Here is a 114,513-nt window from a genome sequence, read left to right as displayed (position 1 = left end):
TCCGGAGAGGCTTCCGCAGGTGCCGGCGGCGCATCAGGCATCACAAACGCTGCCAGCGCAGGTTGCTCCGGACGGCGACGTTCGGCATGTTCCTCTTCTGATGGCATCGCCATCTCAGCTTCATGCAGCTTCGGCAGGTGGTAGCTCAGCGTCTGGGTTTCCTCACCTTTACGCACGCGTAAAACGGAGTAGTGCGGCGTTTCCATCCTGTCGTCAGGAACGATGACCGCACGCACGCCGCCCTGACGTTTCTCGATAGCATTCACTGCTTCACGTTTTTCGTTCAGCAGATAAGAGGCAACCGGAACCGGCACAATGGCATGCACTTCTTTGGTGTTATCCTTCAGCGCTTCTTCTTCAATCAGGCGCAGAATAGACAATGACAGGGATTCGTTATCACGAATGGTGCCGGTGCCGCTACAGCGCGGACAGACGTGATGGCTGGACTCGCCCAGCGATGGGCTGAGACGCTGGCGGGACATTTCCAGCAGGCCAAAACGTGAAATATGGCTGATTTGAATACGAGCGCGATCCTGACGTACGGCTTCACGCAGACGGTTTTCAACCGCGCGCTGGTGACGAACGGGCGTCATATCAATAAAGTCGATAACGATCAGACCGCCGAGATCGCGCAGACGCAACTGACGGGCAATCTCATCGGCGGCTTCAAGATTGGTATTAAAGGCGGTTTCCTCAATATCACCGCCGCGAGTCGCACGTGCGGAGTTGATATCGATGGCAGTCAGCGCTTCGGTACTGTCGATAACGATCGACCCACCGGAAGGCAAGCGGACTTCGCGCTGGAAAGCGGATTCAATTTGCGATTCGATTTGATAATGGCTGAACAGCGGGATCTCACCGGTGTAGAGCTTGATCTTGCTGGTAAAGTCCGGACGACCCAGGGCAGCGATATGCTGACGAGCCAGCTCCAGCACTTTCGGGTTATCGATAAGAATCTCACCGATATCCTGACGTAAATAATCGCGGAACGCGCGCACGATTACGTTGCTTTCCTGATGAATCAGGAAAGGCGCAGCGCGGCTGTCAGCGGCTTTTTTGATGGCTTCCCAGTGCTTCAGGCGGAAACTGAGGTCCCACTGCAGGGATTCGGCAGATTTGCCGACGCCAGCGGTACGAACAATCAGCCCCATGCCATCCGGGAGTTCCAGTGCCGACAAGGCTTCTTTCAGCTCGGTACGGTCATCACCTTCAATCCGACGTGAAATCCCACCCGCACGCGGGTTGTTTGGCATCAATACCAGGTAGCTACCGGCCAGAGAGATAAAGGTAGTAAGGGCCGCGCCTTTGTTGCCGCGTTCCTCTTTATCGATCTGAACAATCACTTCCTGACCTTCACGCAGCACGTCTTTAATATTCGGACGACCGTGAGAGTTGTAGTGAGCAGGGAAGTATTCGCGGGAAATTTCTTTCAGGGGGAGGAAACCGTGACGTTCTGCACCGTAATCGACGAAGGCCGCTTCAAGGCTGGGTTCGATACGGGTAATTTTACCTTTGTAGATGTTGGCTTTTTTCTGTTCGTGTCCTGGGCTTTCGATATCCAGATCGTACAGACGTTGACCATCAACCAGGGCAACGCGCAACTCCTCCTGCTGAGTTGCGTTAATTAACATTCTTTTCATCGTGACGTACTCGTTATTCTTTCATGAGTGATTAAAGCTGCGGGCATAGTTACCCTGGACGAGTATCAACCGATGGCCCCGTGACTTAGTGCAATGTCGTCAACCTCACGGTTATCGACCGCGCGAGGGGCGCAAATAACGTCGGTGGCCTGTTTTTCATAAGGAACAACAGCACCAGATAGTGGAAATGCGAGAGATAATTCAGTAAACCCGAGCACTCCATCTCATGTCCAGGCCGCAACCCGCAGCCCGCTAACTGTCTGATTTCGCATTACGTCTTACGCCATTGCTGCGTGTCTGCTCAATCCGACAAAATAACTAATTTCGCTGTTTTCTTCTCTGAATCTTCAGCTAAGAAACCTAAGCATTATTCCACTGCTAACCTTCATATAGCAAGGCGACTTTAACTCACTGATCAATTTTCTTTACATTTTAAGAACCCTGCGACAGAAAGTGCGCCAGTGCTGCTGCAAATCACAGCAATCACATTGCCCGTTCTGAGGGGACGCAGAGAGTTAAGCACAGAAAAAGGGGTGGCGCTATCAGGGGACACTATTTAGAATCGCCGCCATGAAAACAGAGAATCCCGGCGTACAATTTGTCGCCATCACGGCTGAAAATGCCGGACAGCGTATTGATAACTTTTTGCGCACCCATTTAAAAGGTGTGCCAAAAAGCATGATTTATCGCATCGTGCGTAAAGGTGAGGTGCGGGTTAACAAGAAACGCATTAAGCCGGAATACAAGCTTGAAGAGGGCGATGAGGTCCGCATCCCGCCGGTGCGGGTGGCCGAACGGGATGACGAAGCCGTGTCGCCGAAGCTGGCAAAAGTGGCTTCGCTGGCAAATGCCATCCTCTTTGAAGATGACCACCTGTTGGTATTGAATAAGCCCTCCGGGACGGCGGTACACGGCGGCAGTGGGCTAAGCTTTGGCGTGATTGAAGGGCTGCGCGCATTGCGTCCCGAAGCCCGTTTTCTGGAGCTGGTGCACCGTTTGGACCGGGACACATCCGGTGTTTTACTGGTCGCTAAAAAACGTTCTGCCTTGCGCTCGCTGCACGAACAGCTGCGCGAGAAGGGCATGCAGAAAGATTATCTGGCGCTGGTACAGGGCAACTGGCCTTCACATTTAAAAGTGGTTCAGGCTCCGCTGCTGAAAAATATTCTACAAAGCGGTGAGCGCATGGTGCGGGTGAGCGGAGAAGGCAAGCCTTCAGAAACCCGTTTTAAAGTGGAAGAGCGCTTTGACGGTGCCACGCTGGTCAAAGCCAGCCCGGTTACCGGGCGCACCCATCAGATTCGTGTGCATACCTTACATGCCGGTCATCCGATTGCGTTTGATGACCGCTATGGCGATCGGGCGTTTGACAGCCAACTGGCTCCCACGGGGCTTAACCGCTTGTTCCTGCACGCGGCCGCGCTGACCTTTACTCATCCCAACAGCGGTGAAACGCTACGCATGGAAGCGCCGCTGGATGATAAGTTACAGCACTGCCTGACGAAGCTGCGCCAGCAGAAGAGCTGACGCACGGGGCATCAGTCCTCTAATGGATTGATGCCTGCTTCGCGCAACATGTCGGTCAGCGCAATCAGCGGTAAGCCCACCAGCGTATTTGGATCGCGTCCCTCCAGGCGGTCAAACAAACAAATCCCCAGTCCTTCGCTTTTAAAACTGCCCGCGCACTGCAGCGGTTGCTCCTTCTTTATATACGCACGAATTTCCTGCTGGGTTAAGGTCCGGAAATGCACGGTGAAAGGTTCGCAGCAGTGCATTAAGCGCTGGCTGGCAGGGTGATATAACGCCAGCCCGGTATAAAAGGTAACGCTGTTACCGCTGGCGGCGCGCAACTGTGCTTCCGCGTTTGCCTCGGTATGGGGTTTACCGGTTATCACGTCATCCAGTACGCACACCTGGTCAGAGCCAATAATCCAGTGGTCGGGGTAGCTTCCGGCCAGCGCCTGCGCTTTGGCGATGGCGAGTCGCGTCACCAGTGCCTCTGCGCGTTCATTCTCTAACGGCGTCTCATCTGTTTGGGGAGAGGCGACCGTAAAAGGCAAGCCCAGCCGGGCCAGGAGCGCCTGACGAAAGGGGGAGGTTGATGCTAAAAGAATCGATGCTGTCATTTTTTTTCAATATTGATAGCGAATTGGTGACAGTCATTTTAAACTGTGCGCCGCACTGGATGCGAATAGTGGTTGAAAGATGCTGTTTAACGGCCTTTTTCTTTGACTCTATGTGATTACAAAGTTAATATGCGCGCCCTATGCAAAAGGTAAAATTACCCCTAACGCTGGACCCAGTCCGCACCGCTCAGAAACGCCTCGATTATCAAGGTGTTTATACCTCTCAACAGGTTGAGCGTGTCGCTGAGTCGGTCGTTAGTGTGGACAGTGATGTAGATTGTGTCATGTCGTTTGCGGTTGATAACCAGCGTCTGGCAGTACTGACGGGTACTGCTGAAGTACAAGTTACGCTGCGGTGTCAACGCTGCAACCAGGTTTTTCCACATCATGTACACGTAAGCTATTGCTTCAGTCCTGTGTCGTCTGACGAGCAGGCCGAGGCGTTGCCGGAAGCGTACGAGCCGGTTGATGTCAACGAGTTTGGTGAGATCGACCTGCTGGCAGTTATAGAGGATGAAGTTATTCTCGCGCTGCCTGTGGTTCCGGTGCACGATTCTGAACACTGTGAAGTGTCCGAGGCGGACATGGTGTTTGGTCAGTTGCCTGCAGAGGCAGAAAAACCAAACCCATTTGCCGTATTAGCCAGTTTAAAGCGTAAGTAATAGGAGTAAGGTCCATGGCCGTACAACAGAATAAACCCACCCGTTCTAAGCGTGGTATGCGTCGTTCGCACGATGCTCTGACCACTGCCACTCTGTCAGTAGATAAAGTTTCTGGTGAAACTCATCTGCGTCACCACATCACTGCGGATGGTTACTACCGCGGTCGCAAGGTTATCGTTAAGTAAGTTCTTTGCTTAGCAAGGCGATACCTTGGCACGTTTGACCCTGGCTATCGATGCCATGGGCGGGGACTTCGGCCCCTGCGTGACGGTGCCTGCAGCATTGCAGGCACTGGCCTCTCATTCGGAAATTATCCTTCTTCTTGTCGGAGATCCCGACATTCTCACGCCATTGCTTGCCAAAGCGGATTCCTCCTTACTGGAGCGACTGCAGGTTGTGCCTGCCGAATCAGTTATTGCAAGTGATGCGCGACCCGCACAAGCCATCCGTAACAGCCGCGGCAGTTCAATGCGAGTGGCGTTAGAGTTGGTCAAAGAAGGGCGGGCCCAGGCCTGCGTCAGCAGCGGCAACACGGGCGCGCTGATGGGGCTGGCGACACTATTACTTAAGCCGTTGGACGGCATTAAACGTCCGGCGCTTATGACCGTTTTACCCCATCAGCAGAAGGGAAAAACGGTCATTTTAGATTTAGGTGCCAATGTCGACTCTGACAGTGCGATGCTGGTGCAGTTTGCGGTAATGGGCTCAGTTATGGCGGAAGAAGTGCTGGGCATTGCGAATCCGCGTGTGGCACTTCTCAATATTGGTCATGAAGAGCACAAAGGGCTTGAAAGCATTCGCGATGCGGCGTTAAGTCTCAAGGCATTGCCGCAGATTAACTACATTGGTTATCTCGAAGGTAACGATTTACTGACTGGCAAAACGGATGTGCTGGTCTGTGATGGTTTCGCTGGAAACATCACACTGAAGACCATGGAAGGCGTAGTAAGAATGTTTCTTTCCCTGTTCAAGTCGTCAGGGGAAGGTGAAAAGCGGTCGTGGTGGCTGACGTTGCTGGGGCGCTGGATTAAAAAGCGTTTGGCCAGGCGCTTCGGGCATCTCAACCCCGACCAGTACAATGGCGCTTGTCTGTTAGGATTACGCGGGACAGTGATAAAGAGCCATGGCGCAGCAAATCAACATGCTTTTGCCGTGGCGATCAATCAGGCCGAGCAGACGGTAAGGCGGCAGGTTCCTGAACGCATTGCCGCCCGTCTGGACGCTGTATTAGCCAGGAGTGACAAAGCCTAGATGTTTACCAAAATTATCGGTACGGGCAGTTATTTGCCCAGCCAGATCCGCACCAATGCCGATCTGGAAAAAATGGTGGAGACCTCGGACGAGTGGATTGTTACCCGTACCGGCATTCGTGAGCGCCGTATTGCTGCTCCGGATGAGACTGTCGCAAGCATGGGACATCAGGCTGCACAGCGTGCACTGGAAATGGCAGGCGTCGACGCCAATGATGTGGGGCTGATTATTGTCGCAACCACGTCTTCCAGTCATGCCTTCCCAAGCTCTGCCTGCATGATTCAGCAGATGCTCGATATCAAAGACTGTGCGGCGTTTGACCTTGCAGCGGCCTGTGCTGGCTTTACCTATGCGTTAAGCGTGGCCGATCAATATATTAAAAATGGTGCGGTAAAGCATGCGTTAGTCATCGGGGCTGATGTCCTGGCGCGTACGCTCAATCCTGACGATCGTGGTACGATCATCCTGTTTGGTGATGGTGCGGGTGCCGTGGTGCTGGGTCAGAGCAAAGAGCAGGGGATCATTTCAACCCACCTGCACGCGGACGGCCGCTATGCCCAATTGCTGACCCTGCCTTATCAGGATCGTGCGAATCAGGATCAACCCGCTTATCTGACGATGGCAGGCAACGAAGTCTTCAAAGTGGCGGTAACAGAGTTAGCGCACATTGTTGATGAGACGTTGCAGGCAAATAACATTGCGCGTGAAGAGCTGGACTGGCTGGTGCCGCATCAGGCTAACCTGCGTATTATCAGCGCCACGGCGAAAAAACTGGGCATGACCATGGAAAAAGTGGTGGTCACACTGGATCGTCATGGTAATACGTCAGCCGCGTCTGTGCCGAGTGCGCTGGATGAGGCCGTGCGCGATGGCCGCATCAAACCCGGACAACTTATTTTGCTGGAAGCCTTTGGTGGTGGATTCACCTGGGGTTCTGCGCTGGTTCGCTTTTGATTGACAGGAACTGAAAATGACGCAATTTGCTTTTGTTTTCCCAGGTCAGGGCTCACAGACCGTGGGCATGTTAACGGAACTGGCGGCTGCTTATCCGGCCGTTGAAGCCACGTTCCGTGAAGCTTCTGACGTCCTCGGTTATGATCTGTGGCAGTTAGTCAGCCAGGGACCTGCTGAAGCGCTAAATAAAACCTGGCAGACACAGCCTGCGCTACTGGCGGCTTCGGTAGCTATCTACCGTGTCTGGCAGCAACAGGGTGGCAAACAGCCTGCCCTGATGGCCGGTCATAGCCTGGGTGAGTACTCAGCGCTGGTCTGCGCAGGCGTGCTGGATTTTGCGGACGCCATCAAGCTGGTTGAACTGCGTGGTAAACTGATGCAGGAAGCCGTGCCAGAAGGCACCGGCGCTATGCAGGCGATCATCGGTCTTGATGATGCAGCCATTGCAAAAGCCTGTGAAGAGAGTGCGCAGGGCGAAGTCGTTTCGCCGGTAAACTTCAACTCGCCAGGTCAGGTGGTGATCGCCGGTAACAAAGATGCGGTTGAACGCGCGGGTGCAGCCTGCAAAGCGGCAGGTGCAAAACGTGCGCTCCCGTTGCCGGTAAGTGTTCCTTCCCACTGCGCGCTGATGAAGCCAGCAGCCGATAAACTGGCGCTGACGCTGGAAAACATCACCTTTAATGCGCCAGTGGTACCGGTTATTAATAACGTGGATGTAAAAGCAGAAACGGACGCAGACGCGATTCGTCATGCGTTGATTCGTCAGCTTTACAGCCCGGTACGCTGGACAGAAAGCGTCGAGGCCATGGCCGCTCAGGGCGTCACTCAGCTGTTTGAAATGGGACCAGGTAAAGTCCTTACCGGTCTGACAAAACGCATTGTAGACGGCCTGTCCGCAGCAGCGGTGAACGATACTGCGTCATTGACTGCGGCGCTTGCACAGGAATAAGAGGAAAATCATGAGCTTTGAAGGTAAAGTAGCGCTGGTAACTGGCGCAAGCCGCGGCATCGGCCGTGCGATTGCAGAAACCCTGGCCGCACGCGGTGCGAAAGTGGTCGGTACTGCAACCAGCCAAAGTGGTGCCGATGCTATCAGTGATTACCTTGGCGATAAAGGACAAGGTCTGCTGTTAAACGTGACGGATGCCGCTTCTGTAAACAGTGTTTTAGAGAAAATTCGCGCGGAATTTGGCGAAGTGGACATTTTAGTCAATAATGCAGGCATTACGCGTGATAATCTACTGATGCGTATGAAAGACGATGAGTGGCAGGATATCCTTGATACCAACCTCACATCGGTATTCCGTCTTTCTAAGGCGGTGATGCGTGCCATGATGAAAAAGCGCATGGGTCGTATCATCACCATCGGTTCTGTTGTTGGAACCATGGGCAATGCGGGTCAGGCAAACTACGCTGCAGCAAAAGCAGGTTTGATTGGCTTTAGCAAATCACTGGCGCGGGAAATCGCGTCACGTGGCATTACCGTCAACGTCGTGGCTCCGGGCTTCATAGAGACCGACATGACGCGGGCACTGAACGAAGATCAACGTTCCGGTATTCTGGCGGAGGTCCCAGCGGGTCGCTTAGGCGAAGCGCAGGAAATTGCTAATGCCGTTGCATTCTTAGCCTCTGACGAAGCAGCCTACATCACGGGTGAGACGCTGCACGTCAATGGCGGCATGTATATGGTCTGATAATTACGAAATCATTTGCATTATTTGCGGATAAAACCGCACAATAGCGTAAAATCGTGGTTCGACCAGCCGGGATTTTGTTGCATCTTTTTCAACATTTTATACACTACGAAAACCATCGCGAAAGCGAGTTTTGATAGGAAATTAAATAGTATGAGCGATATCGAACAACGCGTTAAGAAAATCATCAGTGAGCAGCTGGGTGTGAAAGAGGAAGAAGTGACCAACTCTGCATCTTTCGTAGAAGACCTTGGTGCAGATTCTCTTGATACCGTTGAGCTGGTAATGGCTCTGGAAGAAGAGTTTGATACTGAAATTCCAGACGAAGAAGCTGAGAAAATCACTACCGTTCAGGCAGCGATCGACTATATCAATAGCCATAAAGGCTAATGAATATCTTCAGGCGGTCAATTGACCGCCTGAGTTTTATGTTTGCCCCTCAATAGTCATTTTTATCCCTCCCTGGAGGACGAACGTGTCTAAGCGTCGTGTAGTTGTGACTGGTCTTGGCATGTTGTCTCCTGTCGGCAATACCGTAGAGTCTACCTGGAGTGCTCTCCTTGCCGGTCAGAGCGGCATTAACCTGATCGACCATTTTGATACCAGCGCCTATGCAACACGTTTTGCAGGTCTGGTAAGAGATTTCAATTGCGATGACTTTATCTCTCGTAAAGATCAACGCAAGATGGATGACTTCATTCAGTACGGCATCGTGGCAGGCATTCAGGCCATGCAGGACAGCGGTCTGGTTGTGACCGATGAAAATGCAGGCCGGGTTGGCGCAGCAATTGGTTCGGGCATCGGTGGTTTGGGTCTGATCGAAGACAACCATACTTCTCTGGTGAACGGCGGCCCGCGTAAAATTAGCCCATTCTTTGTGCCTTCCACGATAGTCAATATGGTGGCGGGTCATCTCACCATCATGTATGGCTTAAAAGGCCCCAGCATTTCCATTGCGACCGCCTGTACTTCTGGCGTGCACAATATCGGTCATGCTGCACGTATCATCGCGTATAACGATGCTGACGTGATGCTGGCGGGCGGTGCGGAAAAAGCCAGTACGCCACTTGGCGTAGGTGGATTCGGCGCGGCGCGTGCGCTGTCGACGCGCAACGAAAACCCTCAGGCGGCAAGCCGTCCCTGGGATAAAGACCGTGATGGATTTGTACTGGGTGACGGGGCGGGCATTATCGTACTGGAAGAGTACGAGCATGCTAAGAAACGTGGCGCAAAAATCTACGCGGAAATCGTGGGCTTTGGGATGAGCAGCGATGCTTATCACATGACCTCACCGCCGGAAGACGGTTCAGGTGCAGCCGCTGCAATGATCAACGCGTTGCGTGATGCGCAGATGACGCCAGACAAGATTGGTTACGTCAATGCACACGGTACTTCAACGCCAGCGGGTGACAAAGCCGAAGCCCAGGCCGTGAAATCGGTTTTTGGTGCAGCAGCCAGGACGGTGATGGTCAGCTCGACCAAATCCATGACCGGCCATCTGCTGGGTGCGGCGGGCGCGGTTGAGTCGATTTATTCGATTCTGGCCCTGCGCGATCAGGCGGTTCCACCGACGTTGAACCTGGATAACCCTGACGAAGGCTGCGATCTTGATTTCGTACCGCATACCGCACGTCAGGTTTCGGGACTGGAATACGCACTCTGTAACTCCTTCGGCTTCGGCGGCACCAACGGCTCGCTGATTTTCCGTAAAATCTAAACATCGCGTTTATGATTGCTGTAAAGGCCCGCAATGCGGGCCTTTTTTCTATTCAGTGGCCCAGAAAAAACGATAAAATCACGGCCATCGCTGAACAACATGCTGACACCGGAGTAAGGGCAATGTGGATAAACGGCACTGAACAACCCCATCTGGCGGCCAGCGATCGCGCCGTACAGTTTGGCGACGGCTGCTTTACCACCGCCGCCGTCTGCCAGGGCAGAATCGTCCTGTTTGACATGCATATGCAGCGGTTGCAGCAAAGCTGTGAACGGTTGTGGCTGAGTGGTGTTGACTGGTCTGCGCTGGCGCAGGAGATGCAACAGGCGGCGAGCGGACATGACAGGGCAGTGCTTAAAGTCATCCTCAGCGCCGGCAGCGGTGGGCGCGGCTACAGCCGAACAGGCTGTAGCGGCCCCACGCGAATCGTCTCGGTATCCGCCTGGCCAGCGCATTATGCAAGGTTACAGCAAACCGGCGTCAAACTGGCCGTCAGCCCGGTACGTCTGGCTCGGCAGCCACAGTTTGCCGGTCTTAAGCACCTGAACCGGCTGGAGCAGGTGATGATTCGTGCCCATCTTGAGCAGACAGACGCTGATGAGGCGCTGGTGCTTGACACTGAAGGTTGGGTGGTGGAATGCTGTGCGGCTAATTTATTCTGGCGAAGCGGCGGCGCACTTTTTACTCCGGCGCTGGATCAGGCGGGCGTTGACGGCATTATGCGGCGGAGTCTGATAGCGGAAATGCGTGCCGCAGGCCAAATTTGTCAGGTGGTACAGGCGGGATTAGCGCAGCTACTGGCAGCTGATGAAATCGTCATATGCAATGCGCTGATGCCGGTATTATCCGTTCGACAACTTGATGCGGTGGAATTCAACCAGCGCACCTTGTTTAACCAGCTACAGGCAAGCTGTAGAAAGATAATGGAAGCATAATGAGCCGAAGCAAAAAAATAATGGTGAGCGTGCTGGTCATCCTGCTCATCGCGGCAGCCGTAAGCTACTGGCAGGTGAAACAACTCGCTGCCAGCCGCTTAACCCTTTCCCAGGAACAGATCTATACGTTGCCGGCAGGGACCGGTCGCGTCGCCTTAGAAGCGCAGCTGGAAAGCCAGCACATCATTCCTCACAGCATCTGGTTTGGTGCATTGCTTAAACTTGAGCCAGAGCTGGCCAAATTTAAAGCCGGAACCTATCGCCTTGAGCCGTCGATGACGGTACGCAGCTTGCTGGAGCTACTGGCCAGCGGTAAAGAGGCACAATTCCCGCTACGCTTTGTTGAAGGTCAGCGTTTGCAAGAGTGGCTGAGCGAATTACGCAAAGCGCCCTATGTGAAACATACGCTACAGGACGACAAGTACGCGACCGTTGCCAGCACGCTCAAGCTGGACGAAAACGAACTCGAAGGCAGCTTCTTCCCGGACACGTACCTTTATACCGCCAATACCAGCGATGTCGCCTTACTGGAACGCGCGCATCAACGGATGAAAAAGGCTATTGATGAAGTCTGGCAGGGCCGGATGGATAACCTGCCGTATAAAAATGAGCAGGAGATGGTCACCATGGCGTCGATTATCGAAAAAGAGACTGGCGTCAGCGAAGAGCGGGCCAAAGTGGCCTCTGTGTTTATTAATCGTCTGCGCGTGGGGATGCGTTTACAAACCGATCCTACCGTGATCTATGGCATGGGAGCGGCCTATACTGGCACGCTGACGCGCAAAGATCTGGAAACGCCGTCGCCGTACAATACCTATATCATCAGTGGCCTGCCGCCGGGGCCCATCGCGATGCCAGGCAAAGCTTCCTTAATCGCGGCCGCCCATCCTGAAAAAACCGACTATCTCTATTTTGTTGCGGATGGCAAAGGTGGGCATACCTTCACCACTAATCTTGCCAGCCACAACAAGGCCGTGCAGGCCTACCGGCTTGAGTTAAAGGAAAAAAATGGACAGTAAGTTTATCGTTATTGAGGGCCTGGAAGGCGCAGGGAAAACCACAGCGCGCGATGCGGTCGTCGCAACACTGCGCGCCAGTGGCATAGAGGATATTGTCTTTACCCGCGAACCCGGTGGCACACCGCTGGCAGAGCAGCTGCGCGTGCTGGTCAAGCAGGGCATAGCGGGCGAGCAGGTCACCGATAAAGCGGAACTGTTGATGCTTTATGCCGCGCGCGTACAACTGGTGGAAACGGTGATTAAACCCGCACTGGCGCGCGGTGCCTGGGTGGTAGGCGACCGCCACGATCTCTCGTCCCAGGCTTACCAGGGCGGTGGTCGCGGGCTGGATGCCGAACTGATGCGTACCTTACGTGATACGGTGCTGGGGGATTTTCGTCCTGACCTGACGCTGTATCTTGATGTCACGCCGGAAACCGGATTACAGCGTGCCCGCGCTCGCGGGGAATTAGATCGGATTGAGCAGGAGTCGTTGCGCTTTTTTGAACGCACACGTGATCGCTATCTGGCGCTGGCTGCTGCGGACGACAGCATCCTGACGATCGATGCTACCCAGCCGCTTGAGCAGGTGACCCGCGCGCTGCAATCCACCCTGACGGCCTGGCTGGCGGAACAGCAGGCATGAACTGGTATCCCTGGCTAAATCAGCCTTATCGTCAGGTGATTGGTCAGCATCAGGATGGCCGTGCCCATCACGCGCTGTTAGTTAAGGCGATTGATGGCATGGGTGATGACGCGCTGGTGTGGGGAATAAGCCGCTGGCTGATGTGTCTGCACCGTGACGGATTAAAAAGCTGTGGCCACTGCCATGGCTGCCAGCTGATGCAGGCAAATACCCATCCTGACTGGTACCGGCTGGAAGCAGAAAAAGGCAAAGCCACGTTGGGCATTGATGCCGTGCGTCAGGTAACGGAAAAAATGTATCACTATGCGCAGCAGGGCGGGGCCAAAGTGGTATGGCTACCGGATGCGGCACAGCTCAGTGAAGCGGCGGCCAATGCCTTACTGAAAACCCTGGAAGAGCCGCCGGCGAATAGCTGGTTTTTTTTAAGCAGCCGGGAACCGTCCCGCCTGCTGGCCACGCTACGAAGCCGCTGCATGGTGCTGACGTTGCCACCGCCGGACGAAAACGTGAGTCTGGCCTGGCTCAGAAAGCAAGGCGCGCATGATGAGGCGAACTTACTGGCGGCGCTGCGACTGAGCGCCGGTGCACCTGGCGCGGCGCTGGCCCTGCTGGAAGACGGACTCTGGCAGGCACGGCAAAAACTGTGCGATTCCCTGGCGAGTGCCCTGCAACAGGACATTCTGCAACTGCTGCCAGCGCTGAACGCTGACAACGGTGCGGCGCGTATCGGCTGGCTGCTGTCATTAATACTGGATGCGATGAAATGGCAACAGGGCGCGAGCCAGTGGCTCACCAACGTGGATCGCCAGGACGTGGTGGCGATGCTGGCGCAGCATTTCTCGCAAACGGCGCTCAATAACAGCGCCCATGACTGGATGCGCTGCCGTGAAACGTTGTTACAGGTTACGGCAGTGAATCGTGAACTCCTGTTAACTGACCGGTTACTGAGCTGGGCGGACCATCTGAAGCCCCACGTACCTGGCTAATTTACTGAGAAAAATATGTTTATTGTTGATTCCCATTGTCATCTCGATGGCCTGGATTATGAAAAAAACCATCACGATCTCGATGATGTTATTGCCAAAGCGGCGGCGCGTGACGTCCGGTTTATGCTGGCGATTGCCACGACCTTACCCGGCTTTAGCACCCTGAAAGCGCTGGTAGGCGAGCGTGAAAATATCGCGCTCTCCTGCGGCGTGCATCCTCTGAACCAGGAAGCGCCGTATGATGTTGAGTTATTCCGTCGTCTGGCCGCCGACCCTCAGGTGGTTGCGCTGGGCGAAACCGGGCTGGATTACTACTATCAGCAGGAAACCAAAGCGCAGCAGCAGCGCTCGTTTCGTGAACACATCCGTACCGGGATTGCGCTGAACAAGCCCATTATCGTGCATACGCGTGATGCACGTGAAGACACGCTGGCCATCCTGAAGGAAGAACAGGTCGAACGTTGTGGCGGTGTACTACACTGTTTTACGGAAGATCAGGCGACAGCGGCAAAGCTGCTGGATATGGGTTTCTACATCTCCTTCTCAGGCATTGTTACTTTCCGCAATGCAGAGCAGATTCGTGACGCGGCGCGCTATGTACCGCTCGATCGCATTCTGGTCGAAACGGATTCCCCTTATCTGGCCCCCGTGCCGTACCGGGGTAAAGAGAACCAGCCTGCTTACACGCGAGATGTTGCTGACTATTTAGCGGTGCTAAAGGGCGTGGACATTGAAACCTTAGCGGCAACCACCACCCGGAACTTCTCTGAGCTGTTTCATATTCCAATGAGCCGCCTGACCAGCGCATCCTGATTTATTTCAGGTGCTGTAATAAATACGAAATATTATTGGTTGACCCTGTTTTTTTCATACAGGGTCAATTTTTTTGCCTGAAAAATACTCAATAAAATCACTATTGTTACGTGCTTTAGCGTTCTGATTTGCGAAACGTGATAGCCGTCAAAGTAACGAAGGGTAATTTATTTTACCCTTCGTAATAAATCAAAATGGCGGATAACGCCAACCGGTAAAGCACCTCCCTCTTTACCACGCGCGCTGCGCGAAAAACGCACACATACTCAGGAGTTTCACGCTATGTTTAAAAACGCTTTTGCCAACTTACAAAAAGTTGGTAAATCGCTAATGCTACCGGTATCGGTTCTGCCGATCGCCGGTATTTTATTAGGTGTGGGTTCAGCCAATTTCAGCTGGTTACCTACGGTGGTCTCGCATGTCATGGCGGAAGCGGGTGGATCGGTCTTTGCCAATATGCCCCTGATTTTCGCCATTGGCGTGGCACTGGGCTTTACCAACAACGACGGGGTTTCAGCCCTGGCCGCGGTTGTCGCTTACGGCATCATGGTGAAAACCATGGCGGTGGTGGCACCTTTAGTGCTGCATCTTCCTGCGGCGGAAATTGAGGCGAAACACCTTGCCGATACCGGGGTGCTGGGCGGCATTATTGCCGGCTCCATTGCCGCGTATATGTTCAACCGTTTCTATCGCATTAAGTTGCCTGAATATCTGGGCTTCTTTGCCGGTAAGCGCTTTGTACCGATTATCTCCGGTCTGGCGGCGATTGCGATGGGTCTGGTACTGTCGTTTATCTGGCCTCCGGTCGGTTCCGCGATTCAGGACTTCTCCCAGTGGGCGGCGTACCAAAACCCGGTTGTGGCATTTGGTATTTACGGCGTAGTTGAGCGTGCGCTGGTGCCATTTGGGCTGCACCATATCTGGAACGTTCCCTTCCAGATGCAGATTGGTGAGTACACCAATGCCGCAGGTCAGGTATTCCACGGTGATATCCCACGCTATATGGCGGGTGATCCGACTGCGGGTAAACTTTCCGGTGGCTTCCTGTTCAAAATGTACGGCCTGCCTGCCGCGGCGATTGCTATCTGGCATTCCGCCAAACCTGAGAACCGTGCCAAAGTGGGCGGTATCATGATCTCCGCTGCGCTGACCTCGTTCCTGACCGGTATTACCGAGCCAATCGAGTTCTCGTTCATGTTCGTTGCGCCAATCCTGTATGTCATTCACGCGCTTCTGGCAGGTCTGGCATTCCCTATCTGTATCCTGCTCGGTATGCGTGATGGCACCAGCTTCTCGCACGGTCTGATCGACTTTATCGTCCTCAGTGGTAACAGCAGCAAAATCTGGCTGTTCCCTATCGTCGGTATGATTTATGCCGCAATTTACTACACCGTTTTCCGTGTCCTGATTGTTAAGCTGGACCTCAAAACGCCAGGACGTGAAGACAGCGCAAGCGAACAGTCTTCTTCAGCGACCGGCGGTGAAATGGCGGGCAAACTGGTGGCTGCATTCGGTGGTAAAGAGAACATCACTAACCTTGACGCCTGTATCACGCGTCTGCGCGTCAGCGTCGCTGATGTGAGCAAAGTGGATCAAACTGAACTAAAAAACCTCGGTGCGCGTGGCGTCGTGGTGGCAGGTTCAGGTGTTCAGGCGATTTTCGGCACAAAATCCGACAACCTGAAAACCGATATGGATGATTACATCCGTAGTATGTAAAAAGGCATAGCGCCGTTTTGCACCGCGATAACCGCGTTGAGTCACTGCTCAACACGGTTTTTTTTGCCATTTGGATAGAGGATCTGAAAGAAGGCCGTGCTAAGCGGCTCTCAGAGGCATCAGAGGGCTTCGCGAGTCACAAATTTTGCCGTGGTCTGCAACAGCGGGTCCGATAACAGCTGCAAATTTGCGGTCGCCGTCGCCGTTTCTTCCACCCGCGCCGCATTTTGCTGTGTATCGCTGTCCATCTGCGCGACAGCAATAAGCGGCCAGGCAGGCAATAAAAGAAAGTGTGAAAATTAGGGCGGAAGGCGGTAAGAAAAGGGGGGAAATAGTTTTCGCGCCCAGGCAAACCGCGGAATGCGTTAAACACAGCCAGTTGGTATAAGAAAAAACAGCCTGAGGTTGAAAGAAAACGAATTTCTCCCGCATACTGAGGTATTACCCTCCAGGCTAAAGGAATTGCTCTATGGCTGAAGAAACGATTTTCAGTAAAATTATCCGTCGTGAAATTCCCGCCGACGTGGTGTATCAGGATGAACTGGTCACGGCCTTCCGTGATATTTCACCTCAGGCGCCCACGCATATCTTGATTGTGCCCAATATCCTGATTCCGACCGCCAATGATGTTGAGGCGGCACACGAGCAGGCACTGGGAAGGATGTTCACGGCTGCCGCAAAGATAGCCCGTGAAGAAGGCATTGACGAGCAGGGCTATCGCCTGATCGTTAACTGCAATAAACATGGCGGTCAGGAAGTTTACCATATCCACATGCATCTGGTGGGCGGCAAGCCGCTTGGCCCGATGCTGTCACACTGATCCCTTAAGGGAACCTTGCTATGCGTTCATGGTTGATCTGCCTGCCTGTTGTGCTGCTGAGCCTTACCGGTTGCAGCAGCGATAAACCGATGATTAATACGTCGCAGTCGCTGGTGATGGAGTCCTCGGTGCTCTCGGCGGGCATTATTACTGACGAGCCGACGCTGGATGACCACGACGGTCAGAAACGCGCCAGCAGCGTACTCTACAATCAGCGTGAAACGCCGGTGGTTGTGCATTATCGTTATTACTGGTACGACGACAAAGGGCTTGAAATAACGCCGCGTGAACCCGCACAGATCGTCACGGTTCCCCCGAACGGAAGCATTGCTGCCGTCTCACAACTGGGTAACCTGACGGCCAGCAAGGTTCGTCTCTATATCTATCTCTGAGGACTGTTACGTGATTCGCAGTGTTAATCGTACTGGCGCGCTGTTGATGGCGCTTATTCTTTCTGGCTGCGTGCTAAAACAGCAGCAACCTGCCCCCGTTGAACCCACTCAGCCTGTGGAGCCGGTTCAGCCTGTTCCTCAGCCGGAACAACCGGTACAGCAACCGCAACCTGTTCCACAACCGCCTAAGCTGGTGACCATTAACTGGGATGCCAGCGTTGAGCCGTTGGTTGCGCAGATGGTTCGTGCCGCCACCGTTACACCGGGCAGCGTGTTACTGGTCGATCGCATCAAAAACAGCACCAATGGTGCGTTGCAGGGTGAAAAGGCAACGAGCGCTATTCAGAACGCGCTGAATAACAACGGTAAGTTCAGCCTGGTGTCATCAGAACAACTGGCGCAGGCGAAACAAACGCTGGGGCTGTCGCCGGACGACAGCCTGAACTCGCGCAGTAAAGCGATTGGCCTGGCCCGTAACCTGAACGCACAGTACGTGCTGTACAGCACGGCGAAGGGCGACGTAAAAGCACCGACCTTACAGATGCAGCTCATGCTGGTACAGACGGGCGAAATTATCTGGTCTGGTGACGGTGTCGCCCAGAATTAATGCGGCGTTTCTGCAACTGATCACGGCAACCATCGGTGAGCAACAGGTCACTGTAACGCCGTTAGCGGGATTAACCGGGCAGAGCTGTCACATCGTCACTCAGCAGGGACGACGTCTTCTCCGTCCGGCGCCACAGCCGCCGATACCTTTTGTTAATCGCCAGCGCGAAGGGCGGCTACTGCGTAAATTACGGCCCAGCGGTCTGGTGCAGGCTCCGCTGGCAGCCAACCGCCATGGCATTATTCTGCCCTGGCAGGAGGGCGAGGTCATGAGCGATGCCGGGTTTCGTGCCGGGCGGCGTCAGGTCCTTGCGCTACTGCAACAGCTTCATCAGCAGCCGCTCACCGGTTATCGTTTATCTCTGTTGCCCTTGCTCTGGCAATACTGGCAGCGTTGCCAGCAGCGACATCATCGTTGGCTGCGTCAGCTACAACGGCTAACGCAGCAAGGCGAGCCGCGGCCATTACGGCTTGCTCCTCTGCATATGGACGTGCATCCCGCTAACCTGATTCAGTCAGAACAGGGGCTGCACCTCATTGACTGGGAATATGCCGCAGACGGCGATGTGGCGCTTGAGCTGGCCGCCGTCTGTTTGTCGGACCCGACTCAACAGCTCTACTGGCTGCGTGACTATGCGGCGCTCATGCAGTTACCGCTGGCCTCACTGCAGCGGCAGGTTTCACGCTGGCAGCCCTGGCTGCATCTGTTAATGGCCAGTTGGTACCAACTGCGCGCTGAACAGAGTGGCGATGAGCATTTACAACAGCTGGCTCAACAGAGCTGGTCACAGATTTAACGGCGTTACGCCGAGAGACAGGATTCAGGTTATGACAACACGTTTTCCCGGCCCCTTAATGCTGGACGTTGAAGGTTTCGAACTGGATGCAGAAGAGCGCGAGATCCTCCGCCATCCGCTGGTGGGGGGACTGATATTGTTCGCCCGTAACTATCACGATCCCGCTCAGTTGGCGGAACTGGTGCGTCAGATTCGTGCGGCCTCGCACACACGTCTGGTGGTGGCGGTGGACCAGGAAGGCGGACGCGTACAGCGTTTTCGTGACGGTTTTACTCAGTTGCCAGCCATGCAGTCTTTTGCGGCGCTCAATGATATGACCACGGCAGGCGAGCTGGCTCAGCAGGCTGGCTGGCAGATGGCGGCCGAAATGATCGCCATGGATATTGATATCAGCTTTGCCCCGGTGCTGGACATCGGCCATATCAGCGCCGCCATCGGCGACCGCGCTTTCCATGAAGATCCGGCTATTGCGCTGGCGATGGCGCGACGTTTTATTGCCGGTATGCATGAGGCGGGGATGAAAACCACCGGGAAGCATTTTCCCGGTCACGGGGCGGTCAGCGCAGATTCCCATAAAGAGACGCCGCGTGATGACCGCAGTGAAGCCGTACTGCGTGAGCACGACATGGCGATATTCCGCACGCTGATTAGTGAACAGGCGCTGGACGCCATTATGCCCGCGCATGTGATCTATACAGAAGCCGATCCGCTGCCTGCCAGCGGCTCGCCTTACTGGCTGAAAACGGTGCTACGTCAGGAGCTGGGTTTCAAGGGCGTGATTTTCTCTGACGATCTCTCAATGGAAGGCGCGGCGGTAATGGGCAGCTATGCTGAACGTGCACAGCAGTCGCTGTCTGCTGGCTGCGACATGATTCTGGTCTGTAACGATCGCCAGGGCGCGGTGAGCGTAATGGATAATTTGACCTTGATCGAGGCGGAACCGGTTGTGCAGTTGTACCATCGGGGCACCTTTAGCCGGGACAGCCTGAAGGCCAGTAGCCGCTGGAAACACAATGCACAGCAGTTGAGTGCACTGCAGGAACGCTGGCTGGCGCATAAAGCAGCCTTGTAACGCCAGGCGGTAAACACAGGTTGCCCGGCATGATGACCCTTAAGGATAACCATGATTATTTATCTCCACGGTTTTGACTCCTCAAGTCCGGGCAACCATGAAAAAGTGCTGCAACTGCAGTTTATTGACCCCGATGTCAGGCTCATTAGTTACAGTACGCGTCATCCCAAACATGACATGCAGTTTCTGCTCAAAGAAACCGATAAAATCCTCAGCCTGAGCGATGACCCAAGCCCGCTTATCTGTGGTGTCGGACTGGGCGGATACTGGTCAGAGCGAATTGGTTTTTTATGTGCGATTCGCCAGGCCGTTTTCAATCCCAATCTGTTCCCACATGAAAACATGGAAGGCAAAATAGACCGGCCGGAAGAGTACCAGGATATCGCCACCAAGTGCGTGAGTGACTTTCGTGAACGCAACCGTGACCGCTGCCTGACGATTTTATCCCGCCATGATGAGCTTCTCGACAGCCAGCGCACCGCTGCCTTGTTAGATCCTTACTATCCGATTGTCTGGGACGAAAGCGAAAGCCACAAGTTCCGCAACATCTCGCCGCATCTGCAACGTCTGAAAGCCTTCAAAACTGCGGATTAACGTATCAGGCACCCAGGCGGTGCCCGATCATCTGACCGGTTCTGCCAGGAACTGTCTGCTAAATTTGATGTACATCAATTTTCTGAGGCTCCGCTCTGCCCGCCATGCTATTCTGCCTGCAGATAGCGAAATTATGTCGCCAACCCTATGTTTATTAAGGTTTAATTTAACCATTGATTAACTTTTGGTTCACAATTTAAGGGGGTCTTTGTTGACTACATCTGTTAAGAAAATTGTCATTGTGGGCGGTGGTGCCGGCGGCCTGGAAATGGCCACGCAGTTAGGGCATAAGCTGGGACGTAAAAAGAAAGCCGAGATTATCCTGGTCGACCGTAACCACAGCCATCTGTGGAAGCCGCTGCTGCACGAAGTGGCGACCGGATCAATGGATGAAGGCATTGATGCCCTGAGCTATCTGGCGCATGCCCGTAACCACGGTTTTCAGTTCCAACTGGGCTCGTTGACCAATATCAACCGTGAGAAAAAAGTCATCCAGTTGGCCGAAGTCGTCAACGCTCAGGGCGAAGTGTTAGTGCCTGAGCGCGAGCTGGCTTACGACACGTTAGTGATGGCGCTGGGCAGTACCTCAAACGACTTCGGCACGCCGGGCGTTAAAGATCACTGCATCTTCCTCGACAGCCCGCAGCAGGCGCACCGTTTCCATAATGAAATGCTCAACCTGTTCCTGAAATTCTCTGCCAGCGAAGGTGCGGTAGAGAAGGTTAACATTGCCATTGTCGGCGGAGGCGCAACCGGCGTTGAACTCTCGGCAGAACTGCACAATGCGGTTAAGCAACTGCACAGCTACGGCTACAAAGCGCTGGGTAGTGAGGCGCTGAACGTCACGCTGGTGGAAGCGGGCGAACGTATTCTGCCAGCCCTGCCGCCGCGCATTTCGTCCGCGGCACATCAGGAGCTGTCCAAACTTGGCGTGCGCGTAATGACACAAACGATGGTGACCAGCGCGGAAAAGTTGGGCCTGAATACCAAAAGCGGCGAGTTTATCGAAGCGGACTTAATGGTCTGGGCGGCGGGCATAAAAGCCCCTGACTTTATGAAAGCGATCGGCGGACTGGAAACCAACCGCATCAACCAGCTGGTGGTGAAAGAGACGCTCCAGACCACCCTGGATGAAGATATCTACGCTATCGGCGATTGCGCCTCCTGCGCCTTACCCGGTGGGGGATTTGTGCCGCCGCGCGCCCAGTCCGCTCATCAGATGGCTTCCTGTGCGCTGCATAACATCCTGTTGCAGTATCAGGGCAAGCCACTTAAAGCGTATGTCTACAAAGACCATGGTTCGCTGGTGTCCCTGTCACGCTTTAGCACCGTTGGAAGTCTGATGGGCAATCTGATGCGAGGTTCCATGATGATAGAAGGGCGCATTGCCCGGTTCGTCTATATCTCTCTCTACCGTATGCACCAGGTGGCGTTGCACGGCTATATCAAAACCGGGCTGATGATGGTGGTAGGCAGCCTTAACCGGGTCATTCGTCCCCGTTTGAAACTTCACTAAACGCATCAGTAAGATTGTTTTTAACCCGCTGATTTCACTATTAACTTTCCTGAAAATAATGAAATCAGCGCGGTATTTTAGCCTCTATCGACTGCTCAGAACTCTCCTAAAAGGTGGCACTAAGCCCTCCTGCACGATTTTCTTCCCATTATCTGATATTGCAAAAGCTTTACATCTGTAAAACTTATCTCAACCAAACGGCGAGTCGCGCACGTCGGTTCTGCCAGAGCTGTAAGGGATATCCCAGCGGCAGGAATGCGCGGTAACACTTTCAGGAGGAACTTCCTGTGAATAAATCAATGTTAGCGGGTATCGGTATTGGCGTGGCAGCGGCACTGGGTGTTGCCGCCGTAGCAAGCATTAACGTGTTTGATCGCGGTCCTCAATACGCACAGGTGCTGTCAGCAACACCTATTAAAGAATCGATTAAACAACCGCGTCAGGAGTGTCGTAACGTGACGCTGACGCACCGTCGTCCGGTTCAGGATGAAAACCGTATCGCCGGTTCAGTACTGGGTGCGGTAGCCGGTGGTGTTCTGGGCCATCAGCTCGGCGGCGGTCGTGGACGCGACGTCGCAACGGTAGCCGGTGCGCTTGCGGGCGGTTATGCGGGCAACCAGGTTCAGAGCGGTATGCAGGATCGTGATACTTACACGACCTCTGAACAGCGTTGTAAAACCGTATACGACAAACAAGAAAAAATGCTGGGCTATGACGTCACCTACAAGATCGGCGACCAGCAGGGTAAAATCCGGATGGAAAACGATCCCGGTACGCGTATCCCGGTAGACCGTAACGGACAGTTAATCCTGAACGGCGATAAAGCATAAGGGACAAGGGCAAAGATTGCCGCATTGCGGTCACACAGCACAGTATGAAACTCAAAAGCGCATCCCTGGATGCGCTTGTTTTATGGCTGAGGATTGTGCGTTAACCGAAAAGGTTGCCTGATTCGCCAGCCTGACGGCGCGTTAAAAAACCGTTGCCAGCACGGTTCTGCGATGAGCCGAAGCGGGATCAGCCGGGATAACACAGCCTTCACTCCTCTTTAGTCGGCAAGGTCGCAACGTTTACCAGCCAGCGCCGCACGGCCACCTCATCCTCAGGGGACAATCCGGACAGCAAACCGGCCTCTGCCGACTGCACGGCGGCTTTACTGCGTGCCAGCACCTGCAATCCGTCATCCGTAAGACCAATGATCTGGATTCGGCCATGCTCGTCGTGAGGACGACGGTGGATCATGCCTGCCCGCTCAAGGTTGCTGACAATCACACTCATTGTCTGCGGCGTCAGTAGCGACAGCCGGGCCAGTTCCGCGCCCGATGCGCCCGGATAGGCGGCGAGCATGGTCAGTACCGAAAACTGGGGCAGGGTAAGGCCGGTGGCTTTTAAGGCATTTTCCATCCGTATCTTGTGAACAGCATGTGCCTGGCGGAGCAGGTAGCCAATGTGGCCTTTCGTGCCTCGCATACCTTCTCCGGGGCCTGGCAGCGGCAGATTGTGCGATCCTGACTTGCGCATAATATAAGAACTCTTATATTGTTGTTCGAGTTCTTATATTAACAGACAGGATTATTTATGACATCGCATTCTCACAATCGAAGTAACTGGTCCACGTTTGAGCGGGCGGCGCCGGAGGTTGTCGCTGCCCTGAGCATGCTGGGCAAGGCGGTTGACAACGCTGGCCTGGATAAGTCATTGACTGAATTGATTAAGATCCGGGCGTCACAGCTTAATGGCTGTGCCTTTTGCCTGCAGTTTCATCTCAACATAGCGCGTAAAACAGGGCTGGCTGCGGCCAAAATCGATCTGGTGGCGACGTGGCGTGATGCTGGCATTTACACCGAGCGTGAAGCGGCGGCGCTGGCATGGACCGAAGCATTAACCCTCATGTCACAACAGCCGGTGCCGGACGCGTTGTACGATAACGTCAGCAGCCTGTTTACGCCGCAGGAGGTGATGTTCCTGACCTCGGCAATTGGGGCCATCAATGCCTGGAACCGTATCGCAGGTGCGCTGCAGTTTGCCCCGCCGCTGGCCCGATAAAGAAGATTCGGGCAGCGCCTCACACGCGCAATTTCTGTGAAAGCCGCACAGGCTCAATAACTACGCGGGAATTCAGGCAAAAAAAAGCCGCCTTTGATTAAGGCGGCTTTATGCACGCACTGCGGTGCTGTTCGCCATGTGGCGGGCTAGGAGGCGATACGGTTTTCCATTAGCTGGGACATAAACGACTGCACCCACTCCATCCGCACCTTGCGTTCTGCCAGTTCACGGGTGAAGCGCAGGCGCGTCGGGCCTTCAAGCTTCCACTGCCGCGCATCTTTTTGCAGCAGGCCGATCAGCCAGGCCGGGTCCACGCAGTTCTGCGGCGCGAAATCGAAATAGCCACCTTTATCGCTGGCTTCGATTTTACGCACGCCAAGAGCCTTGGCTTTCATCCGCAATACAGCGATATCCAGCAGATTACGGGCCGGATCGGGCAGCAGCCCGAAGCGGTCAATCATTTCTACCTTCAGCTCCTGCAACTCATCTTCTGCTTCGGCACTGGCAATGCGTTTATACAGTGACAGGCGAGTGTTGACGTCCGGAATAAAGTCTTCCGGCAGCAGCGCGGGCATCCGCAATTCGACTTCCGTCTGGTTGCTGGTGAGATCTTCCAGTGACGGTTCCCGACCCGCTTTCAGGGCATCAACCGCATTTTCCAGCAGTTCCATATAGAGTGAAAAGCCCAGGGTTTCCATCTGACCACTTTGCTCTTCACCCAACAGTTCCCCGGCACCACGAATTTCCAGATCGTGCGTGGCCAGTGCAAAGCCTGCGCCCAGATCCTCCAGTGAGGCAATGGCTTCCAGACGTTTTTGCGCGTCGGTCGTCATGGCTTTTGGGTGCGGGGTCAGCAGCCAGGCATAAGCCTGATGGTGTGAGCGGCCTACGCGCCCGCGCAACTGGTGCAGCTGCGCCAGCCCGAAGTGGTCGGCACGCTCAATCACAATGGTATTGGCGGTTGGGATATCAATACCGGTTTCAATGATGGTGGTACACACCAGGACATTGAAACGCTGATGATGGAAGTCGTTCATCACCCGCTCCAGGTCGCGCTCGCGCATTTGCCCATGACCGATGGCAACCCGTGCTTCTGGCACCAGTTCCGCCAGCCGCTGAGCGGCTTTCTCAATATTTTCGACATCGTTATACAGGTAATAAACCTGCCCGCCACGCAGGACTTCACGCAGAATCGCCTCACGGATGACCAGATCGTCATATTCCCGCACAAAGGTTTTTACCGCGAGCCGGCGCGCGGGCGGTGTGGCAATAATGGACAGATCGCGCATCCCGCTCATCGCCATATTCAGCGTACGCGGAATGGGCGTGGCGGTCAGCGTCAGGATATCGACATCGGCGCGCATCGCCTTAATGCGTTCTTTGTGGCGAACGCCGAACCGATGCTCCTCGTCCACAATCAGCAGGCCCAGATCGTGCCACTTGATATCGCTCATCAGCAGCTTATGGGTGCCGATAAGAATATCGATCTTGCCTTCGCTGGCTTCCTGCAATATCTGATTCTGCTCTTTGGCGCTGCGAAAGCGGGACAGCATTTCGATACGCACGGGCCAGTTGGCGAAACGGTCGCGGAAGTTATCATAGTGCTGCTGCGCCAGCAGCGTGGTCGGCACCAGCACGGCAACCTGCTTATTGTTTTCCACCGCCAGGAAGGCGGCGCGCATAGCCACTTCCGTTTTACCGAAGCCCACATCGCCGCACACCAGACGATCCATCGCCAGCGGCTGGCACATATCGCTCAGCACGGCATTGATGGCCTGGGCCTGGTCGGGCGTGGTTTCAAACGGGAAGCTTTCGCAGAAGAGCTGGTACTGCTCGCGGTCGTGCTTAAACGCATAGCCGGTTTTTGCCGCGCGCTGCGCGTAAATATCCAGTAGCTCGGCGGCGACGTCACGCACTTTCTCGGCGGCTTTCTGGCGGGCGCGTGACCAGGCATCACTGCCCAGCTTATGCAGCGGCGCGTTTTCATCGGCACCGCCCGCATAGCGGCTGATTAAGTGCAGCGAGGAAACCGGCACATACAGCTTGGCATCGTTGGCGTAGGAGAGCATCAGGTACTCCGCCTGTATGCCGCCCGCTTCCAGCGTGGTCATGCCGATATAGCGGCCCACGCCATGCTCAAGGTGCACCACAGGCTGACCGGGGTGCAGCTCCGCAAGGTTGCGGATCAATATGTCCGGATTAATGGTGCGACGCGTATCCTGACGGCGACGGATGATGCGCTCGCCCAACAGATCGCTTTCACAAATCAGCGCCAGGTTGCCTTGTGTATCCACAAAGCCACGCTCGCTGGCACCGATCATCAGGGTATGCTGCCCAGCGCTGACTTCATTCAGATGATGAATCGGCTTGGGGCGCACTTTAATCCGCGCCAGTAGCTCTTGCAGGCTTTCGCGGCGACCTTCGCTTTCCACGGAGAACACCACACCGCCGCTGAACTGCTCCAGGAACTGGCGCAGGTTATCCAGCGGGGCTTTCGCCTGCGCCTGAACCGATAAATCCGGCAGGGATTCATAACCAAGGTTGGTATTGGCGGCTTTCGCTGGCAGAACGTCGTGGGTCATACGGATGCGCGGCCAGGCTTTCAGCTCGCCCATTAATGCATCCGGGCGCAGCCACAGCGTGGCAGGCTCAAGTAGCGGACGCATGGGGTCAACACGGCGATTTTCATAGCGCGCGTTGGCATCATTCCAGAATCGTTCTGCCCCGCCTTCCAGATCACCGCAGTTAACAATCAGGGTGTTGTCGGGCAAATAGCTAAACAGCGAAGGTAAAGGCTGTTCAAAGAACAGCGGTTGCCAGTACTCGATACCGGCGGGCAGGGTGCCTTTGCTCACCTGCTGATAAACATGCTCGGCCTCACGGCGCACATCAAAAATTTCACGCCAGCGGCTGCGGAACAGCTCAATGGCGTTCTTATCGCTGGGAAATTCATGAGCCGGCAGCAGATTAATCGCGGGAACGGCTTCCAGCGTGCGTTGGCTGTCGACGTCAAACAGGCGCAGGCTGTCGATTTCGTCATCGAAGAAATCAATGCGGTAAGGTTGCTCGCTGCCCATTGGGAACAGATCGAGTAAAGCACCACGGGTTGCGTACTCACCGTGCTCCATCACCTGATCCACATGGCGATAACCCGCCTGCTCAAGCTGATCGCGCAGGCGATCGCGTGACAGTTTCTGGCCCTGTTGCATGACCAGTGCATGACCGTGCAGGTAGCTGTGCGGACAAACGCGCTGCATCAGCGTGTTCACCGGCATAATCAGCATGCCGCGCTGCAGGGTGGGCAGTTGGTACAGGGTGGAAAGGCGTGCCGAAATGATGTCCTGATGCGGCGAGAAGCTGTCGTAGGGCAGCGTCTCCCAGTCCGCGAGATGCGCGACCGGCAAGTCGGTAAACTGACGGATCTCGTCCAGCAGATGCAGGGCGGTTTGTGTATCAGGTGTGATCATTAACACCGGACCAGCATGGCGCTCGGTAATGCTGGCACACTCAACCGCGTGCGCAGCGCCAGTCAGCTGGCCGAGCTGGCGGTGATCGCCAGATTTCACGGGCAGGGTATAGCGAGTCGGTTCGGACATGAGATCTCGAGGTTGCTCCATTTTTACCAGGGCGTAATCATTCCATAATACGCCATGGGGATCACCTCTGCGGGAGATTTTTTCTACCGCTTCGCCTTAAAGCAGGCGTGACTAAAGGGTTGCTGTGTGTAAATCTTTTTTGCGAACAACGTTCGCAGGAAAGTCAAACGGGTACATCAGAGTAACGTTCATTGCCGTCATCTCTTTACGGTAATGATTATATCGGCTCTCACGCTGCATCATCGTACGATTAACATCATCTTTATAGGCTAATCCTGTGCATCAACCCGCTGATAACCTATTCTGATACAACTTTGCAGCAGACTCAGAGGGTTAGAGGTTTCATAAAGTGAGCCGCTCCTTTATCATCCTCTCTACTTATTTTCCAGCAACTGTACATTGGATTCCATGTATCAACCTGTCGCGCTATTTATCGGTCTGCGCTACATGCGCGGAAGAGCTGCAGACCGTTTCGGTCGCTTTGTCTCCTGGCTCTCCACCATTGGTATCACGCTTGGCGTGCTGGCAATGATTACTGTGCTGTCTGTGATGAATGGTTTCGAGCGAGAGCTTGAGGGCAACATCCTGGGCCTGATGCCGCAGGCGCTGGTGACCAGCGACAAAGGCAGCATTAATCCTCAACAATTCCCGGCATCCGACCTGAAGCTTAAGGGGATTAACCGCATCGCGCCGTTAACCACGGCGAACGTGGTGTTGCAAAGCTCACACAGCGTTTCGGTTGGCGTGATGTTAGGCATTCAGCCGGATGAAAAAGATCCGCTGACGCCTTACCTCGTGAACACGCAGCAAAGCGTGCTACAGCCGGGGCAATACAAGGTGATTCTGGGTGAACAGCTGGCCTCGCAACTGGGCGTCAAACGGGGTGACATGCTGCGCTTGATGGTGCCGTCCGTCAGTCAGTTTACACCGATGGGCCGCGTACCGAGCCAGCGTCTGTTTACCGTTGCCGGAACCTATGCGGCTAACAGTGAAGTCGATGGTTACCAGATTCTGGTTAATCAGCAGGATGCCTCACGCATCATGCGTTATCCGGCGGGGAACATTACCGGCTGGCGGCTGTGGCTGGATAAACCGTTACAGGTTGACAGCGTCACTCAGCAGGCCTTACCGCCAGGCATGGTGTGGAAGGACTGGCGCGAACGCAAAGGGGACCTGTTCCAGGCCGTGCGCATGGAGAAAAATATGATGGGGCTGCTGCTGAGCCTGATCATTGCCGTTGCCGCCTTTAACATTATTACCTCGCTGGGCCTGCTGATTATGGAGAAGCAGGGCGAAGTCGCTATCCTGCAAACGCAGGGATTAACCCGTCGTCAGATTGTCGCCGTCTTTATGGTGCAGGGTGCCAGCGCCGGCATTATCGGCACGCTGCTCGGTGCGCTGCTTGGCGTGCTGTTAGCCAGCCAGCTTAATCATCTGATGCCGGTCATTGGCCTGTTCCTGGATGGCGCGGCGCTGCCTGTCGATATCAACGTGTGGCAGGTCGTCACTATCGCCTTTAGTGCAATGATTATTGCGCTGCTTTCTACGCTTTACCCTTCATGGCGCGCCGCCGCCGTCCAACCCGCTGAGGCTTTACGCTATGAGTAACTCTCCTTTGTTGCAGTGCCGTGACCTGTGCAAACGCTATCAGGAAGGCAGCGTGCAGACCGACGTGCTACGCAATGTGACCTTTGATGTGCAACCCGGTGAACTGATGGCGATTGTCGGCAGTTCGGGTTCAGGGAAAAGTACCTTGTTGCACCTGCTGGGCGGGCTGGATGCGCCCACCTCGGGCGAAGTGGTGTTTGACGGTCGCTCACTGAACGGTATGTCATCGTCTGCCAAAGCGGAGCTGCGCAACCGCGAACTCGGGTTTATCTATCAGTTCCACCATCTGTTGCCGGACTTTACCGCGCTGGAAAATGTCGCGATGCCGTTACTGATTGGCAAAGTGACCAAAGGCGAAGCGCAAACACGCGCGCGGGAGATGCTGGCGGCCGTGGGGCTGGAACATCGCGCGGCGCATCGCCCGTCAGAACTTTCCGGGGGAGAACGCCAGCGCGTGGCTATCGCCCGGGCACTGGTTAACCGCCCGCGCCTGGTCATGGCCGATGAGCCGACCGGTAACCTGGATGCCCGTAACGCCGATGCTATTTTCGAACTCTTAGGTGAGTTGAATGTGCGTCAGGGCACCGCGTTTCTGGTGGTGACGCACGATCTGCATCTGGCGAAACGCATGTCGCGGCAGATGGAGATGCGTGACGGTCAGTTAAGCGACCGGATTATCCTTGCAGGAGCTGTCTGATGGGATCGTCGTTATCGCTGCTGTTAGGGCTGCGTTTTAGCCGTGGCCGCCGTCGGGGAGGAATGGTTTCACTGATCTCCGTTATTTCAACCATCGGGATTGCGCTGGGCGTGGCGGTATTGATCATTGGTCTCAGCGCCATGAACGGATTTGAGCGTGAGCTAAACAAGCGCATTCTGGCCGTCGTGCCGCACGGTGAAATCGAAGCCGTCAATCAGCCTTTTCAGCGCTGGCAGTCGATGATTGCGCCCATTGAGCAGGTTCCCGGCATTGCGGCGGCAGCACCCTACATTAACTTTACCGGACTGATTGAAAGTGGCGCAAAGATGGAAGCGCTGCAGGTGAAAGGGGTTGATCCCGCGCAGGAGCCGCGTTTAAGCGCGCTTCCGCAGTTTGTCACTGACAATGCCTGGTCGACCTTTGCGCCGGGTAAAAAGCAAATCATCCTGGGTGGCGGCATTGCGCAGGCGCTTAACGTCAAGCAGGGCGACTGGATCACCATCATGATCCCGAATAATGATGGTGATAATAAGCTCCTGCAGCCCAAGCGTATCCGGCTGCAGGTCAGCGGCATTCTGCAGCTGAGCGGCATGTTGGATCACAGCCTGGCCTTAGTGCCGCTTGCTGACGCACAGCAATATCTGGATATGGGCGACAGCGTCACCGGCATTGCCCTGAAAATGAACGATCCCTTCCAGGCGTCAAAACTGGTACGGGCGGCCGGAGAAGTGACGCACTCTTACGTCTATATCAAAAGCTGGATTGGCACCTACGGCTATATGTACCGCGATATCCAAATGATTCGCGCCATCATGTATCTGGCGATGGTGCTGGTGATTGGCGTTGCCTGTTTCAACATCGTTTCCACGCTGGTTATGGCGGTGAAAGACAAGAGCAGCGACATTGCCGTACTGCGCACGCTGGGCGCCAAAGACGGGCTGATCCGCGCCATTTTTATCTGGTACGGCCTGCTGGCAGGCTTACTGGGTAGCGTAAGCGGTGTGGTGGTCGGCGTGCTGGTGGCGCTCAACCTCACTTCGCTGATGAAAGGGCTGGAATCCCTGACCGGTCACCATTTGTTAGCGGGCGATATCTACTTCATCGACTTCCTGCCGTCTGAATTACACTGGCTGGACGTGTTTTCGGTGCTGATTACCGCTATTGTGCTAAGCCTGCTGGCGAGTTGGTATCCGGCGCGGCGCGCCAGTCGTATCGATCCCGCTCGCGTGCTGAGCGGACAGTAAGCGCGTCATGCGGCACCCTGGGCGTCGCATGACTGATCCGCGCTGACAGCAGGGCGAATTAACGTTACACCGATCACCGGGCCCGATTGCCCTAAATATATTGACCCGCGGTGGCTTTTTTTTTGCGACCGCACCAGGAGACTTTATGCGTACACCTCGTCGCCGTTTACGACTTGCCCGCCTGAAGAAAACGCGCCGGAAAGTGCATCAGCGCTTTCGTCAGCGTATTTTCGAACGCGATCGCCAGGCCGAGCTGGCGGCGCACCCGTTGCCGCGAATCGTTGTCTTAACGGGTGCTGGGATATCTGCAGAATCGGGCATCAACACGTTTCGTGCCGCCGACGGATTGTGGGAAGAACACCGGGTTGAAGATGTGGCCACGCCAGAAGGCTTCCGGCGCGATCCGGCCCTGGTCCAGCGTTTTTATAACGCTCGCCGCCAGCAGTTACAGCAGCCGGAAATTCAACCCAATGCCGCCCATCTGGCGCTGGCCGAGCTGGAGCAGGTGCTGGGCGATAACTTTCTGCTGGTCACGCAGAATATCGATAATTTGCACGAGCGCGCGGGCAACAGCCGCGTGCTGCATATGCACGGTGAACTGTTAAAAGTGCGCTGTGCCAGCAGTGGTCAGGTTATCGACTGGCAGGAGGATGTGACGCCAGACGATCGCTGCACCTGCTGTCAGTTTCCCTCGGTGCTGCGTCCGCACGTCGTCTGGTTTGGTGAAATGCCGCTCGGCATGGAAGCGATCTACCAGGCGCTGGAGCAGGCGAACCTGTTTATTGCCATTGGCACCTCGGGCCATGTCTATCCGGCCGCCGGGTTTGTCCACGAGGCAAAACTGCAGGGCGCCCATACGGTAGAGCTGAACCTGGAGCCCAGCCTGGTTGGCAATGAATTTGCCGAAAGTCACTATGGGCTGGCCAGCGACGTGGTGCCTGCCTTTGTACATAAACTGTTGCACGGGCTACACAAATAAAGCATCACGCCACGGAATAAACAGCGGACCGTTAGCCCGCTGTTTATTCCGTTTCCGGTAGCATTCCGTCATTCTCTGTTTTCCTGCTCGCCTCAGCGATACCGCCGCATCATATTGTTATCGCTCGCGATGATTCGGTTTCCGCCGTGCTTAACCTGTCCCTGTTCAGCTCTCGTTCTGCGCGCGGTGCAACCGCCCCTGTTTTCGCACAGTTGGCACTCAACAGGCTGCGGCGAGGGAAAACCTGAGCAACGTGCCGCAAAAAAACAGCCATTGCAGGGTTTTTTATGCCCGTTGGCATTCTTAATTTGCCGCAGCAGGGCTAACCTGAACGATAATGATTTGACGCAACGCGACCTCTTGCCCGTCTGTTAATAATAATTGGCGGCAATTTTTAAGGATGATATATGAAGCAATTACTTGAACGCTTTTTGCGTTATGTGGCAGTGGAAACTCAGGCGAAACCTCAGGCGCGTCAGGTGCCCAGCAGCGAAGGGCAATGGATGCTGGCCCGTCAGCTGCAGGAAGAGCTACTGGCGTTGGGCTTTGTGGATGTGAGCCTGAGCGATCACTGCTGTGTGATGGGCACATTACCGGCAAACGTTGACTGGCCAACGCCGGTTATCGGTTTTATTTCACACATGGACACGTCGCCGGATTTCACCGCGAAAAATGTCAATCCGCAGATTATCGAAAATTACCGGGGCGGCGATATTGCTCTGGGGAATGGCGATGAAGTGCTGTCGCCGGTGATGTTTCCGGTATTGCATAAGCTGATCGGACACACGCTGATTACCACTGACGGTAAAACGCTGCTGGGTGCCGATGACAAAGCCGGTATTGCAGAGATTATGACGGCGATGGCGCGGCTGGCAGAAAGTGATATTCCGCATGGCGCGATTCGTGTCGCCTTTACGCCGGACGAAGAAATTGGCCGTGGGACATCGCATTTCGATGTCGAAGGCTTTGCGGCTGACTGGGCTTATACCGTTGACGGCAGCGATGTGGGCGAGTTCGAATACGAAAACTTCAATGCCGCTTCGGCGTTGGTCAAAGTGGTCGGTAATAACGTCCACCCCGGCTCTGCTAAAAACGTGATGGTTAACGCGCTGGAGCTGGCAACCCGTTTCAATGCCGCGCTGCCTGCTGGCGAAAAACCGGAGTGCACGGACGGCTATGAGGGCTTCTTTCATTTGCATCAGATGAAGGGCACCGTCGAGCATGCTGAAATGCACTACATCATCCGTGATTTCGATACTGAAGCCTTCGAACAGCGCAAAAACACGCTGCAACAGGTGGCGGCTGACATTAACAAGGGATTACATCCGGACTGCTCTGTTACCGTGGAGATCAGCAACAGCTATCGCAACATGCGCGAAAAAGTCGAACCTTTCCCGCATATCATTGAGCTGGCGCTGCAGGCGATGCGCGACTGTGGCATCGAGCCGGTGGTGAAACCGATTCGTGGCGGCACAGACGGTTCGTCGCTGTCATGGAAAGGGCTACCTTGTCCTAACCTGTTTACCGGTGGCTACAACTATCACGGCAAACATGAATTTGCCTCGCTGAATATTATGGCGCAGTCGGTGGATGTGATTGTCCGTCTGGCCGAGCTGGCGGGACAGAAAAAAGCCTGAATAAAAAAGGCCGCGCTGTCCTGAATCGAACAGCGCGGCCTTTACATCCGTTGCAACGGACGAGGGCTTATTCGGCGCTAAAAAACCAGTAACCGGCGTTCACCAGGCCAGCGATCTGTGCCAGCACGGCAGGATCGTCCAGCGCATCACCCAGATCCGCAAGGGCGATTTCATGGTTATGTGCCAGCACGGTCATCACGGCCGGATGCGCGCACTCAACACGTTCACCGTTGATATAAACGGCATTGCCCAGCGTCAGAACACGTAAGCCGCCAAGGCGAGACAGGACATCACCCTGCTGCAGCGCATCGTAAATCTCATCCGGCTGGTAAGGCGGTTCTGGCGGTGCCACGTCGAGTTCATGACGGGACTGTGAAATAAACTCACCTAACCATTGCTCAAAGTGTTCCGGCTGATTCACGACATCCAGCATCACCTTGCGCAGGCCTTCAACCTCCTGCGGCAGAATCAGCGACGGACAATCACGCGTGGGCACATCCGGATCGCTGTAACGCAGGCTGCCCAGTTCATTGGCCAGCGCGTAATCGGCAAAGCCGCTAATCAGCTCACGCCCGCTTGGTGCGCGGAAACCGACCGAGTAATTCAGGGCATTTTCCAGCGAGTAGCCTTCATGCGGGAACCCCGGTGGAATATACAGAATATCGCCCGGTTCCATTTCTTCATCGATGATGGCGTCAAATGGCTCGACCTGAAGCAGGTCTGGATGAGGACAGTGCTGTTTCAGCGGCACTTTTTCCCCGACGCGCCAGCGGCGACGGCCGGTGCCCTGAATGATAAAGACATCATACTGGTCAAAGTGGGGGCCAACGCCACCACCGGGTACCGAGAAGGAGATCATCAGATCGTCTAAACGCCAGTCCGGCAGAAAGCGGAAAGGACGCATCAGCGCGGCGGAAGGCTCATGCCAGTGATTCACCGCCTGTACCAGCAGTGACCAGTTGTTTTCACCGAGGTGATCATAACTTTCAAACGGACCGTGGCTGACCTGCCACTTGCCGTTTTGCTGGCTGACCAGACGGCTGTCGACCTCATTTTCCATGGCTAATCCCGCCAGTTCATCAGGCGAGAGGGGATCGATAAAGTTCTTGAAGCCACGCTTCAGCACCACCGGGCGCTTTTGCCAGTAACGCTGAATAAAATCGGGCCAGTTGAGATCGAGCTGATAATCCATAAAGAGATTCCGCTAAGGGCTGTAAATACCTGCCAGTATAACAGCCCACAGCCTGAACTACTCGCGGCGATGTTCCATTTCCTGACGCTCAAACACCACTTCCATGCGGGCACCGCCCAACGGACTGCTGGAGGCGATAACCTTACCGGCGTACTGTTCGAGAATATCGCGCACCACCGCCAGCCCCAGCCCCTGACCGGGACGTAAGGTATCCGCACGCTGCCCGCGCACAAAAATCATGTCGCGTTTGCTCTCAGGAATACCCGGACCGTCATCATCAATATAAAGGTGCAAGGCGTGCTCGGTTTGATGGGCGCTGACTTCGATAAATTCCAGACAGTATTTGCAGGCGTTATCCAACACGTTACCCAGCACTTCCATAAAATCATTTTGGTCGCCAAAAAAGGTGGTTTCCGGCGAGATATCCAGGGTGATTTCCACGCCTTTGCGCTGATAAACCTTGTTCAGGGCCGAACACAGGCTGTCCAGCAAACCTGATACCGAATGCAGATCGCGCTGCAGGGGATTGTGATCGGCCTGCATGCTGGCACGGTGCAGGTAATATCCTACCTGCTGCGAAATGCGGCTGATCTGTTCCAGCATGATCGGCTCGGCCTTTTCCACCGTCAGCTCTTTACCCCCGCGCAGCGAACGCAGCGTACTCTGTAACACCGCCAGCGGGGTTTTCAGACTGTGGGTTAAGTCAGCCAGCGTCGTGCGGTAGCGGGTGTAACGCTGACGCTCATTGGTCAGCAACAGGTTAAGGTTGCGCACCAGCGAGCGTAACTCCTGCGGCGGATTATCGTCCAGGTTTTCACGCTGCCCGGTTTCCAGCTCGCGCACCTGCAGCGTTAAGTGCCCAATCGGACGCAAACTCCAGTGCGCCGCCAGCCAGAGTAACGGCATGATTAAAATCAGGTTAGCCGCCAGTACATAGCTGAACCATGACCAGACCACATCGGAATGCTGAAGCTCCTGCGGAATGGTATCGACCACCACAATGGTTAAGGCGGGCAGGTTTGTCGTGGCATCATAACGGTTTACCGCCACCGAGTGGGTAAAGGTGTCCTGATCGTCGTCGTCATTATCCCAGGCATGAAGCTGCTGCTGCGCGCTAAGGTTATCGCCCATGGCGGCCCGGCTGGTACTGGTGCTGGTGTCTATTTCATAAAAATCGGGCTTTAACAGCCATTCGGGTTGGATCTTTTCACGAATTTCCGGCACATCGCGCTGTTGCCAGAGCAGCTTGCCATGTTCATCGTAAATAAACACCAGGGTGGGGAAATTGAGCATGGTGCGCTCAGGCTGGGCGATGGTGAGCTTATTATCTTTCCACTGTGCCAGGGTAAAAAATAAATTGCTCTCGCCGCGCATGACGCGATAGGTGGTTTTATCAAAACTCACCACGTAACCAATGACCGCAACCATGCCATAAGAAAGGGAGAGGATTAATACAATGGCTGCGGAGGCCAGTAAGAAGCGCGTCCGCAGCGAGACAGGGCGATAGCGTTTAAACCACGACATCATCAGAGATCAAAGCGGTAGCCCTGGCCGCGAACGGTAGCGATAACTTCATCAGAATGCAGCGCAAGAATTTTTTTACGCAGGCGTCCCATTAATACATCAATCGTGTGGCTTTCACGTAATTCTGCATCGGGATAAAGCTGCAGCATGAGGGAATCTTTACTCACGACTTTGCCGGCATTGCGAATTAATGTTTCGACAATCGTATATTCAAACGCGGTCAGCTTAACGGGATGGTCGTTAATGGTGAGTTCGCGACGGGATAAATCGACCTGAAAAGGGGCCATAGCAATAATCTGCGAGGCATGACCGCTGTTGCGGCGCATTAATGCCTGCAAACGAGCGGCGACTTCCTCAATATGAAAAGGCTTCGTCACATAATCATCTGCACCGGCTTCCAGCGCTTCCACTTTCGCCTGCCAGCCTTCACGCGCGGTCAACACCAGAATAGGCTGACGCACCGCGTCATTGCGCCAGCGGCGAATTAAAGACATGCCGTCTTCGTCGGGTAATCCCAGATCAACCAGCGCAATATCGGGCAGATGTTCCTGGAGGAAATAATCGGCTTCTTTGGCATCTTCAGCAGCATCAACCTGATGACCCATTTCTCGCAGTTGTACCGAAAGATGGTGGCGCAGCAGGGCATTATCTTCCACAACCAGAACACGCATAGGATTTCCTTTAGCATCAGATCGAAACGAATTTTAATAAGTATATGCGAAATGAACTAAACAGCAGGTTAACGCAGACCGGCGGGAACCGGTCTGCAAAGAGGATATTATTTCAGATCGTCAACCATCTGTATCGCGCGGCCAATATAATTTGCCGGGGTCATCTGTTTTAAGCGAATTTTTTCTTCTTCCGGTAGCGCCAGGCTGTCGATAAAGGCCTGCATACCGGCCGCATCAACGCGTTTGCCACGGGTCAGTTCTTTCAGTTTCTCGTACGGTTTTTCAATACCGTAGCGGCGCATCACGGTTTGAATCGGCTCTGCCAGGACTTCCCAGTTGTGATCCAGTTCGTCGAGCAGGCGATCGCGGTTCACTTCCAGCTTAGAAATGCCTTTCAGGGTCGCCTGATAGGCGATCAGCGCATAACCGACGCCCACGCCAAGGTTACGCAGGACGGTAGAGTCGGTGAGATCGCGCTGCCAGCGTGAAACCGGCAGTTTGCTTGCCAGATGCTGCATCACCGCGTTTGCCAGGCCCAGATTTCCTTCTGAGTTTTCAAAATCAATCGGGTTAACTTTGTGCGGCATGGTCGATGAACCAATTTCGCCCGCAATGGTTTTCTGTTTGAAATGGTTGAGCGCCACATAACCCCAGATATCGCGATCGAAGTCGATCAGGATGGTGTTAAAGCGGGCGATACAGTCAAACAGCTCGGCAATATAGTCGTGCGGCTCAATCTGGGTGGTATAAGGATTCCAGGTAATGCCCAGCGAGGTCACAAACTCTTCGCTCAGCTGATGCCAGTCCGCTTCCGGGTAAGCGGCGATGTGGGCGTTATAGTTACCGACGGCACCGTTGATTTTCCCTAACACGTCAATCTGCGACAGCTGGCGCAGTTGGCGTTCCATGCGGTAGGCCACGTTAGCCATCTCTTTACCCATGGTAGAGGGCGTTGCGGGCTGACCGTGGGTGCGTGACAGCAGAGGGATATCACGGTATTCCTGCGCCAGACCTTTTACTGCGTCGATCAACTGCTGCCAGTAAGGCAGGATGACATCGCGGCGCGCCGTTTCCAGCATTAAGGCGTGAGACAGGTTATTAATGTCTTCAGAGGTACAGGCGAAGTGAATAAATTCAGACACCGCATGCAGTGCAGGCACGTCAGCGACTTTTTCTTTCAGGAAATATTCAACGGCTTTTACGTCATGGTTGGTGGTGCGCTCGATGGTTTTAATGCGCGCCGCATCCGTTTCGCTGAAACTGGCAACGATTCCGTCAAGGAAAGCGTTTGCGTCCGCATCAAATGCAGGAACTTCCTTGATCTCTGCGGTCGCAGCCAGTTTTTGTAACCAGCGAACTTCAACCTCAACGCGGAATTTCAGCAAACCAAATTCGCTGAAGATCGCGCGCAGCGGGCTGACTTTATCGCCGTAACGACCATCGACAGGTGAGACGGCGGTCAGAGAGGATAATTCCATCAGTGCAACTCCTGATTTATTTAACGGTGTTTGCCCCACGGACTTAGTAAGTCAGTGGCAGGCGGGATAATAGGGCTTTGGCTTCGCGCAGTAAGCGTTGGCGCGAAAACATCAGTTGCAGTCGGCCTCCGCCAACCTGCTGCCACAGTACGGCGGCACGAATACCGGCCAGCAGCGTGGCGCGAACTTTGCTTTGTAACAGGGAATTCTGCAGGACGGCCGGCGAGCCGGTGACCTGAATACGTGGGCCGAGTGGGCTGATGACATCGACATAAATGCCCGCCATCGCGCTCAGAATGGTGTCAGATTCCAGTTCATAATGCGCCAGCTGGCGATCGAGTTGGCTGATGCGCTGGGCCAGCGTGGTCATGGCCTGCTTGTTGGCGTTGAGCTTACGCTCCAGCACCATCAGGCTCAGTGTGTAACGGGTCAGCTCGGCGCTGGCACCTTTACGGTTGCTGCTGTTCAGCACCGCCATCAGGGTTTCAAGCCCAAGGCGCAGGTTGGCTTCATTGTTACCGAACACCGCCAGCGTGGATGTCGGATTAAGATCCAGTACGCTGCGCAGGGAAACCGTCAGCGCTTCAGGCTGGCAGTGCCCCTGATTCGCGAGCTGCTGAACCAGATGGGCAGCCTGGCAAATGCCCGCCAGCGCGAGGGTAATTTCCTGATAGTTTTTTGCCACGGTCACTCCAGTTTACGCGTTATTAGCGCCGGTATTATGCGGCAACCCAAGGCAAACGTTCTTCAATGATGCCGCCACCCAGGCAGACATCACCAAGGTAGAACACCGCAGACTGCCCCGGTGTTACCGCGGCAACCGGTTCGTCGAACCGCACTTCAATTTTGTCATCGCCCTGCGGAATAATCTCGCAGGGGATATCGGTCTGGCGGTAGCGGGTTTTAACCGTACAACGCAGCGGGGCGTTAACCGGCTGACGATCCACCCAGTGCAGCTGCTGAGCAATCAGGCCCACCGACATCAAACGCGGATGATCGCCGCCCTGCGCCACGATTAAGCGGTTACGCGCGACATCTTTATCAACCACGTACCAGGGATCGTCTTTGCTTTCTTTCATACCGCCGATGCCCAGCCCTTTGCGCTGGCCCAACGTATGGTACATCAACCCCTGGTGCTCACCGACAATCTGGCCATCAACGGTTTCGATTTCACCCGGTTGAGCGGGCAGGTAGCGTGCCAGGAATTCGCGAAATTTGCGTTCACCGATGAAACAAATGCCGGTAGAGTCTTTTTTCTTTGCCGTGATTAATTCAAGCTGTTCAGCAATGCGGCGCACTTCGGGTTTTTCCAGCTCGCCCACCGGAAACAGGCTCTGGGCAATTTGTTCATGACTGAGCGTGTAGAGGAAGTAGCTCTGGTCCTTGTTACCGTCCAGGCCGCGCAGCAAATGGCTACGCCCGTCGATATCCTGACGGCGGACATAGTGTCCGGTGGCAATAAAGTCTGCGCCGAGATCTTCTGCGGCAAACTCCAGAAACGCTTTGAATTTAATTTCTTTATTACACAGGATATCGGGGTTTGGCGTGCGGCCCGCCTTGTACTCTTCAAGGAAGTGCTCAAAGACGTTATCCCAGTATTCTGCAGCAAAATTTACCTTGTGCAGTTTAATACCAAGTTTGTCGCACACGGCTTGTGCATCCGCCAGATCGTCAGCGGCGGTACAATACTCCTCGCCATCGTCTTCCTCCCAGTTCTTCATGAACAGGCCTTCTACCTGATAGCCCTGCTGTTGCAGTAACCAGGCGGAAACGGAAGAATCGACGCCGCCGGACATCCCGACGATCACTTTTTTCTGGCAGTTATCAGACATCACAAGCTCGCAAAACAATAAAACAGGCGGCGCATTCTATCACGCTGAAGTCGGGTGCGCACCTGCATGAAACGGCCAGTTGAACGGGCTGATCAGGTCTAACGGGTAGCGCACGCCCTGTTGCCATCTGCGCACGCTCTCTGCCACTAACGGCGAACGCAGGTTAGACGCCGTCAGTATCTGCTCTGGCGCCAGCCACCAGCAGCAATCAATGTCGCTGTCCTGCGGCGTGGTGGGCAGGGTGGTGTCCAGATCCAGACCAAACAGAAACCGCACAAAAGGCGTATTATCGGGGGCAATCCACTGGTTAATACCAATAAAATACTCCACAGCGGCCTCAATACCGGTCTCTTCATAGAGTTCACGCTGCGCGGCTTCCAGAAGGGTTTCGTCCGCTTCCAGATGACCTGCAGGTTGATTCCAGGTTGCCACGCCGTTCACCCGTTCTTCAACAACGAGCAGTTTACCCTGAGCCTGGACCAGACAGGCTACGGTGACATGCGGTTTAAACATCAATCCTCCGGAATTGTTAACTTGAAGTTATGGAAATGATAACAGTGCCTAGACTAAGGTGCTGATATCACGCCATTCGCCAGGGGCCAGATTATCCAGTACAAAGTCACCCATCGCGTAGCGCACCAGGCGCAATGTCGGGAAGCCAATATGGGCGGTCATGCGTCTGACCTGACGGTTACGCCCTTCAAACAGGGTGATTTTCAGCCACTGCGTCGGTATCGCTTTGCGCTCACGAATGGGCGGCTGGCGTGCCCATAGCCAGTCAGGCTCCGCTACCTTTTCAATGCCAGCTGGCAGCGTAAGGCCATCTTTCAGCGTAACCCCATCCCGCAGTGGCTGCAGATCCTGCTCTTCCGGCACGCCTTCGACCTGCACATAATACACCTTGCCGGTGCGCTTGCCGGGCTGGGTCAGCGCGGCCTGCAAGGTGCCGTCGTTGGTCAGCACCATCAGTCCTTCGCTGTCGCGGTCAAGGCGACCCGCGGCATAAACCTCGCTGACATCAATAAAATCTTTTAACGTGCGGCGGCCGGCTTCGTCGGTGAACTGCGGCAACACATCAAAGGGTTTATTGAACAGGAGCACGCGCCGGACGGCAGGGGGCGATACAGTCTTGCGCTGTACGGGACGGGTTTGTCGGCTGAATCGTTTATTTGGTTGAGAAGTCTGATTAGTTTTTCGCATACGCTTTGCAGTCTGAAACATTCAGCGCATTATAACGCGAAATTGCGGTGATTGGCGTAGCGTCAATATTCAAGTAGTATTGACGCGCATCTTACAAATCATTAACAAAAAATCGCTCGAAGGAGAGGTTAATGGAAAGCAAAGTAGTTGTTCCGGCGGAAGGTCAGAAAATCACCCTGAATCAAGGTAAACTGGATGTTCCAAATAACCCGGTTATCCCTTACATCGAAGGGGATGGTATCGGTGTTGATGTTTCACCAGTGATGCTGAAAGTGGTTGATGCCGCTGTGAAAAAAGCCTACAACGGCGAGCGTAAAATCTCCTGGATGGAGATTTATACCGGTGAGAAATCGGTTGAGCTTTACGGTCAGGATGTCTGGCTGCCGCAAGAAACCCTCGATTTAATCAAAGAATACCGCGTAGCGATCAAAGGTCCACTGACAACGCCAGTGGGCGGCGGCATCCGTTCTCTGAACGTTGCGCTGCGTCAGGAACTTGATCTGTACGTTTGTCTGCGCCCGGTTCGTTACTACACCGGCACACCAAGCCCGGTTAAACGTCCTGAAGATACCGATATGGTGATCTTCCGCGAAAACTCCGAAGATATCTATGCAGGTATCGAGTGGAAAGCGGGCACGGCTGAAGCGGACAAAGTGATCAAATTCCTGCGCGAAGAAATGGGCGTGAAGAAAATTCGCTTCCCACAGAACTGCGGCATTGGCGTTAAGCCATGTTCGGAAGAGGGGACCAAGCGCCTGGTGCGTGCGGCAGTGGAATACACCATCACCAACGATCGTGATTCACTGACTCTGGTTCACAAAGGCAACATCATGAAGTTCACCGAAGGCTCATTCAAAGACTGGGGTTACCAGTTAGTGAAAGAAGAGTTCGGCGGTGAGCTGATCGACGGTGGCCCATGGATGAAGTTCAAAAATCCAAACACCGGTAAAGAGATCGTTGTTAAAGACGTGATCGCTGATGCCTTCCTGCAGCAAATCCTGCTGCGTCCGGCTGAATACGACGTTATTGCCTGTATGAACCTGAACGGTGACTACATTTCCGACGCCCTGGCGGCGCAGGTTGGCGGTATCGGTATTGCACCTGGCGCAAACATCGGTGACGAATGCGCGCTGTTCGAAGCGACCCACGGTACAGCACCTAAGTATGCCGGTCAGGATAAAGTGAACCCAGGTTCCGTAATCCTGTCAGCGGAAATGATGCTGCGTCATATGGAATGGTTCGAAGCCGCAGACCTGATTGTTAAAGGCATGGAAGGCGCAATCGCTGCCAAGACCGTGACCTATGACTTCGAACGTCTGATGGATGGCGCTAAACTGCTGAAATGTTCAGAGTTTGGTGACGCGATTATCGCGAATATGTAATTTAGTCTATGGACTGAATAAGAGCGGGAGCCTGTTGGTTCCCGTTTTTTTATGAGCGCTCTGGCGTTTATCAAAATTATTTATCAAAACTACGCTACCACCCTTCAACGTTAAGTCTTTTTTGACTGAAATCCCGCAGGATTAACGACAACGGTCAGTTAGTAATACCTGTTCTCTTACTGTCAGGTTAGTGGGCGCGGGGCGGCGGGAGACAGGTCAATCGAAGTGTCTGAGCAATTTTTCCAGCAAACTGCGCCATGTTTCGCCCCATGGTTCCGGACGAAAATGATCGCCGGCTAATTGCTCTAACGTTGTTTTCAGTTCTTCATCGTCAGAAATACGTAATAAAGAACCGATTTCATGGCGGGCATCTGCCCTTGAAAGGACGTTGGTGTCAAAATAGTAGGAGACTATTTCATCGAAAGAGTTGCCAAATTCGTCGTGATAACAACTGAAACAGACGGTTAAAATCTCGCGCATGACGGTACGTCATCTTATCTTCACCCCATCCTCGGATAAGACGTGAGAACATTATATGGCTTCCCGTTATAAAATTTGTTAAGCAAAACAACCCTCACACTTAAGCATGTTTCTGTGATCGTGCTGCCTTTTCTGAAACCCTGACCATTGCCGTTTTACTTTTGAAAATGAGCTCAAGTGGGTCGGGATTTTACGCCCAGTTCGCCCAGTTGATGATTTTAACTCTGTTCGCTTTCAAAGCCGAGTTTATCGCTTTTTCAGCAAGCTCAACTGAGTAATAAGATGATACTGACTGTATTTGCGGGCTACGTGCAGGACGGGCTAATAATTCATTGTCTGGAATGGCAACGTGTTTTGCGATTGTGTGGTCACCGGCTTTGATGCCGTTGATTGCCTCGTGCGCTGTCAATTTAAACGTTCCGGCACGGACATAAACCACGCGGGCCGCGCCAATAGCGAAACCAAATGCGGCAGGGACACCCACATCGACATGCCGGTTGATGATAGCAGGCCGGTTTCTGGCACCGACGGGGTGGCTTCGTCCCTGGCGATTTATCATATATACTGCGCCCTTAGTTTTCGCCTGTGACCACGAAAACCCCCCGTGTTGTTACCGCCTTAACGGCGTGATAAACGGGTTTTCCAGTGACAAACAGTAAGGATAATGAGGCGTCAGTCAGGACTACTATGAGTAAAATTGCAAAACAACTAGCCGCCAGATTATTCCTTTCGTTGTGGCAGGTGACAGGTTATCGCGTCAAAAAAATTGACCGTTTTTCTGAACAGGATGACCTGAAAAATATCGCTATTATTTCGAATACGGCGCTTGGCGACTTTTTGTTTAACACGCCAGCCATTGGTGCGATTAAAAAACGCTGGCCTGATGCCAGAATCATACTGGTTATTCAGCCGCGAAATCATGCCCTGGTGGCAGAAAGTGAAATGATCGATAAGGTCCTGTACTGGGATGGAAAATTTCCCGGCATGTTGCCGCTGGCCCGGGCCTTAAGAAACGAGCAGGTGGATGCTACGTTTATCCTGCACTCCCGCACGCCTTACGACATTGTCACCGCCTCACTGGCACGTTCAAAATACATATTCAAAGACGTTTACTATGCGGATTACCAGGGCAAAGAAAACTTTATTCTGGCCGGCTGTTTATCTGCATTTTATGACAACAGAAAGAACGGCAACATTCATCTCATTCGTCAGAAAAAAGACATGCTCATCGCGGTCGGTATTGATGTGCCATCGGACGCCATGTTTATTCCTGCGCCCTTCAAACGTCAACAGAATACCGTCCCGGTTATTGGCATTCATGCTGGCGCGTCCAGTTCCGAACGGTGCTGGCCAGAAGCCTTCTATTCGCAGCTTATTGAGAAATTAATAGCCCTGCATGACGATCTCATTATTGAACTCATCGGGGCACCGGGAGAAAAGGCGCTGAATCAACGGATCATTGATGGTATGGGGATATCCAGCGATCGCGTCATCAACGTCGCGGGTACCACCAACCTGATCCAGCTGGCTGAAAAAATCTCCGGTTTTGCGACGTTAGTGGTGGGAGACACGGGTCCTTTGCATCTGGCCGTGGCGGTGCAAACACCGACGGTGGCCTTGTTCAGTAACCAGAGCACCATCGATGGTGCGGCTCCTTTGCAAGATCCGCATCTCCATCAGGTTTTGCGCCCCGCAGAAGAGCAGGCAGGATTACGTGCGATAAGCTGCAATGAGGTATATGAGGCCGTTGAGCGTAATCTTGCTCAGCGTTGACAGGGATTAACGTCTTAACACAGGCGGTACTGCCGCCTGTAATCTTTCACTCTCAGTCTGCTCACCCCGTCGGGCTGCCGGTTACTGCGGTATAGCTCACCGCATTACCGCTGTCATCAATCACTTCATATTCCACGTTTGCCCCAGGATTAAGCGGTGTGGTGACTGGTACCGCAACATAAGACTGTGGTTCTACCATAATATCTCTCAGCACCTCTTTTTCTACTTTGACGTTCAGGCTCATATACCAGGGCGTTGGATTAGAAATCATGATTTGCTGGCTTTGTCGGGTAAAGCGTAGCTTTTGTGCATCTTCCGGTTGAGGCGCACCAAGCCCTGTCGGCCGTATAAACACTTTCAGGCGCAGACGCAGCGGCAGAATCACTTTTTGCTCGCCCGGGTTATCCGATTTTTTGAGCGCGGGTATCTGGTAAATATTCAACCAGTACAACGTCTCTTTACCCGCTTTTAGTTTCGCCCGCGAGGTCAGCATCAGCTTAAGTGAGCGTAATTCGCCAGGCAGCATTTTCAATACCGGCGGTATGGCCATGACCGGTGTTTTACTCTTATCCGGCGAAGCATGAATGTCGCCATCGTCCGTCCAGATTTGCAAAACGGCAGGGCTGCTCTCGCTATTGACCAGGTTAATGGACTGCGCCATTTCATTAGCGTTGAAAACAATACGTGTTTTATCAATGTTCACAACGGCCGTTGCCTGGGCTGACAGCATCGCCGTGAGGAAAAACAGGCTGCTACTGAAAGCTGACCACCACTTGTAACTGTGCATTAACGGTTCCTGAAGTGATAACTTGTCCCGGAATAGCCTCAAGAGAGGCAGTAAAATCGCCGCTGTAGATCTCGCCGTTGTCTGATGACGCAAGCGTGGTCAGGTCTTTGTAGGCATACCACCCGCGTGCATTGCCTGTGCCGGTGCTGGTCATATCCGGTAACAGGTTGAGTGCGGCACCAGCGCTGTTATAAATTTTTATCCCCACGCCCGAGGCGGCGCTGTCATTGTCATCACCATAGTTTGTGTCGAGCAGCCAGGTTAATCCGCCGCTGCTGGTGGTCAGGCCGAGTGTGTTGGCCATCGTAACGGCCCGGGGCTGGTTTACCAGAAACCCCATCGCGACGTTGGCTGATGTTATGGTGGAGTTGTTGATACTGGAGATCGCCCCGGCCTCACAGCGCAAATTGACAGAAAAAGGCGCCTGACTACTGCCACCATCAGCCAGAGCACCTACACTGATCACCGACAGAGATACTACAGCAGGATAATCCTGCACCTCGCAGGCAGCGCCGCGAACGTAGGTGACCGTATTGAAGGAGCTCCAGCCAACAGGCCAGTTAAAATGCCATCCACTATACTTAGTGCTATGGTCGTCACCGGGTTTCAGATCATCGCTGGCCAGTCCGGGACCTTTAAACGCGATATAGCCACGAGGTTGGTTGTTCTTATCAGGATAATACGCCTCACTATTCATGAAACGTTCAGTTCCATCAATTTTAAACATTTCGTACAGCACGCGGCTGAACGCGCTGGCAGGAATATAGATTTTATCCCCGTCAGAATACCAGTCGCTGGCATTAAGCTGTCGTGCTTTCCAGTAGCGACTGTAATATTCCCCCGTAGAGAGGTTGGTCATTCTGACCGCCACGTTTTTGGCTTTATCATAATAAGCGCCTTCAACTTCATTCGTGGCATATTTGCCCGCTGTATCCCAATCGCCATTGGTGGAATACATTTCATAGAGTTTATCTACATCGCCCGCATCGCAGCGGAACAGAATCTGATTCGGCGTAAAAGCATCCCGCATGGGCGTGTTGACGGGATCACCCACCGCACTGGCCAGTAATGTGCCTGCCGGCTGAAACAGGCTACCTGTATTGATATTAATTATTGCCGGTAACGGCAGTTTCCCCGTGCATTCATCACAGGCACCGGTCCATAACTTCGCGGTATAGCCAGCATTTTTAGCCGCCGTAGAAAGCTGACTCTGACTGGATACGACCGTACAGTTTGCCAGTAAAGGAAGCGGAATCAGTCCGGTGGCGATCAACAAAAGCGTTATTCTCAGAAACACGCGTTACTCCTTATTACACAGGCCGGGAAGATGGATCATGTGATCGTTGTGCTTTCCGGTAATTTGATAATTCACCAGGCAGGTTTGTTGACCGTCGTTATCCCAGATGACTTTGAGCGTGCCGGAGTCATGAGGTACGCGTGCGTACAGCTGGCCGCCCTGGCCAACAACGCCGATGACGGTGTTATCCGCATCACGGACTTCCGCGCCCATAGGTGGCGTTTCCCCCTCATTACTGGTGAGCGAGATCAAGACTGCTTTGCCTTTGATCGTGGCGAAGTTCACCTGCACCACCGCGCCAGCGTAAGGCACAACCCGATGACTCCCTCCGCTTAGCTCGGCATCGGCGTTCATATCCAGCGTGTCCAGGCTAATGTTGTTTTCGCGGTACGCGCTCAGGGAGGGCAGAATGGCATAGCCGAAGCGATCGATAACGGCGCCCTGACCATTACGCACACGTGCGCCCTGTGCGCCATCGGCCTGCACCAGGGCGAAAGTATCACTGCTGTAAGGGCCAAGTGTGATGCCTCCCCGGTGAAGAACCAGGCTGCCGGAAGCACCCAGTCCAGCCTGGCGATAGCTTTCGCCCTGGCCGTAATTGGCACGGAACGCCCCAAGTCGGGTATTTTGCTGAACATTTCCACCGACGTTCAGTGCATGTCCACTGTTGCCATTGCGGTAGTGCTCGCTACCGCCATAAAGGGAATAGGCGATATCGCGGTTGTCACCTGCTGAGCCCGACAGGGAGAGTGATGAGCTTTGTGTCTGCTTCGACTGGTTGTAGTGATAGGAAACAGAAGCGGTGTTGTGCCAGGTGAGAGGCATCGAAACCGTAAATGAAAAGGTATTTTCTGTGTAACGCTGCTGGCGGCTGTCATCTGGCTGATCGAAGACATTTAGCTCGGCGCGCGTCGTATTCCATGTGGTGCGCTGACGCGCAACATTGAAACCGTAGCTGATCTTTTTCCAGCTATTGTTATAACCGAGCTGTAACTGGGTGATGCGTGACTTGTTGTTATAGTAGTCAGCCGTGCTGCCACTCAGGCTGATCATGCCGAGGTTATCAAATGACTGGCTCAGGGTGGCGGATAACCGATTGCGCTGATTCATCGAATCGGAGTAGTAGCTGATGCCGGTATCATTCTGCCTTCTGACGCCCAACACGTCCTGCAGATCGCGGAAGCCGCTGGTGGAATAACGGTAGGCCGCCAACACCAGATTAGTGCCAGTTTCAAACGTTTTGCTGTAACTCAACTCCGCGCGCCAGCCCGAGGTGTTTTTATTTTGCTCAACGCGCGCCTGTGAAAAAATGGTGTTCATCCCCACGGCGCCCATCGGTGAACCCCATACGCCGCCCGCCAGCCAGGCCTGGTAGTCCTTCGCCAGCCGCGAGCCGATCGTTGCCGTAAAACGGTTACTGATGCCGCGCTGTAAAACCCCCTCAAAAAACGTGTTTTCCACGCTGTAATATTGTCGCACTCGCCCCAGCGCCAGCGCGTATTTCCAGTTTCCTGGACGAACAGAGTCCGGCACGGACGAGTAGGGCACTGTAAAAGTGGACCGCTTGCCGTTGGCTTCAATAATCTCAACGTCAAGATCGCCCTGACCGCTGGTGTTATATAAGTCATCAATAACAAAGGGGCCGGGGGGAACGCTGGTTTCGTAAATCACATTGTTGAGCTGCCGAACGACAACGCGGGCATCAGAGGTGGCTACACCATGGACTTCCGGCGCATAGCCCCGTTTACCCTGCGGCCACATCCGTTCTTCTGAGGCGAGTTTAATGCCGTTAAAGGCGAGACTGCCGAACAGCGAGTTGTTGGTATAATTGTCACCTAATGAGAGCTGACTGTTTATGCTCTCCACAGGACGCTGCACCCAGCTTCTCACCTGATTATACTGATAACGGCTTCCGCTATGACTGTTGCGCAGATAGCGCATATTGCCCTGATGACGAAACTGCCACTTGTCCAGATTCGTGCCTGCGGTAATGCCGCTCCACAAATATTGATAACGATAATCAGACGATCGGTTTTCCGACCAGGTGAAGTTAGTGTTGTGACGCAGAAATAACGCCGTAATGCCTTCATCCCATTCAGAAACGGGGATATAGCCACGGGGAGCCCGGTTCAGGCTGGCAAGGGGGAACATATACTGCAAACGAAGTGAAGCCTGGTCGAAACGCCAGCTGCCTGCTTCCGTCCAGTCTGATAATGGCTGACAGTGGGCTGTCGTTTGTTCAACCCGCTGGTTTTTTAACTGCATTAACCTGATGATCTCTTCCGGCAGGCAAGGTTCCACCTCTCCCTCGTCACTTAATTTTTTGAAGTTAATTTTGACGCCGGATTTAATTATTTTATCGTTGAGGTAAATATCAACAAGATAACTTCCTTCAGGAATTGCATTTTGGTTGAATTGTTCAATGTTTTTCCCAAATGTCGCCCCTTTAAACAGTGAGGCGTCGAAATAATAATCTTCACTGCAGGCATAACACGAAAAACAGGCCGAGACGGTAAAAGCAATAAGTTTCGGGCTAATTAACGTCAACCGTAAAGTTTTCACTGATTTTAGCTCCCTGATCGTTAACTGCCGAGACTGAAACTACGCCTGCACCCTGCAAACGTTTGCTGTTGTTAAACCAATAGGTTTGCTTTGCAAAGGGCGAGACCATATCGGCCTCACTTTTAAAGGCGTGATTCCCCACTTTTAAAACAACATCCACCAGGGAAGCATGCCAGGGTTGTGGGTTGTCAATTTCAATCCCATTGCCTTTATTCGCCTGATACAGGGGAGTGACTGTTATGCCTTTCAGGATATTTTTTGGTGCGCCAATACGCTCAGGGCGATAAAAAACCTTCATGCGATTACGCAATACCACCAACATGACATTCTGTGTCTTATCCTGATTTATATTTGATGGCGGAATTTGCAGGGTATTAAACCAGTAAACAGATTCACGATCCTGAGGCTGTGCAACGGTGTTATTCACCATAACCTTCGCGATCTGACCTGCCTTCGGCTGAATGCGGAATACCGGCGGTGTAATGATAAAAGGCGTATTTACGCGATTTTCTGGCTGTGAGTTTTCGTCACCGTTATCAAACCAGCTCTGAATAACATAGGGAATGGCATCGTTATTTTTAAATTGCACATCCACAGAACGCGCCTGCCCAGGGTAAATAATACGGCTGCCCATAATCGTCACGCTGGCGTTTGCGTAAAAGGGCAATGTTAATGCGGGGGTTACTGCTAGCGAGAGCGTCAACGCCAATAACAGTCTGCGAATAAACATAAATCAGTTCTCAATAGTTTATGGTGCACGCCAGACAACTGACGTGCACCGGATCAGTATTACTGGTAAGTCACCGCATATTGAAGTGAAGCACTAACGGTACCCGCCGTTGCTACGTCGGTCGCCAGATACTGCGCGGCATAGGTAGCCGATTTTTCGGTTTCGCCGGAGCTCAGGGTTAAATCACCATCACCGATATAGGTACTGGTTAAATTAATCTCTGCACCGGTGGGGTCCAGTAACTGAATTTCGACGTTTTCAGCATTACCACTGTTTTTCAGATTGCCGGTGTCGCTCACGTTGTTACCAATAAATACGGTGGATACACGCGTTGAATTAGTCGAGCCGGTACAGCCACTGATAGCGACGGAGAAGTCCGTTTTGCCCGCGACTTTTCCGCTTGCATCCAGTTCGTTCACGCCCACTGTCGGCATCAACACCAGCGGTGCACTGTTATTACCATTCACGTTGACTGAGCAAGTTTCATCGCTCACTTCACCCTGAAAGTTAATGGTGTTATCAGAATTCGCGAATGCTTGTCCTGATACCAGCGTCGCACTGATTAACAGGGATAAGGCCATAGCTTTGGTTTTTAACATGAGGTATTTTCCTTTTACATTTTTAACTGGAGAACAACTGATTCAGGCTGCTTCCCGTCTTCCTACGAACCGAATCTTTGATGCAGTAAATTTTTTTAACGCTAAGCTCCATTTTTTTTGATATTTCACTCAGAGAAAATCCGTGATTGACCAGATCAAGAAACTTAACCTCATCAGTGGTTAACGGATTAATCCCTTTTTTTTCACCTCCTTTTAAACCGTAGTAACATGCGTTAATTGATTTTTTAATATCGACGATGGCTGTTCCTGGGTAAATGACCGTATTAATACTTTTATCCTGTTTTTTCCAGAAAGCAGCTAAGGATGCCAGTCTGCGGTCGCAAACCAGGATGATAATTAAACTCTGCGATTTCAAATAATCCAGCCAGTTATGACTGGTAAAAAAGCGTATGTTGTGTGTTGAAAAATCCACAAATATACAACCTTTTGTAAATAAGCTTTCATATCGACCAGAAACGACGGAAAGAATGCCATTAATTAAGTAGTAGTTCCGCGCTGGCCAAATAACCACTTTTTGTATCGGGCACCGTTTAATTTCTTCTGTTAGCTCATTGGCTAATTCACATCGGTAGCGACAACTAAAGCAATATATACTTTCTCTCGTAATCCTTCTCATAAGCTTGTTTTGCTGCTCGTTAAGGAAGGTGAGATAAACATAGCATTATTAAACCTTCTAATTCAATGCGTTGGGCGATTGCATGGCGCAATGGACATGGAATAATCCTAAAGTGTTATGTTTCATTTATTTTTAACGCAAAAATGAAATTTATCCCACAACAGTGCCATTTATTGTGAACTTAAAAAGACAGTATACTTTTTATAAATTCAGATAATTTCATCCTCCCCAGGATTTTTCTATTAATATTAAGGATGCGATCAATAAAATTATCGCACTTTAAGATAAAAACGGTCCATTGATTAAATTTTTGTAAGAACAACATATCAATAACAGGTGGCGTTAATGTGTTGTTAATTCCTGTGAGGCTAAAGATGAATTATGATCATAATATTAATGGTGTATTTTAAATATGATAGCAATATGTTGCTTGCTTAATTTTTACGCAATGATGCACGAGATAGTCAACGCGATTTGATCTTTGTGTGTTCACTTACAATTCAATGAAATTTATTTAATCTTTTTGACAATGTTGTCATTTATCGAGATGTCATTTGATCGCTAAATGTAAGAGCTAAACGCCATTTTTTTCAGGTTAACAGCAATAAGTTATCAATTTTGATGGAGGTCAAACGAGGGAATAACATAATAAGACGCACTTACCCAGCAGCTTCGTAACTATTGTGATAATTGCTCAGCTAAAATGTTATAGTTGTGCATCTGCCTCTGATAAGGGCTGTTCTGATAACCGCTGTCTATCACAATCAACAATGATAACAATTTGCTACCCGGTTCCATCAGGGTAATCATGGAGGTATGACGACATATCGCATTAAAGTGGGTTACCACAACCCTTCAGCACTGACGTTCATGCAACTGGATGAGCAGCTTGCTGATCACGCGTTTTACAGCGCACGCGCCGACGCGGACAGCGGCGGCTTCCGCTATTTTCAGGAGTATGAATACCAGTCCGATTCTGCCGACTATTGTTCGGTGTGCTCCATGGCATACCATCACGCCTGTAAGGTCAGAAAATGCCCGCTGGTGCTGGTTGAAATAAAAGAAGATCACCCCGGCTGACAGCGTCAGCGCGCGGTTTCTGGCAGCGACCTGTGCAATATCCCTGTACTCCCTCGGTACTTAAATCATCCGTGCTGGCCTACACTGACAACGTACATTTTAAGGGGTAAGCCATGTCATCTACTGAACACATTATGTCTGACTGCTGTATTGTCGGCGGCGGCCCGGCCGGTCTGATGCTGGGTTATTTACTGGCGCGTGCCGGTTTGCAGGTTGTGGTGATCGAGAAGCATGCCGACTTTCTCCGCGACTTCCGTGGTGACACTATTCACCCTTCCACCCTTGAGGTGATGCACCATCTGGGTCTGCTGGATGACCTGCTGAAACTGCCTCACCAGCGCGCAGAAAAGCTGCAGGCGGAAATGGGCGGCCAGGAGGTGACGATGGCCGATTTTTCGCGTCTGCCGCTCCAGTGTCGTTTTATCGCATTCATGCCACAGTGGGATTTCCTGAATTTCATGGCGGAACGCAGCGCACAGTTTCCCGGCTTTACCCTGTTGAAATCCACGACCTTAAAGCAGCTGCTAACAGAAGAGGGTGAGGTAAGCGGTGTTGTCGCGTCACAGGCAGGCCAGCCGGTTGAGATCCGTACCCGTCTGGTGATTGGTGCTGACGGTCGTAACTCTAACGTACGTGCCCAGGCCGGCCTGGTGAGTCAGCATTTTGGCTCGCCGCGTGATGTGGTGTGGTTTCGTCTGGACAAAAAGTCTGACGATCCCCAGTCAGGCATGGGCCATACCGGGCCGCGCAACAACTTTATCGTCATCGACAGGGGCGATTACTGGCAGTGCGGGCTGACCATCGAGAAAGGGCAGTTTGATGCGCTCCAGGCCGAGGAGCTTGAGGCGATGAAACACAAGATTGCCAGCGTGTCTCCCTTTCGTCCTGCGCGCCTGGCGGAAATTGACAACTGGGATCAATTCAAACTGCTGTCTATCCGGATCGACAGGCTCAACCAGTGGGCGAAGCCGGGCGTGCTCTGTATTGGTGATGCGGCTCATGCCATGTCTCCGATTGGTGGCGTTGGCGTTAATCTTGCTATCCAGGATGCCGTTGCCACGGCGAACCTGCTGACCCTGCCGTTGTTAAAGGGAAAGATCACGTTAAGGGATCTGGAAAAAGTGCAGAAGCGTCGCCAGTTTCCCACCGTTGCAACGCAGTTCCTGCAAATCAAAATGAGCAGTAAAAAGAAACCGGGCAGTGAGGGCAAAAGTAAAATGCCTGACATCATCCGTAAGTATCCCTTTCTGCGCTTTATTTTTGGCCGACTCATCGGGATGGGATTCCGTATGGAAAAGCCACGCAGATTTCACAACTGAAGGTGTGTTGATTCTGGGATGCGGCGCTGTCGTGGATGACGGCGCTTTACCGCACCCGGTGTTTCCCTGGAGCCTGACAAGTCCCGCCATCAGCCTGAACCCAGGCGCGGGCTGGGCTTTATGTTTAAGGTTCACTGTTTACGGCTTACTGTCACCCACAACCTACAACCTACAACCCACAGCCCACAGCCCACAGCCTACTGCTTACCACTCATCCCCCATCGTTTTAGCGTTTATACTGCTGATCGCACCATACTCACGGATAACCGCTTTGGCCCGCGCGCCGCTTGCGTCCTGATGCAACAAAGCCCGTTGACGGAATCAGCCGTCATGTTTCGCCTCACCCAGAGGGCGTCTTTAACAGCGTATAAGGTCGCCAACGGCAGGAAAGATAGTGCGATGTAGCTCAAAATTTCAGCTAAAGGTATTATAAAGGTTATGTACGTGGTGTTAGATTGGCCTTACCAACACCAGGGAACACACTATAATGAAAACGAAAACGGCCAGCCTGTCATTTATGATGTTTGTGGAATGGTTTATCTGGGGCGCGTGGTTTGTCCCGCTCTGGGCCTTTCTCAGCAAAAATGGTTTCACGCCCGTCGAAATTGCGTGGTGCTATGCCTGTACCTCCCTTGCCGCCATCCTGTCACCGATTCTGGTGGGTTCCCTGGCAGACCGTTTCTTTCAGGCGCAGAAGGTGCTGGGCGTGCTGATGATCGTGGGTGCAGGGCTGATGTATTTCGCGGCGCAGCAAACGCACTTCAGTGGTTTCTTTCCCCTGTTGCTGCTTTATGCGCTGACCTATATGCCCACCATTGCGCTCACTAACAGTATTGCGTTTTCACACGTGGCAGATGTCGAGCGCGATTATCCACGCATCCGCGTACTGGGTACGCTCGGCTGGATCGCATCCGGTATCGTCTGTGGTTTTCTGCCGTCACTACTGGGCTTTGGCGATATCTCCGCCAGTAATATTCCTTTGCTGATCACCGCCGCCAGCTCACTATTGTTAGGCCTGTTCGCCTTTATGTTGCCCGCCACCCAGCCTAAAAGCACGGGCAAGTTTAGTCTGCGAACGGCGTTGGGACTGGATGCCCTGCATCTGCTGAAAGATCGCAGCTTCCTCGTCTTTTTTGTCTGTTCCTTCCTGTTCAGCATGCCGCTGGCATTTTATTACATCTTTGCGGAAGGGTATCTGACCGAGGTCGGCCTGGCCCATGCCACCGGCTGGATGACGCTGGGGCAGATGTCCGAAATTCTGTTTTTACTGGCGCTGCCGTTTTTTATCAAACGCTTTGGGATCGGAAACGTGCTGCTGCTGGGCCTGGTAACGGCCGCGTTGCGCTATCTGTTTTTTGTCTTCGGCAGCGACCAGAACCTGCTCACCTATGGCCTGTTATTTATGGGCATCCTGCTGCACGGTGTCAGCTATGACTTCTACTTTATTACCGCCTACATCTACGTCGATAAAAAATCCCCGGTCAGCATGCGTAATGCAGCGCAGGGATTAATTACCCTGGCCTGTCAGGGGATAGGCAGCCTGCTGGGCTATCGTCTGGGCGGTTACCTGATGCAGGAGATGTTTGCCTATAGTCAGCCGCGCAACGGCCTGACGTTCAACTGGGCAGGGATGTGGCTGTTTGGTTGCGTGATGATCGTCTTAATCACCGTGGCGTTTATTCTGCTGTTCCGCGATGCCAAAAAGCGCAGCGATGAGCTCAACGTGGTGGAGCCTGCCGCCGTGACGGAAAGCCAAAAATAAGGAAGAAAAAATGATTACCCCACAACAACGGATTACCGGCGCGTTTTATGGTCAGGCACTTGGCGATGCCATGGGCATGCCGTCAGAGCTGTGGCCGCGTAGCCGCGTGAAACAGCACTTTGGCTGGATAGATCGCTTTTTGCCCGGCCCGGCGGAGAACAACGCAGCCTGCTATTTTGGCCGCGCCGAATTCACCGACGATACCTCCATGGCGCTGGCGCTGGCAGATGCCATCATCAGCCACGATGGCGAGATCGTCGCTGAAACGATTGGGATGAATATCCTGCGCTGGGCGGAAGGGTTTGATGCTTTTAATAAAAATGTATTGGGGCCAACCTCAAAAATTGCCCTGCGTGCCTTACAGGCCGGTCAGCCGATTAGCACGCTGGAAAATAACGGCCTGACGAATGGTGCGGCCATGCGTATTTCTCCGCTGGGCTGCCTGTTGCCCGCGCGTGATTTAGCGGGTTTTATTGATGCGGTCGCGCTGGCATCCAGCCCAACGCACAAGGCCGATGTGGCGATTGCCGGGGCGACCGTGATTGCCTGGGCTGTTTCACGTGCCGTGGAGGGCGCAGGCTGGGGGCAAATACGTGACGCACTGCCCGCAGTTGCCCGGGCGGCGCAGGAACGACAGATAACCACCTTTAGTGCGTCGATGGCCGCGCGTCTGGAACTGGCGTTTTCGGTGGTTGAGCAGGGACGCGGTATTGAATCCACTATGGATCAAATCTATGCGCTGGTGGGAACGGGCACCAGCACCATCGAGTCGGTGCCCGCCGCCATTGCCATGGTCGAGCTGGCAAAGACCGATCCCAATCGCTGTGCCATTCTTTGCGCGAACCTTGGCGGAGATACGGACACCATTGGTGCAATGGCCGTTGCCATCTGTGGCGCGCTTAACGGTATCGACGCTATCGATCCCGCGTTGAGGCAGCAGCTGGACAGCGTCAATCAACTGGACTTTGAAGCGTACAGCCGTGCGTTTACTGCTTTTCGCCAGAAGCGGGAGGCGGCATATGCTTGATCCGCGCAGCGTAGCGACATTACATAATAAGGCCGCAATCTGTGTACTGGGCGCGGCCGTCGTGGATGTCATCGCGCGCACCGAACAGCTTCCTCAGCGCGGCGGTGACAGCGAGCTTCAGCAGCAAAGCCTGAGCGTGGGTGGCTGCGCGCTGAACGTGGCGCTGGCCCTGCACCGGCTGGGGCTGGATGCCGTAAACGCGTTACCGCTGGGCCAGGGCATCTGGGCCGATCAGGTGCGGAAAAAACTGGCGTCCTGTGGCCTGACGAGCGTCACGGAAACCCGTAAGGGCGACAACGGCTGGTGCCTGGCGCTGGTCGAACCCGACGGTGAGCGGACGTTTCTGTCGATGGCCGGGGTGGAAAACCAGTGGGATGAGGCGATGCTGGCGTCTGTCCCCCTGCAAAGGGACGGCTGGCTGTATGTGTCGGGTTATCAACTCAGCGGTAAAAATGCAGAAATCCTGGTGCCGTGGCTGGAGGAAGTGGCGAACAGGCAACGACTGCTGATCGATTTTGGCCCGCGTCTGCCGCATATCAGCCAACATCACTGGCAGCGGTTGATGGCGCTGCAGCCCGTGATTACTCTTAACCGACAGGAAGCGGAACACGTCTGGCACCAGCGTTTAGCGATATCTGAGCGTTTTAGTGCGCAGGCGCTGATCGCCCGGTGGTCTGACTATTTTTCCAGCCCGCTGGTGGTGCGGCTGGACAGTGAAGGTGCCGGGTTCAGCTATCACGGACAGCATGGCTGGCGAGCGGTATTCAAAACAACGGTGGTCGATTCCATCGGTGCCGGCGACAGCCATAGCGCGGGCTTACTGGCCGCGCTGGCATCTGACTGGCCACTTGAAAACGCCGTGGCGCTGGGCAACGCGGTCGCATCCTTTGTGGTGTCGCAGCGTGGCGGCGATACCGCCCCCGATCGGGCAGCCCTGATCCGCCACTGGCAGCAGTGCCTTACTCGGCAATAAACACGTACATATCACTGCGGCAGTAGCTGATGCTGTATTCCAGTGGGCGCTCATGTGCATCCAGCGCCAACTGCTTAATCACCAGCACCGGGATCAGCTCGGGCAGGGCAATCAGGCGCTGTAATTCAGCATCCGGCATCTGCGCGCTGACGCGGCTTTGCGTTTTTACCGGCTGAATCTGGTGGCGGCGAAAGTAGTCGTACAGCGAAATGCCGATGTCGCTGGCATCGTTGATTAATTCGCACGGCACCCAGGAGGTTTCCACCGACACAGCCTGCTGATCGACATAACGCAGGCGCTTCAGCAAATACACCTCGCTGCCCGGCGGCAACTGCAACTTTTGTGCGATCGCATGTTCACAGCGAATGCGATGCTTTTGCAGCCATTCCGTGTCGGGCTTTTTACCGCGCAAGACCACCTGTTGTGAAAACCCTTGTGGCTCTTTCAGCGAGTATTCCAGTGCGCTACAAATCTGCGTGCCATAGCCACGCGAGCGGTGAACGATCCCTTCCTGAGCAAGCGCATCCATCGCCTTACGCACCGTGATGCGTGAAATACCCAGTTGTTGAGAAAAGTCGCGTTCGCTGGGCAGCACCTCTTCATTACGCAGCAATCCGTCGCGCACGGCATCTTTAATGACCTGCGTAAAACGTTTATAGAGCGGAGTATTGCTCTCGGCGCTGAGCACGCGGCTCAGGTGGCTGAAAAGGGCGTGATGTTGTGATGTCATTATTCTCGTCTGGGATACATAACCTTATCTGCTGGAATTCTATACTATCTCTCTTATCACCGTACTGGTTTTGCAGGCGGCAACGTGAGGAGAGTCAAATGGAAACCGCTTCACCCCAGGTAAAGCAACACCGACGCGCACTGGTTGCGGGTTCGGTGGGCAACTTTATTGAATGGTATGAGTTCGCCATTTATGGCTTTCTCGCCACGCTGATTGCCCAGAACTTTTTTCAGCTACAGGGCGAGTCGGCGCTGAGCGGGCTGATTCTGACCTGGGCCTCATTTGCGGTTGCGTTTTTCTTTCGGCCACTGGGTGCGCTGGTGTTTGGTCGAATTGGCGATCGTATCGGTCGTAAACCCACGCTGATTATGGTGCTGGTATTGATGACGCTGGCGACCACGGCCATCGGCCTCGTGCCCACCTATGCCTCGGTGGGCATTGCGGCACCGCTGATGCTGACCGGGCTGCGCATCCTGCAGGGGCTTTTTGCCGGGGGCGAATACGGCGGCGCGGTGTCTCTGATGACCGAGTTTGCGCCGCGCGGCAAGCGCGGCCTGTATGGCGCATGGCAGTCGCTGACCGTCGCACTCGGCCTGCTGGCAGGGATCGGGCTGGTGGCGCTGCTGTCGTATACGCTCAGTCCGCCAGCCATGCTGGCCTGGGGCTGGCGGATTCCCTTTATCGTGGCGTTGCCGCTGGGAATGGTTGCGCTCTGGTTGCGGCTGGCCATGGACGAAACACCGGGCTTTGTGCGGCAGCAACAGCAGCAGGTCATTCACGCGGACCGGGGACAAACATTAAAAAGCATTCTGCTGGCGATTGCGCGCGTGATGCTGTGGTCAGCGGCGGGTTATACCTGCCTGGTAATTATGCCAACCTATCTGCAGTCCGCGCTGCACACCGGGCAGCATCAGGCGTTGCTGATTGCCGTGATCTCTAATCTGGGATTTGCGTTCACCATTATTCCGGCGGGCATGCTGAGTGACAGAGTGGGGCGACGTCGGGTGATGGTGGTGGCCAGTGTGCTGTTACTGGTATTGGCGATGCCGCTGCTGAAGGTGCTGCAGGCGGAAACGGCCACGCTATACAGCAAAGCGCTGGTGGTATTTATGGCTGGCGGTGTGGTGGGCTTGCTGGCAGGGCCGGGACCGGCGATGCTGGCTGAAATGTTTACTACGCGGGTGCGTTATACCGGACTGGGGCTGGCGTATTCACTGTCGAATGCCGTTTTTTCAGGCTGTGCCGGGCTGATTATTACCGGGTTGATTAAGCAGACGGGAAATCTGGATATTCCGGCGTGGTATATGATGGCGACCGCGCTGGTCTCTATACCGGCACTGATGACGTTGAATAAAGACGATCATCTGCGGGATCTGGCGTGAGGGTAAAACGGGAGCAAGCGCTCCCGTTTTTGATACTTATTTGCGGCTCAGCAGGAAGCCAAGCACCACGCCAACACCGGCGGCCACGGCCAGACCCGCAAACGGGTTAGACTGTACCTGATCTTTGATGCAATCAGCGGCATCACGAGCGGCGTAGGATGCCTGGTTGGTGTAGCGGCGAGCTGCACCACGGGCACGATGACGCGGGGAGTCGGTAAACTCACCCCATTGTTGCTCTGCGGCACCGGCGACTTCTTTTGCTGCATCTTCAATTTTTCCTGACATGCTTCATCTCCTTGGTTATCACAGTCACTTAAAGCGTAGCAAACCTTTGCCGTCGTGCTGCTCCAGGGTGCATTAATCTTCTGCTGAGTGCGCGATGGCCAGATGAAAACACCGGTCGCAAGGGGCCTTTTTTACCCCACAAGGCGCTCAGGCAGGGGCATGAAGCGGGAAAGCGCGATGACCAACGCCGCGCGAATCGGGGAGGAGAAAAATCATTACCAGCTGTTTCATTCCACGAGACGATGGGGGGACGCGATGTGTTTGGGATACCAGCTCACCAGAAAGTGACGGAGATGGTCAAAGCACCATTCCGCATCATCAGACTGCGGGCAGTAATACTGAATGGTGATTTTTTCGTAGCGGCGCTGGCGTTGCTGCAGCGGTGACCAGCCCCAGTCAAGCACGGATCGGGCATAGTTAACCAGAGCATCCTCTGCCAGCGCATGCTGTTGCGCCTGTTCTTTCAGGTAGGCATAAAACGCGGCTTCCAGCTGCAGCGCCTCATCATGGGGATGGCCAGGCAATTCGGGACGAAAGGCAACATCGATAAAACCGCACACGGCGTTTTCCTGCTGCTGCCAGTCGCAGGCCAGCGTCATAAATAACCCGTCCTGAAGATTCACCTCTTCGACCAGGCGCTGCAGGTTAGCAGAATGGCGAAGCACAAGAATTTCTTCCAGGCGTTCCGTCTCCAGCGTTAAATCGATGCCGCACGGGTTCAGGGTGCCGTCTTCATTGCGGGTCGCAGGGAAGGGGAAATCGATATAGCCGTTGTTATCCAGACGCTTTTCCATGTGAAGGATGACCTGTCGCTTGACGTTTCCTGACACTATATCATCCCGTGACAGGAATCACCCCTTTACGGGCAGGTCCAGGTGATCAGGGTGTCCTGATAAGGATTGATCAACCGGAACTGTTTATCCGACAGACGTTGCGCGTAGTAACCTTCGCGCGTCACGGCGGAAGGAATGTACTGAAAGCGATCCTGCGACTGCAGCGGGCCGCTCTGCACGCTGGCGCCGTCACGACTGACGCGAAAGGATGTCACCAGATCGAAAATAGTGCCCTGGGTCTGGCCCAGCGACTGCCCGTAAAGGGTGCTGACTTCGCCCGGACAGTCCACGCCTTTCGGCGACGATGAGCAGCCCGTGAGCAGTGCCATAAAAATGAAAACCAGCGATCGCAACATATCCTGTTCCTGCCCGAGTCCATGAAAGCGGTGAACGATTCTATCGTGTAACGCCACAAATAACATGATCATAGCAGTTCTGCTACACAGGCTGATTTGCGCTTTGTTCAATCGTTAAGCAACAGAAATGCAAAAGATGACTTTGAGGTCGAATAAACGTTATTCTTGCCATCTTTGCGTATCGCTTAAGCAAATTCAGGGATAAATGATGAAAGAAGAAGAAGCCAGCCTGATGATTATTCGCCACGCCATCGAAGCACTGGATGCAGAAAAAAGGCAGCAGGTGATTGCCTGTGCATCTGACATTCGCGACGTCATGAGCAGCTTCGACAGCGAAGAGGCCGGTCTGGCGTTGATGCTGGTCGCGGCTGAAGTTGCGGCAGAATAGGGCATTGGTGGCCTGACAGCTACCCTGCCGCCGGTTCCGTTTTTCGTTGTTCAAAGCGCATCTGAACGCATAGCCCTCCGCTATGCCCGACCCACAGCGGTAATCTTTCCGCTCTTTCTTCGCCTGGCTTTGTCTGTGGTAAACTCCTCTGACAGTGTGGAATCACCTATTCAGCGGAGGAATCAGATGAAAGCAGCCCGTCTTGCCCTGTGCCTGTTGGCCTGTTACAGCGCGTCAGCGTGGAGCGAAAGCGAATTCCAGCTTCATTGTCCCGGACGACCCACCATGACCATTTCACGGGCGGAATATGGCCTGAGTACCCTTTCCTGGCCTCAACAGCATTTCCAGATTGCGGCGGGACAGCTGCACACCCGTATTAATGGGGGCGATAATGTTGCCATTACGCGCTTTCGCAATGGCGACCAGCTTATCGTCAACAAAAGCAACCTCGACACCTTCTTCGTTTACCATGACAGCGACAAGCTGGTGCCATGCAGCCGCAGCGCGATGCGTGATGTGGACGCCCTGAGCCTGGAACGTTATGACGACAGGCAGCGTAACGACTCTTGATCCGCCGCGATAAGGAAGGCGAATGCAGATTACCGTTACTGACAAAGTGACCAGTAAAGATCTGGATGAACTCCGGCTGGGCCTGAATGCCCATAACAGCAAGTTTTATGATGCGGCGTTAATTCAACCGCTGGGGCTGTTTATCTACGATCCGCAGGGAAAGAAGCTGGCAGGACTGACCGGTACCACGACCGGTAACTGGCTACGTATCGATTTACTCTGGGTCAGTCATACGCTTCGTGGGCAGGGCACCGGCAGCCGTCTGGTGTTGGCGGCCGAGCAGGAAGCGCGCCAGCGAGGATGCCGTTTTGCCCAGGTGGATACCGGCAGTTTTCAGGCGCGGCCGTTTTATGAAAAGTTGGGTTACGGCGTCCGTTTAACGCTCGACCAGTATATCCGTCATCATCAGCGTCACTATCTGACCAAAGTCCTGTAATTACAGCAGCACCTGCTGGCGTAGATCCAGCGGTTGCAACTCTGCTTCATCGATAGCAGCCAGCCAGCCGGGCAGGGTCACTTTCTGCCAGGACAGGTGACCGCGTGTGGTGCTCATCAGCACCACATCCGGTCGCAGGGTGCGGTAAAGCTCCAGCGAAGCGGCTAATTCGGCAGGATTACTCTCGGGCACCAGCACAGTGACCCAGCGGTCATGATGACGCGTCAGCGTATCGCCAACAAATAAGTAGGTCAGACCAACAGGTGAATGGTAAAGGTAGCTGCAACTGCCCGGCGTATGACCAGGCGTCGGCAACAGATGAAAATCACCGAAATGGGTTTCCTGCTGAGTAAAGGTGTCGTCCGGCTCCACAAAACGGCTAATCTGCCCCAGTGAGCGGCTGTGACAATAGAGCGCGCTGTTAAAGCGCTGCTGAATGCGCGCCGCGCCGGGCGCGGATTCGTGCCAGTGGGTCAGATAATGCCGGATCACACCGTTATCATCGGCCAGTACCTCATGATCCAGCGGGTTTTCAACCCGGCCAATCAGTAAATTGCCGCGCGGATGACGCAGTAAAAAACCATGCATCATTATGTCTTCGGTATCTTCTTCCGGGAATTCCGGCGTTGAGATCCACAAATCGTCATACAGCGGCTTCAATGTCGATCTCCTGCAACTTCAGCTATGTGTGCAATACGGGATGTCCGCTTGCCTGTAATGCCACCTGACCCTGATTCACCTGCAACGTTGCCGTGGCACCCAAAGGTAACGTGACGGTATCCGGACCGTGACCGAAGTCCAGATCGCTGATGACCGGCAGACCGCTAATGTCACGAATGCGCTGCCAGACCGTGGAAAAATCAAATCCGTTGTCGTACTCAGACAGGGCGGTGCTGGTGAAACTGCCGGTAATAATCGCCTGCTGCCGGGCCAGAATGCCGCACTGATGTAACTGAAGCAGCATGCGTTCAATGCGGAACGGATGCTCGTTAACATCTTCAATTACCAGAATGCCGTTCTCAATCTGCGGCATCCACGGTGTGCCAATCAACGAGCTGATCATCGCCAGATTCCCGCCCCACAGCGTCCCCTGCCAGCGACCCTGATCGGGCGTCGTGCTCTGCCAGGCCACCTTGACTGTAGGTGATGTCAGCGCATGCCAAAAGTGCTGCAGCGTAAATTCGGATAAAACCTCAGCGCCAAAATTGCCCGCCAGCATCGGTCCACTGAAGCTGATGACGCCAGCATGTTGCAGCAGGGCTAACTGGAGTACGGTGAAATCGCTGTGCCCACAGAGCGCCAGCGGCTGATGCGCAAAACGGCGCTTCAGGCCCGCATAGTCCACCGACGGCAGCAGGCGAGTCGCGCCATAGCCGCCGCGCACCGCCAGCACAATATCGGGTAAGGTCGCTAAATCAGCCAGTTCATTAATATCGCCCAGTCGCTCATCGTCGGTGCCGGCAAAGCGCTGAAAACGACGCGCGATAACGGCGTCATTGTCGACGCGATGTCCTTCCGCACGCAGGCGTTCCACCCCGAGCAGGGCAGCGGGCTGATTATGACAATAGCCTGAAGGGGCAATAAGACGAATAGAACGTGACGTCATAGTAAATTCCTGAAATTAGTCAGTGACAGACATCACGATAATGGCGAAAAACCGCAAATATGTCATCAGACTGCTGTAATTAGGATAAACGGTAATTTTGCAATTCTGCCGGCTCGGTATGATAGCTTCCGCCACTTCTGCGACGAGATAAAAAATTGCTTAAAATTCGCTACTTTGTCATTTCAGCCTTGCTGCTGACGGGCTGTGCCAGTGAACCGCCGCATACCTACGTTAAAGAGAAGAATACGCCGTTAACTCAGGCCGCGCCTTCACGCATCAGCGGAACCTGGTCACTCTTTACCGAAACGGCCGCCAACCAGTATGGTGTGGACGAAAAACTGATCAGCGCCATTATTAATGTGGAGTCCGGTGGAAACCCCGGTGTGGTCAGCCGTTCCAATGCGGTGGGATTAATGCAGATCAAAGCATCGACCGCAGGCCGGGAAGTGTACCGCACCCAGGGCCGTCACGGTCAGCCGAGCAACGCAGAGCTGCGCGATCCGGCCAGAAATATTGATATTGGTACTGCCTACATCAAAATTCTGCAGCAGTCGGCGCTTTCAGGGATTCGCGATCCTCTCACGCTGCGTTACGCCACCATCGTTTCCTATGCTAACGGCGCCGGTGCCTTACTGCGCACCTTCTCCAGCAATCGTGACCGGGCAATCGCCATGATTAATTCTATGACGCCGGACGAGTTTTATCAGCACGTGCAAAATAAACATCCTGCCGCCCAGGCACCCCGTTACTTGTGGAAAGTCACCACGGCTTACCGCGCAAACAGCTGATCCCGTGTTCTCTCCTCACCTTCCTTTCCGGCAGGTGAGGAGAGAACCGTTAAGCTGTCAGCAGCCTTGCGGTAGGGTAATCCACGATAAGCACATTCACATAGCCGCCACGCAGCGCCCCGCGAATCGCCTGCGCCTTCTCTTGACCGCCCGCCAGCGCCACAACCTGCGCACACTGTCGGACCTGTTCCAGTTCCATACCAATCACCGGATCTTCATCGGCATCCAGTACAGGCTGACCTTGCTCATCGAAGTAGTGGAGACAAATATCGCCGACTGCCCCGCGCCCGGCCAGGGTACGTAACATGGTCGCATCGTAATAGTTACCCGAATTACGCAGCAGCGCAGAGGGTTCAAGATCGCCAATCCCGACAATGGCTAAATCCACCTCATTAAATTTATTCAGCACCTCGGCGACGTCCGCATTGGCGGCCAGCCGCTGGCGGTCTGTCACTGAGTGCTCAATCGACTGAGAAGGCAGCAGCCAGGCCGGGCAATTCAGCAGTGCAGCAAGGTTTTGCGTCAGTATCGTGGCCTGCACGTTTCCGTTGGCACCCACGCCGCCCAGCAACTGAATCACGCCTTTACATGAGGTATTAAGGGGATGCAAGGCGTCCACCATACAGCGAATGGTGCCGCTCCATGAGGAGATGCCAATGAGCTCATCCGCGCGCACCCGGGTTTCCAGATAGTGGGCCGCCGCCGAACCAATCGCCTGTTTGATCTCTCCGGCGGAGGCGTGTTCAGGCACGTCCACCACGATGGCCTGCGGCAGTTGATAACGTTGCTCCAGGGCTTTTTCCAGTTCCGGAAAGACATTGGCAGGGGGAACGACGCTGATTTTAACCACGCCTTCTTTCACGCTGCGGTTCAGGATGCGCGACACAAACGATTGAGACAGCTTGAGTAACTGTGCAATGTCGGACTGCTTCTTGCCTTCGACATAGTAAAGCGTGGCAATTTTTACCATGAGCCGCTGTTCATCCTGTTTCGCCATCAGTGTTTCCTCTCGTGTCCTGGCCGTCATTGTTAACCACTCGCGTGAAAATCACAATCCACGGCAATTTGTGATCCTTTTCGCTTTTTATCACTTCATCCGTAGACGTGACTGACCGCAAAGCGCATAGTGGTAATGAATATAAAATCATTATTGAATATATATTCATAAAGGGGAAGGATATTCACCTGACAGATCCGATCGCGCTGATCGGTGCATGTGTTCGCTGTCAGCGATGGGCGTTTTGCGCCCATTATGAATATATATTCGGTGTCGACTTAAAATTCAAAAGGTGAGATATGAATCCTTTTACGCTTTCAGTAGATGAGCTTGAAAAACGGGCGCGGTCGGTGCGCCGTCGCATTATTCAGCTTAATGCCGGCAGCCCGGCAGGCGGCCATACCGGGGCCGACCTGTCGCAGGTGGAGATCCTGACCGCGCTCTACTTCCGCATCCTTAACTGCGCACCAGACCGTATGAAAGATGACGAGCGTGATATCTACATTCAGTCAAAAGGGCACGCGGTAGGCGGGTATTACTGCGTGCTGGCGGAGGCCGGTTATTTTCCACTGGACTGGCTGGCAACCTATCAACAGGCGAATTCGGCTTTACCGGGGCATCCGGTGCGGCAAAAAACGCCCGGCGTGGAGCTCAACACCGGTGCGCTGGGACATGGATTGCCCGTGGCAGTGGGCATTGCGCTGGCGGCGAAGAAGAGCAACAGTCGGCGGCGTATTTTTGTCGTCACCGGCGACGGCGAGCTGGCAGAAGGCAGTAACTGGGAAGCCGCGCTGGTCGCTGCCCATTACGGGCTGGATAACCTGATTGTGATTAACGACAAAAACAAGCTACAGCTGGCGGGATCGACACGTGACATTATGAATACCGACCCGCTGGCAGAGAAATGGCGCGCCTTTGGCCTGGCGGTCAGTGAATGCAACGGCAATGACATGGCGTCGGTGGTCAGCGCCCTGGAACAGCCAGCGGTAAAGGGCAAGCCGCAGGTGATTATCGCGCACACGGAAAAAGGTTTTGGCATCTCCTTTATTCAGGGCAAAGCTGAATGGCACCACCGGGTGCCCAAGGGGGAAGAAATCGACCGGGCACTGGAGGAGTTAAACGATGAGTAATGCACAACATCTGGCTGAGGTGATGGTAGAGGCACTGATGGCGGCCGTTGAACGCGGTATCGATGTGGTTCCTGTGGTGGCTGACTCCACCTCAACGGCCAAAATTGCACCGTTCATCAAGGCCTTTCCCGGCCGGTTAGTCAACGTAGGTATCGCCGAGCAGGCGCTGGTGGGCACGGCTGCCGGTCTGGCGCTGGGCGGAAAAGTTGCCGTGACCTGCAACGCCGCGCCGTTTCTGATCTCGCGCGCCAACGAACAGGTGAAGATCGACGTCTGTTATAACAATACCAACGTCAAGCTGTTTGGGCTGAATGCAGGGACCAGCTATGGCCCACTTGCCAGCACGCACCACAGCATTGACGATATCGCCATCCTGCGCGGGTTTGGCAATATTGAAATTTACGCGCCTTCCTGTCCGGTGGAGTGCCGCCAAATCATCGACTATGCCCTTGATCACGTTGGGCCGGTTTACATCCGGCTGGATGGAAAAGCATTGCCGCAGTTGCACGATGAGGATTACCGCTTTGAACCCGGCAAGATCGATGTGCTGCGCGAAGGCCATGACATCGCCCTTGTTGCCATGGGCTCGACGGTACATGAAGCCGTTACCGCAGCAGAGCAACTGAAAACGCAGGGCGTTTCTGCCGCGGTGATCGCCGTGCCTTCCATTCGTCCCTGTGATACTCAGCAGTTACATGATCTGCTGAGCCACTACCGTGCGGTGATTACGGTTGAAGAGCATAACGTGAATGGCGGCGTGGGCAGCCTGGTTGCAGAGGTACTGGCTGAAAATGGTTTAGCGGTCAGGCTGCTGCGCCTGGGCATTGCCGATGGGGAGTACGCCATTGCCGGCGATCGCGCCTCAACCCGAGCCTGTCATGGCATTGACGCCAGCAGCGTAGCGGCCCAGGCGTTGCGCCTCTGCACAGGAGGCTGACGATGCATGAGCCGGTGATTCTTGCTATCGATGAAGGTACCACCAACGCTAAAGCGGTGGCGGTGGATCGGCAGGGAAAGGTGGTGGCGCGGGGCAGTCAGGGCCTGACGCTGCTGCACCCGCAGCCCGGCCTGGCCGAGCAGGACCCAATGGCTATCTGGCGGGCGGTCAGGCAGGCGATAACCGACTGCCTGGCCCAGTGCGCCGGATCGCCGGTAGCGGCGATCGCCCTCAGTAATCAGCGCGAATCCGTTTTGATCTGGCAGCGCCGCGACGGCGTGCCGTTAACCCCGCTGGTAAGCTGGCAGGACCGACGTTCGGAAGCGTTTTGCCGCGATCTTCATCTGTCAGGCTGCGCCGCGACGATTACTGCCCTGACCGGACTGGCGGTCGATCCCATGTTTCCTGCCGCCAAGCTGACCGGTATGCTGGCGTCCTTGCCTGATGGCTTCGCCAGAGCAGCGGCGGGCGAATTATGCATTGGCACAGTGGACAGCTGGCTGACCTGGCAACTGACGGCAGGAGAATGCTTCGTCACCGACCATGCGAATGCGGCACGCACGCAGCTTTACAGTCTGCATAGCAACGACTGGGATGATGAACTGTTGTCCCTGTTCAGCCTGCCGCGCGCCGCGCTGCCACAGATTAGCGCGTCAGCCGGTCATGCAGGCGTCGTCGCCTTAACCGATATTGCCGGTCTGACGCCAGGCACCCCGATTCTGGCACGTATTGGCGACTCCCACGCGGCGCTCTATGCCCAGCGGCGTGGCGAGGCCGAAGTGGTCAAGGCAACCTATGGCACCGGCTCCTCGCTTATGATGTCAATGGCAACGCCAATCCTGACCGACAATGGCCTCAGCACTACCGTGGCGTGGCACGACGGGCAACCGCGCTTTGCGTTTGAAGGCAATATTACCCACACCGGCTCAGGCGCGGCCTGGCTTGGGAAAATGCTGGGTGTGACGGACCCACAGCAGTTAACGGCGTTGGCAGAAAGCTGTGATGATAATCAGGGCTGCTATTTTGTCCCGGCACTGTCCGGACTGGGCGCGCCCTGGTGGGATTTAAAAGCCCGCGGCATGCTCTGTGGCCTCACCGATGCGGCGACCCCGGCAGTGCTGGCGCGGGTGGCGCTGGAGTCGATTACCTGGCAAATTGCCGATGTCTTTTTCGCCATGGAAAAGGCGAGCGGTGAGCCGCTGCCTGCGCTGTGCGTCGACGGCAGTGCGACACAAAATCGCTGGCTGATGCAGTTTCAGGCTGACGTTCTGCAGCGTCCGCTGCATTGCGCGCCCACCGCTGAAGCGTCGGCGCTGGGGGCGGCACTGCTGGCAGGTAAACAGCTAGGATGGTGGCAGCAGGGCGGTGATATGCAGGCATTACAGGGCGGTAACGTCGTGATGCCGCGCACGCAGCTGGCGCAGAAAATGCAGGACAGCTATCAGGGCTGGCTTCAGGCCGTCGCCCGCTGTCGCTATCAGCCTGGGTAAGGGCGGAGGATCGGACAGCGTGCCGCGATCCTCCGTTCGTTCCGGCGCTTAACGATTCGCGCGGCGTAGCTGGGCCGCGTCATCATCGGGAACCGGCTTTAGATCGACCGGCGGCAAACTGCCCCCGCTGAATTCGACCTGACGGATAGGGAAGGCAAAGCTTACATTGCGTTCTTCGAGTGCCGCCATCAGCTGCAGGTTGATTTCCTGCTGAATATCCATGTACTGGTTGTAGTCGGCACTCAACACAAAATAGACCACTTCGAACGTCAGCTTTGAATCATCAAACGCCAGAAAATGCGCGCGGTCAAAGCGTGTCATCTCGATGCCCTGAATGATGGTTTTCACCAGCTCGCTGATCTCGCGCACCTGCTCAGAAGAGGTGGCATAGCTGATACCAAACTTAAACACGATGCGGCGTTGCTGCATGCGCTTGTAGTTATGGATCGTTTGCTGCAGAAGAATGGTATTTGAACAGACAATCTGTTCGCCGCTCAGGCTGCGCAGTCGCGTGGTTTTCAGGCCAATGTGTTCAATTGTCCCGGCGATGTCGCCAAACACAATAAAATCACCGTGTTCAAAAGGCTTGTCGAAACCAATGGCCAGTGAGGCAAATACGTCACTCAGTACCGTCTGAATCGCCAGGGCAATAGCAATACCGCCCACGCCCAGACTGGCAACCAGCGCCGTAATGTCGATGCCCATGTTCGACAAAATGGCCAACAGCATCATCACCCACACCAGCATGCGCAGCAAAATCCCCAGAATCACGGTGGTGACAGGGTTGCGCACATGCAGCGGATCGCGCAGCAGGCTTTTTAACCACAGACGAATACCGCCGTCGATCCACAGGGTGATCTGCACAATCAAGGCCAGAAACCAGCTGTGAGAGATCGTGGCGCGCCAGGCGTCGGGTAAATCGATAAAGCGCAGGGCAATGAGCAGGGAAAAAATCAGCAGCAGCAACTGGCTGGTGCTGCGTAAGATCTCGACCAGAATGCCGGTAAAACGGACGTGGCGTGCTTCGCTGTAGTGGGCAATACGGTTAGAGGTAAAACGAATCAGGCTGCGCAGCAACCAGTAAATGACCAGGGTGGCAACGATGACGACAGCGCTGTTGATCCAGAGCGTTTGATTGAAAAAAATTGACTGAAAATGACGCGAATTGAGCCAGTTTTCCATTGGGGATGTTCTCCTTGCTGGTTCCGGTTAAACGAGAAAGCAAGGGAAAGCATAGCCTGGATGCGCCGCCGGTGTGCGGCGCAGGGTGAATCGCGGGTTACTGGAAGCGTTGTGCTTTGTCGCGCGCCTGGCGCTCTAAGGCAAAAATAATTTGCTGTAACTGCCGTTCCTGATGGGGTTCAAGCGCGGTAAAACGGAAACTCAGGCGAGGGGTCACTTTCGTCTCATTTTTATTGGTAATAATGCTGCGCTCGCCAATGTGCATCAGCTTAGCGCTGACGTTGAACTGACCGAATTCACCCAGTTCGACCTGCAGGCTGCTAAAATCATCCCCGCTTTTTAGCCCTTCCGGCATCGTCTCTTCGACCAGCACGCCAATCCCGCCCAGGGACAGATCTTGCAAGCGCAGGCGAGCCGGCGAGCCATCAGGCCACTGGCAATGGCACCAAAACTCCGGGTCCATCGGGGCGCTGATACGGAAAAATTCCCGACGCTGGATTTGCCAAAGGACGTCCGGCAGGGCGGCCTGAAAAGCAGGCAGTCCCTCAAAGTCGGTTTTTTCCAGTGTTCCCAGGGCGAATTCAATTTTGGCACCGTGGGTTTCGGCAAAAATCGTGATTTCATTGCAGTGCAGCGCGTAGTCGTTATCCAGGTTATTGCTCCCCAGATCAAAAACGATACGTGTTTCATCGGCAGCGAGCATACGGCTAATAAACTGCCCGCGTGAAAAATTCACCAGCAAAGGTGTTTGTAACTGAAGCAGGTCCTTCATCACGCCAAGCACGGCCAGCGTGCCACGTTTCAGGTACTGTTCTTTATCGGTTTCTTTCACTTGCTGGCTCCAGATGAGCAACGCTTTTTCATGTAATTATCCTGTTACTACCCGTACGTTATCGGCGGAGAATAATAAAGCTTTAACACAATAACCACTATCATTAGCTGCTTGCGCTACATTTTTAAAAAACGTGTCTATACTATGCGCAGTGAACCGCTTGATTAATCAGGCGATCGCCATTGACTAACAAAAGGAAGGAGTAACGGATGGGTATTATTTCATGGATCATCTTTGGTTTAATCGCCGGTATCCTGGCGAAGTGGATCATGCCAGGTAAAGATGGTGGTGGCTTCATCATTACCGTGATTCTGGGTATTATCGGTGCCGTAGTCGGTGGTTGGATCAGTACCTTCTTCGGCTTTGGCCGTGTGGACGGGTTCAACTTCGGTAGCTTCGTTGTCGCGGTAATTGGCGCCATCGTTGTGCTGTTTATCTACCGCAAAGTGCGCAGTTAACGCAGAACTTGACGTAAAAAAGGGCCCGCAGGTGACTGCGGGCCCTTTTTTTATCGTGGCGAAGGCCAGCTATCGGTTACTTCGCGTTGCTTTGCGCCTCGGGAATATCGTGTGCGCTGTTACAGGTTTTATCTTTCGGGCAATATTTATCCAGCAGTTTCAGGGTGACGCCGTTGGTCCAGCCAAAGCCATCCTGCAACGGATATTCACCACCGCCACCGCCGCCCAGGTTCGCGCCCTCCACCACATATTTTTCGACCAGCTTATGTTCCTTGTCATAGGTCAGCTGTACGTTACGCAGGAAACGTAAGCCCACCTGCTGTGCAAGCTGGGGCTTTTTATAGTGCTCCAGGCCTTCTACCGCAACCCACTGCAGCGGAGCCCAGCCATTAGGCGCATCCCACTGTTGACCGTTGTTCACCGTGGTGGTCACCAGACCGCCCGGTTTCAGCAGCTGTTTTTCCACTGCGCTGGCGGTGCTGTCAGCCTGTTTATCACTGGCGATCTGCATATAGAGCGGAAACAGCGTGGCAGCGGTGAGCTGTGGATGGATCTGGCGTTTCTTCCAGTCATAGTCCGCGTACCAGCCTTGCTTGCTGTCCCACAGGTAACGGTTGATCGCCGCCTGACGTTTTTCTGCCCGGTCAGCAAAAAACCTTGCCCGATCGTCCTGCTTGTTCAGGCGGTAAGCGGTGGACAGGGTTTTTTCCAGATGGAACATCAGGCTGTTGAGATCCACCGGTGCCAGCTGCGTCGTGCGAATGGTGGAAAGATTGTGCGCGTCGGTAAACCAGCGTGAACTGAAGTCCCAGCCCGAGGCGGCACCGGCACGCAGTTCGCGGTACATCTCTGCCTTATTACGCTGCGGGGCTTTATTCGCCGTCGTAATATCATCCATCCAGGATTCCGTGCGCGGAACGTCGCGCGCATCCCAGTAGCGATTTAACAGCGTGCCGTCGGCCAGCTTGATCACCCGTTTGCTGGCATTGCCTGCCGCAACGCTGTCGCTGTCTGCCATCCAGTAGTCGTACTCTTTTTGCAACTGGGGCAAATAGCGCGTGTAGGCTTTGTCGCCCTCATGCGTTGCCAGCAGGTCAACCATCAGGCTAAAGAACGGCGGTTGTGATCGGCTCAGGTAGTAAGTCCGGTTGCCATTAGGAATGTGGCCATAGCGATCCAGCAGGGAAGCAAAGTTATCGACCATATCCTGCACTTTGTCCCAGTGACCGCTTTCTGCCAGGCCCAGCATGGTGAAATAGCTGTCCCAGTAATAGACCTCACGGAAGCGCCCGCCCGGCACCACATAAGGTTTAGGCAGCGACAGCAGCGAGTCATATTTTCCCTCGCTGTTGGTGGTACGCGTTAACACCGGCCACAGGCCATTAATATGGTCGCGCAGGTTCTGGCCTGCTGGTGGCACATATTTATCGCCATCGGTGGGCAGGGTGAAATTTGCTGCGACAAAACGTTTTAAATCAAAGCCGCGTTGGTTTTTCTGCATCTGCCAGTCGGCGAGAATTGACGAGGGATCGTACTTAGGTACCGCGTCGGCAAAGGTTTTTTGATCGGGGTAGAATTTTGCCTGTTGCACGGCATTAAACAGCGGCCCTAAACGGACATCCGGCGGCTGCGGCTGCGTGTTCAGTAATCGGGAATCCTCTGCTGCCCAGGTGCTGAATACGCTGGCGCTCAGTAGCACGCTAAGCAGAATGGGTGCATGGCGTTGAGGCCGTTTATTCGTTTTTACCTCAGTGTTCATCATCGGTGTTTCTCCTTGTCCGAAATGCGGCCCTGTGTAACGCATTGACCACCCAACAACTTTAGACCTTAACCGCAATTTTCACCCTTCAGTGCGACGGAAATGTGAAGCGGCAGGAATTATTTATTTGCGGTATGTTAGAAAAAAGATGCTTTTACAGGGCACCGCTTGCCCATGTGCATGTTTATCCGAAGCTGAAATAAAAGGAGAGCAATATGGAGATCGTCTGGTTTCATCCGTCGCAGAGCGCACCGGACTGGATACATGGCCTGCAGCAACGTTTGCCCCAGGCCCGCGTGCGCCTGTGGGCTCCGGGTGATAACGCCCCGGCAGACTATGCGCTGGTGCGCTCGCCGCCGCCAGAGATGCTGCGCGGCCGCCATGATCTGAAGGGCGTGTTTGCCCTTGGCGCGGGTGTGGATGAGATCTTGCGTCAGCTGCAGCAGTACCCGGATATGCTGACGGACAACGTTCCGCTCTATCGGCTGGAAGACACCGGCATGGCGCGGCAAATGCAGGAGTACGCGCTGTGCCGCGTATTAGGCTGGTTCCGACGCTTTGACGACTATCAACAGCAGCAGCAGGCGGCGCAGTGGCAGCCTTTGCCGTCATATCCGCGTGAAACCTTTCACATCGGCATTTTAGGCGCAGGCGTACTTGGGCAGCAGGTCGCCGAAAGTCTTAGCGCCCTTGGATTTCCGCTGCGCGTCTGGAGCCGCTCTGCGAAGCAGATCCCCGGCGTGACCAGCTTTGCCGGACCGGCGGCGCGGGATGATTTTTTGCGTGAAACCCGGGTGCTGATCAACCTGCTGCCCAGCACGGCGGAAACGCGCAATTTGATTGATCATAAGCTGTTACAGCAGTTGCCGCAGGGGGCGTTTTTCCTTAACCTCGCCCGTGGGGATCAGGTGGTGGAAGCGGATTTACTCGCCGCCCTTGATAGCGGACAGCTGAAGGGCGCCGCACTGGATGTGTTTCAGACCGAGCCGCTGCCTGCCGATCATCCCTTATGGTTCCATCCGCGCGTAACAATTACGCCTCATAATGCGGCGGTCACGCTGAAAGAAGAAGCGATGGACTTTATTGCCCGTGCCATCGGTCAGCTCGAAGCGGGTGGACATCCTCAGGGCTACGTCGATCGCCAGCGTGGCTATTAATCACTGATGCCTTAACCGGCTTTTTGCAGGAGCAGATAATGTATCCGGTAGATCTCCATATGCACACGGTTGCCAGTACCCACGCCTACAGCACGCTGCATGACTATGTGGCCCAGGCTAAATTAAATGGCCTGAAGCTGTTTGCCATTACCGATCACGGCCCGGACATGGCCGATGCACCGCACTACTGGCATTTCGTCAATATGCGCATCTGGCCTCGGATCATTGATGGCGTGGCGATTCTGCGCGGTATCGAGGCCAATATTAAGAACCAGCAGGGCGAGATTGACTGCTCCGGACCGATGCTGGAATCGCTGGATTTGATTGTCGCGGGCTTTCACGAACCGGTTTATGCCCCGCGCGATCTGACGCAGAATACCGAGGCGATGATTGCCGCGATGGCGGGTGGACTGGTTCACATCATCAGCCATCCCGGCAACCCAAAATATCCCGTCGATATTCCCGCCATTACCGAAGCCGCCGCGCACTATGATGTGGCGCTGGAGCTCAACAACTCCTCCTTTACCCATTCCCGTCCCGGCAGTGAACCCAACTGTCGGGCGATTGCCGAGGCAGTCGGCAAAGCGGGCGGACGGCTGGCCTTTGGCTCCGATTCCCACACGGCCTTCACCCTCGGCAACTTCGAGCACTGCCTGCGCATCGCCAGAGAAGTGGATTTTCCCGAGGATCGCGTGTTAAATGTCACGCCGCGCCGCCTGCTGGACTTTCTGGCAATGCGTACCGGCAAACCTATCCCCGAATTGGCGGATTTTTAACTTCGCTTCCTCAAGGAATGTTGATGCATGAATGCGTTTTTCATTCTGTGCCGTATTGTTGGATGCTCATTCATGAAGGCATATTCTCGGCGTTAGGTTAACTGAGTTACAGGCTGATTGTTTTTTAGCCGCCCGGCATCTGACGACGCTAAGGTTAAAGAGCCAGCCTGTGACAGATAAAGGAGGGGAATAGCTTTTTTAACGAATATGTAAAGCCGTGGAGAGTGGTGTTTTGCACCAACACTAAGAGCCTGAAACCCTACCTGGACTTTATCAGCAGCCATCCACAGAGATGTAAAAGGATTAACAATGAAATCTGTAAACTTGCTGGCTAAGCTCTCGGCACACCTTCTTGAAGGGACAATTACAGTAGCGATGAGCTTTATTGCTCTTGCATCTTTGTTTGTGTTCGATAGTCTGGCTTTGAAATTGTGCGGTTTCTTTGGGGCAATTGTGATTGGTTATGGTGCTGCTTATTTTCTTGGTAAAGCGCGGGGAGAGCATAGAGAATGAAGAAATTAATATCTGGAATATTGATCGTATCATCGAGTACGCATGCTAACGCTGCCTAAACTTCAACCTTAATGAGTGCGGTAAATTTACGATAAGTAACGATGTAAAAGGCCTTAATCGTCACTGGTACTAAAGTAGTTAAGTGAAGCATTCAGTATGCTGTAAAACATCCAAAAAACAGAGGATTTTGCAGTGGCTTACGCGTTTAATATGCCGGGATTCAAATTACCCCGACATAATCAATGTTATATAATTACAATGCCGATTTTAGGGCAGTCTTCATGATGTGATTTTCCTCTACAAGAGCAAAGGTAGAAAGGTTCGTGAAACTTTTTAGTATATAGATCGATTTCTTCTTGTGCTCGATTCACAGTTAAGGGTTGAAATGAATGATAAAAGCCTATACACCAGAAAGAACGCTGTTTAATTTCGGTTTCAACGTAATGGGATGCTACGATTGATCTGACTTTCGTAATGTCTTCCAGCATTTTTTTAATGAGTGTTGTTGCTTTAACAGCCCGTTTAAATTCAATGTAAATGTATTGGTCTTTAGCGGTGTTTGGTTTTCTGAATATAAGGTCTACAAACATATATAAGCGATTAAGTTTGCTTCGTTTATCAGAGTTGGCCTTAAGTTCTCTTCTGGTATGATAATTTTTTTCATTTAGCAAGAAATACTCAAATTCGATCTGAAACCATTTTTCCCAGTCATTATATTGATTGTTAATGACATGAGAAAATTTTGCTTTGATTTCCTTTTTGCTTAAAAAATCCAATAGTAATTCTTTAATTAGTTTAAAGTCTTCTAATTCACTCATTAGTTAGCCAGAGTTATAATGTGAAATATAATGAGCTGATATATTAATTTGGCAGGGATCGTTAATCAACCAGGAATGTAATATTTTCACTACGAATCTATCATAAGTCAAATTTTGAATTTTAAATTCTATTGAACACATGCTTTGTAGTAAAGTCTGGGGTTTTAAACGCCCAGGAAAGTTAAGTGGACAGGAAGATAAGCTAATCGCGTTAAAATAATTTATCATTACTGCCTGATCCCAAAGCGTACTACAGGCCTTTGGCTCCGATTCCCACACGGCATTTAACCTCGGCAACTTCGAGCACTGCCTGCGCATCGCCAGAGAAGTGGATTTTCCCGAAGATCGCGTGTTAAATGTCACGCCGCGCCGCCTGCTGGACTTTCTGGCAATGCGTACCGGCAAACCTATCGCCGAGCTGGCGGACTTTTAATTTCTCTCCCTCAAGGAATGTTGATGCATGAATGAGTTTTCCATTCTGTGCCGTATTATCGGTTCGCTGTTTAACCGCCATCCGCAGGATGCGCTGCTGGCCCCGCTGTTTACGCTGATTCGTGAAGGTAAACTGGCGGCGCAGTGGCCGCTGGAGCAGGATGAGCTGTTGACGCGCTTACAGCAAAACAGCGATCCGCAGGCGCTGGCGGCAGACTACGATGCCCTGTTTGTGGGCAGCGACTGCAAGGTGTCGCCGTTTGCGTCTGACTGGCCGGAAGGAAAGCCGGAGTCCGACATCCGCGCGTTTTTGACCGCGCGCGGCATGCCGCTGGGTGATGCACCGGCCGACCACTTTGGTGGCCTGCTGCTGGCGGCGTCATGGCTGGAAGATCAGTCGGCAGCGGATGAAAACGCGGCCCAGCTGGCGCTGTTTGACGAGTACCTGATGCCATGGTGCGGCGCGTTTCTCGGCAAAGTTGAAGCCCATGCCACCACGGCGTTTTATCGTACCCTGGCGCTACTGAGCCGTGAGGCGATTCAGGCCATGTACGATGAGCTGGTGGAGAGCGCCAGCGAGCAGGGCGACGACGCCTGATTCACCATTGCGCCGGATGCGTGCCCGGCGGGCTTCCTGGCGTGGCGCACTGTAATGTGGTGCCGGGCAGCCAGGCGGCCGATCGCAACCTGATACCAATGCCCCACGGCGTCAGCTCTAAACAGGGCTGATTGTCCCTGCGCTGCGGCGTAATGCCGGTCTGCTGCGCGTTCGCGCCGTAGCGGTGCTGCTCAAGTAGCCAGGCGGTGCGCGCCAGCGACAGGCGCATCTGACTGCCGTTGCCGTGCTGGAGTCGCTGACGCAGTCCCGCCAGCACCGCGGCGGCCATCAGGTAGCCGGTGGCATGATCCAGCGCCTGTACCGGAAGCGGTAGCGGTGCATCATGCTGTTTCCATCGCATTCCCTGTTCGGCAATGCCACAACCCATCTGCACCAGACTGTCGAAACCGCGCCGGTTACGCCACGGTCCCTGCCAGCCCCAGGCGTTTAAACTGACGTCGACCAGGCCGGGGCAGAGCGCTTGTCGCGATTCCGCATCTAATCCCAGCTTTTCCAGTGCGTCGGCGCGGTAGCCGTGCACAATCACATCCGCGTGTTTCAGCAACCAGACAAACTGCGCCCGGTCGGCAGGCTGTTTTAAATCCAGCACGGCCCGACGTTTGCCGCAGGCCAGCTCCTCGTCCACTCCGGGCTCTTGCCAGCCGGGCGGATCGATCCGTAAGACGTTGGCGCCCAGGCTGGCAAGAAACCGCGTCGCCACCGGACCGGCAATAATGCGCGTCAGATCCAGGACGTTAATGCCGAGTAACGGGCGCGCCTCGGGCAATGCCCACGCGACGGCGGGGCCGTCGGCCAGGGTTTGTCGGGCGAACAGCGGTTCATGTATGACGGCCATCCCCTGCGGATGCTGCTGCCATGCGTCGGCGCTGCGCATTTCCGCCGCGCAACCGCCGGCCTCAATCACCGCCTGTTCCAGTTCGGCGGCCTGCCAGTGAGCCACTTCACGCGCCAGCGCCGCCCGGTCCGGGTGACGGCCAAGGACACTTTCCATTGCCAGGCGATGATGGGGAGCATTGGTATGCAGGCGAATCCAGCCGTTTTGACAGGCGTAATCGCCCGCAAAAGGGTCCCACAGTGCGGGCGCACTGCGATTAAGCGGCATAAAGCTGTGCTGAAACCAGCGGGATGCCAGCCGGACGTTAACCTGTGCGCGGGCAGGACGGTTAAGCAGATCGGCCACGCCCTGCATGGCTAAGCCCAGGCTGGTCGCCGCCAGTTCACTGACGGCATAAGCGGAAGAAAAAGTGGCGGGATCGGTCAATAAGGGCAGCGGCTGCGGCGCATGATTGCCATGCAATCCTTGCCACATCTGCTGCCACAGCGAGCTGGTCAACGTATTCATGCAACAGGCTCCAGAGTTAACACCTTCTCTGAAGCATAGCAGCCTGAACTAACGGCGTCGCAGGCGCGGGAATCGGGCGTGCATTCGCAGATTGCGCAGGTTAATCACCGCAATGGTGGTTCCCAGGATGACCAGCGAGGCACCAATGATTTTGAAGCTGTTCAGGCTGTCACCCAACACCACGATGCCCATTAATACCGCGAGAACCGGCGTTAGCAGAGAGTAAGGCATGATCAGGTTAACGTTGTATTTCTTCAGCAACGCATACCACAAGGTGTACGCCACAACCGAGGAGGCGATAGCACTATAGAGAATGGCAAACCAGCCGCGCCAGCCCGCATGTTGCAGCGCATAGAGCTGATTGGACTCCAGCATAAAGCTGGCGGCACCAACAATCGGCAGGGCAAGGAAGGCGATCCACCCTGTCAGCGTCAGAGGCTTAATCGGCGGCGATTTTTTCACAATCAGGTTGCTGATGGCCCAGCCGGTAGCGCTGCACAGCAGTATACACAGCACCCACCAGGCAGGAATGGTCGGGCTACCGGACAGCACCACCACGCCACTGAGCGAGATCATAATGCCGATCAGCTGAATCAGCCGCAGCTTCTCTTTCAGCACCACCATCGCCAACAGCATGGCAATCGGCGTACCCAACTGCACCACAATGGCACCCGTTCCGGCATCGGTATAACGCATGCCGACAAACAGCAGTGAGAAATGCATAAAACCAAACGTGAAGGCCAGCAGCACTAACCAGGGCAGCTGCTGACGGTTAATACGGCAAAACGGTACGAGCACAATCGCCACCACCGCAAAACGCATCCACGTGAGAAACAATGGCGGTAACTCAACTAATCCCCATTTTACTGCCACGTTATTAAAGGCCCAGATGCAAACCACCATCAGAACCATAAAGAAATGCCGCACTGCCACAATGTCATCCTTTAAAAATAAACCCGATACCTGCTAATCATGGCACGAACCTGCGCCGTTCTGGCAATGATTAACATTTTTTATTTAGTTAAGCAGAAAATAACGCCAAAAAAATTCATAAGACTTTTACAATCGTTACTGTCAGACTGATCTTCCGAAACGCCAACCCTTTTGAGGATTCGATTCGGTATGATTTCCACGCCTGTATTGCCCCTTGCCCTTATCCAGTTAGATGTTCCTCCCGCCAACGTGGTCGAGAAAATCGGTGAACAACCGGTATGGTTTATCGAGGCGCTGAATTTACAACCCGACGATTACCTTATTGTCCGTCCCCATCTGGGCGAAACGCTGCCGCAGTTTACTGAAATCTCGGGTGCGGTGTTGAGCGGTTCGTGGGCGATGGTGACCGATCATGCGGACTGGAGTGAACGCACGGCGGCCTGGATTCGGGCGGCAATGGAGGCGCGTTTACCGCTGCTTGGCGTCTGCTACGGACACCAGCTTATGGCTTATGCATTAGGGGGAAAGGTGGACGATAACCCCAATGACTGGGAGCGCGGGCTGATTAGGTTAACCACGACGACGCAGGCCCGCCACGATCCTCTGCTGGCCACCTTACCAGATACTTTTGAGGCCTGGCTTTCACATCGTCAGTCGGTGATTACGCCGCCAGCTCACGCCAAAGTACTGGCAGTATCGGAAAAGGATGGCTGCCAGATATTGCGCTATTCATCCTGTGCGCTGTCGGTGCAGTTTCATCCGGAGTTTGACCGCCGCATTATGGAAGCGTGCCTGCCGGAAGCCTGTGAGCGCGACGGGGAAGAACTGCAGGGGGCGGACTGGGCGCGCAGCGTCTTATACCATTTCTGGTTGCAAACGCGCCCGGCGGTTAACAGCGCTCAGGGCGCATAGTGGCGGGTACAGCGATAAACCCAGGCTGGCGGGACGTTTTTTAATACCCGTCGGCGTTCCCAGGTAAAGTAACGTGACAGATCGGGCTGGGTCAGTGAGGTGTACTGGAACTGCACAAAGACGCCGTTGGGTCCCAGGGCGTGATAAACCGCCTGCAGAATGGCATCGCGCAGTTCCGGCGACAACGACAACAGCGGCAGGCCAGAAAAGATGGCGTCATAGCTGCCGTTGAGGTACTCCGCTGAACAGGTGCGCACCGTCATTCGCGCGTCATCCAGCGCGCTCAGCTTTTGCGCCAGCGTGCTGCTGATTTCAAACACATCCAGCGTCGCGTTCGGGGCCATCTGAGCCAGCAGGCGACGCGTTAACACACCGTCTCCCGCACCCAGCTCGGCAATCCGCAACTGACTGTTCCATTCCACCGATTCAACCATGGTGCGGCACAGCGCATCAGAGGAAGGAGTAATGCTGCCCATTTTGCGCGGATTACGGATGAACTGGTGGACGAAATCTGCTTTAGCGCGCATTAAGGTGAAAGCCGAAGCTAACATGCTTACTTACCTCCAGAGTGAACATATCCCCATATTGACCCCATCGTGCTCAAAAGTTTCCAGTTAACTGGCGAAGCGGCAAAAAGTCGGAATTATCTGTAGTGCACCCATCGCGGCTTTTCCTTCGTCGCGGTCACAGTTTAGGGATAACAAACCTGTCAGGCTGACGCTGATCTAATATGTTAACAATAGGTTTCAAAGTTGTTTCACATCCTACTGCGTAAGGAGATTCAACATGCGTTATGCCGCGCCAGGAGAACCCGGTTCTCTCATCACGTTGCAAAAGCACTATGGCAATTTCATCAACGGTGAGTTCGTTGCGCCGGTCAATGGCAACTACTTCAGCAATACCTCGCCGGTAAATGGCTCTGACGCCGGCGCCTTTCCCCGCTCAGACAAGGCCGATGTCGATAACGCGGTCGCCGCTGCGGCGGCTGCGGCGGACGCATGGGGGAAAACCTCGCCTCAGCAGCGCGCGCTGGTGCTGCTCAGGATTGCCGACCGGCTGGAAGAGAAGCTGGAATATATGGCGGTGAATGAAACCTGGGACAACGGTAAACCGGTGCGGGAAACCCTGGCCGCTGATATGCCGCTGGCGGTGGATCACTTCCGCTATTTTGCCGGTTGCGTCAGAGCGCAGGAGGGCAGCGCTGCAGAGATCGACGAATTTACCGCCGCCTATCACTTCCATGAGCCACTGGGCGTGGTAGCGCAAATCATCCCGTGGAACTTTCCGCTGCTGATGGCGGCGTGGAAGCTGGCACCGGCACTGGGGGCAGGCAACTGCGTAGTGCTTAAGCCCGCAGAGCAGACGCCGCTGTCGATCACCCTGTTTGTTGACCTGATCAAAGATCTGCTTCCTCCGGGCGTGCTTAACGTGGTTCACGGTTATGGTAAAGAAGCCGGTGAGGCGCTGGCCTCACATCCGGGCATTGCCAAAGTGGCCTTTACCGGATCGACGGCCACGGGCGGCCATATCCTGGAACTGGCCGCGAAAAGCTTAATTCCGTCTACCGTTGAGCTGGGCGGTAAATCGCCAAACATCTTCTTCGAAGACATTATGCAGGCCGAAGAGAGCTTTATTGAGAAAGCGGCGGAAGGCGTTGTGCTCGGCTTCCTCAATCAGGGCGAAGTCTGTACCTGTCCATCACGGGCGCTGGTGCAGGAGTCGATTTACGAACCCTTTATGGCAGCGGTGCTCAAACGTATCAAAACCATCAAGCGCGGCGATCCCATGGATACGGAGACGATGGTGGGCGCGCAGGCCTCTCAGCAGCAGTTCGATAAAATCCTCTCTTATCTGGAAATCGCCCGTCAGGAAGGTGCCGAGGTGCTGATCGGCGGGGGCGTTGAGAAGCTCGATGACTCGCTTGCCAGCGGTTACTACATCCAGCCCACGCTGCTGAAAGGCAACAACAGCATGCGGGTGTTTCAGGAAGAGATCTTTGGTCCGGTGGTGGGCATTACCACCTTTAAGGATGAAGCGGAGGCCATCGCCATTGCTAACGACTCCATCTATGGCCTGGGCGCGGGTGTCTGGACACGTGATATCAACCGGGCCTATCGCGTCGGACGGGCGATTAAAGCCGGTCGCGTCTGGACCAACTGCTATCACCTTTATCCCGCTCATGCCGCCTTTGGAGGCTATAAAAAATCAGGCATTGGGCGCGAGACACATAAGATGATGCTCGATCACTATCAGCAGACCAAAAACCTGTTGGTGAGCTACAGCATTCAGCCGCTGGGCTTCTTCTGACCGGGGGCGGCGTGCCTGGCGCACGCCGCTGTTTTCGCCTGTTGGCTGTCATATAAGCGTAATCTGCTTGTGACATGGTGCTCAGCAGCTATTATCGATCCCTGGCAATGATTATATCGTGCCTGTGTTTGCTGTATGACCTGCTTCACTATGGATAACGGAACAGAGACGATTTATGCAAAATCCTTATGAATATTTGAGCCTGATGGATGATGTGCTTGATGGACCTGAAGACAGCATCATTATTGTGAATTTGCCAGAGCGCCACCGCGCTTACCCGATTTGTCCGCAGCAGGCTGAAGGTGCAGCATTCTCAGCCCGCGCGCCGCAGTCCGCAGCCTCATCGCCGCGTCAGGATGTCCTGTTCTGACAGCCTGTCCCTGTCGTCTGGCTGGCGCAGATACGGCCTGGCCGGACGCACAGCGCCTCTGCGTAGCCCAGCAATCCCGCCGTATGATTCCCGGCTTTCACCTCTTCCCGGTCATGCATTAGCCCGCACCCCGGCGATGTTGACGCTTGCCTGAATATTCCCCAATCATTCCCGTGCGCGGTTGTCAGCCTGACCGGGTTAATACTTTCCTGCGGCACTGCGCCATGCCATCAATCAGCCCGCAAGCGCGGCGAAAACGGAGCGGGCCTGTAACGAAGTATGATCGGCGTCGATATTGACATTACGCGCGAAAATTACCCTTTTGTGCCAGTTGCGGGCTGATATCGATAAGAAAAGTTAACCTTTCATCAACCAGCTGAAAAGAGTTAGCACCGGTTGATAATTTTTGCGCCAGATTGGGCGCGCGGATGTCATCAAAATTTACATATACCATTAAAAAAATTTAACTTAGCCCGCTATACATTCCTTATGACAGCGCATGTCGGCGATTTTATCAGCAAGGAATGAGGTATTTTATTAATGAGTAAATTAACCCGAAGAAGTTTTATGGCGTTTGCCGCAGGCGGGACGGTGGCGCTGGCGGCTGGACAGGTTCATGCGCATGACAGCATTCAGTCCTTTCCGACCGGTGGTCGCGATCCCGGGCCGCACGATCCTATCCGCGAAGCAGAAAATCCGGATATTGTTAATCCACCTTCGACCGACAGCGGGACGTTACCGAACCTGCGTTTTTCATTCAGTGATGCGCACGTGCGCAAAAGCAGCGGCGGATGGACGCGCCAGGTCACCAAACGTGAATTAGCCATTTCGACCACCATTGCCGGTGTGGACATGCGCCTGAATGCCGGCGGCATCCGCGAATTACACTGGCATAAAGAGGGCGAATGGGCCTACATGACCTACGGCAACGCCCGCGTCACCGCGTTTGATACTGATGGCAGTTGGTTTATCGATGATATTGGCCCGGGAGACTTATGGTATTTCCCGCCGGGCATCCCGCACTCAATTCAGGGCATCGGGCCTGATGGATGCGAATTTCTGCTGGCCTTCGACGATGGCGGATTTGATGAGGACAGCACGTTTCTGTTATCCGACTGGTTCAAACATATCCCGCCGGACATTCTGGCGAAAAACTTCAACGTCCCGGTATCTACCTTCGACCACCTGCCTTCGCCAGCGGATGAATATATTTTTGCCGCGAAGGTGCCCGGCAGCCTGGAGTCAGTGGCGGTGAAAGGCGCAACCAAAGCCAAACGCACCTTTACCCACCACATGCTGGCACAGGAACCCATAAAGGCACCAGGCGGCACGGTCAGAATCACCGACTCCTCAACCTTTAAGGTGTCCAAAACTATCGCGGCAGCCCTGGTTGAAATCGCCCCCGGCGGATTACGCGAGTTGCACTGGCACCCGAATAACGATGAATGGCAATACTACCTGGAAGGGGAAGGACGCATGGGCGTTTTTGCCTCATCGGGTCAGGCAAGAACATTTGATTATCGGGCAGGGGATGTCGGCTATGTGCCCTTCGCCATGGGCCACTATGTTGAAAACACCGGCAAGGGGCCGCTGCGTTTCCTGGAGTTATTCAAAAGTGACTATTACGCCGATATCTCACTCAATCAGTGGTTGGCCGGTACGCCGCGTGAGCTGGTAAAAGCGCATCTCCAGTTAGATGACGCATTTATGGATGCGCTGTCGCTGCAGAAAAATCCTGTGGTGAAATAACGCGCATGGCTGCCTGTCGGCCATGATTGCCACAGGTTGTGGGTCTGTTTTACGGCTGCGTGGACAGCCCACGCTTTTTTCCCAAACTCCAAATTATGACCCGGCCGCTGCCGTGCTGCCCTGATGAAAAATCATCTGCCAGCCATGCGTTGCGGATAACACCCAGTGGGACGAACGTAATGCGGCACGGCTGCCGTCCGGCTGTGAGGTGCGGTAAAGCAAAATGGCATGCTGGGTTCCGACCTCCATCAGTTGAAAGTCGCTGCTGATAATGGCCTGCGCGCTCTCTTCATTCATGAGCGCCGCGATGATTTGCTCACGGTTCAGCAGCGTGCCTGAAAGGGTGATCTCTTTAAATTCAGGATGCAGTGTCTGTTCAAGCCACGCTAAATCGTGGCGCTTTTCATGATGCAGGCTGCATTCCAGCTGTTTAAGCACATCTAACATGACGTTCTCCGGTGAAAACAGCGTCGTCAGGTTTCATCCTCAAGCGGCGCTGAGTGATGGATAACTTCAACCTCTGACCCGAGCTGAATCGCCGGATAATGCGCCTGCATTCCTGCTAACAGCACCGCATCGGGCCACTCATCGTCTTTACCCAGATACTGCGCCACGGAGGACAGCGGCAGAGTGACCACGCGTTCAACGTTAACGATGACGACGGATTCCGGGTCTTCGCTGCTGATATAGCGCAGCGGTCCTGGAGTAATTTTGGCTTCCTGCCAGCGTATCGTATGGCGTTTTTCCCCCGCCCGCAGCGCTTTCATCAGGCGGGGTACGATGTGCAGCGTTTGCATGGATGACTCCGGGTGAGTTAACGGTAGCCGTAAATTCTGGCAGGCCAATTGCCAGACCGGGCTGATTCTGGCGTCATGGGCAGGGATTAAAGCGCGACAGCCAGCGCTGGCGCAGTTCCCTGGCCTGTCGCGACACTGCCGCCGTGTCGCTGGCATGAAAGCCATGAAAGGCACCGGGCCAGACGTGCAGCTCCACGGCGACACCGGCACGGATCAGCCGTTGTGCGTAGTCGAGGTTCTCATCCAGAAACAGGTCCAGCGTTCCTACACCTATCCAGACGGGCGGAAGCCCGGCGAGGTTGCTGGCGCGTGCCGGTGCGGCATAAGGCGAGATCGTTTCGCTGCCGGGTTCCTCGCCCAGCAGTGCGGTCCAGCCAATACGATTATATTCGCGCGTCCAGGCAAACTCGCCGGTCACGGGATTGGGATGCGTTTCCGTCACCGTGCGGTCATCCAGCATCGGGAACATCAGATTCTGGAAGGCCAGTTTTGGGCCATCGCGATCCCTTGCCAGCAGCGCCAGCGAGGCGGCCAATCCGGCACCGGCGCTGTCGCCCATTAAACCAATGTGTGCCTGATCGATGCCCAGCATGTCGGCCTGACGCACCATCCAGTTCAGCACCACATAGCAGTCCTCCAGCGAACCGGGAAAAACCGTTTCCGGTGACAGGCGATAGTCCACTGAGACCACGACGCAGTTGTGGCGCAGCGCCGTTACGCTGGTCAGTGAAAGGGATTGTTCCGGGCTGCCAAACAGATGACCGCCGCCATGAATATGCAAAATGCCCATTCGCCTTGGGGTCGTGCTGACCGGGGTAATCACACAGACTCTGACGGGTGGATGGTCGGGGGAATCGATGCTGTGTTCTTCAATGTACAGTCCGCCGTCACGGTAGGTCTGAACCTGTTTTACGGCGGCGTCCTGGCGTTCGCGGCGCAGCGCCATAATGGTTTCCGGGGTAAGCTCAAGCGGCGCGCTGTTTGCCAGGGCGGGCAGCAGTTCGGGATCGACCAGATGCAGGGTGTTCAAATCAACCTTCTCCTTGGGGTTCAGATGGCAGTCAGTCTGTCTGCCGCATCAGCATGGCAGAGGCTGAAATAACATGACCTGCCGACAGCGCCTGCCTGCAGGTCATGATCATGGCGATAAACCGGATCAGCAGCCGGTGTCTTCACCGTTAGAGGCAATCAACTTTTTATACCAGTGATAGCTCTTTTTCAATGAACGCGTCTGGGTGCCGTTGCCCATATCATCCTGATCCACGTAAATAAAACCATAGCGTTTGGACATCTGCCCGGTGCCGGCACTGACGACGTCGATCGGCCCCCACCAGGTATAGCCAAACAGTGCAACGCCGTCGGCAATCGCTTCTTTCATCTGTGCCACATGCTGGCGCAGGTAGTCGATACGGTAATCATCATCAATGCTGCCATCGGCCTTAACGGTATCCACCGCACCCAGACCGTTTTCGGCGATGAAGAGCGGCTTTTGATAGCGGTCATAAAGCTGATTCAGGGCCAGCCGCAGGCCTTTGGGATCGATTTGCCAACCCCATTCACTGGTCGCCAGATGCGGGTTACGAATCCCGCCGGTAATCAGGTTGCCCTGCGCGCCGGTCAGTTTTTCCGGCTGGGCGCTGACGGTGCTGGACATGTAATAGCTGAAGGAAACAAAGTCCACCGGATGTTGCCGCAGGATCTCATCGTCACCCACGGCCTTAATGAGCTGTACGCCTTTCTCCGCCAGCATTCTGTCGGCATAAGCCGGATAATAACCGCGCGCCTGCACATCGCTAAAAAATAACGACACGCGCTGCATCTCTTCACAGGCCTGTACGTCATCCGGATGGCAGGTGTGCGGATAGAGGATTTGATAGCTGATCATACAACCCACCTGAGAACCGGGGATAATCGCGTGGCACGCTTTGGTGGCCAGCGCGCTGGCGACAAACTGATGGTGCGCGCCCTGATATTTATCTTGCTCCAGGTGAGGATGACCTTCTTCAATCACGCCCACGCTCACATACGGATGGTGCTTCACGCAGTTGATCTCGTTAAAGGTCATCCAGTACTTCACTTTTTTGCGATAGCGGGTGAATACCGTGGTGGCAAAGCGGACGTAAAAGTCCACCAGTTGGCGGTTTGGCCAGCCACCGTAGTCTGTCACCAGCGCCAGCGGCATCTCGTAATGCGACAGCGAGACAATGGGTTCAATACCCTGTGCGAGCAGGGCATCCAGTACCTCATCATAAAACTGCAGGCCCGCCTCGTTGGGTTCCGCCTCATCGCCGCGCGGAAAGATGCGCGTCCAGGCAATCGACATACGAAAGCATTTAAATCCCATACCGGCGAACAGCGCGATATCCTCTTTGAAATGGGTGTAAAAGCCGTTGCCTTTGCGCTTGGGATAATACTTTTTACTGTCTGGGTTCTGGGCTTCTGCGACCTGATCATGCGTCATGCTGAGCCACTGATCCAGCCATTGTGATTGCGGGGTAGCCGTGTCAAAAGTATACACATCGGAAACCGATAATCCTTTGCCACCGACATCCCAGGCACCTTCAAGCTGATTCGCGGCGGTTGCTCCGCCCCACAAAAATCCCTCAGGAAAGGCTGTTGGATACGTCATATTTTGCTCCTTAAACCGCTGCGGCGGTGAGTGTCAGAAAGGCATCGCGACAGGCGATGTTCCCGGTGGCTTTGACCGGGTGGATAGCGCCATAGCGCTCGCTGTTAGTCACAATCACAATTACGCTCGGGTCGATGCCTTCGACCTGAAGCGCGGCCAGATCGAACGTGACTAACAGATCGCCCGTGCCGATAAACTGCCCGGGCTGAATATGGCTGGTGAAGTGGCGGCCGCCGAGTTTGACGGTGTCGATGCCAATGTGGATCAGGATTTCCGCACCGGTGTCACTCTTCAGCCCCAGCGCATGGTGGGTTTCAAACAGCGACTCGACTCGGCCGTCCACCGGAGAACGCAGTTCGCCACTCGTCGGGTAGATAGCCAGTCCTTTACCAAAAATCTCGTCGGCAAAAACCGGATCGGCCAGCGCACTCAGCGGCGTAATCTCACCACTCACGGGCGCAAAGAGCTTTTCGGGATCGTGACGATGAAGACCGGGTGCGGACGCCACATCGGCGGCGGACTGCGGGGTCGACTCATCAAAACCCAGCAGCACGGTGAGCAGGGCGGCGCTGCCAAAGGCGATTGCCAGACTGAGCAGGGCATAGATAAAGGTCGGGCCGACCAGCGCGGGAATGCCGGGCAGTCCACTGAGCGCAAACGCATAGGTTTTTACACCCATTGCCATCGCAAATGCGCCGCCGCAGGCCCCGCCGAGCAGGGCGGCGGCAAACGGTCGTTTGTAACGAATATTGATACCGTACATCGCGGGTTCGGTAATGCCCATTGCGGCGCTAAAGCTGGTGGTGAGCGCCAGTGACTTAAGCTTTTTATCTCTGGCCCGCAGGAATACGCCGAATGCCGCACCTGCCTGACCAAGATTGGCAACATAAAACAGGATTTTAAACGGGTCGAAACCCAGTTGGCTGATGTTGTGGATCATCACGGGCACCAGCACATAGTGCATACCGGTAATAATAATCAGCGATAATGTCCCGCCCACCACAATGCCGGCGACAATCCCCATGTTTTCGACCAGCCAGATAATGCCGCCGGTCAGCGCGTTACCGGCAAAGATCCCCAACGGGCCGATGGCGATAAGCGTAATGGGTGTGACAATCAGCAGGCTCAGGAGCGGAACAAACATGGTTTTCAGTGCCGCGGGCATCAGGCTGTCGATCAGGCGTTCCACGTAGCTCAGCAGCCATATCGACAGCAGCACCGGAATTACCGTCGAGGCATAATTCACCGCGGGCACGGGTAATCCCAGAAAGTGGATCGGCTCACCGGCGTTGAACAGGGTTTGCAGGGCAGGGTGAAAGAGCGCGGCCGCCAGCGCCACGGCGACGTAAGGATTGGCACCAAACCGCCTTGCCGCACTGAACGCCAGCGCCAGCGGCAGGAAATAAAACACGCCGTCGCTGATGGCTAACAGCACCTGATAGCTCTGGTTATGCGCTTCAAGCCAGTGAAACGCCACCAACAGCGCCAGTATCCCCTTGAGGATACCGGCACCGGCAATGGCGGGAATAATGGGCGAAAAGATGCTGGATAATCCCTCCAGCAGCGCCGAGACGGGATGGCTGCGCGACGGGGCGCGCTGCGGGGTGTCCTGTAACGGCAACTGGCTCAGCAGTGCCTTGCACAAGGGGTCAACCTCATTGCCAATGATTAGCTGAAACTGATCGCCAGAAAGGTTAACGCCCATCACGCCATCCAGCGCTTCAAGCGCCTGACGGTTGGCCAGGCTGTTATCTTTAAGTAAAAAACGTAGGCGGGTAATGCAGTGAAATAAAGACAGTACGTTATCTTTCCCGCCAATCAGTGTAATGATTTGCTGTGCGGTGTCCTGATAATTCATAAATCCCTCCAGACTGAAGTCAATATGACGTCATCCACAATGACCGGGGTTAACCGGGTGGGTAGGCTTCTGGGGTTTGCCTGATTGAACAGTCACAAGCCGGTTTTCATTACGTTTTAGGGGGTAAAACCTCGGGCGCGCTGCGCTGCACAATATTTTCGATGTGCACTGTCAAATAGAGTTTTTCAGAGTTGCTCATGCTGTGGTGATAATGTTTTTTAACAAACTCATTAATGGCGTCAACGCATTTAAGGGTGCGCGCGTAACGCTGCTGCGCCAGCGCAAAAAATTCGTCATCGTTATTATTTAACACCTCGCCATCGATGACCCGCTGGGCAAAAAACTTCAGATGCGTAATAAAACGCTGGTAATTCAGGCTGTGTTCATCTGTATGAAGGGTAAAAAAGTATTTTACGATTTGTTGCAGCTGATAAAGGAGTTGGGTAATTTTTGCAGTTTTTCCCAGCGTGTCGTTAAGCCCGGCGTTAACGATATGCAGTGCAATGCTACAGGCTTCACTGTCCGGTAACAGCATGCCGGTGCGGGCGACCACCATGCCCAGCGCCTGACGGCCAATCGCATACTCAGCGGTGTAGAAGTGGCGCACTTCCCACTCCAGTGGATTCGCGAGCAGCGCGTTATTTTTATGACGTTCCAGGGCAAAATGAAGATGGTCGGCCAGCGTAACATACAGCCCTTCACTTAATTTATGATTCAGCTGTTCGCGCGCCAGGCTGACAATATCGGCGGTGAGCTGGAGAATATCGATAGGCACTTCACTGACCAGATCTTTAAAGCGTGCAGAGATCGATGAATCTTCCAGACGAAATATTTTTTCTGCCTCGTGAGGATGAATACTGGCACCGTTGTGCGTATTAAATCCCAGACCGCGTCCGGTCAAAATAACTTCAAGGCCGTTATCATCAATCGCACTGACCACATTATTATTCAGTATTTGTCTGACCAGCATCGCTCACTCCTGAAACAAAATCGGGCAAAACATAAATACAGCGGTGAAGGGAATTTCCCCCAGCCTGCATTCAGGTTTTGCCCGATAATCGGTAACAAGCGTGATGCCGATTTATCCTGGCACTGTGAAAATGGAGATTCAATATTAAATTGTGCAGTGGGTTATCTGACGCGCCGATTTGTGATCCGCTTTGCGAAAAGCATTACAGCAAGCTGTTACGCAATGAGGTGATCCCAAATGAAATCACTTTCTTTTCACGAAGCGGACCGCTTCCGGCAGAGAAACACGCTAAACAAGGGCGAGATCATCGTGCCCATTGCCTGTCAACTGCACGTTGTCAGGCAATGGGCACGATGCTTAGCCTTCTGCCTGGCGTTTTTGCGCCCCCGTCAGGAGTTGCTCCAGCACGTCGATACGGTGCCGGTGTGGCGTGGTAATGGCGTAGAAGCGCTCCTGCAACTCCGCCGATTGGCCTACGGTGACAAGAATGCCGGTACGCAGTTCATCCTGAACCACGACCTCGGGCAATACGGTGAGCCAGCCGCTGTCGCGAGCGATCAGACGCAACATAGCCATGTCGTCCACTTCAGCGCGAACTCTGGGCGTTACGCCCGCCGCAGAACACAGCACATCAAACTGCGCGCGCAAGGCATGACGTGGGCCGGGCAAGGCAATTTCCACGTTATCCAGATCTTCCGGGATGCGCAGACGGCGCGATGCCCATTTGCTCGCCGGGCCGACTAAAGAGATGGACTGACTGCCCAGATACACGAAGTGCAAAGGACGATCGGGGTCCACGGGAACGGTCTCATTGGCCAGCACCACATCGAGCTGATGTTGCATCAACCTGACCAGCAGGCCTTCCAGCAATCCGGACTCCAGTGTCAGCACGACAGTAGGGTCGGTAAGTGCAGGCCGAATCCAGTTTTCCTGATAATTGCGCGACAGGGTTGCCATGCTGCCCACACGTAACCGTGTGACACCGGCTGAACGGCCTTTTAAGCGTCCCAGCATCTCCTGGCTAAGTCCAAAAATATTGTCGGCATAGGCCATGACCAGCTGACCTGTGTCCGTGAGGATCAGGCGGCGGCCTTTGCGGATTAATAAACTTTCGCCAAGCCGTTCCTCAAGCTGTCGGATTTGCACCGAAACGGCCGATTGAGAGGTCGCCAACTCTTCGGCAGCCCGCGTCAGGTGCCCGAGTTTGGCGACGCGCCAAAAATAAAAAAGGTGATGGAAATTTAGCTGGTTAAGATTCATCGTTCGTTTTTAAGTATTGATTTATTCAAATAAATATATTTTACAGAATAGTTTGCGTCAAGGAACATACCCTCAGTCACATTCATAAGGGCTATGCGATGAATATCCTTGAAGCTTTTTACCTGGTTTGTTTTTTAGCACCGGCAATTTTAATGTTCGGGTTAACGGCACTGACGCGGTGGGGCGGGCTGCCTACACCGACACTTTGGCGTGTTTTGCAGATTCTGTCGTATGGCACTATTGTCTTCACCGGACTGTCTCTTACTGCGGACATCCGTGTCGTGCAATGGCCCGGCATAGTCAAAGCCACGACGTTTGGCCTGGTGTTGGCTTTGCTGGTGCAGCTGCTCGGCAACGTCATCGCGTCGTTTTCTGCGCGTTATCTTGAAGGGGAAGCGAACCAGCAACGCTACATGGGTGCACTGACCGCTGTTCTGGGCAGTGTCCATCTGCTCTTGCTGGCCGATAACTGGCTGCTGCTCATCGCGGCCTGGGCCGCTGTAGGCATAGCGCTGCAGCACCTGCTTTGCTTTTACCCGGATCGCCCCTTTGCCCTGTTTGCGGCACACAAAAAGTACATTGCCGATCGGATGGCTGACGTGATGTTGCTCGGCGCTTCCGCGCTGGCCTGGTGGGATGTCGGCAGTTTCTCGCTGTCAGCCCTGTGGATGCACATCGCCCAGCAGGGTGCGTCTGTGTCCTTGCAGGCGAGCGCCGTATTACTGGTGATGGCGGTCATTCTCCGCACAGCCTTACTGCCCGTGCATGGCTGGCTGATACAGGTGATGGAAGCCCCAACGCCGGTATCTGCGCTGCTGCATGCCGGCGTCGTCAATCTTGGTGGCTTTGTGCTGATTCGCTTCGCACCGATGGTAGAACAGGCCAGTGCTGCGCGAGTCTTGTTACTGGTTTTTGGGCTGACGACCGCGGTGCTGGCAGGCATGGTCATGTTGACGCGCATCAGCATAAAAGTACGCCTGGCCTGGTCTACCGTCGCGCAAATGGGCTTCATGCTGCTTGAGTGCGCACTTGGCCTGACTACCCTGGCGGCTCTGCATCTCATTGGTCATTCGCTCTACAAAGCACATGCTTTTCTGTCCGCGTCAGAGGGCGTAAGACACACTCGCCAGCTGGCGCTACACCGGGTTTCCTTGCCCGGCACGGTGAGCGTGCTTCTTGCCCCGGTATTAACGATTTCAGCGGTATTTCTGGTGCTGACGCTGGCAGGTCTTGCCGCCTGGCCCTGGTGGTGGAGTGTTGTGCTGGGCATGGCGTGGGCACCCTTGCTGTGGTTGCCTGACGCGCAAGACGGCTCGACACGAACGCTGCAATCTCTCTTCGGACTCTTCACGGTTATCGGCCTGACGATGGTTGCCCTGGCTTTGCATACGCTGCCGCTCGGTTTGCAGGACGCTCCTGATGATCGTCTGGGCCTGATCGCGCTGGCAGGTATGGCAGCACTGTATGTTTGTCAGGTGTTACTGCAAAAGCAGCCACAACGCTTGTCGCGCTGGCGTCGGTGGAGCTACGCGGGTTTTTACCTGGACGAAGCCTATACCCGTCTGACGCTGCTCATATGGCCCGCGAACGGGGTTTCCGCAACGTCCACGCCCGCAGAGCCTGATGTCCCTGATGCACCTGTTGCCGACAGGCCGCGCTGAATAACACCATTAAACTGGAGAGTTTCCTGATGGATACACTGACCCACAAAGAGAAACCCGTTTCGGCGAGCCTGGCGCAATCCGCAGCCAATGCAGATTCACGGCAGGTTGCGATCGAGCAAGCCTGCCAGCAGGCCTGCCATGCGATTGCACCTGCATGGCCACTGGATCGTGCTATCGCGGTCAATCCGCATTGGTCGCGTATCGGCATGCCGGTGCGCAAGGTGGCTGCCCGGATGGCGGTGCTCGGCGGTATTCAGGTCTTCCCACCGCGAGATCGGCAGAGCCTGGCCTGGCGCGAAGGTCGCATTAGCATGGCCGATCTGACCCATGCGCTGCGTCAGCTACCTGAGGCGCAAGCGGCTGGCCTGACGGCTGAACAGTGTACCCAGGCGCTGCACGCAAGCGCCCGGCAGGGACAATTACCGCTACTCATCGATATGCTCGACAACGATCCCCATCGCCACAAAAGGTTATCCTGGCGGCAAGCGATCACGCATCAGGTTAGCCAGACCTGCGCCGCTTACTTCGACGAACATCAGGCGAGCTGGCAGCCCGATCGCCACCAGGGGTTGTACACCTTCTGGCGAGATACTCTGAAGCATGACCATGGTATTGGTTTGTTAATGGGCTTACCGAACATCCACAAGGCTATCAAGACGTTGCCGGATAACGCCATGGATGCCGGGCGCTGGGTCATCGAGCGTTTGGGCCTGCCTGAAACGGTGTGGGCAGATTATCTGGAATCGGTGTTACTTACCGTCAATGGGTGGGCATCCTGGTGCGCTTATCTGGGCTGGCAGGCTGAGTTGGCGGGCGGCAAGGATACGCACCTGCGCGAGTTGCTGGCTATTCGTTTAGCCTGGGGCATGATCCTTTTAGAATGCAAAGATGATGCGGCTACCCGGCAGGCATTTATCTCGCTTCAGCACGCCTGGACACAAGCCCCTCAGGTGCTGGAAGAGGCCGAACAGGCCATGCTGGTTGACGAAGTCTGGCAGTTGGCTCTGGAAACCGGCTATCAGCGTGAGTTGGCGCATCGGCTGACTTCGATAAAGGGCCAGGAGGTGGGCGCGCAGGCTGTCGACGTCCAGGCCGCCTTCTGCATTGATGTGCGTAGTGAACCGTTGCGCCGCGCCCTGGAGGCCGCCAGTCCTGGCGTGCAGACTATCGGCTGTGCAGGATTCTTCGGCCTTCCGGTTGCCTACACGCCGCTGGCTACGCAAGCCCGGCGTCCCCAGTTACCTGGCTTACTTGCGCCTTCCATAGAGGTCAACGACCGTATTGTCTGTGCTGATTCGACGCAGTGCGAAGCCGATACCGCACGGCAAAGCGCAGCCAGCAGATCGCGTCAGACCCGGTTTGCCATGGCCGATCAGTGGCATGCCATTAGCCACTGGCCGGGTGCCGCTTTCTCTTTTGTGGAAGCGGCCGGGTTGAGCTACTCCGCCAAGCTGATGAACAGGTTACTGCCAGGCAAAAAAGCACGTCCCCGGGACGACCTGGATGGCTTGCCCGCGCGCTACCGTGAGATCTGCCGTCCTCAACTGGTTGGGCTGGATACAGCGGCCAAAGTTAAGCTGGCGGCAGGCATTCTCCATGCCATGGGACTGACACAACGTCTGGCACCGATAGTGCTTCTCGTTGGGCATGGCAGTCAGTCAGCCAACAATGCCCACGCAGCGGCACTGGACTGCGGTGCATGCTGTGGTCAGACCGGCGAAGTGAATGCGCGCAGCCTGGCCCAGTTGCTCAACGAACCAGCGGTTCGCCAGGGGCTGAAATTGCAGGGGGTGAACGTCCTGAGTTCCACGGCCTTTGTGGCGGCGCTGCACAATACCACCACCGATGAAATCGAGTGGTTTGATCTCGACCTGTTGCCACAAGGCGCGCGTGCGCGCTGCGCGTGGTTGCAACCCATTTTTAATCAAGCCTGTGACCAGGTTCGCCGCGCCCGCGCGCCCGATCTTCAACTGGACCCGCGAGCGCCTAAAGATGAGTTACTGGGGCAGTTACGTCGTCGCGCTAACGACAGTGCACAAACCCGGCCTGAATGGGGGCTTGCTGGCAACGCCGCCTTTCTGATAGCGCCTCGTCAGCGCAGCCGTGGCGTAGTCCTGAGCGGACGCAGCTTCCTGCATGACTACGATGCCAGTCAGGATGTTGACGGTAGCCTGCTGGAAGGTCTGATGACCGCCCCGATGCTGGTCACACACTGGATCAACTGGCAGTATCACGCGTCCACTTGCGATCCGCAGAGGCTGGGCAGCGGCAACAAGGTGTTGCATAACGTCGTGGGTGGACGCATTGGCGTCTTCGAGGGCAACGGCGGCGATCTGCGCATCGGTCTGTCACGGCAGTCGCTCCATGACGGCAAGCGTTGGATGCACGAGCCGCTGCGTCTGACTGTGGTCATCGATGCACCGCAAACTGCCATTGAAGCGGTAATCGCAAAGCATGAGGTCATCCGGCAACTGCTGGATAACGGCTGGCTTCACCTCTGGCGCTTTGAGGCATCCGGTTTGCTGCGCTATGAACACGGACGCTGGCTCGCGGTGCATCTGGAGAGTGCCTGACGTCATATCCCTCCCGATCAGTAGGCGGAACACATGCCGCTGCGGCCTGTTTCAGGGCAGCTTCTGCACGCGTGACTTCTGCGTTGACGTGCGCAAAAGGTTGCGGACGTCAACGCCGCGCCATCGGGGCGTGGCTGGCTTGAGTCTGGTATGGCTGGGCTGGGTGGACACAGTCACCGGCGTCGATGCGCGCATCAGGCGAAGTGCTCGCACAGGAACGTCACGAACGCGCTCACCTTAGGACTCACCAGTCGGCGCGACGCGTGCAGTACCCAACCTTCGATAGCAGGCACCTGCGCCGTGCCCCACTCGACCAACCGGCCCGAGGCTAACGCGTCAGCAACGGCAGAGCGAGGTAATACGGCCACGCCAGCGCCAGCAAGTACCGCATCGCGCGCCATAAAGGGCGTCGACAGGCACATGACTGGCTGCGGGAGGTAAGTGCGCACGCGGCCCGAAGCATCAATGATGGACCATTCGGGAACCACGGCGCGACCCGCGCGTACAACCGCTGGCAGCTTCAGCGGTTCCTCGTCGTAATGCGGCTGCGGCAGGTGTGGAGGCGCAACAAGTACCAGGCGATCGTTCAAAAACTTGCGACCGACCAGCGTGTCGTCGTGGCGGGGATTGAAGCGCACCACGACATCGTAGCCATCGCTCACTAAATCGACGAGGCGATCCTCCGCGATGACATCAAGCCGTATCTCGGGGTAGGCGGCGCAGAAGGCCGCGCTTAAGCGCCCAACCGAGACATCGGCGAACAACAGCGGCACGCTAACGCGCAATACGCCACGCGGCTGGCCTATGCCCGATTTTAGTTCTGCCACCGCTTGCGTAATTTCGTCGAAGGGGTCAAGGGTACGTGCGTGCAGGATCGCGCCTTCCGGCGTCAGACGAAGCGTGCGCCCACCACGTTCGATCAGCCGTACTTTCATCTGCTCTTCCAGCGTGCTGACATGGCGCGACAGGGTCGCTTTCGGCCGTCCACTCGCGCGGCTGGCACGCCCAAACCCGCCATGAGTGGCAACGAGATTGAAATCGGCGAGTGCACTAAGATCCATATTTCGTTCCATATTTGAGACAATCTGTTTTGTTTTTAAGCACTATACGCCATTTATGGTTCAGTGGAAGATGGGGCCTCTCATCACAGGGTAAGGAGTTATCAAATGAAAGCAGTCCGTTTTTATGAATATGGCGGCCCAGAGGTCCTGAAGGTAGAAGATATCGATCTACCTGAACCCGGCCCTGGTCAGATACGCATCGCAGTCAAAGCGGCTGGCATCAATCCGATCGACTGGAAACTTCGCGCGGGATATATGCGCGAGATGATGCCGCTTGAGCTTCCGGCAGGCGTGGGTTACGACGCGGCGGGCGTTGTCGACGCTGTGGGGAAAGAGGTGACCGGCGTGTCAGTCGGCGATCCGGTCTTTGGCAGAGGCCATGCGACAATGGCCGAATATGCGATCCTTTATGAATGGGCTCACAAGCCTGCAACCCTTTCGTTTGAAGAGGCGGCGGCGTTCCCGGTGGCTGTCGAGACGGCCACCCGAATCATTGCGGCGTTAGCGTTGAAAGCCGGTGAAACGCTGTTAGTCAGCGGTGCCGCCGGTGGGGTTGGCTCTGCGGTCATTCAACTCGCCAGGGCAGCGGGCATCCATACCATTGGCACGGCTAGCGCGGCGAAGCACCCCTATCTGCGATCGTTGGGAGCGATTCCGACGACCTACGGCCCCGGACTTCCCGAACGGGTTGCCGCGCTAGCTGTGGGCGGTGTACAGGCGGCCGTCGACATCGCCGGCTCCGGCGTCATACCTGATTTGGTGGCGATCACCGGTACGCCGTCAAGCGTTGTCTCAATCTCCGACCTCCAGGCGCCCAAATACGGGGTGAGAACGTTGTTTGAGGACAGTAACGCCACACCAGCCCTGGAGCGTGCCGCAAGGTTGTTTGTCGCGGGTGCGTTTACGTTGCCGGTGGAGCGTACCTTCACGCTTGAGGAGGTGTCGGCTGCGCACGAACTCAGCGCGCAGGGCCATGTGACAGGGCGGCTCGTTATTACCAATGGCTAAGCGTGAAAAAACGGGCGGATGAATCTTGTCATGTTTCGGATGACGTTGCGCCTGACTAACGCGGCATTGAGACGGCGACGACGCGGAGAGCGATCATGAACAGCCTGCGGCCAGCAGGCTGATGATTGACCGTCGTCGCCGTTATGATGTCAGGCCAGCAAGACATCGTTTAACGCCAGGGTAATACCGCTGGGTTGAGCATGACATGAATTCGGCGCGCGTCTGTTTTTTAAGCAAAGGGTTGTCTTTATTAAAGGAAAAACCATTATATCTTTTTAAGATAGAAGGATTTTCTATGAGTGATTCTGTCTGCACATCCATCGGGCTGCTCCTGTTTCCGGCGCTTACTCAGCTTGATCTTACTGGCCCGTATGAAGTTTTTGCCAGGGCACCGAACACACAGGTTCATCTCATCTGGAAAAACCTGGATCTTGTCGTGTCCGATCGTGGGATGGCTATACAGCCAACGACCACATTTAAAACCTGTCCACAACTGGATGTAATTTGTGTTCCCGGTGGGCCAGGACAGATAAACCTGATGGACGATGACGACGTCCTTTCATTTATCCGTTCCCAAAGTGAACACGCCAGGCTGGTGACGTCTGTCTGCACTGGGTCGCTGGTTCTGGGCGCAGCAGGGCTTCTGAATGGATATAAAGCAACGTCGCACTGGGCTTCACTGGATCAACTCGCGTTGTTAGGTGCGGAGCCGGTCAATGAGCGCGTAGTCCGTGACCGTAATCGTATCACCGGCGCAGGCGTAACTTCAGGTATCGATTTTGCGCTCAACGTTGTGTCAGAAATTCACGGAAGCAATATTGCTCAGACTATTCAACTGCATCTGGAATATGACCCCGAACCTCCCTTTACCTGCGGCTCACCCCGTACCGCATCTAAAGAACAGTTAAAAAACGCACAGGAGCAGGCCGCGCCTTTTATTGAAAAGAGGCGGCAGGCGACGTTAAAAGCAGCAGCCAGACTGTTTAGATAAGGGCAGAGTGGAAGAGGGGGGCTTTTTGACTTTACATGTTTGCTTCTGGCACGAAGCGGACGGTGGGTAGGTGATGTCTGCTATGAGTGAGGAGCGGACGTTGGTTCTTTTGCATCCACGAGAGTATTTTTATAAACATTCGCCATTCATTCATGTTCTCGACTCCCTGCGCGCCACTTTGGCGCGCAGGGCCGGGAATGTAAACTACATAAGATACCTAAGACGTGAAGCTAAAGGACAGATATGACAGCATATTCAAACTCTGATGCAGCAAGGGATTTACGCTCGTCCTTAGACAAAGCACCCGCTGGCGCTGTGAACGGAGAATGGTTCTTTATCACCGAACAGGCTGGAGTCTCCTCACAAACCGGAGGCTACATGTATGCCGACGGAAGTCATGTTGCAGAGGGTAACCACTACTTTCAGAAGGTCCGGGAGGTTGTCGAAAAACTCGAAGCATCACAGATACAGCCCTTTAATAAGGTTATCGTTCACTGGACAAGGTCTAAAATACCGTTAATACGGGGGCGCGTAACGGTTGACACACTATTCGATGAGACAATTGTGCCGCGTGGTCCACAGGACCCAATTTATGAGGCAGCTTCTGTAGCAAGGCGAGCCTTTTGGGAAAAGTATGGCAGCGTCTCAGATGGCTTTAAGGCTGAACGAGATGATGCAAATCTACATAACCAGACGAACTGGTTCGGGCCCCATCGTCGAGTGCTCAACATTAAGAGCAAAACGACATTTACGCTGTCCACCGATGGCCTCTCGACGCCCTGGGCCGGCATTGCAGACCCGGAAAATGGCGTAGGCTGCGAACTTTTCATGGAATTAGACGCTTCTACTACTATCAGCCACCCGATGGATGACTGGGCTCCTCTCTTGATTAGTCTGGGCGATCTCGTTGCAGATGGGTATCAGGTTGCTGCCGATGTTGAAAAATATGGCGCAATCCTGTTTTGCACGCTTACAGACCAATATCACCCAATGACCCGAATCATCCTCAGCCGTGATGACCGCAGGATTGATAATTTACCTTTTGGCTCAGTTCCGCTGATCCGTGTCACGCCGATAGCAGAGGCAGAGATTGAATATCTGGACCAATCTGATGAATGGGCATCACACGCAGCAAAACATGCACTCGCGGAACGGCAGAGAGAAGCATAGAAACTTCGACGACGTTATTCACGCGCCTTACGAGGCAGAGTGAGTTCAGTCACCTTCTTAAAATAATGAAGCTGAAGGCCCGCTATGAGCGAAAATCGGACATAGTGCTGAACTTAAATAATTATCCCTTACTAATCTTTGCGAAAAAGGCCGTTAACCCTGACCAGTAAAGACAAGGCAAAATCACGCATCCGGTCATTCAGTCGCGTCTGGTCAAGATATGATATCCTCAAGGATACTTACAGCATTGAAAGGTGAGTCCGGATGGAAAAGACCTTCACTCCTGAACAAATTGACATTATCAATCGTGTTGTCTTCAACCATATAGATAAAATGACTGAGGAAGTGGCTAACATAGTTGAAAAAACAGAGAAAGCCGCGCACCAGCAACTATCAGATCACGGTATAAATATGGCAGATTTTTATCCTGCCAATCAGCTATTTCTAATGATGACAATCGTACAAACATTGATAGACCGGGTGCATGGTGGGGACATGGCTCTTGCTCAAAAAATGATAACTATGGAAGCGAAAAGACTGAATGTCAGCGTCAGTGTCAAGGCTGTTAAATCAGGCGGACGGGCTTGAACGATTAAATTGCTAATCATGTCCGCTTCTGGCACAGAGCGGCCCGTTTCACCCTTTAGGTTTAATGGATACGGCCGCTGCAAGCGAAGGGCCTTCATCGCTAAAGCACAGAAAGCTTCTGGTTGAGCCTGTCGCGTAATGTTAAATTTCCTGAAACGAACCACGTTAAGACAGGGAACTGACAATGCTTAAGGCGCTTGTTACAGGAAAATTGAGTCTGGCGAAGACATTCTGGGGATGGGGATTTGGCGGAACCGCGCTGATTGTGGCCATCAGTAAGGCAGGCGTCTATGCGGGCCAGTACTGGCTGCTCCCGGTGAGTCACGTACTGCAGGCCCTGCTTTCACTCGCGGTGCTGTCCGGACTAACGTTCATCCTGAAAGAGAAGCACACCATTCCGGGCGTTGTGCTCGGGGGCGTGGCTTTTGCCATTTTTCTTGCGCACTTCATCCTAAGCGCAATATTTGCCGTGCGCTTCTCTTCATGGATTTTTTTCTGAATACCGGCAGGTCTTCAGTTGAGATGGAATAAAAACCGCTCAGTACCGGGCGGCTGAACTGACTGACATTCAGAGGGGTGAACTACTTGCGTAACCCTCAGCCTGGCCTCCCCGAAGATTATCGATATTTTATAAACCCGAATTCTTTATTAGTTGAGTCTTTAGGCGGTCAGTTCTTATCCCATAGAAGCCAGAAAGTAACGGCTATGATTGTGATCGCAAATATTGCTGTTGAACCCCACGCGTAAGCAGGCCAGTAATTGACAGCAAGCACTCCGAAACCGAGGATGAGTATTGCCGGAATAAGTGTGCTTGCAAAGTATGTCAGTTGCGTGCGCAACCATCTTTTTAAAAAATTAATCATCTGATAATCCGTACAATGTCGTCAGCTATGTCCTTATCTGATCGCGAGGAATTAAGCCTGTGCGCGTTTCGGCTGATAACCGGTTCAACAATAAAATATAGCATCTCCAGTTTTGCAGCGTAGAGAGCGGAATAATATCCTGGATTTTGGTATTTAAGTCGGTTTGCAGCGTTTACCGCCTGTTGCACATATCCGTAATAGCTCACAAGGGTTATGTCTGCAGCGGAAAGTTTTGCGAAGTTTGTAGTCGCGCCCATTCTGATGCTAATACTGTAGCTGGCAGCCATCACGATAGAATAGGTTAGCGCCTGGTTTTATCGTAACTCCCATACCGATGAGTATCTTCCTGATGCGGGTTATGCGGTCTGACGTCAACCCCTCAAGCAACTGGTTGACGTATATATCAAGCATTTTTTTGACAACGTGGTGCTCTTTGACCAGCTGGCTAATCGCTTCTAAAAACCGGACATCTTCGGTTTTCTGAGCGGTACATACGTCCCGATAGTTTTCAGTGAAGCAGGATATATAAAACGCGAGACGTCTGGCTCCAGGCTGAATGCGGTTTGCCTGTGCCAACATCTCATCTTTTACACCCCTCAGAGCTTTATCGAGACGTACTCCGAAAAGACTGTCTGCCTGAATACTGTTGATGATATCTGTGTTGCTGATCATTTGGTCTCGGTCCGTGATTTGTCATTAAATAACGTCTATAAAACGTATTTTAACCGGCAGGAAAAACCCTGCTTAGCATGGCGGGTCCATTAACTGCTCAATCGCAAAAATTATAGCGGGTTCAACCTCAACATTCCGCTCCAGTTTTGCCCTGAGCAAAAGCATAAGGGCATCTTTGATTTCTTCGCGGCTGATTAGGTCACCGTCACTCGCTTTCCTCAGACAAACCATGCCGGCTGACCTGCTCCCTGTAAACTAACATACCAAGATGCAAGCAACGTTTGCTCCTGGCACAAAGCAGACATCATCGCAGAGAATCTCTTACAGGGTTGGAAAAAGACCCTCGCTTTCACCATGATTTAGCCTGCCTGTATATCAGGCTTAACCTCTTTGCCTCGGTTAAGTCCTCAATAAGATGAAATACCTAAAACATTTTTGGACGACACTTTGGGGATGAACATGGCGAGTGTTTCGCACACCTCTGGCTGAATGATTTTCCTATAGCTCGCCCTTTATTGCGAACGAATTATATCCTGATACGTTGAAATAACAGAGTTACCATCACTTTTTTATCTGACTATAGCCTGCCGTTATACCCTGCTACTAAACAAGCATTCGTCACCTTTCAAAACGCATGAAATAGTGGTTTCAGAACCTTACCTTTGTCTGAAACGAGAAATCTCATGCTAATCCCACAACCTTATTTACTTTTTCTTGGTGATGTTACCGATCTACTCGCGGCGAAAACGGCGCGCGGTATTCATATCTGGCGGCCGGAACAGTGCGTTGGCGAAATTAAACTGCCTGGCTGCACTGTCAGCCTGGGTCTGGATGAGCTCGACATCCCCCGCGCTAAAGCGCGTGGCGCAAAAACCCTGGTGCTGGGTACCGCCAATGCAGGGGGTTATCTGCCTGAACACTGGCTGGCGACGGTGAAAAGTGCCATCGAAGCGGGCATGAACGTTGCCAGTGGATTACATCACCGTCTGGTGGACGAACCTGAACTGGTAACGCTTGCAAAGACGTTTGGTGTGGAGCTTTTTGACTTACGTCATATGCGTCCGAAGCTCAATGTGGGCAGCGGTAAGAAGCGCACAGGTAAGCGAATACTCACGGTGGGGACGGACTGTTCAGTGGGCAAAATGTACACCTCACTGGCGCTGGAAGCGGCGATGCGCGAGCGCGGAATGAAAGCAGATTTTCGCGCCACGGGGCAGACCGGGATTCTGGTTGCGGGGGAAGGGATTGCGGTGGATGCGGTCATCGCTGATTTTATTGCCGGTGCGGCGGAAGCGCTGTCCCCGGCTAATGATGATGACCACTGGGACATCGTTGAAGGCCAGGGTTCGCTGTTCCATCCCTCTTATGCGGGCGTCAGTATGGGACTCATGCACGGTGCACAACCGCACTGGCTGGTCATGTGTCATGAAATGGGTCGCCCCCATATGCGCCATTTGCCTCATCAGCCCATGGTCAGCCTGAAAGCGTGCGTTGAAGCCAATCTGCGCGCTGCGCAGGTGACGAGTGAGTCTGTCCAGCTGGCTGGCTTTGCCATTAACACCTCTAATTATCCTGAAAAAGAAGCGCGTGCCTATTGCGCCGAAATTAGCGCCGAGTTTGGTTTACCGGCAACGGACCCGGTGCGTTTTGGTATTGACGAGATCGCCGCGCTGCTGCAGGAGCGTGGTTGAGATGAGACAGTTGCAGATTGACGTGGTAGCGCTGCCGCTGGCGCGGCCCTTTGCTATCTCGCGCGGTGTGCGTACCAGCGTAACGGTTATCCGTGTCACGCTTGAGCAAAACGGCTTCATTGGGCAAGGCGAATGTACGCCGACGGCGCGCTACGATGAGACGCCAGACAGCGTTCAGGCCGAGCTTGAAGCGGTACGCGCTGACGTTGAAGCAGGCTTGAGCCGCCACGATCTGCAACACCGTTTACCCGCCGGTTCCGCGCGCAACGTGCTGGATTGTGCGCTGTGGCGCCTGGATGCCGCACGCGCCAGTCAAACGCTGTGGCAAATCAGTGCCTGTTCTCAGCCATCGTCGGTGGTCACGGCGGAAACCCTCAGCCTCGATACCCAGGGAAATATGGCGCTGGCGGCGGCGGATGCCGTATCTCGTGGTGCCATCCTGCTCAAAATTAAGCTCGACCGTGATGCGGTGCTGGAAAAAGTGGCGGCAATTCGCGCTGCGGCACCGCGCGCCACGCTCATCATCGATGCGAATGAAGCCTGGTCAGGTATGGATTTGGAAAGCCTGCTGCTGGCGCTTCAGGCTTATAACATCGCGATGGTCGAGCAACCGCTTCCCGCCGGTCAGGATCATGACCTGCAACGTTTTCATCATCCGATTCCCGTCTGTGCTGATGAAAGTTGCCATACGCGGGAGGATATTGCCGGACTGCGTAATCGTTACGAGATGATCAACATCAAACTGGATAAGTGCGGTGGCCTGACGGAAGCGCTGGCGATGGTCGATGAAGCGCAAAAGCAGAATATGCGCATCATGGTCGGCTGCATGCTGGGCTCATCACTGGCGATGGAAGCCGCATTGCCCGTGGCGGTCAACGCAGAACACGTCGACTTAGATGGGCCTATTTGGCTTGCCGCCGACAGCTCTCCCTTTTTGAACTACTCCGAAGGCCGTATCTGGCTATAACGCGACGAGGCGACCATGACGGACACACGACACACTTCCCCAGTTGCAGATGCCGCCTGTTCAGCACCGGTGCTTGACATTCGGGATCTCAGCGTCTCATTTCGTGGGCGCAGTGGTGAGAACCAGGCACTGAAAGGCATCACTTTCGCCATTAATCCGGGAGAAATTGTCGCCGTAGTGGGTGAGAGCGGCTCCGGTAAATCAGTCACTTCGCTGGCCGTGATGGGCTTGCTGGCGAACAGCGGCCGTATCGATCGCGGCAGTATGCAGTTTCGCGATCGCGGCGGGAAAGTGCATGCGTTAGAAACACTGGATGATGCTCAGCGCCGCACGTTGCGTGGTCGTGAAATGGCGATGATCTTTCAGGAGCCAATGACCTCGCTGAATCCGGTGCTGCGCATCGATGACCAACTCACTGAAGCCTTGCGCGAGCATCAACAGTACGACAAGAAACAGGCCCATGCGCGCGTACGTGAATTGCTTCAACAGGTGCGTATCGCCGATGTGGATCGTGTGATGAAGAGCTATCCGCACGCGCTCTCCGGTGGTATGCGCCAGCGAGTGATGATTGCGCAGGCACTGGCATGTGATCCGCAACTTCTTATTGCCGATGAACCCACCACGGCGCTGGATGTCACCGTACAGGCGCGCATCCTGCATATTCTGCGTGATTTACAACGCGAGAAGCAGATGGCCGTTCTGTTTATCACCCATGATATGGGCGTTGTGGCTGAAATCGCGGATCGCGTCGTAGTCATGCTGCGGGGCGAGGTGGTCGAGCAGGGCACCGTATCAGAGATTTTTGCCGCCCCGCAACACGCGTACACCAAAGCGCTGCTGGCGGCCGTGCCGAAACTGGGCGATATGCGCGACTATGCATGGCCGCAACGCTTTCCCCTGCTCGGTGCCCAGCACGCGGCACAAGACGAGCAGCATACCGCTCGCTACGACAGTGCGCCGCTGTTGGATGTGCGCGGGTTGAAAGTCTACTATCCCATTCGCAGCGGCATTTTCTCGACCCATACACATCATGTGCATGCGGTTGAGCAGATTGATTTCAGCCTGTGGCCGGGGGAAACCCTGGCGATCGTGGGTGAAAGCGGCTGCGGCAAATCGACCACCGGGCGTGCGCTGATGCGCCTGATCAACAGTGATGCCGAAAGCATTCACTTTGAAGGAAAGGAAATTTCGCACCTGAAAGAGGCGGCCTTCCAGCCGCTCCGCCGTGAAATTCAGATGGTGTTTCAGGACCCTTATGCCTCACTGAATCCGCGCCTGACCGTGGGGTTCACCATTGCCGAGCCGTTGCTGTTACATGGCATGGTGTCCTCGCTGGAGCAGGCTTCTTCACAAATCGATGCGTTGCTGAAAAGTGTCGGCCTGTTGCCCGAGCACGCGCGTCGTTATCCGCACGAATTTTCTGGCGGCCAGCGCCAGCGTATCGCCATTGCCCGCGCGATGGCGCTGAAACCGAAAGTGATTATTGCTGATGAAGCGGTATCGGCCCTTGATGTCTCGATTCAGGCACAGGTGGTCAATCTGATGATGGACCTCCAGCAGCAAACCGGCGTGGCATGGATTTTCATTTCTCACGATATGGCGGTCGTTGAGCGTATTGCCAATCGCGTGGCGGTGATGTACCTCGGCCAGATTGTGGAGCTTGGGCCGCGCCAGTCGGTATTTAATCAGCCGCAACATCCTTATACCCAACGTCTACTGGCCTCCGTGCCGGTAGCGGACCCCGAGAACCGTCAGCCCCGTATTTTCGATGACAGCGAAATCCCTTCGCCGTTGCGAAAGGTGGGTGAAACGGTCACTAAACCCCGTTATCGGCAGGTTGCGCCCCAGCACTGGGTTGCTGACGGCATTGCATTGCGATAATCCTCAACGACCAGGAGATTTTATGAAAACACTGTTTCGCCGTACTTCGCTCGCCCTCGCATTGACGACGACGCTGGTCATGACCGCGCAGGCCCAGGATCTGCGTATTTCAATGTATGCCGATATTACCGGACTGGACCCGCACGATACCTCCGATAATGTCAGCTACTCGGTGCAGAGCGGCATCTTTGAGCGCCTGTTCCAGTTTGATGCCCACATGAAGCTGCAGCCCTGGCTGGCGACCGGTTATACCTCCAACGACAGTGCGACGGAATTTACGCTGACGCTGCGTAAAGGCGTTACCTTTCAGGATGGTACGCCGTTTGATGCCGACGCCGTCAAAGCCAACCTTGATCGCCTCGCCGACCAGAAAAAAGGGCTCAAGCGCAACAGCCTGTACAAAATGATCGCCAAGGTCACGGTGCTGGCACCCGACCAGGTCAAAATCGATCTCAATCAGTCGTTTGGTGCCTTTATTAACACGCTGGCGCATCCTTCTGCGGTGATGTGGAGCCCGTCGATTCTGAAGCAGTATCCGGACGAAGCTCAACTTAGACTGCATCCAGTGGGAACCGGCCCGTTTAAATTTGTTAACTGGACACCGGGCAAAGCGGTGACGCTGGCGAAGTATGACGGTTACTGGCAGCAGGGATGGCCAAAAGTCGACCATGTCATCTTTTCACCCAGCCCGGAAGATGCCACACGGGTGGCAGCGTTAAAATCGGGTCAGGTGGATGCCATCTGGCCGTTGCCTTCCGATCTGATCGCTGCCGTGAAGCAGGACAGCAAGCTTTCGATTCAGCGCGATCCCAGCATTTATCTTTATTACATGGCGATTAACACGCAGCACAAGCCGCTGGCGGATGTTCGTGTGCGTCAGGCAATCAACTATGCAATTGACCGTAATCTGTGGCTGAAGGTGGCCTTTGCCGGTTTGGGCAAACCGGCCACATCCGCGATGCCGGAAGGGGTTCAGTTCTATCAGAAACAAACCGATCCGGATTACCACTATGCACCGGACAAGGCCAAAGCGTTGCTGAAAGCGGCGGGCTATCCTGATGGTCTGGACCTTAAGCTCTGGGTCACCAATGCCACGGCCAGCGTGCGCGCCGCTCAGGTGCTGAAAGCGCAACTGGCCACGGTGGGCATCCGTGCCACGGTGACACCAATGGATTCGGGGACGCGCAACGCTAAGCTGTGGGGCGTACAGGACCCGAAAAAGGCAGAGTTTGACCTCTATTATGGCGGCTGGTCGACGTCCACAGGCGATGCCGACTGGGCGCTGCGTCCGCTGTTTGCCACAGAATCCTGGGTGCCCACCTCGTACAATGTCTCTTATTTCAGCAATCCTGATGTCGATAAAGCGATTGCCGCCGGGCTGGCGACGGCCGATCCGGCAAAGCGTGGCATTGCCTATGCGCAAGCGCAGACGCTGTTATGGAAGGATGCACCAGTGGCCTTCCTTGGCACACCCGACAATCTGGTTGGCAAACGCAGCACCCTGAACGGCGTTTCGATGCTGCCGGATGGCAATTTGCTCTTCACTCAGGCGTCGTTTAAATAAGACGCGGATCGCCTTCAGGTTCTTTGCCCTGTGCGGGCAAGAAACCTGAGGGTGCCCGTCGCACCTCATTTCAAGGAATGGCATGTTTGCATACATCATTCGCCGATTACTGGAGATGATCCCGGTTTTGCTGGTGGTCTCGCTGCTGGTTTTCGGTTTTATCAAGCTGCTGCCGGGCGACCCGGCGCGCATCTACGCGGGACCGGATGCGCCCATTGAGGCCGTCGAAGCGGCGCGACAGCATCTCGGGCTGAACGATTCTCTACCGCAGCAGTATGTCCACTTGATCGATAGCCTGTTGCATGGCGATCTTGGCACGACGTACCGAACCCAGCAACCGGTGCTGCAGGTGATTAAGCAGGGTTTCATGCCAACCCTGTGGCTGGCCTTAGCGGGTTTCGCCTGGTCCGTGATTCTCGGCCTGGTGCTGGGCGTGCTGGCGGCACTGAAGCGGGGAAAATGGCAAGACTGGACGTTGATGAGCATGGCGGTTGGCGGTATTTCCATGCCCGCTTTCTGGTTGGGGTTGTTGCTTATCCAGTTCGTCGCGATGCCCTTTGGGCTGTTCTCCGTCAGCGGCTTTAACAAGGCCAGCGATATTGTCCTGCCTGCCATTACGCTGGGGGCTTCTGTGGCGGCGGTAATGGCGCGGTTTACCCGCTCGGCCTTTCTTGAAGTGGCGCAGGAAGATTACGTGCGCACCGCAAGAGCCAAGGGGCTGCGTAACCGCCTGGTGACGTGGAAACATGTGATGCGCAATGCACTCATCCCGGTGATTACCATGCTGGGTTTGCAGTTCGGTTTTCTGCTGGGCGGCTCCATTGTCGTGGAGAGCGTCTTCAACTGGCCGGGGTTAGGCTGGCTGTTGATTGAGTCGATCAAGGCGCAGGATCAACCGGTCATTCAGGCGTTAGTGATGCTGTTCGTGTTCGAATTTATTGTGATTAATTTGCTGGTCGATCTGCTGTATGCGGTCGTCAATCCGGCCATTCGTCTGCGACAGGAGCCAAGATGAGTATGCAATCGCTGACTGAAAACCCGCCACAGGTCATCCGTTCGCCGTGGCGTGATTTCCTGCATGCCTTTGTGCGTAACCCTCTGGCGCTGGTTTCGGGCGGATTTGTGCTGCTGCTAATCCTGGTGGCGATCTTTGCCCCCTGGCTGGCACCCTGGGACCCGATGGCACCGGACTGGATGGCGTTATCGTCGCCGCCCAGCGCCGCACACTGGATGGGAACCGACGAACTGGGGCGCGACCTGCTCAGTCGTATTATCTATGGGGCGCGAATCTCACTCTATGTTGGCGTGTTGTCCGTGACGCTCGGCATGATTGTCGGGGTCGTATTGGGTTTACTGGCAGGCTATTACGGCGGTTGGGTAGATATGCTGATCATGCGCGGTGCCGACGTGTTGTTCGCGTTTCCTGGCATGTTGCTGGCCATTGCGGTGGTGGCGCTCCTTGGAACGGGCCTGAACAATGTGATTATCGCGGTCGCGGTATTTAGCGTTCCAGTGTTTGCCCGTATTGTACGTGCTTCAACGCTCTCATTAAGACAGGCTGCCTATGTTGAAGCCGTGCGCTGTGCCGGTGCACCAGACAGAATCATTATCCTGCGCCATATTCTGCCCGGCACGCTTTCCAGCGTAATTGTCTATTTCACCATGCGCATTGGCACCAGTATCCTCACTGCGGCGGGCTTAAGCTTTATTGGCCTGGGGCCGGAACCGGATGTCCCTGAATGGGGTAATATTCTGGCAATGAGCCGTAGCATGATGATGGCGGGCGCATGGCACATGAGCGTGTTTCCGGGACTGGCGATTTTCATCACCGTGCTGGCGTTTAACCTGCTCGGAGACGCGCTGCGCGACACGCTCGACCCGAAACTCAAGGGCTAACCATGGATTTTCAACAATTGCAGTGCGATCTGCTGCTGGATCGCTGGCGTAATGCGCGAACGTTAGGGCAGCCGCGCAGCGCATGTGGGCCCACCAATCGAATCAGCGATGTTGCCGGTGTGCGCGTTGGACATTACACGCTGAATGACGGAGAGAGGCAGACTGGCGTAACGGCTATCGTACCGCCGGGCGACAATCTGTTTCTCACGCCGTTGCCATGCGGGGCCGACGTCCTGAACGGCTTTGCGAAACCGGTCGGGCTGGTCCAGGTCGAAGAGCTTGGCGTGTTGCAGACGCCGATTTTGCTCAGTAACACGCTGGCGGTGGGCACGCTGTTTACCACGCTGGTACGGGATGCCATCAGCCGTAATCCGGAGCTGGGGCGGACGTTACCCACGGTGAATCCCCTGGTGCTGGAGTGCAATGATGGCTGGCTCAATGATATCCAGGCGCTGGCCATCAGCGAGGCGATGGCGCAGGAAGCACTGCACACGGCTGCGGCAGACTTTGCGCGCGGCAGCGTCGGTGCAGGGCGCGGAATGAGCTGTTTTAACCTTAAAGGCGGGATTGGCACGGCCTCGCGTGTTATTCCATCGCTCAACGCAACGCTCGGGGTGCTGGTGCTGGCGAATTTTGGCACGCTTAGCGCACTCACGCTTGACGGTGTGCGGCTGGGTGAAAGGATTGCGCCGCTACTGGCGGGTGACGCGCCGCAGCGTGATGCCGGTTCTGTCATTGTGATTATGGCCACGGATGCGCCGCTGGATGCGCGCCAGTTGAAGCGCATTGCGAAGCGTGCCGGTGCCGGCCTTGGACGGCTGGGCAGTTACTGGGGCCATGGATCGGGTGATATTGCGCTGGCATTTTCAACGCACCCTCTGCCGCAACCGCCGCAGGACGACACGCTGGAGCCGCTGCTTGCCGCCGCCGCCGATGCAACCGAACAGGCTGTACTGGATGCGTTGTTGAGCGCGGAGGCTGTTACCGGCTTTCGTGGTCACCATCGCCCCTCACTGACTCAGATTCTGGACAAATTAACCGCATGAAAATTTTTATCTCTGCTGATATTGAAGGTATTGCGGGCGTGATGCGCCCGGAGCAATGCACGCCAGGCAACCCGGAATATCAGTTGGCCCGGGGACTGATGGAACAGGAAGTGAATGCCGCGATTGAGGGCGCGTTCGCGGGGGGCGCAACGGAGGTGGTGGTCGCCGACAGCCATGCGCAAATGACCAATCTGCGTGCGGAAAATATTGACCCGCGCGCCCGACTGGTGCAGGGCAAACCTCGCGGCCTGTCGATGGTTGAAGGGATAGAGCAGCAAACCTTCGATGGATTATTTCTGGTGGGCTATCACAGCGCGGCAGGCGAGTCTGGCGTACTGGCGCACACCATTAATGGCCGTGCATTCTGGCGTATCCATATCAATGGCCTGGTGATGGGGGAAACCGACATTTATGCCGCCGCCGCCGCCGAGCATGGCACGCCACTGTTGCTGGTCACGGGCGACGATCAGCTCCAGCACTGGATAGCAGAATTTTATCCCACGGTTGATTATGTCTGTGTAAAACGCGCTATTTCCCATACCTGCGCGGAGTCCATCAGTCCCAAAGCGGCACAACGTGCGATATGCGCCGCTGCAAGCGCTGCGCTGCAACAGCAACCTTCGGTCAGCACGACGCGCCTGACGGCACCTTATTGCATGCAGCTTCAGGCCAGCAAACCCGTATTGGCGGATCTGTTTAGCCTGATTCCGGGCGTTACGCGCATTGATGCGGTGACTGTGGAATATCAGGCGGAGCGGATGGATACGGTGATCAGCCTGCTCAGCGCGTTTTCTTATCTGGCGAGTACCCAATCGTAGAGAAGGATGTTCGTGACGTCAGGGCAGAGACGATGTTCGTCCCTCTGGCGCTCACCTGGACTGTTTCCTGCAACCCCACGGTCTGGCGACCGCCGGGGCAGCCGCGCTGCAGCACAACGGCGCCTGAACACCGTTGCTCCCGCCATGCGCCTTTCGTTGCACCCTCATGGTGCGAACGCCTGTCCTGCCAGATTGCCAACACGGGTGCGGTCGGCCGGGATGGGCAAAAACCGGCCCGGTCTGGCTCCCTTTCCCCATTATTTTCCGCGCATACATGCAACATCACCCCGATCGGCAGCTAAAGGCGACAGTCAGTAGCTTCGCCAGCGTTACGGTACAATTTTTGCAATAAAGCAGGAACAGAGCAGGGATTGCCATGTCGCGATCACGACACATTTGCTTGCGCGCC

112 protein-coding genes and 1 pseudogene (1 of these 113 only partly in view) are annotated in these 114,513 nt (G+C 54.5%); 69 read left to right on the top strand and 44 right to left on the bottom strand.

The features are described 5' to 3' along the window. Window positions 1-1,640: the 5' end (the start) of a ribonuclease E gene (gene rne / locus QNH99_RS14115; protein WP_410516832.1), read on the bottom strand. 1,666 nt of this gene lie to the left of the window's left edge; only the first 1,640 of its 3,306 coding nucleotides appear in the window; the start codon lies at window positions 1,638-1,640; its stop codon lies off the left edge, out of view. A gap of 570 nt (window positions 1,641-2,210) precedes the next feature. Between rne and rluC the strand changes: the two genes are divergently transcribed. Further along, entirely contained in the window at window positions 2,211-3,167 is a 957-nt protein-coding gene (gene rluC / locus QNH99_RS14110) for a 23S rRNA pseudouridine(955/2504/2580) synthase RluC (RefSeq protein ID WP_063879074.1), read from the top strand. Between the two features lie 11 nt (window positions 3,168-3,178). On the opposite strand, the gene QNH99_RS14105 is transcribed toward rluC, so the two are convergent. Beyond that, window positions 3,179-3,766 (bottom strand): Maf family protein, encoded by a 588-nt coding sequence (locus QNH99_RS14105; RefSeq protein WP_063879075.1) that lies wholly within the window; start codon window positions 3,764-3,766, stop codon window positions 3,179-3,181. 140 nt (window positions 3,767-3,906) lie between these two features. Here QNH99_RS14105 and yceD point away from each other — a divergent pair, with 140 nt between their 5' ends. From yceD to QNH99_RS13995, 22 genes are all read left to right on the top strand, one after another. Beyond that, a complete protein-coding gene (gene yceD / locus QNH99_RS14100) occupies window positions 3,907-4,428 on the top strand; it encodes a 23S rRNA accumulation protein YceD (protein WP_063879076.1) in 522 nt (173 codons plus the stop codon). A gap of 14 nt (window positions 4,429-4,442) precedes the next feature. Then, entirely contained in the window at window positions 4,443-4,613 is a 171-nt protein-coding gene (gene rpmF / locus QNH99_RS14095) for a 50S ribosomal protein L32 (protein ID WP_013025362.1), read from the top strand. 25 nt (window positions 4,614-4,638) lie between these two features. After that, window positions 4,639-5,679 carry a phosphate acyltransferase PlsX gene (plsX, locus tag QNH99_RS14090; RefSeq protein ID WP_063879077.1) on the top strand — a complete coding sequence of 347 codons (1,041 nt, stop codon included), beginning with the start codon at window positions 4,639-4,641 and terminating at the stop codon, window positions 5,677-5,679. Further along, window positions 5,680-6,633 (top strand): beta-ketoacyl-ACP synthase III, encoded by a 954-nt coding sequence (locus QNH99_RS14085; RefSeq protein ID WP_063879078.1) that lies wholly within the window; start codon window positions 5,680-5,682, stop codon window positions 6,631-6,633. Between the two features lie 16 nt (window positions 6,634-6,649). Further along, window positions 6,650-7,582 (top strand): ACP S-malonyltransferase, encoded by a 933-nt coding sequence (gene fabD / locus QNH99_RS14080; RefSeq protein ID WP_063879079.1) that lies wholly within the window; start codon window positions 6,650-6,652, stop codon window positions 7,580-7,582. A 10-nt stretch (window positions 7,583-7,592) separates the two neighbouring features. Then, window positions 7,593-8,327, top strand: a complete 735-nt coding sequence (gene fabG, locus QNH99_RS14075) for a 3-oxoacyl-ACP reductase FabG (RefSeq protein WP_014593428.1) — start codon at window positions 7,593-7,595, stop codon at window positions 8,325-8,327. A gap of 153 nt (window positions 8,328-8,480) precedes the next feature. Further along, window positions 8,481-8,717, top strand: coding sequence for an acyl carrier protein (acpP, locus tag QNH99_RS14070; RefSeq protein WP_003849865.1), 237 nt, complete (start codon window positions 8,481-8,483; stop codon window positions 8,715-8,717). 85 nt (window positions 8,718-8,802) lie between these two features. Beyond that, window positions 8,803-10,044 (top strand): beta-ketoacyl-ACP synthase II, encoded by a 1,242-nt coding sequence (gene fabF, locus QNH99_RS14065; protein WP_063879080.1) that lies wholly within the window; start codon window positions 8,803-8,805, stop codon window positions 10,042-10,044. A 122-nt stretch (window positions 10,045-10,166) separates the two neighbouring features. Continuing rightward, the gene (gene pabC / locus QNH99_RS14060) at window positions 10,167-10,979 is read left to right on the top strand and encodes an aminodeoxychorismate lyase (RefSeq protein WP_410516831.1); all 813 of its coding nucleotides are present in this window, start codon (window positions 10,167-10,169) and stop codon (window positions 10,977-10,979) included. Further along, entirely contained in the window at window positions 10,979-11,998 is a 1,020-nt protein-coding gene (gene yceG, locus QNH99_RS14055; protein ID WP_063879082.1) for a cell division protein YceG, read from the top strand. The genes pabC and yceG overlap by 1 nt, the downstream gene beginning before the upstream one ends. Then, window positions 11,988-12,623 carry a dTMP kinase gene (tmk, locus tag QNH99_RS14050; RefSeq protein ID WP_063879083.1) on the top strand — a complete coding sequence of 212 codons (636 nt, stop codon included), beginning with the start codon at window positions 11,988-11,990 and terminating at the stop codon, window positions 12,621-12,623. The genes yceG and tmk overlap by 11 nt, the downstream gene beginning before the upstream one ends. Next, window positions 12,620-13,609 (top strand): DNA polymerase III subunit delta', encoded by a 990-nt coding sequence (gene holB, locus QNH99_RS14045; RefSeq protein ID WP_063879084.1) that lies wholly within the window; start codon window positions 12,620-12,622, stop codon window positions 13,607-13,609. Before tmk ends, holB begins: the two co-directional genes overlap by 4 nt. Before the next feature lie 15 nt (window positions 13,610-13,624). Next, window positions 13,625-14,422 carry a metal-dependent hydrolase gene (locus QNH99_RS14040; protein ID WP_145394784.1) on the top strand — a complete coding sequence of 266 codons (798 nt, stop codon included), beginning with the start codon at window positions 13,625-13,627 and terminating at the stop codon, window positions 14,420-14,422. A 282-nt stretch (window positions 14,423-14,704) separates the two neighbouring features. Continuing rightward, on the top strand, window positions 14,705-16,141 hold the full coding sequence (gene ptsG / locus QNH99_RS14035; RefSeq protein WP_063879086.1) for a PTS glucose transporter subunit IIBC: 1,437 nt from the start codon (window positions 14,705-14,707) through the stop codon (window positions 16,139-16,141). Between the two features lie 469 nt (window positions 16,142-16,610). Further along, window positions 16,611-16,961, top strand: coding sequence for a purine nucleoside phosphoramidase (gene hinT / locus QNH99_RS14030; RefSeq protein WP_063879087.1), 351 nt, complete (start codon window positions 16,611-16,613; stop codon window positions 16,959-16,961). A 20-nt stretch (window positions 16,962-16,981) separates the two neighbouring features. Further along, window positions 16,982-17,353 carry a YcfL family protein gene (locus QNH99_RS14025; RefSeq protein WP_063879088.1) on the top strand — a complete coding sequence of 124 codons (372 nt, stop codon included), beginning with the start codon at window positions 16,982-16,984 and terminating at the stop codon, window positions 17,351-17,353. Between the two features lie 10 nt (window positions 17,354-17,363). After that, the gene (gene lpoB / locus QNH99_RS14020) at window positions 17,364-17,960 is read left to right on the top strand and encodes a penicillin-binding protein activator LpoB (RefSeq protein ID WP_172897712.1); all 597 of its coding nucleotides are present in this window, start codon (window positions 17,364-17,366) and stop codon (window positions 17,958-17,960) included. Then, window positions 17,944-18,756 (top strand): thiamine kinase, encoded by an 813-nt coding sequence (gene thiK, locus QNH99_RS14015; protein ID WP_283355996.1) that lies wholly within the window; start codon window positions 17,944-17,946, stop codon window positions 18,754-18,756. The genes lpoB and thiK overlap by 17 nt, the downstream gene beginning before the upstream one ends. 31 nt (window positions 18,757-18,787) lie before the next feature. Next, window positions 18,788-19,828 (top strand): beta-N-acetylhexosaminidase, encoded by a 1,041-nt coding sequence (gene nagZ / locus QNH99_RS14010; protein WP_063879091.1) that lies wholly within the window; start codon window positions 18,788-18,790, stop codon window positions 19,826-19,828. A 51-nt stretch (window positions 19,829-19,879) separates the two neighbouring features. Beyond that, entirely contained in the window at window positions 19,880-20,422 is a 543-nt protein-coding gene (gene ycfP, locus QNH99_RS14005) for an alpha/beta hydrolase YcfP (protein WP_063879092.1), read from the top strand. 211 nt (window positions 20,423-20,633) lie between these two features. Beyond that, entirely contained in the window at window positions 20,634-21,938 is a 1,305-nt protein-coding gene (locus QNH99_RS14000; protein WP_074181004.1) for an NAD(P)/FAD-dependent oxidoreductase, read from the top strand. A gap of 287 nt (window positions 21,939-22,225) precedes the next feature. Next, the gene (locus tag QNH99_RS13995) at window positions 22,226-22,768 is read left to right on the top strand and encodes a glycine zipper 2TM domain-containing protein (RefSeq protein WP_063879093.1); all 543 of its coding nucleotides are present in this window, start codon (window positions 22,226-22,228) and stop codon (window positions 22,766-22,768) included. A gap of 208 nt (window positions 22,769-22,976) precedes the next feature. Here the strand turns inward: QNH99_RS13995 and QNH99_RS13990 are convergent, their stop codons facing one another. Then, on the bottom strand, window positions 22,977-23,408 hold the full coding sequence (locus tag QNH99_RS13990) for a MarR family winged helix-turn-helix transcriptional regulator (RefSeq protein WP_244915396.1): 432 nt from the start codon (window positions 23,406-23,408) through the stop codon (window positions 22,977-22,979). A 108-nt stretch (window positions 23,409-23,516) separates the two neighbouring features. Between QNH99_RS13990 and QNH99_RS13985 the strand changes: the two genes are divergently transcribed. After that, window positions 23,517-23,984, top strand: a complete 468-nt coding sequence (locus QNH99_RS13985; RefSeq protein WP_410516830.1) for a carboxymuconolactone decarboxylase family protein — start codon at window positions 23,517-23,519, stop codon at window positions 23,982-23,984. A 146-nt stretch (window positions 23,985-24,130) separates the two neighbouring features. Here QNH99_RS13985 and mfd read toward each other — a convergent pair whose 3' ends face one another. Further along, window positions 24,131-27,580 carry a transcription-repair coupling factor gene (gene mfd / locus QNH99_RS13980; RefSeq protein ID WP_063879096.1) on the bottom strand — a complete coding sequence of 1,150 codons (3,450 nt, stop codon included), beginning with the start codon at window positions 27,578-27,580 and terminating at the stop codon, window positions 24,131-24,133. Between the two features lie 408 nt (window positions 27,581-27,988). Between mfd and lolC the strand changes: the two genes are divergently transcribed. From lolC to pepT, 5 genes are all read left to right on the top strand, one after another. Further along, entirely contained in the window at window positions 27,989-29,188 is a 1,200-nt protein-coding gene (gene lolC, locus QNH99_RS13975) for a lipoprotein-releasing ABC transporter permease subunit LolC (RefSeq protein WP_109716089.1), read from the top strand. Further along, window positions 29,181-29,885 carry a lipoprotein-releasing ABC transporter ATP-binding protein LolD gene (gene lolD, locus QNH99_RS13970; RefSeq protein WP_063879098.1) on the top strand — a complete coding sequence of 235 codons (705 nt, stop codon included), beginning with the start codon at window positions 29,181-29,183 and terminating at the stop codon, window positions 29,883-29,885. Before lolC ends, lolD begins: the two co-directional genes overlap by 8 nt. After that, window positions 29,885-31,129, top strand: coding sequence for a lipoprotein-releasing ABC transporter permease subunit LolE (gene lolE, locus QNH99_RS13965; protein ID WP_063879099.1), 1,245 nt, complete (start codon window positions 29,885-29,887; stop codon window positions 31,127-31,129). The genes lolD and lolE overlap by 1 nt, the downstream gene beginning before the upstream one ends. A 145-nt stretch (window positions 31,130-31,274) precedes the next feature. Continuing rightward, window positions 31,275-32,108 carry a Sir2 family NAD+-dependent deacetylase gene (cobB, locus tag QNH99_RS13960; protein ID WP_063879100.1) on the top strand — a complete coding sequence of 278 codons (834 nt, stop codon included), beginning with the start codon at window positions 31,275-31,277 and terminating at the stop codon, window positions 32,106-32,108. 407 nt (window positions 32,109-32,515) lie between these two features. Next, window positions 32,516-33,745, top strand: coding sequence for a peptidase T (gene pepT, locus QNH99_RS13955; protein WP_063879101.1), 1,230 nt, complete (start codon window positions 32,516-32,518; stop codon window positions 33,743-33,745). A 67-nt stretch (window positions 33,746-33,812) separates the two neighbouring features. Here pepT and QNH99_RS13950 read toward each other — a convergent pair whose 3' ends face one another. From QNH99_RS13950 to rluE, 8 genes are all read right to left on the bottom strand, one after another. Next, window positions 33,813-34,937 (bottom strand): cupin domain-containing protein, encoded by a 1,125-nt coding sequence (locus tag QNH99_RS13950; RefSeq protein WP_063879102.1) that lies wholly within the window; start codon window positions 34,935-34,937, stop codon window positions 33,813-33,815. A 57-nt stretch (window positions 34,938-34,994) separates the two neighbouring features. Next, the gene (phoQ, locus tag QNH99_RS13945) at window positions 34,995-36,461 is read right to left on the bottom strand and encodes a two-component system sensor histidine kinase PhoQ (protein ID WP_410517677.1); all 1,467 of its coding nucleotides are present in this window, start codon (window positions 36,459-36,461) and stop codon (window positions 34,995-34,997) included. A 2-nt stretch (window positions 36,462-36,463) separates the two neighbouring features. Beyond that, the gene (phoP, locus tag QNH99_RS13940) at window positions 36,464-37,132 is read right to left on the bottom strand and encodes a two-component system response regulator PhoP (protein ID WP_063879103.1); all 669 of its coding nucleotides are present in this window, start codon (window positions 37,130-37,132) and stop codon (window positions 36,464-36,466) included. Between the two features lie 107 nt (window positions 37,133-37,239). Continuing rightward, window positions 37,240-38,610, bottom strand: a complete 1,371-nt coding sequence (gene purB / locus QNH99_RS13935; RefSeq protein WP_410516829.1) for an adenylosuccinate lyase — start codon at window positions 38,608-38,610, stop codon at window positions 37,240-37,242. A gap of 43 nt (window positions 38,611-38,653) precedes the next feature. After that, on the bottom strand, window positions 38,654-39,295 hold the full coding sequence (gene hflD, locus QNH99_RS13930; RefSeq protein WP_109716093.1) for a high frequency lysogenization protein HflD: 642 nt from the start codon (window positions 39,293-39,295) through the stop codon (window positions 38,654-38,656). Window positions 39,296-39,329: 34 nt separating this feature from the next. Beyond that, a complete protein-coding gene (gene mnmA / locus QNH99_RS13925) occupies window positions 39,330-40,442 on the bottom strand; it encodes a tRNA 2-thiouridine(34) synthase MnmA (RefSeq protein ID WP_256852491.1) in 1,113 nt (370 codons plus the stop codon). Between the two features lie 39 nt (window positions 40,443-40,481). Continuing rightward, a complete protein-coding gene (locus tag QNH99_RS13920; RefSeq protein WP_283355999.1) occupies window positions 40,482-40,955 on the bottom strand; it encodes an NUDIX domain-containing protein in 474 nt (157 codons plus the stop codon). Between the two features lie 48 nt (window positions 40,956-41,003). After that, window positions 41,004-41,663, bottom strand: a complete 660-nt coding sequence (gene rluE, locus QNH99_RS13915) for a 23S rRNA pseudouridine(2457) synthase RluE (protein ID WP_145394767.1) — start codon at window positions 41,661-41,663, stop codon at window positions 41,004-41,006. Between the two features lie 110 nt (window positions 41,664-41,773). Between rluE and icd the strand changes: the two genes are divergently transcribed. Further along, window positions 41,774-43,024, top strand: a complete 1,251-nt coding sequence (gene icd, locus QNH99_RS13910; protein WP_063879109.1) for an NADP-dependent isocitrate dehydrogenase — start codon at window positions 41,774-41,776, stop codon at window positions 43,022-43,024. 216 nt (window positions 43,025-43,240) lie between these two features. Here icd and QNH99_RS13905 read toward each other — a convergent pair whose 3' ends face one another. The 3 genes from QNH99_RS13905 to QNH99_RS13895 form a co-directional block, all read right to left on the bottom strand. Next, on the bottom strand, window positions 43,241-43,504 hold the full coding sequence (locus tag QNH99_RS13905) for a contact-dependent growth inhibition system immunity protein (protein ID WP_410516828.1): 264 nt from the start codon (window positions 43,502-43,504) through the stop codon (window positions 43,241-43,243). Between the two features lie 20 nt (window positions 43,505-43,524). After that, window positions 43,525-43,602: a hypothetical protein gene (locus QNH99_RS13900; RefSeq protein ID WP_410517676.1), complete on the bottom strand. Its 78-nt coding sequence runs from the start codon at window positions 43,600-43,602 to the stop codon at window positions 43,525-43,527. Between the two features lie 92 nt (window positions 43,603-43,694). Further along, window positions 43,695-44,063, bottom strand: coding sequence for an RNase A-like domain-containing protein (locus tag QNH99_RS13895; protein WP_109716096.1), 369 nt, complete (start codon window positions 44,061-44,063; stop codon window positions 43,695-43,697). A gap of 128 nt (window positions 44,064-44,191) precedes the next feature. On the opposite strand from QNH99_RS13895, the gene QNH99_RS13890 reads away from it, so the two are divergent. Beyond that, window positions 44,192-45,277, top strand: a complete 1,086-nt coding sequence (locus QNH99_RS13890; RefSeq protein WP_410516827.1) for a glycosyltransferase family 9 protein — start codon at window positions 44,192-44,194, stop codon at window positions 45,275-45,277. Window positions 45,278-45,338: 61 nt separating this feature from the next. Here the strand turns inward: QNH99_RS13890 and QNH99_RS13885 are convergent, their stop codons facing one another. Genes QNH99_RS13885 through QNH99_RS13860 form a run of 6 tightly spaced genes read right to left on the bottom strand, consistent with a single transcriptional unit; the run spans window position 45,339 to window position 51,889 of the window. Further along, entirely contained in the window at window positions 45,339-46,064 is a 726-nt protein-coding gene (locus tag QNH99_RS13885; RefSeq protein ID WP_109716098.1) for a fimbrial assembly chaperone, read from the bottom strand. Next, window positions 46,030-47,361 carry a fimbrial usher protein StbD gene (gene stbD / locus QNH99_RS13880; protein ID WP_283350693.1) on the bottom strand — a complete coding sequence of 444 codons (1,332 nt, stop codon included), beginning with the start codon at window positions 47,359-47,361 and terminating at the stop codon, window positions 46,030-46,032. The genes QNH99_RS13885 and stbD overlap by 35 nt, the downstream gene beginning before the upstream one ends. A 3-nt stretch (window positions 47,362-47,364) precedes the next feature. Then, entirely contained in the window at window positions 47,365-49,923 is a 2,559-nt protein-coding gene (locus tag QNH99_RS13875; RefSeq protein ID WP_410516826.1) for a fimbrial outer membrane usher protein, read from the bottom strand. Then, window positions 49,895-50,653 (bottom strand): fimbria/pilus periplasmic chaperone, encoded by a 759-nt coding sequence (locus tag QNH99_RS13870; RefSeq protein ID WP_109716100.1) that lies wholly within the window; start codon window positions 50,651-50,653, stop codon window positions 49,895-49,897. The genes QNH99_RS13875 and QNH99_RS13870 overlap by 29 nt, the downstream gene beginning before the upstream one ends. Before the next feature lie 59 nt (window positions 50,654-50,712). Next, entirely contained in the window at window positions 50,713-51,252 is a 540-nt protein-coding gene (locus tag QNH99_RS13865; protein WP_096012362.1) for a fimbrial protein, read from the bottom strand. Between the two features lie 22 nt (window positions 51,253-51,274). Next, complete coding sequence (locus tag QNH99_RS13860; RefSeq protein ID WP_241536735.1) at window positions 51,275-51,889, bottom strand: LuxR family transcriptional regulator; 615 nt, start codon at window positions 51,887-51,889, stop codon at window positions 51,275-51,277. A gap of 816 nt (window positions 51,890-52,705) precedes the next feature. Between QNH99_RS13860 and QNH99_RS13855 the strand changes: the two genes are divergently transcribed. The 5 genes from QNH99_RS13855 (at window position 52,706) to QNH99_RS13835 (ending at window position 58,050) form a co-directional block, all read left to right on the top strand. Further along, window positions 52,706-52,969 (top strand): hypothetical protein, encoded by a 264-nt coding sequence (locus QNH99_RS13855; protein WP_063879129.1) that lies wholly within the window; start codon window positions 52,706-52,708, stop codon window positions 52,967-52,969. A 113-nt stretch (window positions 52,970-53,082) separates the two neighbouring features. Next, complete coding sequence (locus tag QNH99_RS13850; protein WP_410516825.1) at window positions 53,083-54,288, top strand: FAD-dependent oxidoreductase; 1,206 nt, start codon at window positions 53,083-53,085, stop codon at window positions 54,286-54,288. A gap of 487 nt (window positions 54,289-54,775) precedes the next feature. After that, window positions 54,776-56,050, top strand: coding sequence for a nucleoside permease (locus QNH99_RS13845; RefSeq protein ID WP_063879131.1), 1,275 nt, complete (start codon window positions 54,776-54,778; stop codon window positions 56,048-56,050). A gap of 10 nt (window positions 56,051-56,060) precedes the next feature. Next, on the top strand, window positions 56,061-57,077 hold the full coding sequence (locus tag QNH99_RS13840; protein ID WP_410516824.1) for an ADP-ribosylglycohydrolase family protein: 1,017 nt from the start codon (window positions 56,061-56,063) through the stop codon (window positions 57,075-57,077). Further along, complete coding sequence (locus QNH99_RS13835; RefSeq protein ID WP_410516823.1) at window positions 57,070-58,050, top strand: PfkB family carbohydrate kinase; 981 nt, start codon at window positions 57,070-57,072, stop codon at window positions 58,048-58,050. Before QNH99_RS13840 ends, QNH99_RS13835 begins: the two co-directional genes overlap by 8 nt. On the opposite strand, the gene QNH99_RS13830 is transcribed toward QNH99_RS13835, so the two are convergent. Beyond that, window positions 58,037-58,780, bottom strand: coding sequence for a GntR family transcriptional regulator (locus QNH99_RS13830; RefSeq protein ID WP_096012368.1), 744 nt, complete (start codon window positions 58,778-58,780; stop codon window positions 58,037-58,039). The genes QNH99_RS13835 and QNH99_RS13830 overlap by 14 nt on opposite strands. Before the next feature lie 98 nt (window positions 58,781-58,878). On the opposite strand from QNH99_RS13830, the gene QNH99_RS13825 reads away from it, so the two are divergent. Next, the gene (locus QNH99_RS13825) at window positions 58,879-60,162 is read left to right on the top strand and encodes an MFS transporter (RefSeq protein WP_410516822.1); all 1,284 of its coding nucleotides are present in this window, start codon (window positions 58,879-58,881) and stop codon (window positions 60,160-60,162) included. A gap of 36 nt (window positions 60,163-60,198) precedes the next feature. Here the strand turns inward: QNH99_RS13825 and QNH99_RS13820 are convergent, their stop codons facing one another. The 3 genes from QNH99_RS13820 to QNH99_RS13810 all read right to left on the bottom strand — a co-directional run bounded on the left by QNH99_RS13820 (window position 60,199) and on the right by QNH99_RS13810 (window position 61,636). Continuing rightward, complete coding sequence (locus tag QNH99_RS13820) at window positions 60,199-60,447, bottom strand: DUF883 family protein (RefSeq protein WP_109716106.1); 249 nt, start codon at window positions 60,445-60,447, stop codon at window positions 60,199-60,201. Window positions 60,448-60,674: 227 nt separating this feature from the next. Then, window positions 60,675-61,241, bottom strand: coding sequence for a hypothetical protein (locus QNH99_RS13815; RefSeq protein ID WP_096012371.1), 567 nt, complete (start codon window positions 61,239-61,241; stop codon window positions 60,675-60,677). A gap of 65 nt (window positions 61,242-61,306) precedes the next feature. Next, window positions 61,307-61,636, bottom strand: a complete 330-nt coding sequence (locus QNH99_RS13810; RefSeq protein WP_063879138.1) for a hypothetical protein — start codon at window positions 61,634-61,636, stop codon at window positions 61,307-61,309. A gap of 208 nt (window positions 61,637-61,844) precedes the next feature. On the opposite strand from QNH99_RS13810, the gene QNH99_RS13805 reads away from it, so the two are divergent. The 3 genes from QNH99_RS13805 (at window position 61,845) to QNH99_RS13795 (ending at window position 63,030) form a co-directional block, all read left to right on the top strand. Further along, window positions 61,845-62,024, top strand: coding sequence for a hypothetical protein (locus QNH99_RS13805; RefSeq protein WP_063879139.1), 180 nt, complete (start codon window positions 61,845-61,847; stop codon window positions 62,022-62,024). A gap of 186 nt (window positions 62,025-62,210) precedes the next feature. Further along, a complete protein-coding gene (locus QNH99_RS13800) occupies window positions 62,211-62,594 on the top strand; it encodes a hypothetical protein (RefSeq protein ID WP_063879140.1) in 384 nt (127 codons plus the stop codon). Between the two features lie 22 nt (window positions 62,595-62,616). After that, a complete protein-coding gene (locus QNH99_RS13795) occupies window positions 62,617-63,030 on the top strand; it encodes a GNAT family N-acetyltransferase (RefSeq protein WP_256852500.1) in 414 nt (137 codons plus the stop codon). Here the strand turns inward: QNH99_RS13795 and QNH99_RS13790 are convergent, their stop codons facing one another. Continuing rightward, a complete protein-coding gene (locus QNH99_RS13790; protein WP_256852501.1) occupies window positions 63,031-63,690 on the bottom strand; it encodes an MBL fold metallo-hydrolase in 660 nt (219 codons plus the stop codon). A 22-nt stretch (window positions 63,691-63,712) separates the two neighbouring features. Next, window positions 63,713-64,636 (bottom strand): muramoyltetrapeptide carboxypeptidase, encoded by a 924-nt coding sequence (ldcA, locus tag QNH99_RS13785; protein ID WP_096012375.1) that lies wholly within the window; start codon window positions 64,634-64,636, stop codon window positions 63,713-63,715. Window positions 64,637-64,791: 155 nt separating this feature from the next. Here ldcA and emtA point away from each other — a divergent pair, with 155 nt between their 5' ends. Further along, entirely contained in the window at window positions 64,792-65,424 is a 633-nt protein-coding gene (gene emtA / locus QNH99_RS13780; protein ID WP_096012376.1) for a membrane-bound lytic murein transglycosylase EmtA, read from the top strand. A gap of 49 nt (window positions 65,425-65,473) precedes the next feature. Here the strand turns inward: emtA and QNH99_RS13775 are convergent, their stop codons facing one another. Next, the gene (locus QNH99_RS13775; protein ID WP_145394742.1) at window positions 65,474-66,421 is read right to left on the bottom strand and encodes a sugar-binding transcriptional regulator; all 948 of its coding nucleotides are present in this window, start codon (window positions 66,419-66,421) and stop codon (window positions 65,474-65,476) included. A gap of 299 nt (window positions 66,422-66,720) precedes the next feature. On the opposite strand from QNH99_RS13775, the gene QNH99_RS13770 reads away from it, so the two are divergent. The 3 genes from QNH99_RS13770 to QNH99_RS13760 are packed head-to-tail and all read left to right on the top strand — an operon-like array spanning window position 66,721 to window position 69,978. Then, window positions 66,721-67,551 (top strand): transketolase, encoded by an 831-nt coding sequence (locus QNH99_RS13770; RefSeq protein WP_109716107.1) that lies wholly within the window; start codon window positions 66,721-66,723, stop codon window positions 67,549-67,551. Continuing rightward, window positions 67,544-68,488 (top strand): transketolase family protein, encoded by a 945-nt coding sequence (locus tag QNH99_RS13765; protein WP_256852502.1) that lies wholly within the window; start codon window positions 67,544-67,546, stop codon window positions 68,486-68,488. The genes QNH99_RS13770 and QNH99_RS13765 overlap by 8 nt, the downstream gene beginning before the upstream one ends. A gap of 2 nt (window positions 68,489-68,490) precedes the next feature. Further along, window positions 68,491-69,978, top strand: a complete 1,488-nt coding sequence (locus tag QNH99_RS13760; RefSeq protein WP_410516821.1) for an FGGY family carbohydrate kinase — start codon at window positions 68,491-68,493, stop codon at window positions 69,976-69,978. A gap of 48 nt (window positions 69,979-70,026) precedes the next feature. On the opposite strand, the gene QNH99_RS13755 is transcribed toward QNH99_RS13760, so the two are convergent. Together QNH99_RS13755 and QNH99_RS13750 are read right to left on the bottom strand one after the other, a co-directional pair. Further along, the gene (locus QNH99_RS13755) at window positions 70,027-71,160 is read right to left on the bottom strand and encodes a mechanosensitive ion channel family protein (RefSeq protein WP_410516820.1); all 1,134 of its coding nucleotides are present in this window, start codon (window positions 71,158-71,160) and stop codon (window positions 70,027-70,029) included. A gap of 97 nt (window positions 71,161-71,257) precedes the next feature. After that, entirely contained in the window at window positions 71,258-71,992 is a 735-nt protein-coding gene (locus QNH99_RS13750) for a flagellar brake protein (protein ID WP_172897688.1), read from the bottom strand. 209 nt (window positions 71,993-72,201) lie between these two features. Here QNH99_RS13750 and QNH99_RS13745 point away from each other — a divergent pair, with 209 nt between their 5' ends. Continuing rightward, the gene (locus tag QNH99_RS13745; RefSeq protein ID WP_063879150.1) at window positions 72,202-72,450 is read left to right on the top strand and encodes a GlsB/YeaQ/YmgE family stress response membrane protein; all 249 of its coding nucleotides are present in this window, start codon (window positions 72,202-72,204) and stop codon (window positions 72,448-72,450) included. A 76-nt stretch (window positions 72,451-72,526) separates the two neighbouring features. On the opposite strand, the gene treA is transcribed toward QNH99_RS13745, so the two are convergent. Beyond that, complete coding sequence (gene treA / locus QNH99_RS13740; protein ID WP_410516819.1) at window positions 72,527-74,212, bottom strand: alpha,alpha-trehalase TreA; 1,686 nt, start codon at window positions 74,210-74,212, stop codon at window positions 72,527-72,529. A gap of 212 nt (window positions 74,213-74,424) precedes the next feature. Between treA and ghrA the strand changes: the two genes are divergently transcribed. The 3 genes from ghrA to QNH99_RS13725 all read left to right on the top strand — a co-directional run bounded on the left by ghrA (window position 74,425) and on the right by QNH99_RS13725 (window position 76,655). Further along, complete coding sequence (ghrA, locus tag QNH99_RS13735) at window positions 74,425-75,366, top strand: glyoxylate/hydroxypyruvate reductase GhrA (protein WP_145394729.1); 942 nt, start codon at window positions 74,425-74,427, stop codon at window positions 75,364-75,366. Window positions 75,367-75,404: 38 nt separating this feature from the next. Further along, window positions 75,405-76,142, top strand: a complete 738-nt coding sequence (locus QNH99_RS13730; protein WP_109716112.1) for a phosphatase — start codon at window positions 75,405-75,407, stop codon at window positions 76,140-76,142. 309 nt (window positions 76,143-76,451) lie between these two features. Then, entirely contained in the window at window positions 76,452-76,655 is a 204-nt protein-coding gene (locus QNH99_RS13725) for a hypothetical protein (RefSeq protein ID WP_109716113.1), read from the top strand. A 245-nt stretch (window positions 76,656-76,900) separates the two neighbouring features. Here QNH99_RS13725 and QNH99_RS13720 read toward each other — a convergent pair whose 3' ends face one another. Then, entirely contained in the window at window positions 76,901-77,473 is a 573-nt protein-coding gene (locus tag QNH99_RS13720) for a hypothetical protein (RefSeq protein WP_283379109.1), read from the bottom strand. A 256-nt stretch (window positions 77,474-77,729) separates the two neighbouring features. On the opposite strand from QNH99_RS13720, the pseudogene QNH99_RS13715 reads away from it, so the two are divergent. Continuing rightward, window positions 77,730-77,906: pseudogene (locus QNH99_RS13715) on the top strand (phosphatase); the annotation flags it as partial. Window positions 77,907-77,933: 27 nt separating this feature from the next. Then, on the top strand, window positions 77,934-78,503 hold the full coding sequence (locus tag QNH99_RS13710) for a TorD/DmsD family molecular chaperone (RefSeq protein ID WP_063879157.1): 570 nt from the start codon (window positions 77,934-77,936) through the stop codon (window positions 78,501-78,503). A 1-nt stretch (window position 78,504) separates the two neighbouring features. Here the strand turns inward: QNH99_RS13710 and QNH99_RS13705 are convergent, their stop codons facing one another. Together QNH99_RS13705 and QNH99_RS13700 are read right to left on the bottom strand one after the other, a co-directional pair. Next, complete coding sequence (locus QNH99_RS13705; RefSeq protein ID WP_410516818.1) at window positions 78,505-79,866, bottom strand: CoA transferase; 1,362 nt, start codon at window positions 79,864-79,866, stop codon at window positions 78,505-78,507. A gap of 48 nt (window positions 79,867-79,914) precedes the next feature. After that, entirely contained in the window at window positions 79,915-80,799 is an 885-nt protein-coding gene (locus tag QNH99_RS13700) for a DMT family transporter (RefSeq protein ID WP_063879159.1), read from the bottom strand. 189 nt (window positions 80,800-80,988) lie between these two features. Here QNH99_RS13700 and QNH99_RS13695 point away from each other — a divergent pair, with 189 nt between their 5' ends. Then, window positions 80,989-81,711 (top strand): glutamine amidotransferase, encoded by a 723-nt coding sequence (locus QNH99_RS13695; RefSeq protein ID WP_410515490.1) that lies wholly within the window; start codon window positions 80,989-80,991, stop codon window positions 81,709-81,711. On the opposite strand, the gene QNH99_RS13690 is transcribed toward QNH99_RS13695, so the two are convergent. After that, window positions 81,699-82,262 carry a class I SAM-dependent methyltransferase gene (locus QNH99_RS13690; RefSeq protein ID WP_063879161.1) on the bottom strand — a complete coding sequence of 188 codons (564 nt, stop codon included), beginning with the start codon at window positions 82,260-82,262 and terminating at the stop codon, window positions 81,699-81,701. The genes QNH99_RS13695 and QNH99_RS13690 overlap by 13 nt on opposite strands. Before the next feature lie 235 nt (window positions 82,263-82,497). Here QNH99_RS13690 and QNH99_RS13685 point away from each other — a divergent pair, with 235 nt between their 5' ends. The 3 genes from QNH99_RS13685 to QNH99_RS13675 all read left to right on the top strand — a co-directional run bounded on the left by QNH99_RS13685 (window position 82,498) and on the right by QNH99_RS13675 (window position 86,137). Then, window positions 82,498-84,018 (top strand): aldehyde dehydrogenase family protein, encoded by a 1,521-nt coding sequence (locus QNH99_RS13685; protein ID WP_063879162.1) that lies wholly within the window; start codon window positions 82,498-82,500, stop codon window positions 84,016-84,018. 175 nt (window positions 84,019-84,193) lie between these two features. Next, on the top strand, window positions 84,194-84,388 hold the full coding sequence (locus QNH99_RS13680; protein WP_063879163.1) for a hypothetical protein: 195 nt from the start codon (window positions 84,194-84,196) through the stop codon (window positions 84,386-84,388). A 540-nt stretch (window positions 84,389-84,928) separates the two neighbouring features. Beyond that, window positions 84,929-86,137 (top strand): oxalate decarboxylase family bicupin, encoded by a 1,209-nt coding sequence (locus QNH99_RS13675; protein WP_063879164.1) that lies wholly within the window; start codon window positions 84,929-84,931, stop codon window positions 86,135-86,137. 93 nt (window positions 86,138-86,230) lie between these two features. Here the strand turns inward: QNH99_RS13675 and QNH99_RS13670 are convergent, their stop codons facing one another. From QNH99_RS13670 to QNH99_RS13640, 7 genes are all read right to left on the bottom strand, one after another. Then, the gene (locus QNH99_RS13670; protein WP_283379490.1) at window positions 86,231-86,584 is read right to left on the bottom strand and encodes a nuclear transport factor 2 family protein; all 354 of its coding nucleotides are present in this window, start codon (window positions 86,582-86,584) and stop codon (window positions 86,231-86,233) included. 26 nt (window positions 86,585-86,610) lie between these two features. Then, window positions 86,611-86,934, bottom strand: coding sequence for an ASCH domain-containing protein (locus tag QNH99_RS13665; RefSeq protein ID WP_257469453.1), 324 nt, complete (start codon window positions 86,932-86,934; stop codon window positions 86,611-86,613). A 73-nt stretch (window positions 86,935-87,007) separates the two neighbouring features. Continuing rightward, window positions 87,008-87,964: an alpha/beta hydrolase gene (locus QNH99_RS13660; protein ID WP_283356016.1), complete on the bottom strand. Its 957-nt coding sequence runs from the start codon at window positions 87,962-87,964 to the stop codon at window positions 87,008-87,010. Between the two features lie 126 nt (window positions 87,965-88,090). Further along, window positions 88,091-89,563 carry a glycoside hydrolase family 1 protein gene (locus QNH99_RS13655; RefSeq protein WP_410515487.1) on the bottom strand — a complete coding sequence of 491 codons (1,473 nt, stop codon included), beginning with the start codon at window positions 89,561-89,563 and terminating at the stop codon, window positions 88,091-88,093. Between the two features lie 10 nt (window positions 89,564-89,573). Continuing rightward, window positions 89,574-91,421 (bottom strand): beta-glucoside-specific PTS transporter subunit IIABC, encoded by a 1,848-nt coding sequence (locus QNH99_RS13650; RefSeq protein WP_410516817.1) that lies wholly within the window; start codon window positions 91,419-91,421, stop codon window positions 89,574-89,576. A 109-nt stretch (window positions 91,422-91,530) separates the two neighbouring features. Next, window positions 91,531-92,391 carry a BglG family transcription antiterminator LicT gene (licT, locus tag QNH99_RS13645; RefSeq protein WP_256852514.1) on the bottom strand — a complete coding sequence of 287 codons (861 nt, stop codon included), beginning with the start codon at window positions 92,389-92,391 and terminating at the stop codon, window positions 91,531-91,533. Window positions 92,392-92,748: 357 nt separating this feature from the next. Then, window positions 92,749-93,651 (bottom strand): LysR substrate-binding domain-containing protein, encoded by a 903-nt coding sequence (locus tag QNH99_RS13640; RefSeq protein ID WP_410516816.1) that lies wholly within the window; start codon window positions 93,649-93,651, stop codon window positions 92,749-92,751. Between the two features lie 98 nt (window positions 93,652-93,749). Between QNH99_RS13640 and QNH99_RS13635 the strand changes: the two genes are divergently transcribed. Next, window positions 93,750-95,312 carry an NADH-quinone oxidoreductase subunit L gene (locus QNH99_RS13635; protein ID WP_410516815.1) on the top strand — a complete coding sequence of 521 codons (1,563 nt, stop codon included), beginning with the start codon at window positions 93,750-93,752 and terminating at the stop codon, window positions 95,310-95,312. Between the two features lie 29 nt (window positions 95,313-95,341). After that, a complete protein-coding gene (locus tag QNH99_RS13630) occupies window positions 95,342-97,888 on the top strand; it encodes a YbcC family protein (protein WP_410516814.1) in 2,547 nt (848 codons plus the stop codon). Between the two features lie 194 nt (window positions 97,889-98,082). Here the strand turns inward: QNH99_RS13630 and QNH99_RS13625 are convergent, their stop codons facing one another. Continuing rightward, on the bottom strand, window positions 98,083-98,949 hold the full coding sequence (locus QNH99_RS13625) for a LysR family transcriptional regulator (protein ID WP_410516813.1): 867 nt from the start codon (window positions 98,947-98,949) through the stop codon (window positions 98,083-98,085). Between the two features lie 105 nt (window positions 98,950-99,054). Here QNH99_RS13625 and QNH99_RS13620 point away from each other — a divergent pair, with 105 nt between their 5' ends. From QNH99_RS13620 to QNH99_RS13600, 5 genes are all read left to right on the top strand, one after another. Further along, window positions 99,055-99,957 (top strand): NADP-dependent oxidoreductase, encoded by a 903-nt coding sequence (locus tag QNH99_RS13620; protein WP_283350714.1) that lies wholly within the window; start codon window positions 99,055-99,057, stop codon window positions 99,955-99,957. A gap of 295 nt (window positions 99,958-100,252) precedes the next feature. Continuing rightward, window positions 100,253-100,948: a DJ-1/PfpI family protein gene (locus QNH99_RS13615; RefSeq protein WP_172897804.1), complete on the top strand. Its 696-nt coding sequence runs from the start codon at window positions 100,253-100,255 to the stop codon at window positions 100,946-100,948. A gap of 243 nt (window positions 100,949-101,191) precedes the next feature. After that, on the top strand, window positions 101,192-102,118 hold the full coding sequence (locus tag QNH99_RS13610) for a hypothetical protein (RefSeq protein ID WP_218995356.1): 927 nt from the start codon (window positions 101,192-101,194) through the stop codon (window positions 102,116-102,118). 264 nt (window positions 102,119-102,382) lie between these two features. After that, window positions 102,383-102,706 (top strand): hypothetical protein, encoded by a 324-nt coding sequence (locus QNH99_RS13605; RefSeq protein WP_063879264.1) that lies wholly within the window; start codon window positions 102,383-102,385, stop codon window positions 102,704-102,706. Window positions 102,707-102,890: 184 nt separating this feature from the next. After that, the gene (locus QNH99_RS13600; protein ID WP_218996123.1) at window positions 102,891-103,205 is read left to right on the top strand and encodes a hypothetical protein; all 315 of its coding nucleotides are present in this window, start codon (window positions 102,891-102,893) and stop codon (window positions 103,203-103,205) included. Window positions 103,206-103,833: 628 nt separating this feature from the next. On the opposite strand, the gene QNH99_RS13595 is transcribed toward QNH99_RS13600, so the two are convergent. After that, window positions 103,834-104,241 carry a hypothetical protein gene (locus tag QNH99_RS13595; protein ID WP_410516812.1) on the bottom strand — a complete coding sequence of 136 codons (408 nt, stop codon included), beginning with the start codon at window positions 104,239-104,241 and terminating at the stop codon, window positions 103,834-103,836. Between the two features lie 683 nt (window positions 104,242-104,924). On the opposite strand from QNH99_RS13595, the gene dgcN reads away from it, so the two are divergent. The 8 genes from dgcN to QNH99_RS13555 all read left to right on the top strand — a co-directional run bounded on the left by dgcN (window position 104,925) and on the right by QNH99_RS13555 (window position 114,104). Next, window positions 104,925-105,932, top strand: coding sequence for an N-acetyltransferase DgcN (gene dgcN / locus QNH99_RS13590; protein ID WP_410516811.1), 1,008 nt, complete (start codon window positions 104,925-104,927; stop codon window positions 105,930-105,932). Between the two features lies 1 nt (window position 105,933). Beyond that, window positions 105,934-106,899, top strand: a complete 966-nt coding sequence (dgcA, locus tag QNH99_RS13585; protein ID WP_145394700.1) for an N-acetyl-D-Glu racemase DgcA — start codon at window positions 105,934-105,936, stop codon at window positions 106,897-106,899. A 15-nt stretch (window positions 106,900-106,914) separates the two neighbouring features. Then, on the top strand, window positions 106,915-108,780 hold the full coding sequence (locus tag QNH99_RS13580; protein ID WP_410516810.1) for a dipeptide ABC transporter ATP-binding protein: 1,866 nt from the start codon (window positions 106,915-106,917) through the stop codon (window positions 108,778-108,780). Window positions 108,781-108,802: 22 nt separating this feature from the next. Then, the gene (locus QNH99_RS13575) at window positions 108,803-110,344 is read left to right on the top strand and encodes a glutathione ABC transporter substrate-binding protein (protein WP_096012402.1); all 1,542 of its coding nucleotides are present in this window, start codon (window positions 108,803-108,805) and stop codon (window positions 110,342-110,344) included. Between the two features lie 82 nt (window positions 110,345-110,426). Continuing rightward, window positions 110,427-111,359 carry an ABC transporter permease subunit gene (locus QNH99_RS13570; protein WP_410516809.1) on the top strand — a complete coding sequence of 311 codons (933 nt, stop codon included), beginning with the start codon at window positions 110,427-110,429 and terminating at the stop codon, window positions 111,357-111,359. After that, window positions 111,356-112,240 carry an ABC transporter permease subunit gene (locus QNH99_RS13565; protein ID WP_063879186.1) on the top strand — a complete coding sequence of 295 codons (885 nt, stop codon included), beginning with the start codon at window positions 111,356-111,358 and terminating at the stop codon, window positions 112,238-112,240. Before QNH99_RS13570 ends, QNH99_RS13565 begins: the two co-directional genes overlap by 4 nt. Before the next feature lie 2 nt (window positions 112,241-112,242). After that, the gene (locus QNH99_RS13560; protein ID WP_283355470.1) at window positions 112,243-113,286 is read left to right on the top strand and encodes a P1 family peptidase; all 1,044 of its coding nucleotides are present in this window, start codon (window positions 112,243-112,245) and stop codon (window positions 113,284-113,286) included. Then, the gene (locus tag QNH99_RS13555) at window positions 113,283-114,104 is read left to right on the top strand and encodes a M55 family metallopeptidase (RefSeq protein ID WP_063879188.1); all 822 of its coding nucleotides are present in this window, start codon (window positions 113,283-113,285) and stop codon (window positions 114,102-114,104) included. The genes QNH99_RS13560 and QNH99_RS13555 overlap by 4 nt, the downstream gene beginning before the upstream one ends. Window positions 114,105-114,513 lie beyond the last annotated feature (409 nt).

Source organism: Pantoea allii, assembly GCF_046529425.1.
Classification (GTDB): domain Bacteria; phylum Pseudomonadota; class Gammaproteobacteria; order Enterobacterales; family Enterobacteriaceae; genus Pantoea; species Pantoea allii.
This window is presented reverse-complemented; position numbering and strand designations above follow the sequence as displayed.

Excerpts from the sequence above, each read along its gene's own strand:
- QNH99_RS13865 (WP_096012362.1), bottom strand. The coding sequence starts at position 51,252 with ATGTTAAAAACCAAAGCTATGGCCTTATCCCTGTTAATCAGTGCGACG.
- QNH99_RS13625 (WP_410516813.1), bottom strand. The coding sequence starts at position 98,949 with ATGGATCTTAGTGCACTCGCCGATTTCAATCTCGTTGCCACTCATGGC.
- acpP (WP_003849865.1), top strand. The coding sequence starts at position 8,481 with ATGAGCGATATCGAACAACGCGTTAAGAAAATCATCAGTGAGCAGCTG.
- QNH99_RS13570 (WP_410516809.1), top strand. The coding sequence starts at position 110,427 with ATGTTTGCATACATCATTCGCCGATTACTGGAGATGATCCCGGTTTTG.
- QNH99_RS13730 (WP_109716112.1), top strand. The coding sequence starts at position 75,405 with ATGTATCCGGTAGATCTCCATATGCACACGGTTGCCAGTACCCACGCC.
- QNH99_RS13905 (WP_410516828.1), bottom strand. The coding sequence starts at position 43,504 with ATGCGCGAGATTTTAACCGTCTGTTTCAGTTGTTATCACGACGAATTT.
- phoP (WP_063879103.1), bottom strand. The coding sequence starts at position 37,132 with ATGCGTGTTCTGGTTGTGGAAGATAATGCCCTGCTGCGCCACCATCTT.
- QNH99_RS13920 (WP_283355999.1), bottom strand. The coding sequence starts at position 40,955 with ATGTTTAAACCGCATGTCACCGTAGCCTGTCTGGTCCAGGCTCAGGGT.
- QNH99_RS13690 (WP_063879161.1), bottom strand. The coding sequence starts at position 82,262 with ATGTTAGCTTCGGCTTTCACCTTAATGCGCGCTAAAGCAGATTTCGTC.
- QNH99_RS13560 (WP_283355470.1), top strand. The coding sequence starts at position 112,243 with ATGGATTTTCAACAATTGCAGTGCGATCTGCTGCTGGATCGCTGGCGT.
- QNH99_RS13810 (WP_063879138.1), bottom strand. The coding sequence starts at position 61,636 with ATGTTGCGATCGCTGGTTTTCATTTTTATGGCACTGCTCACGGGCTGC.
- QNH99_RS13695 (WP_410515490.1), top strand. The coding sequence starts at position 80,989 with ATGATTTCCACGCCTGTATTGCCCCTTGCCCTTATCCAGTTAGATGTT.
- QNH99_RS13815 (WP_096012371.1), bottom strand. The coding sequence starts at position 61,241 with ATGGAAAAGCGTCTGGATAACAACGGCTATATCGATTTCCCCTTCCCT.
- QNH99_RS13845 (WP_063879131.1), top strand. The coding sequence starts at position 54,776 with ATGAAAACGAAAACGGCCAGCCTGTCATTTATGATGTTTGTGGAATGG.
- QNH99_RS13775 (WP_145394742.1), bottom strand. The coding sequence starts at position 66,421 with ATGGCGAAACAGGATGAACAGCGGCTCATGGTAAAAATTGCCACGCTT.
- cobB (WP_063879100.1), top strand. The coding sequence starts at position 31,275 with ATGCGTACACCTCGTCGCCGTTTACGACTTGCCCGCCTGAAGAAAACG.
- QNH99_RS13795 (WP_256852500.1), top strand. The coding sequence starts at position 62,617 with ATGCAGATTACCGTTACTGACAAAGTGACCAGTAAAGATCTGGATGAA.
- QNH99_RS13670 (WP_283379490.1), bottom strand. The coding sequence starts at position 86,584 with ATGTTAGATGTGCTTAAACAGCTGGAATGCAGCCTGCATCATGAAAAG.
- ghrA (WP_145394729.1), top strand. The coding sequence starts at position 74,425 with ATGGAGATCGTCTGGTTTCATCCGTCGCAGAGCGCACCGGACTGGATA.
- QNH99_RS13555 (WP_063879188.1), top strand. The coding sequence starts at position 113,283 with ATGAAAATTTTTATCTCTGCTGATATTGAAGGTATTGCGGGCGTGATG.
- QNH99_RS13680 (WP_063879163.1), top strand. The coding sequence starts at position 84,194 with ATGCAAAATCCTTATGAATATTTGAGCCTGATGGATGATGTGCTTGAT.
- QNH99_RS13635 (WP_410516815.1), top strand. The coding sequence starts at position 93,750 with ATGAATATCCTTGAAGCTTTTTACCTGGTTTGTTTTTTAGCACCGGCA.
- pabC (WP_410516831.1), top strand. The coding sequence starts at position 10,167 with ATGTGGATAAACGGCACTGAACAACCCCATCTGGCGGCCAGCGATCGC.
- fabG (WP_014593428.1), top strand. The coding sequence starts at position 7,593 with ATGAGCTTTGAAGGTAAAGTAGCGCTGGTAACTGGCGCAAGCCGCGGC.
- QNH99_RS13565 (WP_063879186.1), top strand. The coding sequence starts at position 111,356 with ATGAGTATGCAATCGCTGACTGAAAACCCGCCACAGGTCATCCGTTCG.
- QNH99_RS13650 (WP_410516817.1), bottom strand. The coding sequence starts at position 91,421 with ATGAATTATCAGGACACCGCACAGCAAATCATTACACTGATTGGCGGG.
- QNH99_RS14085 (WP_063879078.1), top strand. The coding sequence starts at position 5,680 with ATGTTTACCAAAATTATCGGTACGGGCAGTTATTTGCCCAGCCAGATC.
- QNH99_RS13895 (WP_109716096.1), bottom strand. The coding sequence starts at position 44,063 with ATGATAAATCGCCAGGGACGAAGCCACCCCGTCGGTGCCAGAAACCGG.
- nagZ (WP_063879091.1), top strand. The coding sequence starts at position 18,788 with ATGACAACACGTTTTCCCGGCCCCTTAATGCTGGACGTTGAAGGTTTC.
- purB (WP_410516829.1), bottom strand. The coding sequence starts at position 38,610 with ATGGAATTATCCTCTCTGACCGCCGTCTCACCTGTCGATGGTCGTTAC.
- ptsG (WP_063879086.1), top strand. The coding sequence starts at position 14,705 with ATGTTTAAAAACGCTTTTGCCAACTTACAAAAAGTTGGTAAATCGCTA.
- QNH99_RS13665 (WP_257469453.1), bottom strand. The coding sequence starts at position 86,934 with ATGCAAACGCTGCACATCGTACCCCGCCTGATGAAAGCGCTGCGGGCG.
- holB (WP_063879084.1), top strand. The coding sequence starts at position 12,620 with ATGAACTGGTATCCCTGGCTAAATCAGCCTTATCGTCAGGTGATTGGT.
- QNH99_RS13755 (WP_410516820.1), bottom strand. The coding sequence starts at position 71,160 with ATGGAAAACTGGCTCAATTCGCGTCATTTTCAGTCAATTTTTTTCAAT.
- dgcA (WP_145394700.1), top strand. The coding sequence starts at position 105,934 with ATGAGACAGTTGCAGATTGACGTGGTAGCGCTGCCGCTGGCGCGGCCC.
- QNH99_RS13725 (WP_109716113.1), top strand. The coding sequence starts at position 76,452 with ATGAAATCTGTAAACTTGCTGGCTAAGCTCTCGGCACACCTTCTTGAA.
- licT (WP_256852514.1), bottom strand. The coding sequence starts at position 92,391 with ATGCTGGTCAGACAAATACTGAATAATAATGTGGTCAGTGCGATTGAT.
- rluE (WP_145394767.1), bottom strand. The coding sequence starts at position 41,663 with ATGTTTCAGACTGCAAAGCGTATGCGAAAAACTAATCAGACTTCTCAA.
- QNH99_RS13615 (WP_172897804.1), top strand. The coding sequence starts at position 100,253 with ATGAGTGATTCTGTCTGCACATCCATCGGGCTGCTCCTGTTTCCGGCG.
- QNH99_RS13620 (WP_283350714.1), top strand. The coding sequence starts at position 99,055 with ATGAAAGCAGTCCGTTTTTATGAATATGGCGGCCCAGAGGTCCTGAAG.
- mfd (WP_063879096.1), bottom strand. The coding sequence starts at position 27,580 with ATGTCCGAACCGACTCGCTATACCCTGCCCGTGAAATCTGGCGATCAC.
- ycfP (WP_063879092.1), top strand. The coding sequence starts at position 19,880 with ATGATTATTTATCTCCACGGTTTTGACTCCTCAAGTCCGGGCAACCAT.
- QNH99_RS13640 (WP_410516816.1), bottom strand. The coding sequence starts at position 93,651 with ATGAATCTTAACCAGCTAAATTTCCATCACCTTTTTTATTTTTGGCGC.
- QNH99_RS13770 (WP_109716107.1), top strand. The coding sequence starts at position 66,721 with ATGAATCCTTTTACGCTTTCAGTAGATGAGCTTGAAAAACGGGCGCGG.
- fabD (WP_063879079.1), top strand. The coding sequence starts at position 6,650 with ATGACGCAATTTGCTTTTGTTTTCCCAGGTCAGGGCTCACAGACCGTG.
- icd (WP_063879109.1), top strand. The coding sequence starts at position 41,774 with ATGGAAAGCAAAGTAGTTGTTCCGGCGGAAGGTCAGAAAATCACCCTG.
- rpmF (WP_013025362.1), top strand. The coding sequence starts at position 4,443 with ATGGCCGTACAACAGAATAAACCCACCCGTTCTAAGCGTGGTATGCGT.
- QNH99_RS13805 (WP_063879139.1), top strand. The coding sequence starts at position 61,845 with ATGAAAGAAGAAGAAGCCAGCCTGATGATTATTCGCCACGCCATCGAA.
- yceD (WP_063879076.1), top strand. The coding sequence starts at position 3,907 with ATGCAAAAGGTAAAATTACCCCTAACGCTGGACCCAGTCCGCACCGCT.
- QNH99_RS13890 (WP_410516827.1), top strand. The coding sequence starts at position 44,192 with ATGAGTAAAATTGCAAAACAACTAGCCGCCAGATTATTCCTTTCGTTG.
- ldcA (WP_096012375.1), bottom strand. The coding sequence starts at position 64,636 with ATGACGTCACGTTCTATTCGTCTTATTGCCCCTTCAGGCTATTGTCAT.
- yceG (WP_063879082.1), top strand. The coding sequence starts at position 10,979 with ATGAGCCGAAGCAAAAAAATAATGGTGAGCGTGCTGGTCATCCTGCTC.
- QNH99_RS13575 (WP_096012402.1), top strand. The coding sequence starts at position 108,803 with ATGAAAACACTGTTTCGCCGTACTTCGCTCGCCCTCGCATTGACGACG.
- QNH99_RS13705 (WP_410516818.1), bottom strand. The coding sequence starts at position 79,866 with ATGAATACGTTGACCAGCTCGCTGTGGCAGCAGATGTGGCAAGGATTG.
- QNH99_RS13950 (WP_063879102.1), bottom strand. The coding sequence starts at position 34,937 with ATGGATTATCAGCTCGATCTCAACTGGCCCGATTTTATTCAGCGTTAC.
- QNH99_RS14105 (WP_063879075.1), bottom strand. The coding sequence starts at position 3,766 with ATGACAGCATCGATTCTTTTAGCATCAACCTCCCCCTTTCGTCAGGCG.
- lolC (WP_109716089.1), top strand. The coding sequence starts at position 27,989 with ATGTATCAACCTGTCGCGCTATTTATCGGTCTGCGCTACATGCGCGGA.
- QNH99_RS13610 (WP_218995356.1), top strand. The coding sequence starts at position 101,192 with ATGACAGCATATTCAAACTCTGATGCAGCAAGGGATTTACGCTCGTCC.
- QNH99_RS13855 (WP_063879129.1), top strand. The coding sequence starts at position 52,706 with ATGACGACATATCGCATTAAAGTGGGTTACCACAACCCTTCAGCACTG.
- mnmA (WP_256852491.1), bottom strand. The coding sequence starts at position 40,442 with ATGTCTGATAACTGCCAGAAAAAAGTGATCGTCGGGATGTCCGGCGGC.
- QNH99_RS13685 (WP_063879162.1), top strand. The coding sequence starts at position 82,498 with ATGCGTTATGCCGCGCCAGGAGAACCCGGTTCTCTCATCACGTTGCAA.
- QNH99_RS13720 (WP_283379109.1), bottom strand. The coding sequence starts at position 77,473 with ATGAGTGAATTAGAAGACTTTAAACTAATTAAAGAATTACTATTGGAT.
- hinT (WP_063879087.1), top strand. The coding sequence starts at position 16,611 with ATGGCTGAAGAAACGATTTTCAGTAAAATTATCCGTCGTGAAATTCCC.
- QNH99_RS13630 (WP_410516814.1), top strand. The coding sequence starts at position 95,342 with ATGGATACACTGACCCACAAAGAGAAACCCGTTTCGGCGAGCCTGGCG.
- QNH99_RS13745 (WP_063879150.1), top strand. The coding sequence starts at position 72,202 with ATGGGTATTATTTCATGGATCATCTTTGGTTTAATCGCCGGTATCCTG.
- QNH99_RS13600 (WP_218996123.1), top strand. The coding sequence starts at position 102,891 with ATGCTTAAGGCGCTTGTTACAGGAAAATTGAGTCTGGCGAAGACATTC.
- QNH99_RS13760 (WP_410516821.1), top strand. The coding sequence starts at position 68,491 with ATGCATGAGCCGGTGATTCTTGCTATCGATGAAGGTACCACCAACGCT.
- QNH99_RS13825 (WP_410516822.1), top strand. The coding sequence starts at position 58,879 with ATGGAAACCGCTTCACCCCAGGTAAAGCAACACCGACGCGCACTGGTT.
- QNH99_RS13985 (WP_410516830.1), top strand. The coding sequence starts at position 23,517 with ATGACATCGCATTCTCACAATCGAAGTAACTGGTCCACGTTTGAGCGG.
- phoQ (WP_410517677.1), bottom strand. The coding sequence starts at position 36,461 with ATGTCGTGGTTTAAACGCTATCGCCCTGTCTCGCTGCGGACGCGCTTC.
- QNH99_RS13800 (WP_063879140.1), top strand. The coding sequence starts at position 62,211 with ATGAAAGCAGCCCGTCTTGCCCTGTGCCTGTTGGCCTGTTACAGCGCG.
- QNH99_RS13885 (WP_109716098.1), bottom strand. The coding sequence starts at position 46,064 with ATGCACAGTTACAAGTGGTGGTCAGCTTTCAGTAGCAGCCTGTTTTTC.
- QNH99_RS13655 (WP_410515487.1), bottom strand. The coding sequence starts at position 89,563 with ATGACGTATCCAACAGCCTTTCCTGAGGGATTTTTGTGGGGCGGAGCA.
- QNH99_RS13820 (WP_109716106.1), bottom strand. The coding sequence starts at position 60,447 with ATGTCAGGAAAAATTGAAGATGCAGCAAAAGAAGTCGCCGGTGCCGCA.
- QNH99_RS13860 (WP_241536735.1), bottom strand. The coding sequence starts at position 51,889 with ATGAGAAGGATTACGAGAGAAAGTATATATTGCTTTAGTTGTCGCTAC.
- QNH99_RS13840 (WP_410516824.1), top strand. The coding sequence starts at position 56,061 with ATGATTACCCCACAACAACGGATTACCGGCGCGTTTTATGGTCAGGCA.
- treA (WP_410516819.1), bottom strand. The coding sequence starts at position 74,212 with ATGATGAACACTGAGGTAAAAACGAATAAACGGCCTCAACGCCATGCA.
- QNH99_RS13835 (WP_410516823.1), top strand. The coding sequence starts at position 57,070 with ATGCTTGATCCGCGCAGCGTAGCGACATTACATAATAAGGCCGCAATC.
- tmk (WP_063879083.1), top strand. The coding sequence starts at position 11,988 with ATGGACAGTAAGTTTATCGTTATTGAGGGCCTGGAAGGCGCAGGGAAA.
- lolE (WP_063879099.1), top strand. The coding sequence starts at position 29,885 with ATGGGATCGTCGTTATCGCTGCTGTTAGGGCTGCGTTTTAGCCGTGGC.
- QNH99_RS14025 (WP_063879088.1), top strand. The coding sequence starts at position 16,982 with ATGCGTTCATGGTTGATCTGCCTGCCTGTTGTGCTGCTGAGCCTTACC.
- rluC (WP_063879074.1), top strand. The coding sequence starts at position 2,211 with ATGAAAACAGAGAATCCCGGCGTACAATTTGTCGCCATCACGGCTGAA.
- pepT (WP_063879101.1), top strand. The coding sequence starts at position 32,516 with ATGAAGCAATTACTTGAACGCTTTTTGCGTTATGTGGCAGTGGAAACT.
- dgcN (WP_410516811.1), top strand. The coding sequence starts at position 104,925 with ATGCTAATCCCACAACCTTATTTACTTTTTCTTGGTGATGTTACCGAT.
- QNH99_RS13830 (WP_096012368.1), bottom strand. The coding sequence starts at position 58,780 with ATGACATCACAACATCACGCCCTTTTCAGCCACCTGAGCCGCGTGCTC.
- QNH99_RS13765 (WP_256852502.1), top strand. The coding sequence starts at position 67,544 with ATGAGTAATGCACAACATCTGGCTGAGGTGATGGTAGAGGCACTGATG.
- QNH99_RS14040 (WP_145394784.1), top strand. The coding sequence starts at position 13,625 with ATGTTTATTGTTGATTCCCATTGTCATCTCGATGGCCTGGATTATGAA.
- QNH99_RS13605 (WP_063879264.1), top strand. The coding sequence starts at position 102,383 with ATGGAAAAGACCTTCACTCCTGAACAAATTGACATTATCAATCGTGTT.
- QNH99_RS13870 (WP_109716100.1), bottom strand. The coding sequence starts at position 50,653 with ATGTTTATTCGCAGACTGTTATTGGCGTTGACGCTCTCGCTAGCAGTA.
- QNH99_RS13850 (WP_410516825.1), top strand. The coding sequence starts at position 53,083 with ATGTCATCTACTGAACACATTATGTCTGACTGCTGTATTGTCGGCGGC.
- QNH99_RS13675 (WP_063879164.1), top strand. The coding sequence starts at position 84,929 with ATGAGTAAATTAACCCGAAGAAGTTTTATGGCGTTTGCCGCAGGCGGG.
- QNH99_RS13595 (WP_410516812.1), bottom strand. The coding sequence starts at position 104,241 with ATGATCAGCAACACAGATATCATCAACAGTATTCAGGCAGACAGTCTT.
- QNH99_RS13580 (WP_410516810.1), top strand. The coding sequence starts at position 106,915 with ATGACGGACACACGACACACTTCCCCAGTTGCAGATGCCGCCTGTTCA.
- QNH99_RS13710 (WP_063879157.1), top strand. The coding sequence starts at position 77,934 with ATGAATGAGTTTTCCATTCTGTGCCGTATTATCGGTTCGCTGTTTAAC.
- lolD (WP_063879098.1), top strand. The coding sequence starts at position 29,181 with ATGAGTAACTCTCCTTTGTTGCAGTGCCGTGACCTGTGCAAACGCTAT.
- QNH99_RS13990 (WP_244915396.1), bottom strand. The coding sequence starts at position 23,408 with ATGCGAGGCACGAAAGGCCACATTGGCTACCTGCTCCGCCAGGCACAT.